The organism is Williamsia sp. DF01-3 (assembly GCF_023051145.1).
Classification (GTDB): Bacteria; Actinomycetota; Actinomycetes; order Mycobacteriales; family Mycobacteriaceae; genus Williamsia.
Genome location: NZ_JALKFS010000005.1, coordinates 4884013 through 4999355, shown reverse-complemented (window position 1 = coordinate 4999355; position 115343 = coordinate 4884013). Strand labels below are relative to the sequence as shown.

Here is a 115343-nt window from a genome sequence, read left to right as displayed (position 1 = left end):
GTGTAAGGACATTCGAAACGTCTCGAATGCTGTTGTCGTGCAACGCTGTGACGGCGTGAGGCTCCAACTCGAGCGCGGTCACGGGCGTGCTTCCGGAAACAGTCGGGAAGTCGTCGGCAAGCGTGATGTCCGCGCGGTCGGTCACATGCCGCTGCGCAACGAGTTCGCAGAAGCGACGGAAGTTGTTGGCGTTCAGTGCCTCTGCTGGGCTCCCGTCCAGCCAGGCGTTGGGGATCAGCTCGTCGCTGGCGAGGATCGATGGCCCAGACCGGTACTCCTCGAGCCACGGCAGGAGCATGGGCCAAGCCGTCTTCGAGAACGGCCGCGCCGTGTTCGAGTCGGGCATCAGCAGTGGGCCTTTCGTGGGCTGCGGTCACGGCACGAAGTGGCCGGTCGAGATGGGCGGTAACGGAAGATTAGCCTATCTGTAAACCTGGTTAGTTGCCGCAAAGTTGCCGAACGGGAGGCTCCGGCGCGACGCGTCAAAAGCCGCCCGAACTGCGACTATGCCGACAACGGGCGGGCTGCGGTATGGGACCCCGCTGTTGGCACTAAGGTGAGGGTTACCTACTGATAGATGGGGCTGAGATGCAGGACAACGCGTGCCGGGCTCGGACGTGACTGTCGGTGCCGACCCCGGCCTCCGGGTGGACCTGACAAAGAGCGCAGATGGTTCGGCGGCGCGCCGTAGTGCTCAGGGATTGGCGCAGACCAACACCAGGCGGATGCTCGGCTGGATTGTCGGGGTCGTCATCCTCGCTGCGGTCTGCATGCTCAGCATCGCCATCGGCGCCAAGGACGTGCCGTTCTCGACGGTGTGGGATGCGCTGTGGTCGTACGACAACTCCGGCGACCACATCATCGTTCGCGACCTGCGTATCCCGCGCACCATCCTCGGCCTGATCGTCGGGGTCGCGTTGGGGATCGGTGGAGCGCTCATCCAGGCGGTCACCCGAAACCCGTTGGCTGATCCCGGAATTCTCGGCGTCAACGCCGGCGCCGCATTCGCCGTCGCGCTCGCCGTCGGGGTGTTCGGAATGGCGAGTATCTGGTCGTACATCTGGTTCGCATTCGCCGGTGCGGTGGTGGTGATGGTCTTCGTGTACGCGCTGGGATCGATCGGCAGAGGGGGCGCCACCCCGATCCGTCTCACGTTGGCCGGTGTTGCCATCGGTGCCGTACTCACCGGCATCACGTCGGGACTCATCCTGCTCGACCCGGAAGCCTTCGATCAGATGCGTTTCTGGAATGCGGGGTCGATCGCCGGACGCGGACTCGAGGTGTCGGGTGCGGTCGCGCCGTTTGTTGTGGTCGGGCTGGTGCTCGCGTTTGTCATCGCCCGTCCGCTCAACGCTGTCGCCATGGGTGACGACCTCGCGCGGTCACTCGGGGCGAACGTGGCCCGTACCCGTGTCATCGGAGTCATCGCGGTGACGTTGCTCTGCGGCGCCGCCACCGCGGCCGCCGGCCCGATCAGCTTTCTGGGACTGATGGTTCCGCATGTGGCCCGTTGGATCGTCGGGCCCGATCAACGCTGGATCCTGGCGTACACGCTGGTGGGTGGGCCTATCGTGCTCCTGCTGTCCGACGTGATCGGGCGTGTGGTCATCCGGCCGGGTGAGATGCAGGTCGGGATCGTCACCGCGTTTGTCGGTGCACCCGTCCTGATCTTCCTGGTTCGACGAGGCAAGGCGAGCGGCCTGTGAGCGTCGACGCGCAGAAGCAGGACAAGCCGGCGCTTCCTGGGGATATCGACTTCGGACGTAAGGTCGCGGTGCTGCGCGTGCAGGGCGGCACGCTGTCGGGGCGGATCGACGTTCGCGCCGTGGCCGTGATCGTCATGCTGGTGGCCGCTGCGCTGGTGGTTGCGGTCTTTGCGCTCGGCACCGGGGACTACCCGGTGTCCCCCGACCGGGTGGTTCAGGCGATCTTCGGCAATGGGTCCCGGATCGAAGAACTCGTGGTCATGGAATGGCGGATGCCGAGGGTGCTGCTGGCCCTGATCCTCGGGGCTGCGCTCGGCGTCAGCGGCGCGGTGTTCCAGTCGATCACCCGAAATCCGCTGGGCAGCCCCGACATCATCGGCTTCAACACGGGCGCCTATACGGGCGCACTGGTGGTCTTGCTGATCATCGGTGGCGGCGGTTATTACGACACCGCGGTGGGCGCACTGGTCGGAGGCATGATCACCGCGCTCCTGGTGTACCTGCTGGCTTTCAAGCGTGGTGTTCAGGGATTTCGGCTCATCATCGTGGGAATCGCCGTCAGCGCGGTCCTGTCGTCGGTGAACGCCTGGCTGATCCTGCGAGCCGACCTGGAGGATGCGATGTCCGCAGCGGTGTGGGGCGCCGGTTCGCTCAACGGACTGGGTTGGACGCAGGCCCGCCCTGCCCTCATCCTGTTGGCGGTCCTCACCCCGCTGCTGGTTCTGGCGTCCTACCGGATGCCGATGCTCGATCTGGGCGATGACGCCGCCAAGGCGTTGGGCATCCGCGCAGAACCGACGCGATTGATGCTGATCGTCCTCGGTGTCGCACTCACCGCCGTTGCGACCGCAGCTGCGGGTCCCATCGCCTTCGTGTCTCTGGCCGCACCACAATTGGCCCGGAGGCTGACCCGCACGCCGGGCGTGGCCATGCTCCCGGCGGCCGCCATGGGCGCGTTGCTGTTGGTGGCCAGCGACCTCATCGCCCAGCGCGCCTTCACACCCACTCAGCTTCCGGTGGGAGTTGTCACGGTGTCGGTGGGCGGCCTCTACCTGGTGTGGCTGCTCGCCCGAGAGGCACGTCGCCAATGACCCAACAATCTCGAGACGTCCGATGACGAGGTGCGAACAGTGGACATGAGCAAATTTGCGGACCAAGAAGTACTGTCCGCGTCGCATGGCGGCGACGGGGTGCACACCCGGTTACAGGCTCAGGACGTTACCATCGGCTACGACAAGCGGGTGATCAGCGAATCGTTGAGCGTCGACATCCCAGACGGTGCCTTCACCGTGATCGTCGGACCCAACGCCTGCGGCAAGTCGACTCTGCTGCGCGCACTTTCGCGACTTCTGGCTCCCACCAAGGGCTCGGTGCTGCTGGACGGTAAGGCGATCAGTTCTTATCCGGCCAAAGAGGTGGCGCGCAGACTCGGTCTCCTGCCGCAGTCATCCATCGCTCCCGACGGCATCAGGGTCGCCGACCTCGTCGCCCGTGGACGTTATCCCCACCAGAAGTTGATCCGGCAGTGGTCGGCCGACGACGAATCTGCCGTGATCGAGGCGATGACGGCGACCGGCGTGACCGAGCTGTCGGGGCGATTGGTCGATGAACTCTCCGGCGGACAGCGTCAAAGAGTATGGGTGGCAATGGTGTTGGCGCAGCAGACTCCGCTGATGCTGCTCGACGAGCCGACCACTTTCCTGGACATCGCCTACCAGATCGACCTGCTCGAGTTGTGTGCCGAGCTCAACAAGACGGGCGGTCGCACGCTTGTCGCGGTGTTGCACGACCTCAACCATGCGTGCCGCTACGCCGACCACATCATCGCCATGAAGGCCGGTGCCATCGTGGCGGAGGGCCGACCGGCCGACATCATCACGGCCGATCTTGTCCGTGACGTGTTCGGCCTCCCATGCCGGATCATCGACGACCCGGAATCGCATACACCCCTTGTGATCCCGCTCGTCAGACGCTAGCTGTCGCAGGAAAGGACGGCCGAGCGGTGCGTCACTGCACGCGCTCGGCGATCAGGGGCACGACCGTGTCGAGCGCGTACTGGATCGACAGCACCGAGTTCGTCGAGTAGGCCCGCGAGATCGTGAGGTCGTCGAAGACGAGGTAGCGGCCGGCGGCGACGGCGGGCACCGACTTGAACAACGGGTCGCCTTCCACCTCGGCGGCCGTGCGCTGGATCGGGAAGACCACCACCATGTCGGCATCGAGTAACCGCAGGTTCTCGTCTGCAATGGGGACCGAGAATCCCTTGGCGTCAGCAGGATCGATGGCGGGATTGGGTGAGAAGCCCAGTTTGACAAGGAATTCGACCCGTTCGGTATCGGGGGAGTACGCGCCCCATCCCGTCCCGGAACGCGCTGCCACCGTGACCGTCTTGCCGCGGAACTCGGGGTTCTGCCCGGCAACTTCGGTGAACCGGCCGTTCAGCTGCTCGACCAGTTCGGTCCCCTTCTCCGGGACGCCCAGGGCTTGCGACACCATCGTCACCTGTTGTTCGAGGGTGGTCTTGTAGTTGTCGGCGCCGGCGGGCAACGCGATGGTCGGGGCGATCTCGGCCAACGTGTCGTACCGCTTCTGGTCTCCCGAGCTCTTGGTGTCGAGGATCAGATCCGGTTCGAGAGCAAGGATCTGCTCGAAGGACGGCTCCCGGGTTCCGATGATCTCGGGCGGGTTGTCGTAGAGTCCGTCGGCCCATGGGCCCACACCCTCGCCGCCGAAGTCGAGCCAGTCGCTTGCTCCCACCGGCTGCACCCCGAGGGCAAGCGCGGTCTCGGCGTCGCCCCATCCGAGAGCGACCACCCGGGTCGGCGGCTTCTCGATCGTCACCGGTCCGAACTTGGTGGCCACGGTGACCGGGTACGCGCCGGTTGACGTACCGGATGTCGGGGATTGCTCCTGATCGCTGTCATCGGAACAGGCGGCCACGAACAGAAGGGCGAGAATGCTGAACACAGCTAGGACACGGCGAAACATGAGATGAGGCTAGCCTACGCTTAGCGAGGCTCAGCAAGGGGCCGAGCGCCTGGGGAAGAGACCGTCCGGCGCGGCCTTCGGCAAACACTTGAACCGATCAAGCGCTCGGTCGTAGGCTGCGTCCGTGGATATCAATGGAGCAAGTGCAGTAGTTACCGGTGGCGCATCGGGGATCGGCGCCGCAGTCGCGCGCCAGCTCGCCGGACTGGGAGCCAAGGTTGTCATCGCCGACCTTCAGGCGGACAAGGGTGAGGCCCTCGCCAAGGAGATCGACGGGGTGTTCGTCAGTGTCGACGTCACCAAGACCGAGCAGATCGAGGCCGCCGTGAACAAGGCGACCGAGCTGGGACCGCTTCGGGCACTGGTGAACTCGGCGGGCATCGGCTCGGCGCAGCGCACCATCGGGCGTGACGGCGAGTTCTCGTCGGCCCACGACCTGGACGCATTCCGAAAGGTCATCAACATCAATCTGATCGGCAGTTTCGACGCGACCCGCCTGGCCGCGACCGCGATGAGTCGCAATGAGGCCACCGAAACCGGTGACAAGGGCGCGATCGTGTCGATGGCCAGCGTTGCGGCGTTCGACGGCCAGATCGGCCAGGCCGCATACTCGGCATCCAAGGGCGGCATCGTTAGCCTGACCCTCACCGTGGCACGTGACCTCGCCGCTGCCGGCATCCGGAACAACACCGTTGCCCCCGGCCTCATCGAGACCCCGATCTACGGAACGGGTCCCGAATCGGAGGCATTCAAGGCCAAGCTGGGAGAGAACGTCCTGTTCCCCAAGCGGCTCGGTACCCCGGACGAACTGGCGTCGATGGTGATCGAACTGATCACCAACTCCTACATGAACGGAGAGGTCATCCGCGTCGACGGTGGCATCCGGATGCCACCGAAGTAACCCGTCCGACAGAAGCGGTCAACTTCGTCCCCCTGGACGGCCATCGAGGGAATTACCCCCTCGAGAGGTTGTCAGGGGGACGATTTCTGTCTGTCAGCTGGTGTATTCGGCGGCGAGTCGCGCGATCTTCTCGGCCCGCTTGAGGCGGGGCGGATCGCTGCCATCGCGAACCACGCGGCCGCGGGCCTCGAACTCCGACAGGAAGTCGGTGGCCCAAGCGGTGTCTTCCGAGCTGGGGCTGGCGACGCGGTTGATGACCGCCGGCTGCGAGGCGTTGAGACACAGCTTTCCGGTGAGTCCGAACGCGACCGAAGTTGCCGTCTTCGCCTCCAGGACGGCGACGTCGTCGGTGACCGCCGGACCGTCGATGGGGCCTGGCAAGTCGGCGACCCGGCTGGCCACCACCAGTCGCGACCGCGGGTACGCCATCACGGCGTCGTCTGCAGCGGTGCCGGTGTCGTGGCGGTAATCGCCGCTGCCGAACGCGAGGCGCAGGACGCCGCGGGCGCGGGCGATCTCGACGGCGTTCTCCACCCCGACCGCCGACTCGATGAGTGCAATGACGGGGGTGTGGCCGCCGAGGCGGTCGAATGTCTCGCTCACCTGCGCGGCAGTCTCGGCCTTTGCCAGCATCACACCGGCCAGACCGGGTGCCCCGCGTAGCCGGTCGATGTCGTCGGACCAGAACCGGGTGGTCCGGTCGTTGATCCGTACCCAGGCCGTCGCGGCATCGAGCCAGGTACACACCCGTTCGCGCGCTGCGCCCTTCCCTCGCGGGTCGACGGCGTCTTCGAGATCGAGGACCACCTGGTCGGCGTCCGATCTGGCGGCGGCGTCGAAGTCGCCCTGGGCGGCGTTGACCAACATCCACGAGCGGGACAGTTCGGGAGTGACGGATCGGGCGATCGTAGAGGGCATGCCCCTAGTGTGCGGCCAGCCGCAGAAGCGGGCGCCCTTTGAGTTCATTACGTTCACCCGCGAACAATCAAAAGAGTGGGCCGCCCCCTGACGGTGCGGCCCACTCTTTTCAACGCTTCGGACTAGAAGGAGGCTTCGTCGAGCTCCATCACGTCGTTGTCGATGTTCTCGATGATGCCGCGTGCGGCGGTCAGTTCGGGCAGGACGTTCTTGGCGAAGAAGCTGGCGACGCCGATCTTGCCGTTGTAGAACGCGGTGTCTGCTTCGGATGCACCGTTGTCGAGTGCGGCGAGGGCGACCTCGGCCTGGCGCAGCAGCAGCCAGCCGATCATGAGGTCACCGACGGCCATGAGGAAGCGAACGCTGCCCAGTCCGACCTTGTACAGCTCGGTCGGCTGCTCCTGGGCTCCCATGAGGAAGCCGGTGAGGGTGGCGGCCATGCTCTGGACGTCGTCGAGTGCGGTCTTGAGCAGAGCGCGCTCGGCCTTGAGCCGGCCGTTACCCGCTTCGGACTCGATGAACGAGCTGATCTGTCCGGCGACGTGGGCCAGTGCCTGGCCTTTGTCGCGGATGATCTTGCGGAAGAAGAAGTCCTGCGCCTGGATGGCGGTGGTGCCTTCGTAGAGCGAGTCGATCTTGGCGTCGCGGATGTACTGCTCGATCGGGTAGTCCTGCAGGAAGCCGGAGCCACCGAGGGTCTGCAGCGATCCGATGAGCTGCTCGGATGCCTTCTCGGAGCCGACGCCCTTGACGATCGGCAGCAGGAGGTCGTTGACGCGGAATGCCATCTCTTTGTCGGCACCTGAGACGAGCTGTGCGGCAACCACATCCTGGTGCGATGCGGTGTAGAGGTACACCGCGCGCAGGCCTTCGGAGTAGGCCTTCTGCAGCATCAGCGACCGGCGGACATCCGGGTGGTGCGTGATGGCTACGCGTGGTGCTGCCTTGTCGGTCATCTGGGTCATGTCGGCGCCCTGGATACGCTCCTTGGCGTATTCGAGTGCGTTCAGGTAACCGGTGGACAGGGTCGCGATTGCCTTGGTGCCAACCATCATTCGTGCGTGCTCGATGACGTCGAACATCTGCGCGATGCCGTCGTGCACCTCGCCGACGAGCCAGCCCTTGGCGGGGACGCCGTGCTGACCGAAGGTGAGTTCACAGGTGGCCGATACCTTGAGGCCCATCTTGTGCTCGACGTTGGTGACGTAGACGCCGTTGCGTTCGCCCAGTTCGCCGGTCTCGTGGTCGAAGTGGAACTTGGGCACGAAGAACAGTGAGAGTCCCTTGGTGCCGGGCCGTGCGCCTTCGGGGCGGGCCAGCACCAGGTGGATGATGTTCTCGGTCATGTCCTGGTCGGCGGAGGTGATGAAGCGCTTCACGCCGTCGATGTGCCAGGTGCCGTCGTCCTGCTTGACGGCCTTGGTGCGAGCAGCGCCGACATCGGAACCGGCGTCGGGCTCGGTCAGCACCATGGTGGCGCCCCAGCCGCGCTCGGAGCTGATGGCAGCCCACTTCTTCTGCTCTTCGGTGCCGTTGTTGTAGAAGATGTTGGAGAAGCCGGCGCCGGCGGCGTACATGAACGTGGCCGGGTTGGCGCCGAGGATCAGTTCGCCGATGGCCCAGTACAGCGACCGTGGGGTCGGCAGTCCGCCGAGTTCTTCGTCGATGCCGAGCTTGTCCCAGCCGCCGTCGGTCAGGGCCTTGTACGACTTCTTGAAGGCCTCTGGAACGGTGACCGAGTGGGTCTCGGGATCGAAGACCGGCGGGTTGCGGTCGGACTCGGTGAACGAGTCGGCCAGCGGACCTTGTGCGAGGTTGTTCACCTCCCGCAGCATGTCGATGGCGGTCTCGCGATCGAGATCGCCGAACTCGCCACTCGCGAGGACCTCATCGAGTTTCAACATCTCGAAGAGATTGAACTGGAGGTCGCGGAGATTGCTCTTGTAATGCCCCATTGCAGAATCCTTTGCAATCGTAAAACTGCCGTTGAGAGTGGCGAGTGAGCGCCCATGGGCTCGTTGCACGCTAAGTTACTCACCAGTAACAACTCAAATATACATCCGCATACCACGACACACAAACGCTGTGTCGAAGAGAAAAAGATGATTTGCGCCACTACGCGGGCGATCAGTGATCTGCGGTTGACCGGCGGCGGAGCAACCGCAGCCCATAGAGCGCAGCGCCGATGGCGAGAACGCCCACCCCCGCGATCACCGAGGTGAGTGGCAGGCTGAATCCGAGCACGAGGCAGCCGATCAGCCCGACCACCGGAACAGCTTTACGCCACCACTCCCGTGGCTCCCCGAGAGTGAGAGCGCTCAGATTTGCGATGGCGTAGTAGATGAGGACGGCGAACGCGGAGAATCCGATGGCGTCGCGTACGTCGAACGTTGCGGCCAGCAGCGCGACGACGATCCCGACGACCACCTCGGCGCGATGAGGGACGTGAAAGCGGGGATGGACCGCGGCGAGGGCACGGGGCAGATGGCCGTCGCGAGCCATCGCGAGCGTGGTCCGCGAGACCCCGAGGATCAAGGTTAGCAACGCGCCGAGCGCAGCCAGGGCCGCGCCGATGGTGACCACCGGGACCAGGGCCGGCGCACCCGCAGCGCGCACCACGTCCACAAGCGGGGCGTTCGAGTCGCTGAGCCCATCGGCGCCCATGACGGCCAGCGCCCCCACCGCCACGAGCGCATAGATCACCACGATCACCGCCAGCGCGATCGTGATCGCCCTCGAGATGGTGCGGACCGGATTGCGCACCTCCTCGCCAAGGGTGGCGATGCGGGCGTAACCGGCGAACGCGAAGAACCACAATCCCGCGGCCTCGAGGAGCCCGGTCGCAGACAAGCCGGACACGGGATCGAGGCGTGCGGCGTCGACATCGGGTGAGGCCGCGACTGCGACCACCACGGACACGAGCACAATCAGCACAACCGCAACGAGTAGCCGGATCACCCACGCCGACTTCTGGATTCCGACGTAGTTGACCGCGGTCAGTGCCAGCGTCACCGCGACCGCAACGGCGTGTGCGTGCTCGGGCCACAGATAGAAACCGGCGGTCAGTGCCATCGCCGCGCACGAGGCGGTCTTACCGACGACAAAACCCCAGCCCGCGAGGTAGCCCCAGAACATGCCGAGGCGCTCACGGCCGTACACGTAGGTCCCGCCTGCCGACGGGTACTTGGCAGCCAGTCGCGCCGACGAGTTCGCATTGCAGTAGGCGACAACGGCGGCGATGGCCAGCGCAATCAGCAGGCCGGATCCGGCAGCACCCGCGGTTGGGGCGAGGGTGACGAAGACACCCGCGCCGAGCATCGCGCCGAGTCCTGTGGCAACCGCGTCGCCGAGTCCGAGTTCGCGACGTAATTCCGGAGATCGCGGTGTGACGGTCATGATGCCGGATCCTCCCCGAGCCGCATGTGGGTCAGTATGCCGCACGGCTCAGGCACGATGGACACATGACCGACCTGACCGACCGCACTGATCTGCCCGGACGAGATGAGCCAGGCCACGCGAACACGCCGCTGGTCCGATGGCTCACCGCCGAAGGCGTCGAGCGCGATCTGGCGCCGGCTGATCTCATCGAGATCGGTCACGGTCTGCGAAAGTTCATGCTGCCGTTCCAGTTTGCGATCAACGAGATCGTCACGAAGATCGAGATCCTGCGTGATGAGTTCGCCTACCTCAACGACTACAACCCGATCGAGCACATCAGCTCGCGGGTCAAGACCCCCGAGAGCCTGTTGGCCAAGGCCCGACGTCGCGACATCCCGGTAGACCCCGAATCGCTGGCAAACCGTCTCGACGACATCGCCGGCGTGCGTGTGACCTGCAGCTTCATCTCCGATGCGTACCGGCTCACCGAGCTGCTCTGCGCGCAGCCCGACGTGCGGACGCTACAGACCAAGGACTACATCGCAGAGCCCAAGCCGAATGGTTACCGCGGCCTGCACACCATCGTCGAGACGCCGGTGAACCTCAGCACCGGCCAGCTGCCGGTGAAGGTGGAACTACAGGTGCGGACCATCGCCATGGATTTCTGGGCGAGCCTCGAGCACAAGATCTACTACAAGTACGACCGCACCGTGCCGGCTCATCTGCTCGACGAACTGACCGTCGCGGCCGGTACCGCCAACGTGCTCGATCAGCGGATGCAGGCCATCCGCAACGAGATCCACGGTGTGACGGGTGAGCGGTAGGTCCTCAGTTGAGGGCTTCGCGCAGGTATTGCACGTCGTCGGCGAGACCTTCCTCCGGGGTTTCCAAGATCACCGGTGCATCAGCGGCCCTGGCGACGGCCACCAGAACGTCGGGGTCGATGTGACCGGACGTGAGGTTGGCGTGCCGGTCGCGGGCCGAGTCGAACTCGTCGCGGGAATTGTTCAGATGGAGCAGGTCGATGCGGCCGGTGATCGCCCTGACCCGTTCGACGATGTCGACGAGGTCTTCGCCCCCGGCCCATGCGTGGCAGGTGTCGAGGCAGAAGCCGGCGTTGTCGAAATCGCCGACCGCCTCCCACAGGCGCTCGATGTTCTCGAGAGTGCGGGCCATCGCGTGGTCGCCGCCCGCGGTGTTCTCGATCAGGATGGGTACGGGGAAGCCGCCTTTGTCGGCGGCCCGCTCAAAGAGCTTGCGCCAGTTCTCGTATCCGGTTGCCGCGTCTTCGTCGTCGCGGAGGTGCCCACCGTGCACGACCAGCCCGAAGGCGCCGAGGTCGGCCGCCGCCTGGGCCTGATTGATGACCGCCTGCCGCGACGGCATCCGCAGCCTGTTGTTGAGGCTGGCGACGTTGATGCGGTACGAACTGTGCACCACGACGTCGATCGGGGAGTCCCGGATCTGCTGGGCCAGGGGGTGCGGCTGCGGCTTACCCCACTCTTGTGGATCGGTGACGAACATCTGCAACACCTCGGCGCCGAGTTCTTCGGCTCTGCCGATGGGATCGCTGTCTTGTCGTACGTGGGCACCAATGCGCATGCGTCCACCTTATGGCGTCAGCCCTTATCGCTGAACCACAGGTATTTCTCTGCCGGGGCGAGCAGAGTGGGACTGGTCAATGGGGTGGAGCAACTTTTCTTCGAAAGGTGTTAGACGTGGAACGGTTGAGTGGTCTTGATGCGTCCTTCCTGTATCTGGAGACGCGGTCGCAGTTGATGCACATCATCGGGTTGATCGAGCTGGATCCCGAGACGGTGCAAGGGGGTTATTCGTTCGCGAAGATGCGTGACGAGCTGGAACGACGGATCGGGGCGTTGCCGACGTTCCGTCGAAAGGTCCGGGACTCGATCCTCAATCTCGACCACCCGGTGTGGGTCGAGGACCGCAACTTCGACATCGAGCGGCATGTGCACCGGGTGGCAGTGCCTGCGCCCGGTGGTCAGCAGGAGCTCGCCGATTTCTGCGCGCATATCGCCGGGGTTCCGCTCGACCGCAGCAAGCCGTTGTGGGAGATGTGGGTCATCGAAGGACTGGCCGACGGCAAAATCGCGGTGTTGCTCCGGATGCACCACGCCGGTGTCGACGGCGTCACCGCCTCGGACCTGCTGGCTCAATTGTGCACTCTCACACCGGAACCACCGGAACTCGACGAAGTCTCCCTGTCCCACACCGCAGGCGACTCGTCGCTGATCGGCCTTGCCGCCGACGGCGCTCTCCAGATCGCCAGACGGCCACTCAGTTTCGCGCGACTGTTGCCCAAGACCGCGCAGGTGCCTTTCGAGTGGGTGTCGCGAGCGTTGCGCGGTGAGGCAATGCCCGCCCCATTCCGGGCTCCACGAACACCGTTCAACAAGTCGATCACCCCGCACCGGAGCATCGCCTACACGCAGGTGTCGCTCACCGACCTCAAACGCATCAAGGATCACTTCGGGGTCAAACTCAACGACGTGGTGCTCAGCGTGTGCGCCGGTGCGCTGCGCAACTATCTCGATGACCGAGGTGAACTGCCAGAGCAGCCGCTGGTGGCGATGGTCCCGGTGTCGGTGCACGGCGACAACGACGATGACCTGGTCACGCAGGGAACCAACAAGGTGACCGGCATGTTCACCAAGTTGGCCACCGACGTGGCCGATCCGGTGGAGCGCATCACGACGATCGGTGAGCAGGTGCGCAAGGCCAAGGACCATCACGGCTCGATGGACTCCAACCTGCTGCGTGGCTGGGCCCAGTTCATCCCTCCTGCCACGATGGGTCTGGCGATGAAGCTGTACTCGTCGAACGAATTGGCCGAACATCATCCGCCGGTCTTCAACCTGGTCATCTCCAACGTTCCCGGGCCCGACTTCCCGCTGTACTACCTCGGTGCCAAGATCGACGCGATGTACCCGCTCGGACCGGTGTTCCACGGGTCGGGCGTCAACATCACCGTCTTTTCGCAGAACGGGCACCTCAACATCGGAGCCATCGCCTGCAAAGAGCACGTGCCCGACCCCTGGCCGCTCATGCGCGCATTCGAACACGAGGTGAAGGCGCTGCTCGAAGCCTGCGATCCCTAAACCGGGGCGACGTCCTGGGCGCGTGCGGTCATCTGTCGTGCCGCGTCAATGAACTTGGGAATGAACTCCTCGGCTTCCAGGACACAGCACGCGTGCCCGCCGTTCACCTCGACGGTGAGGACGCCGGGGATGTTGTCGGTCAGCAGGCGCTGCCGTTCCACGGGGATCACCCGGTCCTTGAGCGACACCAGAACCGCGGTCGGCACATCGATCTCGGCCAGCCACGGCTGGGAGTCGAAGAAGCTCATGCCGTCCCCGAGAGTGCCCAGCCGCGACACCGGGGTCGAGAGAAATTGGCGGAAAGCCCAGAGACTGTCAGGGACCGACCGGTCGTCCAGTTTGGCCGCCTGGGGCTGGACGTGTGGCGGATGGATGAGCTTCATCAGCTTGCCGATGTGCTTCATGTTCGTCTGCCGCTGCGGATCCCGGCTACCGAAATAGGGGCCTGTGGAACACAGGATCATCGCGGTGACCCGGCCCGGGTGGCGGCGCCAGACGAGTTGGGCGATACCGCCGCCCATCGAGAACCCGGCGACGGCAAACGTGTCGATCCCGAGCACATCGGCGAGGGCGGCCACGTCGTCGGCGCAGTCGTCGAGGTCAAATGGCTTGTTACGAATACCGCGACCGTGTCCGCGCTGATCGAGGGTGACAACCCGGAACTCCCGATTGAGCTGTGGGATCAGCGGATACCAGCACAGCAAGCCGGTGGTGAGCACCGAGTGCAGCAGGAAGATGGTCGGCGCATCCCTCGGGCCGGAGTCGGTGACAAAGGTGGAGCCACGCCCCGGTAGGTGAATCATGTGGCCGTGCGGGAGGTCCTGCACGGGGTACGGCTCGATCATCCTGTCGACGCGCGACAGGACCTGATTGCGGACCGACTGCAGCACATTTCGCACCGCACCGACGTTACGGGAAATCGATCGCATCAGTCGGCTGGTCAGGTCTTCTCGACCAGATACAGGTGCTCGGTGACGTGAGTGTTCCGTCCGCCGAGGTTTCGGCTACCACGGAAAGTGTTGTAGCGCTGCGTGATCTCGGTGACGGGACCGACGTCTGCGAGGATCTCACGCATCTGTTCCGGCGAGATGTATCCCTCGTCGTTGTAGGAGATCAGGACGAACTTGGTGTCGAGGTCGTCGACGAGACGCGCCAGCAACGGGCCGGCGGTGGACCGGACGTTGTACCCCGAGCGATTCCAGTCGCGGGGGATGCCCGATACGCGGCTCATCTGCGCGGGCTCCCGGTTCTCGGCGATCAGGTTGAGCATGAAGTAGTTGGAACCGTATGGGTGCTGGTTGTACGGGGGATCGAGATAGGCCACGTCCACCGGCCCGATGAGGTCGGGCAGATCGGCGGCGTCGGCCTGCAGGATCTGGCGTTCGGCCTGGTGAGCACTCAAGACCGGCGGGGTCAGGACGATCTGTCGGGTGATTCGACCCAAAGCGTCGGCAGCGGTGCCGCCGAACCTCCCGATGCCCGTTCCGCGGTCTTTGTAGAAGCCCTTGAACACCCCGGAAGTGTTGGCGTGCACCGACGCAGCCGAGAGCAGCGGTCCGAGGAGCAGCGACCGCATCGGCTGCGGCCGGGTATGGATCAGCGCGACGTACGCGTCGAGTCGACGGGCGTTGTCCGTGGTGTAGAAGACCCGCTCACCCTGCGCAATTCGGCTGTCGTCGGCGGGTGCATAGTGACGGGCGATGAAACCATCTGTGCGAAAACCTGATTCGACCTCGGCGTTGATCTCGGCGACGGCGGAACGGACCGCCCCGTTGTCGACCTCGCTCGTGTTGGTCAAATAACATTCGCTGATGACGCGCGCGTAGCTCTCGAGGTCGTTGCTGATCACGACGTTCGACCGGGCTTTCGCGAGCCGGGACACCACGCCGCTACCCGAGAACGCGTCGAGTGTCACCAACGGTCGGCCGAGCCGTTGTTGTACGGACGCCAGGGCGTCATCGACCATGCCGAGCAGCTGACGTTTGTTGCCGAGGTAGGTGATCAGCTGGGTGGTCCGGTAGATGACCTCGTCATCTGCAGAAGGGGCCACGGACACAGCTCGAAGCCTATCGCTCACCTGTGGGGGCTCCGGGAGTGTCTCGATGTGGCGGTGTCTTGGTGTTTGGGTTTGCCGGCGTGTCAGTCGTCGAGGCAGAGTTCGGTTTCGATGCTGATGGGTACGCCCGTGGCGATGAGCAGTCGGCAGGGGGCCTCGGAGTCGCGGTAGAGGTTCAGCCACTGGTGCCCACGGCTGCCGTCGGCATAGACCGCCTCGAGCGTGCGATTGAGTCGCGCCTCGGCCTCGTTGTTGATGATGTAGCGCTGGTCGCCGTATCGCAGATACTTGTTGGGCACGCGGGTAACCTCCACCGGCTTGATCTGTTCCGTCCACGTTCAGTGTGACTCAGACCACGAAATGCGTTCACCGGTTTCATCCGGCAAGATCCGGCAGACTTCGCCTAGGTTGTTGGTGGGAACATTCTGCGAATTCTGGGCGAACAGCGGGTATCGAATGCGTATGCGGGGGCCTCGACGATGAGCACACAGGAGGTCGAGCGGTCCGACGTGGCGTCCGAGCGGACCGTGGACCGGTCGCCGATGCCTTGGTGGCGCAATCTGCGGGTGTGGCGCTGGGTTGCGACAATCCTGTGGTTGGGCGTCGTCGTGGCGCATCTGATCTTCCTCGGCCTCGCGTTCGACCGGACCCGCTTGATCTTGCTGATGTGCCTGGGCCTGGCCGCAGCGAGTATCGGACGGCGACGGGTCACCACGGTGATCATCGATTGGCTGCCGTTCGCCGGGATACTCCTGCTCTACGACTTCACCCGGAACATCGCCCAGTGGATGGGGATGCCGACGCACTGGGCGCTCGCCGCAGACTTCGACCACATGTTGTTCGGGGTGAATCCGACGGTGTGGTTGCAAGAACGTCTGAAGCAACCCGACACGCCTTGGTGGGAGGTCTTCACCAGCGTCGTCTACATGTCGTACTTCATCATCCCTTATGCGGCTGCCGCAGTCTTGTGGCTGCGCAATCGCCACGCGTGGCGACGGTACGCAGCCGGCTTCCTGATCATGACGTTTGTGGCCTTGGTGGGGTACACCCTGCTGCCCGCTGCGCCGCCGTGGGCCGCCGCCCGGTGCACCTCGGAACAGGTCGCGGACTATCCGCGGGCACCCGAATGCATGAATCAGCTCTACGCCGACGATGGCGGGCTGCTGGGGGAGCTGGAGCCGCAGAATGCGGGCGCCCAGCCCTACGTTGAACGCATCTCCGCGCGCGGGTGGGAAGTGCTCGACATCCACGCCGCGTCCAACCTGCTCCAGTTGGGTCAGGCGAAAGCCAATCTTGTTGCCGCGATCCCGTCGTTGCATGCGGGGTTGACGATGTTCCTGGCGCTGTTCATGTGGCCCCGCGTGCGTGCACTCGGGCGAACACTGTTCCTCGGCTACGCCGTTGCGATGGCCTTCACGTTGGTCTACACGGCCGAACACTATGTGCTCGACATCCTCCTCGGATGGGGGCTCGCCGCTGTTGTGGTGGTGGGCGTCGATGTTGCGGACAAGCGGTTGATCGCCCGAAGGAATCGATCGCCGGTCCCGCAGTCGGTGTGACTGGCTTGGCTGTTCGACAGCTCGGGGCGGCGGCCTCATGTGGACGCTGAATCGATCACCGCGCGCACGGCCTCTTCGAGTTGGGTCAATCCGGGTTCCTCGATGGGATAGTGCCCGCAATTGGCCAGCCGGACAACGGTGTTCGGGCCCGGCACTTTCTCCAAGAACCGTTCGCTGAGCTCCACCGGGGTCCAGCGGTCGGCTCCCGGGTGTACCAGGGTGATCGCGGGGCCGCGGTACTGCGCCGGTGCAGTGTGTCGGTAGGTGAACCAGTCCGAAAGGAATCCGAGCGGTACGCGACCACCACCTCCTCGGGGGTCTGCCGCGCACAGCCGGGTCAGTTCACGGTTGTTGCTCATGGCGCTCATCCGGGCCGGCCATCGAATCGGCACCATCACGTCACCCGCCCATCGTGACAACAGAGGGAGAGTGTGTGGAGCGCTCATGCCGAGAGGCGCCCAGCGGGATGCGGCTCCTCGAGCGGAGCGGTCCGTCGGGTCGAGCAGACAGGTTGCAACCACAGCTGCGGCAGTGCCTGTGCGACTGGCCGTTTCGTAGGCCAGCATGCCGCCCATGCTTGCGCCGAACAAAACCAGGGGTCTCGGATCGGCCCGGGTCTCCTCCGTCACGAAGTCGCACAGCAGATCAACCCAGTCGCGGTAGCGGACCTTCGCCGGGTCGACGGTCACGGTGCGTCCGTACAGCGGTAGATCAAGTGCCAGTACGTCTGCGTCGCCGGGGGTCGCTACTGCGGTGAATGGCCACAGCGCACCCGAATGGCCGCCGGCTCCGTGGATGATCAGCACTCGCGCCGGCGCAGACGGATTCTCGGCCCTTGCCACGTGAACGCGGTGACGACGCCACGGCCACCAGGTGGCGACCGGTGTCTGCATCGCCGTTCGATAGCGCTGCGGAAGGAATCGGGCGTATTCGGAGACGTCGCTATATTCGACTTCGTTCACCTTTTGAGCATCAACGGAGGTCGAGGGCATGGCAACTCGCATTGAGGTGTCATGAGCCGTGCCCGGAAAACGCCTGTTCAGGACCGATCTCGCTTCATGGTCGACGTGATCCTGGAGGCAGCTACTCGCGTTTTCGACAACGAAGGTGCAGTCGGGACGACCAACCGCATCGCCGATGTGGCCGGAGTGTCGATCGGATCGCTGTACCAGTACTTCCCGAACAAGCACGCGATCATGGCCGCGCTGGCGCGGAGGCATCTCGAGGAGTCGCAGGCAGCCCTGTCGAAGCTGTGCGACCGCTTCGACACGACGGCGCCGAATCGCGTCGAGATGGTGACCACAATGGTGGAGATGGTGGTGCGGCTCAACGGCAGTCATCCCCGCACCTTTGCGGTCCTGCGTGAACACGCACCGCGAACTCCCGAGTTGGTCGAGGCGTTCACCGCCCTCACCGCTGATATGACCGCGCGACTCGTGCCGCACCTCATCCGTACCGGCACGCCATCTGCGGACGCCCCTCTGCAAGCCCGCCTGCTTGCGGCCTCCATCGACGGGCAAGTGCATCAGCTGATCGCGACCGTCAACACTGCCGACGATCGAGAACGATTGTGCTCCGCCATCATTGCCTGTCTGATGGCGACCGACCAGCCGTTGTGATGCCCGCCCGGAGCGGCTGGTCAGCACGCCCGAACGGCCCTGGAGATTGACTTTCACCCACATGAAGGTTGGACGCGGTCGGGTGTCGAAAGGATTCACCCAAACGATCTACATACGAACATGTGTTCGATTCGGTAAGTTGGTGGCAGCTGATCGTCCGCATGACCTGATTCTGAGATACGTGTGACTACGCCACCATTGTGATCGGCTGTCCCAATTCTGTTGTCCCAGTGTTGTTGTCTTGGAGGGGTGTGGTGATGGCTGTTGTTGATCTGGTTGATGAGGTCATCGGGGTGGAGTTTCCGGATGATCCGGCCGGGGTGCTGGCGGTGGTGAAAGATCTGATCACCGTGCGTAATGCTGTGGAGTCTCGGTTGGCGGCCGGCGCAGCGATCATCGACCGCCTCGGTGTCGCCAAACGTCTGGGATCGACACCCTCGAAGGTGGTGCAGGCCAACGGTGCCGCACCGGGCGCGGCGGCACGGTGGCTACGCATCGGCACCGGCCTGGCGGGGTTGGATCGTACGGCCGGATACTTTCGGGACGGATTCCTGTCCGCCGAGCACGTCGACGCAATAGTCCGGGGTGTCGGCCATGTTCGCAGCCGCATCCCCGGTGAGGTGAGTGACGACTTCCGGTGTGAGGTCGAGGGAAGACTCCTGGCTCATGCGTTCTCTGGTGCACCACCCGCAGAGATCGGCCGGATCGCCCGGACGGTGGGTAATGAGGTCGCCGGAGAGCAGGGTGGGGTGCCGGCCGCCGAAGACACTTCGATGAACACGCTGGACTATGCGGTCACCCCAGACGGTCGACTGGCAGGCCGCTTTGATGTTGATGCGGTGACCGGAGAAAAGATGATGTCCGCACTGGACGCGTGGTCCAGGCCGCGTCCCGAACCGGACGGGAGCGCCGATACCCGCACACCGACCCAACGACGCGCTGATGCCCTGCAACAACTGCTTGATTGTGGTGGCGGTGGGCAGTCGCTGATATCGGCGCCGAGAACCGAGGTCATGGTGACGGTTCCGGCTGATCATCCTGATCGGGCTGTGTTGCGGTGGATGGGTCCGGTCACCGAAGCGACCGCGGCAGCTGCGGCGTGTGATGCGGTGATCACCTCGATCACTCTCGACGGGCAGCAGGTGCCGATCGATTTGAGTCCACCCAAGCGTTTGTTCACCGGAGCTGTGCGCAAAGCGATCCTGGTTCGCGATACCTGCTGCATCAAGTGCGGGGCGCCGGCGACCTGGTCGGACTGTCATCACATCGTGCACTGGGCTGACGGAGGGCCGACCACCCTGGGCAATGGGTGCTTGCTGTGCCGGACGTGTCATCGGGCCGTGCACCACGCCGACTGGGACATCACCATGGGCACCGACGGACACCCTTGGCTGATCCCACCCGCCGACATCGACCCCACCCGACAACCACGACCGGCCTACAACCGCCGAACCCGTACTCTCGCAGCCTGACTCAGGTTGCGTGACTCACGCAAACCAGCACAACACCGCACCCGCCACATCGACGGGACCGCGGACGCACCCTGACAACTCCATAGTGTGACCGACCGTCGTGTGAAGGGGCCGGGCCGAACTCCTGGTCGAGCCGTGGAGAAGATCTGGCCGTGGAGATGGTCTGCCGTGGAGACGTCGGGCTATGGGAAGGGCGGCCGTGTTCAGAGCGGACCGATCGGGAGGGGGTCAGGTCGTCCGTCGGCTGCGTTGACTGTGCGACCGATCTGTCGGCTCTGGCCGATTTGGCTGATCCGGCGGGTTGCGTTGATCTGGTCTGTCCGTTGGAGCGGTCGTCGGCGAGGTGTGGGAGTCGCCCTTGCCCAAGTTGTCCCCGGTGCTGAGGCTGTTCGCGTTGCCACGTTTGCGCAGCCGCCAGCCGCCGTTGTCGGTGTCGGATTCGCCGAAGTGGTCGGCGTCCACGGAGCTGTACAACGCAACCAGGACTGCACCCACCACGGCGCCGATGAACCCGATGACGGCAAGCCAGCCCAGGCCGGGCTTTGCGCTGTCGTTGAGGAAGACCACGCCGATGATGCCGGGGCCGGCCGTCTCGCCGACCACAAGCACTGCGGTGACGCCGTTGACCTGCCCGAGCTGCAAGGCGACGGTGTGCACGTAGAAGCCGACTGCACCGGCGATGGCGATGGTCCACGCCGCAGGGTCGGTGAGCAGGGTGACGATGTCGAACGGATCGATACCGCGGAGGATGCGGACCGAGATCGCGATGACACCGAACAGCAGGCCGGCGGCAGCACCGCCGACAATCGCGCCACGCTTGCCGAGCTTGTAGACCGCGAGTAGCGCCAGTCCGGCCAGAACGCAGGTGGCGAAGAGCAGGCCGTAGTGGAAGCTGCGCTGTTCGCCGCCGCCGCCTTCATGCGACGACGACAACCCGAGCGCACACAGTGACGCCACCACCACGCACATCGCGACCCAGTCGCGACCGTGCAGCCGGATGCCCAGCACAGCGGTGCCGACGAGGGCGGTGACGATGAGGTTGGCCGAGACGATCGTCTGCGACAAGAAGAGAGGAAGGAACCGGGCGGCCACCGCGCCGGCGCCGAAGCCGATCACCACCAGCGACGTGCCGAGGATGAACTCGCGGGTCTTGAATGTGTCGACCGTCGAAGAGACCGACGGGCCACCTTCGGTGGTCAGCTGGTGTTCTCGATCGTGCTCGCGAGCCGCAACTGCCGCCTTGCGGGCCCCGAGGGCGCGCAGCACGGTCGACAGACCGTAGGCCACGGCCGCCGCACTGGCGAACAAGACACCGATCAGGAACACCCCGACACCCTCCGTCGCCGCCCGGAATATTCGAGGCCCACCCGGCGCCTGTCCGACGGCGAATATAAGCTACCATGTCGCTGGTGAAAGCCATTCTTCGGTTCGGCAGCGAGGCGCTATGACCACTCGCAGCGGAAAAAATGTTCTCATCACTTTCGGGCGTTCATTCCTCACCCTCGATCTCGCCAGATTGATGAATGCCGGCGGGCACAATGTATTCATCGCCGATTCGATTCCATTTCCCATCACACGATTCTCGAATTCCGTACAGAAAGTGTTCCGCGTGCCGCGGCCCAAGTTCGAGCCACGCGAATATGTGGACGAAATTGCTCGCATCGTCCGGGCTGAATCGATCGACCTCGTCATACCGATCCACGAAGAAACCGACATCCTTGCGATGGCGCAGGACCAGTTCCCGCCCGAGTGCCGACTGCTGCTCTCGGATTTCCTGACCGAAAACCGGCTGCACAACAAATACGAGTACCAAGTGCTGCTGGAGACCTTGGGCGTGCCCACCCTGAAGTACGCACAGGTTCGCGATGAGGCCGAATTGGCCGCGCTGGATTTTGAAAGTCCATTTGCGCTGAAGCAGGTTTACTCGCGAGGTTCACAGCAGGTTTATAAAGTGAATCCGGGAGAAATACCCGACGGTCTCACATTTGATCCGCTTAATCCGTGGCTGGCGCAGGAGTGGCTGAAAGGTGACAAGTACTGCACCTATTCGGTGTGCCACGAGGGCCGAGTCTACGCACATGCAATCTACCCTGTGCGATATGCAATCAACGGTCAATCGTGCCTCAGTTACGAGCCGGTCGAACATCCGGGAATCACCGACTGGGTGACCGAACGGGTGAAAGAAATCAATTTCACCGGTCAAATCGGATTCGACTTCATCGAACACCCGGAGCGGGGGTTGTTCACCATTGAATGCAACCCGCGTTCTACAAGTGGCATTTTGATGTTCGAACCCCATAACAGGGTCGACCGCGCATTCTTTGGCGAGAATGACGACGTGATCACCCCCGACCCCGACGTTCGCAAAATGGTGGGGCCCGGAATGCTCCTCTACGGGTGGCGCAAATCCGCACTCGAGGGCAACACGCTGCGCGGGTTCGCGCGGGATTTCCGGCATACGGACGAGATCATCACCCGACGCGACGACATCGGTCCATTTCTGGGCATCCCCTTCGCCTTGAGCAATATCCTCACGAACTCACTCAAGTATCGCGTGGGTTTGGCGGAAGGTTTCATGCACGACCATGAATGGGACGGCGAGCAGATCTGATCGGGCCGTCAGGCTGTGTGCTGACGGCAGAACTCGACGATCCGCTCGACGCTGTCACCGGGACCGGTGAACAACCCGCCGTGGCCCGCGCCGTCGATCTGGACGAACGCCGACCCGGGGATGCGGGCCGCAGTGGCTCGGGACAGCTCGGGAGGGAAGAACAGGTCGTGTTCGAACGCCAGCACCAGGGTCGGCACATCGATGGCCGCCAGGTGTTCGGGCAGCGGCTCGCCGGACTTGATCCACTCGTAGGACGCCGTCAGCTGGCCGGTGAAGCCGTCCGGGCTCGCCCAGCCTCCGTCGGAACCGCTGAGCATGTCTCGCCAGCCGGACACCGTGGCCGGGTCCTGGAGCAACGTGGTGTGCAACGTGGTCATCAGTTGCTCGAAAACCAGTACAGCTCGGGGTATTTCGCCGATCTGTTCGATGAGGCTCAGCTCCATCTCGCCGACGAGTGCACCGATCGGGCTGGGCTGTAGCCCGGCGAAAAGGACTGCAGCCGTGACCAATTCGGGACGGCTGCGCAGCATGGCCTGAGTTGTGTAGCAGCCCATCGAGTATCCGACGACGAGTGCGTCGTTAACGCCGAAATGGTCGAGGAGTGCCGCGGCGTCGTCGGCGAGGTCGGCCACCGAGTAGGGCGAAGGCGGCGCCGAGGACGGAGCCAGTCCGCGCGCGTTGTAGCTGATCACGGTGAATCCGGCGTCCGCGAGGGCCGGGGCGAGGCCGCAGATGTCCCACACCATCGACGGCATCCCTAAACCGCCGTTGAGCAGCACAACCGGTCCTTCTCCGACCTTGGTGACGCCCAGCACGGTCCCGTTCGCCAGCGTTATCGCGTCCATGACCGGTCCTCTCCCATCGCAATCCAGGACAAGGTTTATACCAAGCGGGATCTGCTCGCGAAGTCGATCTGCGCGGCCGGGTTGCTGACCGCGGTGACCATACCGGTCCCATACGGACCCTTCCGGTCGTACAGGGTGGCAGTTCCCACCGAGATCCCGTCGGCGGTGATGTGGCTGTCCGCCTCGATGCCGAGCTGGTCGCCCTCCGGCACACGAGACAACGCCATGGTGAGGTCGCAGTTGATGTAGCCGATTCCGTCGGTGCCCAGGTTGGTGACGAGACTCGTCGACTCCGCGGACTGCACCGCGTGGACAAACGGTGAGGCGGGTTCGTTCGGCAGCACGGGCATCGCGGTGCTCCATGCTCGTTTGCGCGAGGCGTTCTGGTGGCCGCCGATATCCCGCGTCCAGTCGGTGTCGTCGGACTGCAACCACGGGTGTCGTAACGTGTTGTCCTCCTCGTCGGACGGCGGGCTGAAGGTGGCCGACGGCTGCCACTCGGTGCCGGGAGGCGGCGCGGAACGGCGCAGAAACACCGCCGTGGCACGGGCAACCGTGACGTCGTCCTGCCGGACCTCGGCGTCGGCGACGATGATGCGTCTACCTGAGCGGACCAGCGCCGTGGTGACAACCGTGGGCAGGCTGCGTGCAGCCTTGAACAGGTCGATTGTGATCCGGGCGGGCACGAAGTCCGGATCGGCGAAGTCGCGCTCGATGGCGCGGGCCGCGACAGCACAGACTGCCGGGCCGTTCAGCTGAGCCGGATCCCAAGCGCTTCGGGACCACTTGGTGGGGATCAGCGTGCTGTCGTCGTCACCGGGAATGAAAAAACTGCGAGGTTCGGGCACGAGATCGATAGTGTCAGAGCTGGGCCGATGTGAGCGGGGCGGGTGCGGGCGACGCGAACGGGAGGTCGCGGCGTGACCGACGACTGATCATCGCGAGTGTGGCTGCGGCAGCGACGGCACCGAACCCGAACATCCAGGGATAGGTGACCCCGGGGATGTAGTCGTGCAGATATGCCAGTGTGGCCGGGACCGCGAACCCGAGATAGGTGAGGGCGTAGTACACCGCTGTCAGGCCGGCGAGATCGCCCGGCTGCGCGATCCGCTGCACCTCGGACAGTCCGGCGACGAGGGCGATTCCGTAACCGGCGCCGAGCACCACAGCGGCGACCAGCACCGCCCAGATGGTCAGGATCGAGGAAGCGAGCGCTGCCAACGCCATGCCTGCCACGAGCAGGAGCAAAGCCACCTGACTGGCCCGCGCCGAGTCGGGACGGTCGATGCGGCGGGCGAGGGCCTGGATGCCGAACCCGCAGCTGAGCGTCACGACGGAGATCAGGGCTGCGAACGCCATGGGAGCGCCGCCGACCTTCGGTGCCATCAGGGTCGGCAGGATGGCCTGGCATCCGATGGCTGCGCCGAAGACCCACGGCGCCAGCGGGACAACGACGTACAGGAACCGGCGATGGCCCAGCGAAGGAATCTTCAGATCATCTCGCAGGCGGGCCGGTGAGGTGGCTCGCTCACGGGTTTCGGGAACATTCCACACCCACACCGCGCCGAGCAGGCACACGCCGGCGTTCAGGACATAGGACAGCACGTGAGGCCAGGGCCCCCACTCCGCCAGCACTCCGGCCAACCCGGCGCCGACGCCGAACCCCGCGGTCAAGCTCATCGCGGCCCGCTTGGCGCCGTTGTCGACGGACAGTTCCTTGATCCAGCTCGTCCCTACCGCCATCGCCAGGCCGATCGCGATGCCACACAGAATGCGGCCCACGGCGAGGAGGGTGACCTGGTCGGCTGCGGCTGCCAGCACCAGCGATCCGGCTGCGGCGATGAGCGCGGCGGGGCGCATGATCGGCCGGCGCCCGAACCGATCTGACAGTGGCCCGCCGATCAGGAGCGCCGGGATCATCCCGAGGACGTAGGCGAAGAGCAACACATCGACGGTGGGACCGGACAGCTCGTACTCGCTCTTGTAGAACACGAGCAGGGGAGTGAACTCGTTGCCGCCCCAGGCGATGGCGAACATAGCGGCGCTCACGCCGCGCCAGTTCCTCATGCCGGAGGCCTGCGCAGATCGTGCACTGCCGCCAGGTGTGCTGCGAGTGAGGCGGCGAACCCGTCGGTGTCACCCGCCTCGATCAGGTCGGTCAATTCGTTGTGATGCTTGATGATTCGCTCCATCTGGGCCTTGTCGCGCAACACCGACGTGCTGGTCATCCGGAGTTGACGATCGTGCAGGGTGTCGTAAAAGCCGGACAGCAGCGGATTGTTCGCGGCCTGCACGAACAAGCGGTGGAAACCGGCGTCCTCGATGGTGAACTGGTCCACCTCGGCTGCCTCGGCGAGACTCTCGAGCCGGGCGATGCTCTGGCGGAGCGACTCGACGATTGCGCTCCGATCGGTGTGGGCCAACGCGCGGACCGCGGCGGTCTCGACTGCGTGGCGGGCCCCGATGACGTGTTCTGCCTCGTCTGTAGGGACCGGCACGATCAATGCCCCTCGTTTGGGGTAGAGCCGCATCCAACCCTGGGTCTCGAGCCGCAGGAAGGCCTCTCGAACCGGTGTCCGCGAGATGCCCAGTGCTGCGGCGACCTCGCCCTCGCTGATGAGTTCGCCACCGGCCAGCGAACCGGAAAGGATCCGGCCCTTGACGTCGCGGTAGGCGCGCTCGGCGGCCGACAGGTTCATGGACACAACTTGTATCTAAGCAGCTGCCGTACGGTCAGACCAGAGACGCGATGTGTGATCTTGGTCAGCCGGGCGATCAGGGCCGGGCGGTGGGGGCGCCTGTCAAGGCGGCTGCGGCTGCGTCACGCATACCGAGAGCTTTCCGGTGCTGACCTGCCGCTGCGAGGGCGTCCGCGGTGCGGACGTACAGCTCTGCGGCCTCGGTGTGCCGACCGAGGCCGGACAAGGTGGTGGCCATGTGCCCGACAACGTCGACGGTGTCGGGGTCGGTGGGGCCGTGGGTGAACATGTATTTGGCCAGTAGGTCCCGGCACAGCGGTTCGCACGCCTCCCACTTGCCCAGATGCACAAGACAGCGGATGACGTCGTGCAGGTTGGACAGGCACATCAGCGAGTAGGGACCTTCGCGCCGCGCGCGGATCTCACGCAGTACCGAGAACTCCGCGAGCGCATGGGTGTACTCACCTGCCTGGAACAATTCGGTGGCCTCACGCTGCATCTCGTCGAGCACCCAATCAGTTTGCCGTCCGGACCCGCTGTGCTGGGCCGAAACGGGCAAGACGGCCGAAACGGGGATCGGGCAAACCGCACCACGTAGGGCACAGCGCTGGTTTCTGCCTAAGGTGACCGGGTGACGCAGCCACAAGACCAAGGCGATTCCCATCGGCATCATCACCACGGTCTCGCAGCCGTCGACCTGCATCCGGCGGTCGCCAAACTCGTGGTGGGGTTGCTGACGGCGTGTGCGATCGCGGTCGTCGCGGGTCTGGTGATGCTCTGGCCGAGCGACCGTGATCACGACATACCGGTGCAATTCCAGTCGTCGGGCGGTGGCTCGGTGGAGATCGAGACCGGGCAGGTGGTCTCGCAGACGATGGCTGATTGCCTGAACTCACAGGCGGGTCAGGTTTTTGCGGGTGCCGCGACGGTGTCGACGGTCAAAGACGGCCCGTGCATCCAGAACACGGTGGAACTGACGTCCGGGCCCAACAAAGGCGCCAACACGCTGATCGAGGTCCCGACCAACAGGGTGCAGGCCGGACTGCAACAGGACTCCGGGAGCGACGACCTCAGTGACGCCCAGCTGGGCAAGCCCCAACCCGGCCAACCCGACCTAGCTGTAATGACCAGGGACGTTGTGAACGGTGTGGCACCAGTAAATAGGTGAGGACCTCCGGTATCGGTGTGGTTACCACAACTACAGCGACTACCAAGAGGTCCTCATGTCCCACGCTAATGCCTTGCTCGCTCCGAAGGGCAGATTGAAACTCGCAACAACTATCGTCGTAGACGGTTGGACGATCCGGCGAGCTGCCGAACGGTTTCAGTGCTCGCCCACCACCGCCAAGAAGTGGGCCGATCGGTACCGGGTCGGTGGCGAGAAGGCGATGGTCGACCGCTCCAGCCGCCCGCACCACAGCCCTGGACGTACCCCGAGCAAGACTGAACGGCGAATCATCAACCTGCGCTTCACACGCCGCTGGGGACCGCACCGCATCGCCTACCACCTGCACCTGCCCCGCAGCACCGTCGGCGCGGTCCTACGACGCTTCACGATGCCCTTGTTGCGGAATCTGGACCAGAACACCGGCCTGGCGGTCCGCCGACCGACACCGCGCCGATACGAGCACGACGCCCCGGGCGACCTGATCCACGTCGACATCAAAAAGCTGGGCAAGATTCCCCACGGCGGCGGACACCGCAAACTCGGACGCCAAGAAGGCAAGCGCAACAACAAACGACAGGGCCTGGGCTACGCATTCATCCACCACGCCGTCGACGACCACTCCCGGCTGGCCTACTCAGAGATCCTCGGCGACGAAAAGAAGGAGACCGCCTCAGCGTTTTGGATCCGCGCCAACGCCTACTTCAACCTTCACAACATCACCGTCAAACGAGTACTCACCGACAACGGATCCTGTTACCGCTCAACGCTATTCGCTCAAGCACTCGGCGAGACCATCAAGCACAAACGGACCCGCCCATACCGGCCGCAAACCAACGGTAAGGTTGAACGATTCAACCGAACACTCAACCAAGAATGGGCCTACGCCCACACCTACCTCTCCGACGAAGCCCGCGCCGCGACCTACCAACACTGGGTCCATGAATACAATCACCACAGACCACACACAGGCATCGACGGCAAATCACCCATCGACCGCATCACTGTGCACAACGTCCCCGGGAAGAACACCTAGCCGTCGGCGACTCGATCAAGCTGTCTCGAGCGGCCAGTGTGGACGGTTCGGAGAACTACTCGTTCTTCGACTTCGCCCGGTCTACGTCGATATGGGTGTGGGCGGCGGTGTTCGTCCTGGCCATCGTCGCGGTGGCGGCATGGCGCGGCTTTCGGTCGGTCATCGGCCTGGTGTTCGCATTCGTGGTGCTGTTCGGGTTCACCCTGCCGGCCATGCTGGACGGGGAATCGCCGGTGGCGGTGGCCATCGTCTCGTCGGCGGCCATCCTCTTCGTGGTGATCTATTTGGCGCACGGGGTGAGTCTGCGCACCAGTGCGGCATTGCTGGGCACCCTCGCGTCGCTCATGGTGGCGGCGTTCTTGTCCTGGTTGTCCATCGAGACCATGCACATCTCCGGCCTGTCTCAGGAACAGACCACCAATCTGCAGATCTACAACAACGCCATCTCGCTGAACGGGCTGCTACTCGCAGGATTCATCATCGGTGCGCTCGGCGTGCTCAACGACGTCACGATCACCCAGGCTTCCGCGGTGTTCGAGCTCTCGGCAGTGGACCAGACCGGACCCCTGCACACGTTCAAGGCCGCGATGCGGGTGGGCCGCGACCACATCGCCAGCACGGTGTACACCATCGTATTCGCCTATGCGGGTAGCACTTTGCCGCTGCTGTTGTTGTTCTCGGTGTCGGGGCAGTCGTTCTCGACACTCATCACCACCGACATGGTGGCCGTGGAACTGGCGCGCTCGTTCGTCGGCGGGATCGCAATCGCGTTGTCTGTTCCGCTGACCACGGCGGTTGCCGTGCTGCTCTCGACACCGGGGGCGCGTCAGGAGAAGGAGACGGTTGCGCAGCCGATCGAACGGCCGGCCGAACAGCCACCGGCGCACGGCAGGCACTGGCTACCGGAGTGAGCTCAGGCAGGTTCTGACACCGTGTTGGTCACCGAACCGATGCGGTCGATGGTGAGGGTGACCTCGTCGCCCGGCGCGATCCAGCGGTCCAATTCCAGGCCGCACCCCATCGGCAGGGTGCCCGATGTGATCAGCTCACCCGAGTGCAGATTCTCTGACTGACTTGCGTAGGCGACCACTTCGCCTGGGCTGTAACGCAATCCGTGGGTACTGGTGGACGACCACACCTCGCCGTTCACCGAAACGGTCGCCTCGAGCTGGTCGATCTCGGACAGCACCTCATCGGCCGTGACCACCACGGACCCGATGGAACTACCGAATGTCTTGGTTTTCACCACGGGTCCGAAGACGCCGCGACGTTGCTCGTCCCACTGCACGTCACGCGCACTGAAGTCGTTGAACACGACGAATCCTCCGATGGCCCCCGCAGCCTTCTCTGGGGTGGCGTCGCGCACCGGGTGGGCGATGATCATGCCGAACTCCAGCTCGAAGTCGAGCTCGCTGCTGTATGCCGGCCACGGCATCGGTTCACCGTCGCCGATCACCGTGAGGTGATTGCCGGTGTAGTAGACCGGATGGTCGTAGAAAGCGGATTTGAGTCGCAGCGGCGGAAACACCCTGTGTGTCAACCGTTCATAGCCGCGGATCAGCGGGCGGGTTGCGGGCAGGTTGCGTTGCACCAGACCGTGGGCGGCCTTGGTCCAGTGTTCCTCCCAGCCGAGGAAGCACCGCAGCGAACTCGGGTAATACGGGATCGACGGGGCTGGGTCGACGGCCACGCCGACCCCCTTGCGTGCAGCACGGTCCACGATGTCGATGACGGTGGCCCGAGACCGTTCGCCGGTAGCGAGCAGGGCGAGCAGATTTGCAGGCAGGTGGGACAGCTCGTCGAGTCGGCCGCGCGAATCGAGGGCGGCCCGCAGGCTGATCCACGTCTCGGTGGGCTCATGCAGGATGGCAAGCGACGCGGGGTCGGTGAGACGGCGGATCTTCATCGGCTGCGTTCGCGTAACAATTTCCCGGCATCCGCGAAGGCGCGGGCGCGGCGCCCGAAGGTGGGTGGAGCTGGTGCCTCGCCCTTCCACAGCCGGTAGAGGGTGCTCAGGTTCAAGACGATCCGCTCCGGGGAGTCCCAGTGCGCATACGGCCGAAAGTCGTTGCTGGTCAGAAGTGTTCGCGCGGCCTGGATGGGAGACCGGCCCGCGTGGAACTGAGCACGCCCCTCTCGATCGAGCCACGACCAGTAGTCGCGGAGCAGCTCGATCTCGGTAGGCCCGCAGATGGGGCCGTGGCCGGGAACGTACGTCGCCGCGTCCAGACCGAGCAGATGGTCGAGAGCATCTTGCCAATTGCTCAGTGGGCCATGCCATATCACCGGTGTGGCCCCGATGAACAGCAGGTCGCCCGTGAACACCACCCCTGAGTCGGGTACATGTGCGATGACGTCACCGGGCGTGTGGGCGGGGCCCAGATCCCGCAGCAACACGGTGCGTCCCCCGACGGTGATGGTGTCGGTGCCGGCGAATGTGTGATCCGGGAGCCGGGGGCCCCGGGTGGGAAGCGATGCTCCTCCGGTGACCCGGCTCATGTAGGAGCCCATTGCTCCGGCCGGCCCGGGCAGTGCCGACGCCACCGAACCGAGTTTCGAGAATCGCGCCACCGCCGCGGGTGGGGTGTCTTCCTTCATTGCGTGTAGAGCCGACTCCGAGGTGGTGATGCGCGCCGACGCCGGCAACGTGTCGTTTCCCCACCAATGGTCACCGTCGGAATGGGTGTTGACTGCCTCTGTGATGGCCGCCGATCCGACCAGATCCGGCCAGGCCTGCGCGATCGACTCCGCGCGTGAGGTGTCCCAGACCGTGTCGATCACCATCGACGCATCGTCACCCACCACCAGGCCTGTGTTGGTCTGGCCCCAGCCGCCGGGGAGATGCATGAAAGCGTATGTGCCACCGTCGATCTGAATGAGATTGTCTTGCCGAACTGGCATCGGTGGTCCTTGCGGGAGGCGGGGATGGGACGCGGAAGTGCAATGACTCGACTGTACCGATCAGACCCCGGATCGCGCTGGTACTCGGCGACTACCCGAGCTCCGCCGGGCGATTGACGAGATGAGACCTTCCACCGGACCGCGACCGTACCGGGCAATCCACACGGTCGAGAATGCGACCGCGACCAGTACGAAGACGATCCAGGTGAGCAGCCCCTGCCACGGGTACACGCCGTCGCGACCGCGCTCGGAGAACTGGCACAGGACGAAGATGGCCACGATGTGCGTGCTGTACACGGTGAGCACCATCGTCCCGGTGGCGCGCAGAGGGAGACTGAATCGTCCGGGCCGTCGGCAGAGCAACAGGCACAGCCCGATGACCAGCATGCTGATCCCCGCCGAACCGAACACGTCGAACGGGGTGCCCGAATGTGGTTCGGCGCCCAGCATCGCCTGCAGGTCGGCCCATTCCCACAGGAAGCCTTCACCCGGGTTCTCCGAGGGTGCGTAGAACTGGGACGGCGTTTGGTGCGTTCCGTCGTCGAAACCCGACAACGCCGCGGAGAGCAGGTAGGAGGCCATGGCGATGCCGGCACCGAAGCCGGCAAGTCGCCGGGCGACCATCGGCGACCGGAGATCGAGCCGTCCGATGCCCAGTCCCAGAAGCAGATAGGCCGCCCAGATCAGCCCTGGGTATCCGCCGCTGATGAGGATGTCGGTCAACGCGTTGAACGGAGATCCCCACGCCCCGAGTGCGGCGTGGATGAGCGGGACCAGAAACGGCATGACCACCGCCACCACACCGGCCGCAGCGAACAGGGTGGGCGGCGAAACCCGCAGCAGCGGCAGCGAGACGACAAACAGGAAGCTGTACATCACCAGGATGATCAGGACGGGGGTGCCCAGCATCTGGAGCAATCCGCCCAGCAAGAAGATGCAACACGCCCGAACCAGGAGCTGATGGCGCGCGACAACAAGCTGTTCGGCGCCGAGAGGGGCGGTGCCGCCGGTCACCAGGGCGATCGAGACCCCGGCCAACACCGCGAAGGTGACGGCCGAGTGGCCGTTGACCACCGAACCCCACGTCTCCGGTTGCGTCCACCGCAGATCGCCGAGGTCGAGGATGTGCGCTGCGAACATGCCCAGTACCGCCAGGGCCCGCGCGATGTCGACGCCGGGTATACGCGCCGATCGATTGGCCGTCATTTAATCATCTTCACTTACTGCGCGTGCCCATGGTTTTCCGTGGACACCGACTTGGGCCACTGTTAGCGTCCGCTGTCATGAGCAGTGACGCGCAAGACATTGCCGACCTCAGGCGGCAGGTGCAGCGACAGGGCGAACTGATCGACGACCTATACCGCAGGCTGGGCCTGGACGGGCCACCGGCACCGGCGGCTCCGACCGCCGAGACCATTCCACCTGAGATCGCCGACGCAATCCGGGCGGGGAAGATGCCACTCGCTCTGAAGCTCTGGCATCAGCGGACCGGGGTCAGTCTCTCGGAGGCCAAAGAACAGATCGACGCGTTCGCCCGGTCGATGGGCTGAATCGGCGGAGAAAGTCTGCGTTGTTTCGCATGTGGATGCGGACACCTGCGCCGGGACGCGCCGGAGTTGTAAGTTCTCCCCATGACCAACGCCACGGGCCCCACGTCGCCCCGCACCAACGCCTTTGTCCCTCAGTCTTTTCCCGATCAACTCCGCAATGCCGTGCGGGCGGGGCTGATTGCGAGCGCCATCATCGGCATCATCGTCGGGATCGTGGCCCTGGTGTGGCCGGAACCGACGTTGCTGGTTGTCGCCCTGCTGTTCGGGATCACGCTCATCTTCACCGGCGTGTACCGGCTGACCGTGGCCTTTTCGGCGAAGCTGCTGCCGACATCGATGAGGGTGTTCTTTGGCATCATGGGTGCGATCGTCCTGATCGCGGGCATCATCTGCCTGTTCAACCCCGGTGAGTCGCTGGTGCTGCTGGCCATCGTGATCGGCGTGGGCTGGATCTTCCAGGGAGCGCAGGAAATTGCGGCCGGTCTGGCGGGTGCGCACTACGCGCCGAAGTGGTTCCTGATCGGGTCGGGTGTGTTCTCGGTGATCGCCGGCATCATCGTGCTGTTCCTGCCGGGCGCGGCGATCGCCACGTTCCTCATCGTGGGTGCGATCCTGCTTGTCGTGGTCAGCGTGGTGACGCTGCTGACACTGCCGCGAGCGGCCCAGACCCCGAGCCAGGCTCAGTAGCCCGCTGCCCAGCCTCGGACGTCGGACACGTATTCCATCGAGTTGTTGTACCGGAGCACTGCGGCGACCTGCTGCTCGGGATCACGGAGATCAAGTCCGCCGTCGCACAGGTAACGGCCGGTGGTCAGGGCAGCATCGAACAGGTTCTGGGGATCGATCGCGCCGTCGCCGTTGCCGTCCGCTGCGTACCTCTTCCAGGTCTCGGGAAGGAACTGCATCGGCCCGACCGCGCGGTCGTAGTTGGGGTCGCCGTCGAGTTGACCGCCATCGGTGTCGTGGATGACGTTGTTCCCGGCAAGGCTGCCGTCGAGTACCGGGCCGAGGATGGGCGCGAGGAGCTCGCCGTTGTCGCCGACCTTGCCGTTGTTCGCGTGGGTCGACTCGACCCGTCCGATTCCGGCGATCAGCTGCCAGGAGATACCGCAACCCGGCAGTTCCTGCGCCAGCTTCGACCCGGCTGCGAAGTAAGCCTCGTAGTTGACCCGGGGGATCTGACCACTGGTGACGCTTGCGGGCACGACCTCGGGGGCCGGCGCGGGCGCAGGCGCGGCAACTTGGGCGACCGGCTCGACCACCGGAGCGGGAGCGGGAGCCGGCGTCGACGACTGCGGGGCCTGACGAGTGTCGGCCACCTGCTTGGTGGAGTCGGTCAGCTGGTGATCGGCCTCTGCGGTTGCTGCTGCGGTGACCAATCCGATGGGTACGAGAGCTGCCAGAGCGAAAGGTGAACGCGACTTTCTCTTCGGCGCTGAATGCTTACCCAATCGGGGACCTCCTGGTATGGCCTTTGTCTAGGCCTTTTACGACCGCGCCGACGGTACCCGAAACACGGCGTTAACCGTTATCGATCCGTGACCAATTGGCCGCGACACCGGTGCGTGAACCCGGGTCGTCGCAGGTAAGCCGTTAGCAAATCGAAGTTTGTGATCCTCGCCATACGATCGGACGGACTTGTCGAACCGTGGACGGTCAGAAGCCGCCGAAGTCCCCGCCCCCGAAGTCGCCGCCTCCGAAGTTGTCACCGCCGAAGTCGTCCCCGGACGCGCTGTAATCGGTACCCGCATCGCCGGAGTCGCCTGGGTCGCCAGGGTCGCCGGGGTCGGTATCGCCGTCACCTGCGTCGAGACCGTCCTGGTACCCGTCGCCAGAACCGCTCTCGAAGGCCTGGGCGTCGTATCCGACACCGGCCATGCCGCTGAACATGGCATTGAACAGCAGCACCGATCCCAGGCCCCAAGCGCCGGCGACCAGGGCCGGCTTCCACCACGGCTCGGAATACCAGCCGGCGGGGACGGGTCGGCCGGCGACGCGGCCGCCCGGGAAGTAGTTCGGTGTCTGGTCCGACGGCTGGGGTGACGCCGCAACCCGGCGACCTTCGTACTCGATCTCCCGCTTCTCGCTGACCTCACCCGAACTCTTCTGGCCCACCAGCGTGCCGATCTCGGGTCCCGGGTCCATGTCCATCGCGATCCGGGCGGCTCGTACGTAGTAAAGGCCTTCCAGCGCAGTCTGTTTGGCGAGCTCAGCTTGTCTGGGGGTGGCCGCCTGCTCGATCTGGGACCCGGCAGCGTTGAAACGTTCGGACGCGTCGGCAAGTGCGGACTTGGCCGGTTCATTCGAGCCTACGAGGTTGAAGACCTGGCCGCCGAGCCGCTCGATCGCTTGTCTCGCATCGGCTTTCGCGTCGGCAAGAATGGCTTCGTCGGCGCGGCGACGAGTCGAGCCGTGGTTGCGGGCGAGTGCGACGATGCCGATCACCACAACGATCACCGCGATCAACAGGATCAATTCCATCGGGGGCCTCTCGATCGTCACGAACCATCTGCAGTACTTCCAGGCTACTGATGTCAGTTGTTCCCACTGCCGGCACGAATTACTCTCCGATTCGCTACCTTGAGGTCCATGTCGGTAGCGGAGCAGATGGTCAGGGACGAGCGCGCAACAACCGAGGAGGCCCTCGCGGTGTTCGACGCGGCCGAGCCCGTCGAGACAGAGTTCATGATCGGAACCTGGCGCGGCGCGGAACTGCAGACCGGTCACCCGATGGACGGCATGCTCGTCGCCAGCCGCTGGTGGGGCAAGCAGTTCGTCGACGGGGAGACCGTGCACCCGTTGTTGTTCCCGACCGCGGACGGCAGGGCTCTGTGGGCGCTGGACCCCAAGCGCCTCCCGGTGAGCGTGCTGCTCAACGCTCCGTTGCCGTCGCTGGAGAACCGCTCACTCGGCGGACTGGTGAACGCCGCACGCCCGTTGTTGCAGACCAAGAAGCCGAAGACCAGCTCGGCGGCCACCCAGACCGTCCGGAAGGAACACGTCGTGATCGCCGACATCGCAGACCTGCTCGCTCATGTGGCACGTCTGCGTGAAGGGCGTGAACGGATCATCATCGGGGTGGTCGGGGAGCCGGGCAGCGGTAAGAGCACCGTTTCCAAGGCGCTGATCGACCGGCTGGATGCCGCGGCGGTCATCGTGCCGATGGACGGCTTCCATCTGGCGAACAACGAACTGCAGCGTCTCGGACGCGCCGACCGGAAAGGCGCGATCGACACCTTCGACGCACACGGATACGTCAACCTCGTGCAGCGCCTGCGGGCGCGGGCCGAGTCCGTGGTCTACGCGCCCGACTACGTCCGCGACATCGAGGAAGCCATCGCCGGGGCCATTGCCATCCCCAGCGATATGCCGGTGATCATCACCGAGGGCAACTACCTGCTGGCGAGGGACGAACCGTGGAGCGGTCTCCGCGAACTCGTCGACGAGCTCTGGTATCTCGACACACCCGCGGATGTCCGGTTGGAACGACTCATCAAGCGGCACATCCGTTTCGGGAAGACCCCGGAGCAGGCGAGGCGGTGGGCGCTCGGGCCGGATGAGACCAACGCGCGGTTCATCCGAGGGACCCGGGAGGCCGCGGATCAGACGATCGACGTGCTCGCGTTCAGTCGCTCTCTGTAAGCGATCGGGCGCGGGGACGGGTCAGCGAGTAGTCCGCCAGGTCCGGGGCACCGAGATGACTCTTGAGGGTGGCCAGATCGAACGGCCACAGATCGACACTGCCGTCCTCCTTGAAGTACCAGCTCTGGCACCCGGTGTTCCACACCGTCGGTTCCAGCGCCTTGCGCACCTCGGCGTTGAACCGATCCGTGGCAGAGGTGGTCACCTCGACGGTGGCCATCTCACCGCGGGCATGCTTTTCGACCCACGCCACGATGTGGTCGCACGTCAATTCCGCGGCCGTCTGCAGGTGAATACTGCCCACCGGACTGTTGGGTCCGAGGATGGTGAAGAAGTTCGGAAAGCCAGGAATGCTTGTCATCGCGAACGCATGCGGGCCCGAATCCCAGGCTTGATCGATGGTGATGCCGTCGCGGCCGGTTACCGACATCGGCCGCATGTAGTTGTGGGCTCGGAATCCGGTGGCCAGAACGATCACGTCGAGATCGTGATGCCGCCCGTCGACGGTGACGATGCCGGTGCGGTCGACATGATCGATCCGATCGGTGATCACCTCTACGTTGGGGCGTGAGATGGCGCGAAAGTAGTTGCCCGACAACACCTGCCGCTTGCACAACGGCTGATAGTCGGGCCGGAGGCGTTCGCGGAGTTCCCTGTCGCGGATCAGGTACAGGCAGAGCCGCGCGTAGGTCTGGACGGCGGTGCGTTTGAATCCCGGATGGATGGTGAGGTCGGTGAACAGTGCACTGGCACGCACGGAAGCCCGATACGAGGCCTGCGCGGCGGACGGAAACCGGTTGAACAAAGCCGTCAAGAACTTCGGCTGCCGCACTGTGGTGGGCGCCCACAACACCCACTGAGGTGTGCGCTGAAAGACCGCAAGCGATCGGACCGTCGGGGCCAAGGCGCCGGTGATCTGCACACCGGTGGATCCGCCGCCGATGACGGCGACCCGCTTGCCGTCGGTCTCGAGGTCGGGGTCCCACCGTGCGGTGTGCACCACTTTGCCGGTGAAGTCGTCGAGACCGGGGATGTCGGGTGTGTTCGGATGATGGAGAACACCGGTGGCGGCGACGAGGAAGTCGGCGGTGAGCCGGTCGCCGGCAGCGGTGTCGACATGCCATCGACCGTCGCGGAAGGAGGCGTCGGTGACCTCGGTGTCGAGCCGAATGTGCGGCCAGAGGTCGTGGGTGTCGGCGACGTCGCGGTGGTAGCGGTGGATGTCGTCTCGCGCCGAGAAGACCTTCGGCCAGTCGGTCTTGTTCTGGAACGAATACCGATACAGCAGCGACGGCACGTCGCACGCCAGCCCGGGGTAGCGGTTCCAAAACCACACCCCGCCAACGTCACTGCCCTTCTCCAGGATGGTGAAGTCGTCGAAACCGGCTGCCTTGAGCTTGACTCCCATCGCGAGTCCGGACATGCCCGCACCGATCACCACGACGCGGGGGTTGCTCACCCCACCGCGCATCTACGTGCCATCGATCTGGAAACCCACCTTGCGAAAGTACTCTTCGAAACCCTCGATGTGGTCACCGAGGTGATGCAAAAGCTTCGCGGTGTCGTGTTCCCACTGTGTCGTCTTGAGTCCTTGGATCTCCACCGCCCATGGCAGTACGGCCCGGCCACCATCGGCCACCACGTAGGTGAACCGGTCGACGAGAGCGCCGCACCAGAAGAAGTCGGCAAACGCGAGACGAACCCGGCTGTCCGACAGCACCTTCGACCATTCGTATGTGCGGTCGTGCGCGCGTTCGCCGTGGTGTTCGAAGTCCAGGCTCATGCCCCAGCCCACCGTGAGGCTGATGTCGGGCTTGTACGACGCCGTGGCGTAGTGGGTGTTGACTTCGAGGCGGTAACCGTCTTTCGAGACGGTCCCGGCGAGCCAATCGTGATAGCTCGGGCCCTGGTGTTTGATCACGTACCAGTCGTCGGGGTCGGAGGCCTGGACGATGCGCCGGAACTCATCGAGTCTCACTGCGCGTTGCCCGCTCTACTTTCCCTCGTCCGACAGTCGGGCGAGGTTGCTCTTGGCTTCCTCGAGTACCTGATTCGCCTCGGCGTCGGGCTCGGACAGGGCGTTGCCCTTTTCGCGGAGGTCATCGATGAAGCGTTGTGTCTGATCGGCGAGTTCGGTACTCCCGTGGTCGAGCGCACGCTGCCGCGTCCGTTCCGCCTCTTCGATGAGAGCTGTGATTTCCGGATGCAAAGTCATGTTCACGATGGTTCCACAGAGCGTGCACTGGTTCGAGCGGATCGCCGAATAGATTGTCGATCGACGGGGCTGGGTAGTCGGACGCTAGGCAACGGTGTCACCGCGGAGGCGTCGTTGATCAGGCGCCCCCGGTATCACAACATATGGCAGGGGCGCCGCCTCATGTCGACGCGTCGGTCCGAACTAGCGTGCGCCAGACGGATGGTCGTTCTCGACCAATTGACGCGCGATCTCGTGCAGGCGGACGTTGGATTCCTGAGACAGCCTGCGCAGCAACTCGAATGCCTGGATGGCGTTGACGCTGTAGCGCTCCATGATCATGCCCTTGGCCTGCCCGATGGTGTCGCGGCTGGCCAGTGCGCTACGGAACTGTTCGCCTCGTTGCAGCGCACTCCAGACGGTCGCGGCGTGTGCCGAGAAGATATAGCCGAGGTCGCGTGATTCCTGATCGAACGCGTCCGAGACGTCGGAATACAGGTTGAGTGCACCGACGGTGTCACGGGTGGTGAACAGCTGAAATGCCGCAATGGACTGAATTGGAGTCTGATCGAGCGCGTCGCTCCGGAACGATGGCCATCTGGTCTCTTCACGCAGGTGGCTGATGTAGTAGCTGTCGTGTTCGACCGCAGCGTCGTAACAGGGCCCCTCGCGATGCTTCTGCTGGAGCGAATCGAGCGTGCGGGGGTACTCGTGAGTGGCTGCCGGCGTGGCGACGTCCCGGTTGTGCGTGGAAACCACGGTGATCCCGGCGTAGGTCGCGCCCGGGATGTGGTCGACTGCGTTGTTGATGAGTTCGCGGAGCGCTGTCGCGGAATCGCTTGGCAGATGCTCGTTCATCTCGCGCGCGAGTTCTGCGATCTTCCTGTACGCATCATTGTTTGCGGTGCTCATTGCTAGAGCTCCATCCGTCACCACCGAGCCACTTGCGCGATATGAATCGAACTGTAGTCCTGTCCGCTACTCGGTGACGGCTATTGCGCGGTCGATGCACTGCATGAGGTCCGTGGTCGTGTCCTGGGTGTGCATCCACCGACGGAAGCCGTACTCCACGGCTGCGAGGACCCGGCAGACAGCGACACCTGGTCGGTAGTCCACGGCCGGGTCCGATTCCATGCGCAGCGCGGCGATGCCGATGAGCCGAGCGCGGTCCTCTTCAGTGATCAGCGCGACGCGGTCGAGGATCCCGGGCACCGATGAGATCACCGATCGCCATTGCTGCAATTCCGACTGGTCGGTGTCAGCGGTCTGGGTTCGTATCGCGTCGACGAGGGCCCGCGTGACCGGCTCGTCGTCCGGTTGCCCTTCGAATCCGTCGACGATTGCTGCGCTGCTTGCGCGAAGCGGCCTCAGGAGCAGGTCTTCCTTGTTCGGTACGTGCCGGTAGTACGTGCTCGGGGAGACGCCTGCGGCAGCCGCGATCTCGTCGGTGCTGACGCGAGTGAAACCGCGTTCGCTGAACAGGCGCAAGGCTGCGGCGTCGATGTCTCGACGCACTCGGGCACGCTGCTTTGCCCGCAAAGTGGTACCCACCACCTCATTGTCACACCTTGTGCGATGTTCGATCAATCTGATAGTAACTGTCATATAGATAGTTACCGTCAGAGGGGTGGGGTATGGACGAGTTCGATGTGGTGGTTGTCGGTTCTGGTGCGGCGGGGATGGCTGCGGCGATCACAGCGGCGGCCCGAGGTCTGAGCGTGGTGATCGTCGAGAAGTCGCAGTTCTGGGGCGGCTCGACTGCTCGATCGGGAGGCGGTATCTGGATCCCGGGCGATGACGTCCTCAGGCGGCAGGCACCCGCCGACGATGTCGAGTCGGCGCGCACGTACCTGCACACCATCATCGGTGGGCGGGTGAGTGACGACCGTATCGACGCGTTTGTCGATCGAGGTGCCGAAGCGCTCCGCTTCTTGACCGCACATTCCGGACTTGATCTGCAATGGGTTCGGGGCTACTGCGACTACCATCCCGAGCAGCCTGGGGGCCGTGCGGCTGGAAGGTCATGTGAACCGCGGCCCTTCGACGCACGCGCGCTTGGTCCAGACCTCGCCACGTTGCAGCCGTTTTACACCCGAACCCCGATGAATGTTGTTGTGCAGCAATCTGACTACCGATGGCTCAGCACAGGCCTACGCCATTGGCGCGGCCCGGCGCGGATGGTCCGAGTCGCCGGGCGAACCGCATGGGCGCGAATCCGCGGGCAAAAACTTGTCGGGTTGGGTGGGGCTCTGGCGGGGTCGTTGATGGTGGGAGTTCGGCAGGCCGAAGTACCAGTCCTGTTGGGAACCGCAGTGACGGAACTGATCTCGAGCGGTAGTGCGGTGACTGGAGTCGAGCTGGGTGACGGATCCGCGATCTCAGCCCGACGTGGTGTTGTGCTGGCGTGCGGCGGGTTCGATCACAACCAGGCTCTGCGGGATATACATCATCGAGCCCCGGCGGGGCCGGCGTTGTCGATCGGTGCGGCGACGAACACCGGTGACGGAATCGTTGCCGCGCAACAAGTCGGCGCGGCAACCGATCTCATGGACGACGCCTGGTGGGCTCCGTCCATCCCGCTCCCCAAAGGCCCTTGGTTTGCGCTATCAGAACGCTCGCTGCCACGCAGCATCATGGTCAACGAGCGTGGCCGACGCTTCATGAACGAATCTCTGCCCTACGTCGAGGCGACTCATCGGATGTTCGGTGGAACCCACGGAGTAGGAAGCGGGCCGGCCGAGAACTTGCCTGCCTGGCTGATCTTCGATCAGACGTATCGGAATCGCTACATGTTCGCCGGTAGGCCTGCGCGATCTCCGCTTCCGCGGTCGTGGTTCGCGAACGGCGCGTTGTCGAGTGCCGACACAATCGAGCAACCCGCCACCGAAGTGGGGATCTCATCGGCGAACCTCGCCGCGACCATCGAACGTTTCAACACCGCCGCTCGGGTGGGCGTGGACAACGACTTCGGTCGTGGAGTCTCGGCCTATGACCACTACTACGGCGACATCACCAACAAACCCAACCCGAGCCTCGGCGAGATCAACACGCCGCCCTTCTATGCCGCCCGTATGGTGCCCGCGGATCTCGGGACCAAGGGTGGAATTGTCACCGATGCCAATGCTCGTGCATTGCGCTCAGATGGGCAGCCGATCTTGGGGCTCTACGCGGTGGGGAACACCTCGGCCGCGGTGATGGGGCACACCTATGCCGGTCCTGGGGCGACCATCGGACCTGCGTTGGTCTTCGGATTCTTGGCGGCGCTCCACCTTGCCGGTGAGCAGGGGTAGTCGTGAAGAATCCACCAACATCGTCCCCGTGAGGGTGCCTCGAGGGCATATTCCCCTTGGTTGACGCTGTCGGGGATGAAATTGATGCTCAGCCGCTCTTCTGAAGGTCCTCACGTACGAGACAGATGTTCGCCAGATCGTCGAGGGGTAAGGCCAGTACCCGGGCCAGTGCGGCGATGGTGGTGAACGCCGGTGTCGGCATTCGGCCGGTCTCGATCTTGCGGAGTGTTTCCGGCGATATGGCCGCTTCTTGCGCGACTTCGATGAGGGTTCGGTCGCCTCTGGCCTGACGCAGATATGCACCCAGGCGCTGGCCGGTGGCGACTTGGGCTGGAGTCAAGGGGAGGCGGACCATGCGGCGAGTCTACCTGGGTCGGTATGAAAATACCGACCAGACGGTTAGGCTGGTATTTAAATACCGAAGTTGTGTTTGCGAGAGGGATATCTGTGCTGGAACTGAAGACGCCACGGGAGATCGAGGCGATGCGTGTCACCGGGTTGTTCATCGCCGAACTGCTCGATGACCTCGCCGGGCGCGCTGCCCCAGGGGTGAACCTCCTCGATCTCGAACATCGTGCCCGTCGCCTGATCGACGAGCGCGGCGCCACGTCGTGCTACTGGGACTACTCGCCGTCGTTCGGTCGCGGGCCGTTCCGTAACGTCATCTGTCTGTCGGTCAATGATGCTGTGCTGCACGGACTGCCGCATGACTACGTGCTGCGCGATGGCGATCTGCTGAGCATGGACATCGCGGTGTCGATCGACGGGTGGGTTGCCGATTCGGCGCGGAGCCTGATCGTCGGTACCCCGCGTCCTGAGGACGAGCGGCTCATCGAAGCCACCGAAACGGCTCTCGCCGCAGGGATCGCCGCTGCAGTCACCGGCAATCGCCTGGGGGACATCTCGGCAGCAATCGGCGGCGTGGCAACAGATTTTGGCTATCTCGTGAACACCGAGTTCGGTGGGCACGGACTCGGACGCACCATGCATGAAGACCCGCATGTATCGAATGTGGGACGGGCAGGACGGGGTCTCAAACTGAAGCCCGGGTTGACGCTCGCACTCGAACCCTGGCTGGCGCAGGGCACCGACAAGATCGTCTACGACAAAGACGGTTGGACCATTCGTTCAGCCGATGGGTCGCGTACTGCTCACAGTGAACACACGATTGCCGTGACTGACGATGGGCCGGTGATCCTGACGAGTCTGGGGCGGGATAGGGCATCTGCGAAGTAGGGCGAGCGGGGCGAGTGGCCCTTGGTGGAGCCGATGACGGGAATCGAACCCGCGTATGCAGCTTGGGAAGCTGCCGTTCTGCCATTGAACTACATCGGCGTGCGGCGTTGGCCGCGAGAGCGATGTTAACAGGCGTGCCCGGCGGTGGTGGTCGGCGCTCGGTCTGACGGATTGTCAGACTTCGAACCTATGATCGAATCGTGAGTTGGGCGGGGGCCACCACGATGGACGCTGTGGCGTCAGAGTTGTTGTCGCGAGGGCAATCTGGGGTTCGCGAGGTGAATCGGGCGTGGGCTCAGCGGCTGCATGACGGTCTCGAGTACTACCGGTACGTTTCGAGCAACGACGACGAGAGCGGCACTCGGGCGGCTGCGTGCGAGATCGCGGTCGCCTGGCGATGTACCACCGGGCAGGCCGACCATCTGCTGCGGTGCCGGCGATTGCTCGACCATCTGCCGTCGCTGGCGGACGCGTTTGCCTGTGGCGAGCTGAGCATCGAGAAGCTCAAGGCGCTGTATCACCGCGCTTCCCGCGGTTATCGGGACGCCCTGATGGATCTGGACGGTGTGCTCGCCGAAGACGCAATGCTGTTGGGTGACAACTCCTTCGCCGAGGAACTGGACCGGCATCTGATGCCGTTCGAGCCGGATGCAGCCGACGATGGTGACCTCGTGGATCCGACGCGGCGGGTGGTGGTGCGTCGGCGCGCAGGTGGGATGGCAAGCCTGATCGCAGCATGTTCTGCGGAGGAAGCAATCCGGGCCAAGGCGCAGCTGGAGGAGATGGCGCCCGACGGGCTGCGCCGTGCCCGCAGACAAATGCGAACTCGACCACATCGTCCCGTTCAACCATGCCAACCCGTCGGCCGGTGGATGGACCACCGAAGCGAACCTCGAATGCCTGTGCAAGGAGCACCACGACATGAAGACCCGCGGGATCATCCGGGTGGTCCTGCGCGGCAACCGGACGATCTGGTTCAGCACCCGCGCCGGCCAAAAAGTCGCGACCAAAGCTGCGGTCCGCTAGATGACGCCCGAGAAATCGAGCTGCGCCAACCGCTCTGGATCGGCCACGATGTTCATCGCCACCACACGGCCATCGGACACCGTGAACGCGGCAACCGACGACACAGTGTCACCGGTGAAGGCCAGCACACCGATGCCGCCGTTCATGCGCACCATCTGCGTCCGCTCGGTGAACCGCTGAAATGTGATCGCGCCCCGGGCAGCAGCCTCGGCGCCCAACACCTCAACAGGTGCGCGGTCCGCGGCCACGTCGGTACGGATGACGATGTTCGGATCCAGCACAGCCATCAGCGCCTCCAGATCGCCACCCCGAGCCGCAGCCGTGAAGGCCTCCACCACCCGCCGCTGTTCAGCCAGCCCCTGCGACCGCGGCGTCGCCCCCTGCACCCGAGAACGTGCACGACTCGCCAACTTCCGGGCCGCCGCCGGCGTCTTGCCCACAATCGGCGCCACTTCATCGAATGGCATCGCGAACAGATCATGCAGGACAAACGCCAAACGCTCACCAGGGCTCAGCGTCTCCAACACCACCAACAACGCAACACTCACCGAATCGGCCAGCACCGCCTGGCCCTCCGGATCGTCGGCCGCATCCAGCGGAGCCAGGATCGGGTCGGGCACATGGGCGATCTCCAGTGGCTCCTCCTGACGAGTCCGCCTCGACCGCAACATGTTCAAACACACCCGCGACGTGATCGTGGTGAACCAGCCCCCGATGTTCGAGATCTCATCGGTGTCGGCGCCGGCCACCTTCAGCCAGGTCTCCTGGACAGCATCCTCGGCCTCGCTGAGCGAACCCAGCATGCGATAGGCCACCGCTCGCAAATGCCCGCGATTCGCCTCGAACTCGGTGAGCAGAAAATCGTTCGTCTCCATCGGTCACATTCCCCTTCTCCGTCGTGTCAGAGCTATGAACCGCCCGACACGGCCGATGTGACAAAACATCGCCGCCCCGATGAAGGAGTCCGCAATGACCGCGCGTATGACCAACCCCGCCACCGTCCTGCCGCAGGCGACAAAAGCCATCCCGCACCTGTTCGGCGCGATGGACCAAGGCGGTCTGTCGGCCTCACTCCGCGAAATCCTCGCACTGCGGGTCAGCCAGATCAACGGCTGCGCCGCATGCGTTCACGCCCACGCCAAGAACCTGATGGCGGAAGAGGAAAGCGACGACCGCATCACCACCGTGGCCGTCTGGCGCGAATCGCCCTTCTTCACCGAACCCGAACGCGCCGCGCTCAACCTCGCCGAGTACGCCACCCGCCTGGCCGACTCCCGTGGCCACGCCGTACCCGACCCCGTCTGGGACGAAGCCGCCGACAACTTCGACGAGAAGGAACTGTCGGCGATCATCTTGCTGATCGCCACCACGAACTTCTTCAACCGCATCAACGTGACGATCCAGGAACCAGCAGGCACCACCTGGTGAGCACACCCTGGCAGCTAACCTCTTCGTGTGCTGCTCTCCGACCGCGACATCCGCGCCCAGATCGCTGATGGCCGCCTGGCCATCGAGCCCTTCGACCCCGTGCTGGTGCAACCCTCCAGCATCGACGTCCGGCTCGATGGCCTGTTCCGGGTGTTCAACAACACCCGGTACACCCACATCGACCCCGCCCAGCGCCAGGACGATCTGACGACGCTGGTCGAGCGTGAAGAAGGGGAACCGTTTGTCCTACACCCCGGCGAGTTCGTCCTCGGGTCAACGCTCGAGGTCTGCACCCTGCCCGACGACCTCGCGGGCCGACTCGAGGGCAAGTCGTCGCTCGGCCGCCTCGGACTGCTGACCCACTCGACCGCCGGGTTCATCGACCCGGGCTTCACCGGACACATCACGTTGGAGCTGTCGAACGTCGCCAACCTGCCGATCACCCTCTGGCCGGGCATGAAAATCGGTCAGCTGTGCCTCATCAAGCTGTCCAGCCCGGCAGAGTTCCCCTACGGCAGTGCTTCGGTCGGCTCCAAGTACCAGGGGCAGCGCGGACCGACCCCGTCGAAGGCCTACCTGAACTTTTCGCACGACTGACCCTTACACGTCACCTGAACCACCCCGGCGCGACAGACATACTCCGTACGCAGATGGGTATGACCACGGGTATGAAGGTGACAGTTTTCGGTTGTGGCTATCTCGGCGCCACTCACGCAGCATGTATGGCCGAACTCGGACACGAAGTCCTCGGTGTGGACGTGGACGAAGCGAAAATCGCGACGCTCGTCGCCGGCGAACTGCCCTTCTACGAACCCGGACTGGTCGAGGTCTTGCGCCGCAACATCGACAACGGACGTCTGCGCTTCACCACCGACTACGACGAAGCGGCGGACTTCGCAGCCATTCACTTCCTCGGGGTCGGAACGCCCCAGAAGAAGGGGGAGTACGCCGCTGACCTCCAACACGTCTACAGCATGGTCGACGAGCTCGCGCCGCGCCTCCGGGGCGAGCACCTCATCATCGGGAAATCCACGGTGCCGGTGGGAACCGCCGCCGATCTGCAACGCCGCGCCACCGCGGGAGCGCACGAATCGACAACGATCGAGGTCGCCTGGAACCCCGAGTTCCTACGCGAGGGTTTCGCGATCCAGGACACCCTGCACCCCGACCGCATCGTGCTGGGCACAGATCGCTCCAATGCTGACAGCCACGCCGAGAAGCTGGTGCGCGAACTCTACGCAGACCTGCTCGCCGAGGAGATCCCTTTCCTGCACACCGACCTGGCGACCGCCGAATTGGTCAAGGTCTCGGCGAACGCCTTTCTCGCAACCAAGATCTCGTTCATCAACGCCATCAGTGAGGTGTGTGAGGCGAGCGGGGCCGACGTGTCGATGCTGGCCGACGCCATCGGGTACGACAATCGCATAGGCCGCCGATTCCTGAACGCCGGACTGGGTTTCGGGGGCGGCTGTCTCCCGAAAGACATCCGGGCGTTCATGGCCCGGGCCGGCGAACTCGGCGCCGACCAGGCGTTGACCTTCCTACGCGAGGTCGATTCGATCAACATGCGTCGCCGCACAGCCATGGTGGAACTGACAACAAAGGTGTGTGGCGGCAGTCTGTTGGGGGCCAACATCGCCGTTCTCGGCGCGGCATTCAAACCGGAGAGCGACGACGTCCGCGACTCGCCTGCACTGAACGTCGCGGGTCAACTGCAGTTGCAGGGTGCCACCGTGAATGTCTTCGACCCCAAGGCAATCGACAACTCACGCAAGGTGTTCCCGACGCTCACCTACGCCGCGTCCGCGCGCGAGGCCTGTGAGCACGCCGACGCCGTCCTCGTTCTCACCGAATGGGCCGAGTTCGTGCACATGGAGCCCGATGAGCTCGCACCTGTGGTGCGCAAGACCAACATCGTCGACGGCAGGCGATGCCTGAACGCCGGCCAGTGGATCGCGGCCGGATGGCAGTACCACGCGCTCGGCGGCAACACCAACACCGAGGTGGCAGAACTGGTCAGTCCGTAGCGTTGCGGAGGTAGTCGTCGAGCTGATGGGCGAGATCGCGGTCGAGGGCACGGTCGAGTGCGCTGTGGGCCGAGATGGTCGCGGTGCGGCGCATCTCTCCGATCAACTCTGCGGCCCAGTCGCTTTCGGAACCCTCCGAGGGAACCCAGCCCTCACCACGTTCGGATTCGACCACGTCGCGGCCGGCCGAGATGAGGGTGGAGGCGACAGCGGCCATCTCCTTCTCGACCTTGCCGTGGACGTCGAGGATCTTCGACAGCGTCAAACCCAGTTTGGTGAGCCGTCCGAAGGCGTAGACCGTCTCGCGGTCGCGCAACACGTAGTCGTCACCGGCGGCTTCGATCAGCCCGAATTCTTCGAGCCTCTTGTAGTGAGACGGGTTGCGAGAGTTCAGCAATGACTTGAGGGCCTCGGCCGAGATGGTCTCCGATCGCGCCTTCGACCACGGTTCGGTGACCACCTCCCGGATCCCCAGGACGTCGACGAGGTCGTCGCCGCGTTGCACACCCAGGAGGAAGTCGGCGATGTGCCGGATCGTGAAGCCGCGGTGCAGCAGGTCGTTGATCACCTTGAGCCGGGCGAGATGGGTGTCGGTGTAGATCGCGATCCGTCCGCGACGCGTGGGGCGGGGCAGCAGCCCGCGGTCCTGATACCCACGCACATTGCGCGTGGTGGTTCCCGCGGCGCGTGCGAGGTCGTCGATCCGGTACTCGGTCACCCCGAGATTCTAAACCGGCGCTGTAATTGCCAGTTCTAAACGTGACATTGACAAATGGCACAATTGACGGTGACACTCAGCAAGTGCAACAGAACACGTCGCTATTGGGGCCGGTGCTGCAACCGTCTCGGAGGTCGCAGGCGCTGGTGAGGGCTGCGTCCACGGTCCTTCGGCCTCTTGCCGAAGTCATTCCCGACAACCGCGCCGGCGTCGCGTTCACCAGGGCGGTGGTTGCGGCGTCCATGATGGCGGGCGACTCACCACAGGGAGTCAAGGTCGCGCGTGTGCACAACGGCGGCGTAGTCGGTGAGTGGATTCGACCGCGCCAGATCCGCGGACAGCAGGTGATCCTCTACCTGCACGGCAGTGGGTACGCCATCTGTTCCACCCGCACACACCGCGCGCTGGTGTCCCGGCTGGCCCGCTACTCCCGGCTGCCTGCGTTCTCGGTCGAGTACCGCCTCGCCCCGGAACACGTCTATCCGGCCGCTGCCGATGACGTGGCCGCCGCCTACGAGTGGCTCATGCGGCAGGGTTACGACGCAAACGACATCGTGATAGCGGGGGACTCCGCCGGCGGACATCTGGCTCTCGACCTGGTGGCCGAGAACGAGCGGGCGGGTCGACCACAACCGCGCGCGGTGGTCTTGTTCTCCCCGCTGCTCGACCTGACACTCGATCTGGCCGCACGCCAGGAACGGACCCGTCCGGACCCGATCATCTCCGCGGCCGCGGCGAAGAGATTGGTGAGCCTCTACACCGCGGAGCAACCGGACGATCTACCACGGCTGCGCCTGGAGCTCGACGAATCAAAACATCTGCCGCCGTTCATGATCCAGGCAGGAGGGTTCGAGATGCTGCGCGGCGACGCCGAGGAGATGGCACGAATGCTGCGGGTTGCCGGCGCCGACTGCCATCTGCAGATCTGGCCGGGGCAGCTCCACGTGTTCCAGGCCTTTGCCCGCCTCGTCCCCGAAGCGCGACTGGCACTGCGCGATGCGGCCACATTCATCACCAAGACGCCGGTGACACAGCGGCGCACGGTGCCAGCCGACAGCACCGACCGACCTGTGGTTCGGGTCGGCATCGACGACTGACCGGGTGCTGGTATCTCACCGAGGACTACACCGCGGGGGCGGCTGAACAAGACATACAGGACGGTCCCGTGCAGAATGGCCATCGAATGGTTGCTACTGGTGAATGACGACGAGGAGGTCGGGAGCAGTGATCTGGCTCGACCCATCTCTTCTGCGCACGGTTCGTGACCTCCTACACTCGGCATCCGGCCAGGTCGGACCGGCGTTTGCCCTGATCGATCTCGACGATGGCGGTCTGCGAGGTGCCGCGGTCGACTCCGCCACCGGACAATGTCTGATGCAGCTCGACGACCATGACCTGCAGGGCAGGGCTTTCGACCGCTCGGTGGCCGACTACCTGGTTCGCACCGGCAAGGCCCCGATGCCCGAGAACGCCGAGTGGGCACGTGAACTGCTCGACCTCATGACCAAGGCCCGCTCGGCGCTCAGCCGTTCGGACGGGACGTTCGTGATGGGCCACGAGTACGTCGGCATGCTGCGGGTGACCCGGACCGACCTCGACGATGCCCTGGCTCCCGCGGTGGCGCGTGCGGTCAGCGTGGCACGATCGATTGCCGCCGGCTCACCTGCCCCGGTCACGGCCGTGGTCCTGATGCCAGACCACGTGATCTGGCCCGGTCTGCAAGCGGCACTGACCACCGGACTGCATGACCTGCCCGTCCTGGCGATGCACGCGGACGTCCCGCTGGCGGTACCGGGACGGCATGCGCGTCCGGCGCCGGTCGTCGAACCGGAACCCCAGCTCGTGCAAGAAGCCGAACCGGCACCACCGCCCGTGGACAACCGGCGCCAGAACCGACTTGTGCTGATCGGTGCGGCGCTGATCGCCGGCCTGATCGTCGTCGGCGGCGCCACCCTGGTGGCCGCGCCGTGGAGCGAAGACACCGGTCAACCGCAGTCTCAGCGGTATCTGCGCTCCCCGGAGACAAGCACGGCGGTGTCGGCAACGCCTGCCCCCGCGCAGTCGCCGAGCACCCCGTCATCGGCCCCGACCACAACCCCGCCGCCCCTGCCGCCGATCAACACCGAAGCCGCGCTCGCCCCGGTGATGCGCTACACAGCACCCCCGCCGCCTCCTCCGCCGACGACAACACGTCGCCCGGCACGGCCTGCGCCGAACACGATCCCCAACCCCATCCCGGGGTTGCCTCCGATTCTGCTGCCCTGAGTCAGGGTGCGACGCCTCGGCTGATCAGATCGAGGGTCTGGGCGTAGATGAACTCCCAGTGGTTGGTGGTGTCGGGAGGCCCGGCTCCATCGAGCTCCAGACTCACGGCGCCGTGCACACAGGACCAGATCTGCAGCGTGAGGTCCATCGGCTCCCCGGCCCGGATGGTGCCCGCGGCCTGTCCGTAACGAACGATTTCGGTGAGCGCACCGAGGGCTGCTTCTCCGACTTCGCCTTCGGGCGCGCACTGGCCCGAGAACATGAGCCGGTAGAGCGTCGGTGACTTGTGCGCGAAGGCGCGGTAGGTGTGACCGGCGCGGTTCAACCTGACGTCGGCGTCGGAGTCGACAACGCTGCTGATCATCTTTCGCAGCTGCGAAAACCCTTCCGTGACAAGGGCATTGATCAAACCATCCTTGCCGTCGAAGTGGTTGTAGACACCCATCGGCGCGACCTTGGCTTCTGACGCCACCGCGCGCACCGTCAGGCCGCGCACGCCATGAGTGTCCAGTACGCGCAGGGCGGCATTGAGGAGCAACCCCCGGACATCTCCGGCAGGGGTCCGTGATGCCGTCCTTGGCGATTTCGATGCCACGCAGTCGATCCTTTCACACCACTTGCACGATCCCTCTTGACATTGCAGTAGCACGCTGTTCTTCTTGTAAAGAACAACGTACTACAACACTAGAACAGCATCCTATTTCAGGAGAGAGTCGATGAGAAAGACAGAGCTGGTCGAACACAAGACCGCTGCCCGGTCGCGCAATCGCTGGTGGGGTCTGGTCGCCCTCTGTGGCGCCGTGCTCTTGGTGATGATCGACAACACCATCGTCAACGTTGCGCTGCCGACCATCAGTCGGGACCTCGGCGCGAGCAACTCGGGACTGCAGTGGGTGGTGGACGCCTACACCCTCACATTTGCCGGCTTACTGCTCACCGCAGGCCATTTCGCTGACCGGTTCGGCCGCCGCAAGGTACTGGTCATCGGCGTCGTCGGGTTCGCGGCGGTGTCGGTGCTCGCTGCCGAATCGAGCTCGCTCGGCCAGCTCATCGCCGCGCGTGCGGGGCTCGGATTGTTTGCCGCACTGGTCTTTCCGGCCACTCTGGCCATCCTGATCGGCATCTTTCCCGATCTCAAGGAGCGTGCCATCGCAGTCGGCATCTGGGCCGGCACCACCGGTATCGCCGTGGCCATCGGTCCCGTGCTCGGAGGTTGGCTGCTCGAGCACTACTCGTGGTCGTCGGTGTTCTGGGTCAATCTGCCGATCGCCGCAGCAGTGCTCGTCGGTGTCTACCTGGCGGTGCCCAGTGGCGGCAAGGCCCAGCCGGGTCCGTTCGACCTCACCGGCGCGGTAACGTCTATCGCGGGCGTGACCCTGCTGGTCTACACCCTGATCGAGGGGCCGAATCACGGGTGGGGATCGCTGCAGACCATTGGTGGTTTCATCGGCGCGGCAGCGCTTTGATCGGTTTCGTGTACGTCGAACTGTGCTCGCGCCATCCCATCCTGGACGTGCGCCTGTTCAACAACCGGCCGTTCGCCGTGGCCTCGGGGCTGATCGCGGTCGCATTCTTCAGCCTGTTCGGGTTCATCTTCCTGATCACCCAGTACTTCCAGGCCGTGAAGGGCTACGGCCCGCTGGAGGCCGGACTGCGCACCCTGCCGTTCGCGATCGTGATGGCCGCATTCTCGCCGCTCGCGATGGTGTTCGCCCGCAAGCTGGGACCCGGGCGGGTTGCGGCCCTTGGATCACTGACGATGGCCGCAGGATTCGCGTTGGTTCTCCTTGCAGGCAAAGACGCCTCTTACTGGGGGCTGATCATCTGGTCGATGAGCCTGATGGCAGCGGGCCTTGCCCTGGTGCAGGGGCCGGCCACCAACATCATCACCAATTCCCTTGCACCGGAGCAGGCAGGCGCGGGCTCGGCGGTCAACGACGTGACGCGTGAGATCGGCGGCACCCTCGGGGTTGCCGTGCTCGGCTCGGTGCTGTCATCGGTCTACACATCGGGGATCGGCGACAAGCTCGATGGCAGCGGTCTGCCCCCGGAAGCCCTTGCTGCATCCAAGGAATCGGTGATGGCCGGTGTGCAGGTCGCCTCGGCCATCCCGGGTCCCGGCGGTCAGCAGATGCTCGGGGTCATCCGCGACGCGTTTGTCGACGGGCTGCACGGTTCGGTGGTGGTGGCCGCCGTTGCTGCGGGCTTCGCTGCGCCGATCGCGTGGATCACCCTGCGGACCAGACAACTCGGTGCCGCCGTCGTGGTGGAGGACGATGCGCGTCAGGCGGAGTACTCGTAGCCGTCCTTGAGGGCTTTGCGCAGAGACAGGATCGACTCCACCCGGCTGGTCGGTCGGAGGTAGGGCGAATCGCCTTGAGCGTTGATGTAGTAGGTGTTCGACCCGGCGCAGCGCGGACTAGCAAAGACCGTGCTGCGCACCTTCTTGCGCATCTTCTCGACGAACTCTTCGGTCTGCTCATCGGTTGCGCTCACCCGGCCCGCGCCGGACTCGACGGCTTTGGCGACAACCCGCACCGCGTGGGTGACGCAGAGTTCGATGGTGTCGAACCACGAGAACCCGATCACGCCGTAGGGTCCCGGCGCCAGGAAAAGGTTGGGGAAGTCCGGGACGGTGATGCCCTCGTAGGCATGCATACGTTCCGAATCCCAGGTGTCGCCGAGATCCTGGCCGCCGACTCCGCGGATCGTGTACGGCAGATCGAAGATCTTGAAGCCGGTTGCGAGGATGAGCGCATCGATCTCAAGACTTCGGCCATCGGCGAACACGATTCCGCTACCGGTGATCTCGGTGATGGGCGACGTCTCCAGGTCGACGTTGTCGCGGTTGAACGTCGGGAAGTAGTCGTTGGAGAACGACGGACGTTTGCAGGCGTAGCCGTAGTGCGGGGTGAGCTTGGTGCGCAGCTCGGGGTCTTTGACCTGACCCCGCAGATGACGCAGGCAGAGCTTCTCCATTCCCCGAGTGATGGCGGGCAACTGCTTGTTGTAGACCACGCCGAGTGTCTCGGCGATCTCGAACGTCGAGTCGATCAGAAAACGCGGCAGCAACTGCAGTTTCGGCGCGAACCGGTACACACCGCGCAGGCGGTCCGGGATCGGCGCGTTCGGTTTGGGCAACACCCAGATGGCCGTGCGCTGCACCACGGTCAGGTGCTCGACGTCGGGTGCGATGGTGGGGATGATCTGGATGCCGGTGGCTCCGGTGCCGATGATGGCGACCCGCTTGCCCGTCAGGTCGTAATCGTGGTCCCAGGATGCCGATCGCAGAACCTTCCCCGAGAAGTTCTCCAGGCCGGGCAGCGCGGGCGTGGCCGGGGTGGACAGCGCGCCGTGGCAACTGATCAGGAACCGGGCGGTGACGGTCTCGCCGGTTGCGGTGGTGACGGTCCACAGATCGGTGGTCTCGTCGAAATCGGCCGCGGTCACCGCGGTGCCGAACCGGATGTGCTCACGGATCCCGAACCGCTCGGCGATGTCGCGGGCGTACTGCAGCAGTTCCGATCCCGGCGCGAACACCGCAGACCAATCCGGGTTGAGCGCGAACTTGTAGGAGTAGGTGACCGAGGGGATGTCCACCTCGACACCGGGATACTGATTGGCCAGCCAGGTGCCGCCGACGTCGTCGTTGCGGTCGAAGATCACGTAGTCGTCGATTCCGCGTTCCTGCAACTTGATCCCGGCAGCGAGCCCGCCGAATCCGGCACCCACGATGGCGACGGTGAATTGAGGTTCGGGCACGATGATGTTCTCCGTTGCTGTTCGGGTTCAGAGGTCGAGACGAAGGTGGTCACCCTCGGCCCGCGAGACGCAGGTGAGCATCACACCGGCGTCGCGTTCTGGTTCGGTGAGGATGTTGTCGCGGTGTTCGACCTTGCCTTCGAGCACCCGGACCTTGCAGGTGCCGCAGAAGCCCTGCTGGCACGAGTACGGCACCGACGGCAGAACCCGGCGGACCGCCGCCAGCGTCGATTCGGTGGCACCGACCGCAACGTCACCGTCGGTGCTGTCCAGGGTCACCCGGAATGGCCGACCGTCGAGAACCGGTGGTGGAGAGAACCTCTCGAAGTGCAGTTCGATGTCGGCTCTGCCCGCCAGCGCGGCACGAATGGAGTTCAGCATGGGGACGGGGCCGCAGCAGTACACGGACGTTCCGGGAAGCCCCGGTGAGTCGGCGTCGTCCCCACCGAGAAGATCATGTGCGGTGGGGATGCCGTCGGTGTCGTCGGTGCGCACCGTGATCCGGTCACCGTAGCGGGCCAGTTCTTCGACGAAGGGCAGGGAGTCGACGCTGCGGCCGGTGTACACCATCGACCAGTCCAGGCCCAACCGCTCGGCGGCCTGCAGCATCGGCAGGATCGGGGTGATGCCGATGCCGCCTGCAATGAATCGCAGCCGGCGTGCCGGCGACCCATGACCGGGCAGTGCAAGGGGAAAGGCGTTGCGCGGACCCTTGATCCGCAGCAGGTCACCGACCCGGAGCTGGTCATGGACCTCTACCGATCCGCCACCACCGTCTGGTATCCGCCGCACGGCGATCCGGTAATGGTCACGATCGGCGGGGTCACCGCACAGCGAGTACTCACGCATGCGGCCGGACGGCAGCAGCAGGTCGAGGTGAGCGCCGGCGTACCACGGTGTGAGTTCGCCGCCGTCGGGGTCGGCGAGGGTCAGGGCCACCACGTTCTCGTCCTCGGCCACCACTTCGCGGCCGATGATGCGCACCGTGGTGACGCGGTGGACCTCTTTCGGCACAGGCGTTTTGGTGAGCGTGCTCCACAGCGGGAACCACACCTTGCCGAGCAATGTCGCGATCCGCATGGCCGGGTCGTGCTGATACCGGTTGTACAGATGCGGCGGCGGCGCCGTCATCGACGTCGTGTGCGGGTGGTGGCGCTGATTCATGGGTGTGCGGTCCGGGCCGCAGGTGAGGTCGCAAGGTAGGCGACGGCCTGGGCCGTCGACCCCACCTCCATCGGTGAGAAGTCGCGCCGGAAGTAGCTGAACGTGGCGAAAACGATGGACCGAAGGGTGGGCAGCAGCCCGTTTCGGGCGCCGGAGAACCATCCCAGCCACAACCGGGGGTAGCTCACCTTGCCTGCCGGGTCTCCGTGGGCGATGAAGCGGATGCCGCGGTGGATGACAAAGAGCAACGCCGGCAGAGCAACCAGCATGGCCCGGCCGCGTTTGAGGTAGCTGTCGCCGAAGTAGGTGGCCACATCGTGTGCCACACAACGATGTTCCACCTCTTCGGCGCCGTGCCACCGGAAGAGGTCGGCCATCATGGGGTCGGCGCCGTGCTCGTCCCACTTGTTGTTCAGGGCGAAGTCACCGAGTACGGCGGTGTAGTGCTCGATGGCGGCGATCAGCCAGAGCCGCTCGACGAGGTGTTTGTACCGGGCCTTCGCAGTGCCCTTCTCGGAGGGGCCGAGGATCTTTCGGAAGATCCACTCCATCTGGCGCTGGAACGGCCGCGGGTCGAGACCGTTCTCGTCGAGGAACTCCCACAGAACGCGGTCGTGGGCTTCGGCGTGCATCGCCTCCTGCCCGATGAAACCGCGCATCGCCGCCGCGAGTACCTCGTCCTTCACCAGGGGCAGCGCCTCGTTGTACGTCTGCACAAACCAGCGTTCGCCCTCTGGCAGCAGCAGATTGAGCATGCTGATCACATTGGACGACACCGGGTGGTTCGGAATCCAGTGCAGCGGGGTGTTCTTCCACTCGAACTCGACGTTGCGGGCGTGCAGCTCAACTGGTCCCGGGTCAAAAGCGTGGGTCATCGCGGTCTCCTGTTCAGAACAACTTTGCGCGGGCCATGAGACGCGAGAGCCCGGGTGTGAAGCGGTAGATGCGATACCAGGCGTGCGCCTCTGGAGTCACCGGTACCACCGCCTTGTTGTTCTCGATCGCCCCGAGGATCGCGGACGCCACCTTGTCCGGCGTGTAGCCGCGGCGGCGGTACATCCCACTCATCCTGTCGCGCAACTGTTGTTGCGTGTCCGCGGTGGACCCGGCGAACTCGGTGGCCGCGACGATGTTGGTGTCGACGATGCCGGGACAGATGGCCGAGACCCCGATGTGATGCTCGGCCAGCTGGGCCCGGAGGGATTCGCTGAACATCAGCACCCCGGCCTTGGTGGCCGCGTAGCTGCCGAGGCCTTGCTGTGGTGTGAACGCAGCTGCCGAGGCCAGGTTGACGATCTGGCCGCCGAGCCCGCGTTCCACCATCGCCCGGCCGAAGACCTGGCTGCCGGTGATGACCCCGAGGAGATTGATGTCGATCAGTCGCCGGATCTGTTCGTCGCTGGCGTCGAGGGCGTGCCCGGCGAAACCGATGCCGGCATTGTTGATCACGATGTCGGCAACTCCGTGGCGCTTGGACACGTCGTCGGCGAATGTGGCGAATGCGTCCTGGTCGGCCACGTCGAGCCGGTAGGCAGTGGCCAGTCCGCCGCTGGAAGTGATTGCGGCAGCAGTGGTCTCGGCTGCATCGAGGTTGATGTCCGCCACGATGACCTCGGCACCGTTGCGGGCGAGCAGAATTGCCGTCTCTTTGCCGATTCCGCTGCCCGCGCCGGTGATCACCGCGAGTTTGCCGGACACAGAGGTGTTCTCACCTTGCCGGCGGGCACGCTCGATGACCGGCGACACCTCACCCCCGCGGATCGTCTCGATGAAGTCGCCCGCGATCTCCGCGAGATAACCGGGGTTCGTGTAGGGCAGCCAGTGGCCGGTCTCGGTGTCGCGGCGCCACAGCTTGTCCGTGTAACGCGGCGTGTTGGCGAAGATCGCCTTTCGCAGAGCGATGTCGCGCGTGTTCACCACCTCGAACACCGGAACGGTGGTGCTGCGTGGATCCGGATTCGCCAGTCGCGGACGGATGTTGGCACGGTAGTACCGCAATCCCGACACCGCATCGGCACGGAACGTCGGTGCGAAGGTGAGGTTCGCCGGGTCGGTGCCTTCGACGGCGGTGAGCAGCCGTTGCCACGTCGCGGGGTGCATGGCCGCGCCGAACAGGGCTTTGGGTACCACCGGGAGCTGGAACACCGCCGTGTAGCTCGACGACACGAGCTGAGAGACCGCCTGTCCCACGGACTTCGGGGTGGGTCGACGCAGTCGCTCGCGGGTCCATTCGCCGAGGTGGTCCAGATTGGGTCCGGACACCGAGATGAACGAGGCGATCCGGTCGTCGGCGCCGGGTGTGCACACGGCTTCCCAGGTCTGTACCGAACCCCAGTCGTGCGCGAGGACGTGAACGGCCACGCCGGGGCTGACCTCGTCGATCACCGCGAAGAGATCGGCTGCCAACTCGGGGAGCCGGTAGGCGGCATCGCCGTCCGGCTTGGCGCTCTCGCCGTAGCCGCGGGTGTCGTAGGCCACCACGTGATAGCGCTCGGCGAGGATCGGCGCCACCGACTGCCACAGGTGGTGGGTGTCGGGCCATCCGTGCACGAGCACCACGGTCGGATGGTCGGATGACCGCTCGCCCAGCTCGAACACGGCCAGCTCCACGCCGTCGCGGATCACGGTGCGTGACCGCCAGGCGGGCTCGGCGGCCCTCTGGTTGCTGTCGATAGCAGTCATCAACTCCCCCTTGAGTGATTGAGTGAGTTAGACGTTACCAGTCGTCACACTTAAATCAAGAGGTCCTGAGCTGCGGTTATGTACTTCTACTGCTTGTAACTGGCCAAGAAGTTGCCCATTCGCTGCACCGCGTCACCGAGATCGCGCGACCACGGCAGTGTGACGATGCGGAAATGGTCGGGGTTGGGCCAGTTGAAACCGGTGCCGTGCACAACGAGGATCTTCTCGCGGACCAGGAGGTCGAGGACGAACTTCTCGTCGTCGTGGATCTCGTGCACCTCGGGGTCCAGGCGTGGGAAAGCGTAGAGCGCGCCCATCGGCTTCACACAGCTCACGCCGGGGATCTCGTTGAGCTTCTCCCACGTGATGTCGCGTTGTTCCAGGAGCCGCCCGCCGGGCAGGACAAGATCCTCGATGCTCTGGTACCCGCCGAGCGCGACCTGGATGGCGTGCTGACCCGGAACGTTGGAACACAGGCGGGTCGACGCCAGCATCTTCATGCCGTCGATGAAGCCCTTTGCGTGGTCCTTCGGCCCGGTGATGGCCACCCATCCGGCCCGGTAACCGCAGACGCGATAGGCCTTGGACAGGCCGTTGAAGGTGAGGCACAGCAGGTCCGGCGCCAGCGACGCGAGATTGATGTGCTCTGCGTCGTCGTAGAGGATCTTGTCGTAGATCTCGTCGGCCAGGAGCAGCAGCGAGTGCTTGCGGGCCAATTCGACCAGCTGCGTGAGCACTTCACGTTTGTAGACCGCCCCGGTCGGGTTGTTTGGGTTGATCACCAGCAGCGCCTTGGTGCGCGGGGTGATCTTCGACTCGATATCCGCGATGTCGGGGTTCCAGTCGTTCTTCTCGTCGCAGAGGTAGTGAACCGCCTTGCCCCCGGACAGCGCCGTCATCGCGGTCCACAGCGGGTAGTCGGGGGAGGGGATCAGCACCTCGTCGCCGTCGTCGAGCAACGCCTGCATGGTCATGGTGATCAACTCGGATACACCGTTGCCCAAGATCACGTCGTCGACGTCGAAGTACGGGAAGTCCGGAATCAGTTCGTAGCGGGTGACCACCGCGCGACGAGCCGGCAGTACCCCCAGGGATTCGCTGTACCCCTGCGAGTACGGCAACGCGTGGATCATGTCGCGCATGATCACGTCCGGCGCCTCGAAACCGAACTGGGCAGGATTGCCGATGTTCAGCTTCAGGATCCGATGCCCCTCCGCCTCCAGGCGAGCGGCGTGGGCCGTCACCGGTCCGCGGATCTCATAGGCGACGTTGCGGAGCTTCGCCGATTGCTCGAGTGGTTTGAGGTCGCGGTACACCGTCGACACGTGTGGTCTGCTCACCTGCTTATGGTGCCAGCCTTTCGCAAATCGTTTTCGGGTTCAGCGTTTACCAGGACGCTTCTTGCCTGCTGCGATGCCGAATCCCTTGGCCTTGGAGGGCCCTGATTCGGCCAGCGTCCGGCTGTCGGCCGGTGCGTCGCCGTTGGTGGCGGCTGCGCCGTTGTCGCTCTCGGTGGCTGCCGGGGCGGCTTCCGCCACCTCGGCAGTCTCGGTCGCTTCAGCGGTCTCCGTTGCCTCAGCCGGCTCGGGCTGGGTCTCGGGCTGGGTCTCGGGCTCAGGGGTCGGTTCGGGCTCAGGGGCTGACTCGGGCTCAGGGGCTGGAGCAGCCTTGGCCGCACCCGGCTTCGTGGCGCCCGGCTTTTTGGCGCCTGGCCGCTTTGCCTTGCCGCCGATGGCCAGACCCTTGACGGGGACCGAGGGCGAAGGTTCTGATGCCCCACCCTCCGCAGTGCCCTCCGCGGCCGGTTCGCTGACCTCCGGCTCGTCCACCTTCGACGGCTCGTCGGCCACCGGTGCGGGTGCGGCATCCTCGTCGGGCTTGCCTGCTCCCGGCTTCGGGGCCCCGGGACGCTTCGCCCCGGGCGAGCCCGGCCTTTTAGCACCGCCGCCGATGGCCAGGCCCTTGACCTGAGCGGCCGGCGGCTTCTCGCCGGCCTGGCCGGTGGTTGCCGGCTCTTCGGTGACCGATGTCGCCTCGGACTCGGTCTCGGTCGTCGCCTCCGCAGCGGGCTGGGCCGCAGCGGCCTGCTTTGCTGCACCTGGCTTCTTGGCTGCGCCGCCGGGTTTGGGTGCTCCCGGCCTCTTGGCGCCACCGCCGATCGACAGCCCCTTGACGGGTGCGGCCGTGGTCTCGGTGGTTTCAGCTGATTCGGTCGTCGCCTCCGCGGCCTCAGGGGCCTCGGCTGCAGGCTTCGCCGAACCCGGCTTCTTGGCTGCGCCACCGGGTTTCGGAGCTCCCGGACGCTTGGCGCCGCCGCCGATGGAGAGGCCCTTGGCGCCTTCGGCTGCGGGCGCGGTCGCCTTCTCGTCGGACGTCGGCTTTGCTGCGCCGCCTGGCTTGGGTGCGCCGCCGCCCGGCTTCTTGGCCGCGCCACCGGGCTTGGGTGCGCCGCCGCCCGGCTTCTTGGCGCCGCCGCCGATGCCCAGTCCGCCGCCGACCTTCGGCTTTTCCTTCGTGTCGGTGGCTGTGGCCGCTGCCGCCTTGGCGGGCTCGGCTGCCGGTTCCTTCTTCTCGACCGGCTTGGCCTCTGGTTCGGCGACGGGCGCCGACAATCCCAGCGACGCTGCGCCGAGGAAACGGCCGCCGCGCTTGATCTCGGGGGCACCGCGCCTGACGGACTCGAGGATCAGCTGCGCGACGTCGAGCACCTCGACCTTGTTCTCGAGCTCGGTGCCCGAGGTCTTCGCGGTCACGCCGTCGGTCAGCATCACGCGGCAGAACGGGCAGCCGGTGGCCACCTTCTCCGGTGATGTGCCGAGTGCCTCGTCGACCCGGTCGAGGTTGATGCGCTTGCCGATGGTCTCTTCCATCCACATGCGGGCACCGCCGGCGCCACAGCACATCGACCGCTCGCCGTGACGCGGCATCTCGGTCAGGTTGGCTCCGGAAGCGTCCATCAGCTCACGCGGGGCGTCGTAGACCTTGTTGTGCCGGCCCAGGAAGCAGGGGTCGTGGTAGGTGATGTCCTTGTTGACCGGGGCCACCGGGATCAGCCGCTTGTCGCGGACCAGCCGGTTGAGCAGCTGGGTGTGGTGGACCACCTCGTACTTGCCGCCGACCTGCGGGTACTCGTTACCCAGGGTGTTGAAGCAGTGCGGGCAGGTCACGACGATCTTCTTGGCCTGCGCGGGAGCGGTGCCGAACATCTCGTCGAGGGTCTCGATGTTCTGCTGCGCCAGCATCTGGAACAGGAACTCGTTGCCTGCTCGACGTGCGGAGTCACCGTTACAGGTTTCGCCTTCGCCCAGGACGAGGAAGTCCACGGCGGCGATGTCGAGCAGTTCGGCAACGGCCTTGGTGGTCTTCTTCGCACGGTCCTCGTAGGCACCGGCGCAACCGACCCAGAACAGGTACTCAAAGCCTTCGAAGCTCTCGACATCCTGGCCGTACACCGGGATCTCGATGTCCATCTCGTCGATCCACTTGGTGCGGTCCTTGGAGTTCTGGCCCCACGGATTGCCTTTGTTCTCCAGGTTCTTGAACAGGCCCGCGAGCTCGGACGGGAAGTCCGACTCGATGAGCACCTGGTACCGGCGCATGTCGATGATGTGGTCGACGTGCTCGATGTCGACCGGGCACTGTTCGACGCAGGCACCGCAGTTGGTGCAGCTCCACAGGGTCTCGGTGTCGATGACCGCGCCCGTGGTGCCTTCGCTCTCGCCGACCAGCTTGCGGTCGGCCTCGTTGCGGGCGGCCTCGGGGATCGCATCGAGCTTGTCCTGCAAGACGTTTCCGTCGGCGTCGACCAGACCGATCTCGTCGCCGCTGATGTCTTTCTTGCCGCCGGCGAGGAGGTAGGGCGCCTTGGCGTAACCGTGGTCGCGCAGTGAGGTGATGAGGAGCTTGGGGGAGAGCGGCTTGCCCGTGTTCCATGCCGGGCACTGGCTCTGGCAGCGACCACACTCGGTGCAGGTGGTGAAGTCGAGCCAGCCCTTCCAGGTGAAGTCCTCGATCTTGCCCGCGCCGAACGCGTCGACGTCGGGGTCGGCGGTCTCCATGTCGAGCACCTTGCCGCCCGATGTCATCGGCCTGGCTGCGCCGAGCGCGACCCCGCCGTCGTCCTCACGCTTGAAGTAGATGTTGAAGAAGGCCGAGAAGCGGTGCCACGCCACGCCCCACGTGATGTTGCGGCCGATGACGGCAAGCCAGATCATGCCCGACATCAGTTTGATGAGCGCGAAGACCGAGACCATGGTCGGGCTGGCCGGGAGCAGCTTGGCGACCTGCATGGTGAAGAAGTCCGAGCCGGCATGTGCGTGGCCGTAGGTGGCGATCTTGCCGGCCTTCACCATGATCATGCCCAGGCCCTCGAGCAGCACGACCACCTCGACGAAGTACGCGGCGCCGAAGCGCGAGCCGGAGAACCGGGAGAGCCGCTCGGGAACCCGCGGGTGGTTGAGCTGACGGATGATGATCAGGGTGACGATGCCGACCACGGTGCCGATGCCCAGGAGCTCATCGAGTAGATGCCAGGCGAAGGTGTCGCCGAAGTACGGCCAGTGGAACTTGGCGTCGAACGTCTGGCCATAGGCCTCGAACCACAGTAGTGAACCGAGCAGGAACCCGATCATCACCAGCCAGTGGGCCCAGCCGACGGTTCGAAACTTCGCCATCCGCGTGTGAGCGATGAACTCGATCATCATCTGCTTGAAGCGAGGGAGCACCGGCGTGAACCGGGTGTTGTCCTTCTGCCCCTTGGCGATGGTGCGGAGCATCGTCCACACTCCGCGGAAAAACAGTGCCCAGCACACCAGGCTTGCCAGAGCAGCAATGGTGCCGATGGTGATCGTCGCGGTATTCACGGCGTCACGGCCTTTCTCTCTCGAACTGCCCGTCCGATACACGTCTCTTACGCGTAGCGGTCGAATCGTTCACCCGGTCGGCCTGATGGCCCCAGATGGGGCCTGGCCCTATCGCAAGCTGTGTGGCGGCCACGGCGTTGCGATGAATCGCTCCAGCGCACGCAGTGTTCTCCACTAGGTACGTTAAGGCTTGGCTGCGCCAAGGTTTTGCGCAGGTTGTCCTAAGTTACTGATCGGTAAGGTATTTGTGATGTGCGCCATGAGTCGTTACCGAATTCTACTGCTGATCGGCGCCGGGCTGGCAGGCGTCGAGCTTGTCGTGACCATCGCCAGCACCTGGGTGTACGTGCAGGCCCATGGCCGGACGTCCGAGGCTTCTGAAGCCCCCTCGGCATCCGTGGCACTCGTGCTGGGGGCAAAGGTGATCGACGGTGAACCCGATTCGTACGTACGCGGCCGGCTCGATACGGCACTCGCGCTCTACCGCGACGGCCGGGTAAAGCAGGTCCTCAACTCCGGGAACGGCCGCGCGGTGGCGGGGAACGAACCGGCGGTGATGCGCGCTTATCTCCAACAGAACGGGGTGCCCTCGTCGGACATCATCGACGACCCCGAGGGATACGACACCGCGGCATCATGCCGTCGCGCCCACGACCTGTTCGGGGTGCGGTCGGCGCTGGTGGTCACCCAGGGCTTCCATCTCGGTCGCGCGGTGGCGCTGTGCCGCGACGCAGGTATCGAAGCCCACGGTGTACTCGCCGAATGTGATTGTCCGACATGGACAATCGCGCGCAATCACCTACGTGAGACGGTGCTGGCCCGACCGCGGGCGTTGTTGACGGTGCTGATGAGCTGAGCGACGTCGAACTTGCCTGGCATCGGCAACCGGGGCCGGCCGGTCAGATACGCCGACCCGGGCATCCGGCGCAGAGCCTCCACCACGAGCAGGGAGCCGGCAAGGGTGCCGAGATAGACGACGATGGTCGCCCACGGCGCGCCCAACACGTCCACCACCCACGCGACGTTGTTGCGTTGCGGGTAGAGGATGAAGAAGATCAGCAACGCATGGACCAGGAAGACGCTGAACGAGCGATTCGAGGCGTACTTCACCATGCGGTCGAAACGGGGGTGCTGCGCCGGTGATGGTCGGCCCAGTGCTGGCCGATCGCGTACAGGCACGCCACCGCGGCGACGAGGAACGGGAACAATGTGGGCTGAAAAGCGGCGCTCGCATCGATCGCCCGCTGATCATCACCCCACACCCGCCACCAGAAGTTGCCGAGGGCGAACAACCCGGTCACCGCCAGTGCGCTGAACAACCACCAGCCCTTGCCCTGTAGCCACAGCCGGATGTCGTCGAGATGGACCGCCGTCACCGCTCCCGCGAACACGAAGAACTGATACGGCACGAAGGTCGCGTAGTAGTGCCACCACACCCCGGCGATGCTCGCAGGTGGTTGCCAGTGCGTGATGACCGCAAAACATGCCCACTGCACTGCGGCGCTGACGGCGAGCAGCGCCAGGTGGCGCCCGCGCGTGCGGCGCACCAGCCACAGCACCAGCGGGAACAGCAGGTACACCTGCAGCATCACGAACAAGAAGTACATGTGGAACCCGGACAGGCCCCACTTGAGCAGATCCCAGAACTCCCCGAGGCTGCCGGGGATGTCACCGGTGCGCCCGTGGGCCCACATGTCCTCGACGGCCCAATACACAAAAGACCAGATCACAAACGGGAAGATGACCAGTTTCATCCGCCGGCGCCAGAAATCCACCGACCGGAAGTCGACCCGCTCGAAGTTCTGGTACATCAGCACGAAGCCGCTGAGCGCAAAGAACATGTTGCGGGTGAAGTGGAGCAGCAGGGTGGTCGAGTTGACCGGAACGCTGTCCCATTCGTCGGTTGTCGCGGTCAGGCAGTGCACAAAGATGACCAGTGAGAAGGTGGTTGCCCGGATCAGGTCGACGTGGTGCAGATACGCCCGCTTCGCGGTCGGCCGGGACGTGCTGGTGACAGTCCCAGCGCCTGCGGAATCGGCGGGGGTGGTGGCGGTCATCGTCGTACAGCATGCCGCATCCACCTGTGATTACCCTCCTCGGTGTCTGAGGGATTTGTCACGTCCACCTACTGTCCCTCTGGTGTGGAAAGGCTGTGCGAGATGATCCCCGACTGGGATGTGTTGACGTTGTTGCTGGTCGCGGCCCTTGCGGCGGGCTGGATCGACGCGGTGATCGGTGGTGGCGGCCTGGTGCTGATCCCGGCGATGCTCATCGCGTTCCCCACCGTGGCACCCGCCACCGCGCTGGGTACCAACAAGCTCGCGGCGATCTGGGGCACCGGCGCGGCCGCCATCGCGTTCTCCCGGGTGACCGCCGTCCCGCGACGCCTCGCCCTCATCTCCGTACCGATCGCCGGGGTGTGTGCGGCGGCCGGTGCCACCGCGGCGTCGCTGGTGTCGGCGGATGTGATCAGGCCGCTGGTGATCGTGCTGATGCTGGCGGTCGGGATCTTCGTGGCGTGCAGGCCCTCGTTCGGCCGGAGCGCCGGGTCGGGCGGCCCGCTGAGCCGCCGGCAGATGATCGCCGGATGTGTCGCGTTTGCGGTGATCGGTTTCTACGACGGCATCTTCGGCCCCGGTACCGGGATGTTCCTCATCATCGCGCTCACCGTGGTGCTCTCCCGGAGCTTCATCGAGAGTGCGGCGCTGGCCAAGATCGCCAACACCGCGACGAACCTCGGTGCCCTCGTGGTGTTCGCGATCCAGGGGCACGTGTGGTGGCAGCTCGGGCTGCTACTCGCGGTGGCCAACGTCGCGGGATCGCTGCTGGGATCGAGGACGGTGCTCAATCGAGGGTCGGGGGTGATCCGGGCCGCACTGCTCGTGGTGGTCGTGGTGATGTCTGCCAAGCTCGGCTGGGATCAGTTCGCGTAGTTCACTAGGCTCTGACCGTGGCAATGAGTCCCGGTGAGGATCAAAACCGACGGTTGCTGCGCGCCCGCGACGCGATGGACCGCGACTATGCTCAGCCACTCGACGTGCCCCGGTTGGCGGCCGTGGCACACATGTCCGCTGCCCACTTCACCCGAACCTTCCGGGCCACATTCGGGGAGACGCCGCACCGGTATCTGCAGCGCCGTCGCATCGAGCGAGCGATGAATTTGCTGCGCGATCCACTGCTGCCCGTCACCGACATCGCGGCGATGGTGGGGTTCGAGAGCCTCGGGACCTTCAGCCGGACGTTTCGAACCGTCGTCGGGGATTCGCCCAGCGGATTCCGGGCCACTGCCACGCCGGTGAAGGTGCCGGGATGTTTTGTCAGAACCTGGTCGAGACCGAGCAGTTTTGGATAAGCAGCGCGGCAACCCCTGCCCCTACCGTTGAGACATGTTCAAAAACATCAGCATTCACACGGTCATGGTTCTCGATCAGGACGAAGCACTCGACTTCTACGTCGGCAAACTGGGATTCGAGAAAAAGACGACGTCGACATGGGCTTCATGCGGTGGCTCACCATCGCCCTCCCCGGCGACCCGGATCGCCAGATCCTCCTCGAGGTCCCGGGCCCACCCGCCCACAGCGATGAGGTGGCCGCGACGGTCCGGGACCTCGTCACCAAGGGTGCGCTGGGGGCCGCCGCCATGCTGACCACGGACGACTGCCGAAAGACCTACGAAGAACTGTCCGCACTCGGTGTCGAGTTCACCGAGGAACCGACGGAGCAGCCCTACGGAATCGACTGTGCGCTGAGGGATCCCTTCGGCAACCACATCCGGATCACCCAACTGGCCACGGGCCCGGTGGAGATCTCCGACGACGACATCGCCCGCTGGAAGAGTGACGCGTAGACGGTCTCACCACCAACCGGGTAGAGCCCTCTGCATGTCGGCGGTGAGTGCGGGGACGAGGCTGCGGACAAACGTCGCACTCAGATGGTGAAAGTCGTGCCATAGCAGGATGTTCCCGACCACGGCGGGGCAGTATGTGTCGCTGCACATCGCGTCGGTGTAGTCGAGGAAACTCATGTTCGGGAACTGGGGCGCGATGTCCAGTGCGGGGTCGGTCGGTGACATCACCAGTGACCTTTCGACCCCGCACACGGACGGCTTCTTGCCCAGCGCAAGGCATTCCGGCGGACTCTCCTGGCCGACGGCCCAGGGGTTGTCGCGTACGGCGATCACCTTCTGCCCGCGGTCGCGGAACTCGGTGAAGATGTCGAGGTAGTCCTTGGGGACGAAGTCGCCGGTGACCTGACCTTCCACCGGGCGAGTGCTGTTGGTGAACACCACGTCTGGTCTGTCCACGGCCAGGCGTGCCATCACGTCACGCGACCACTCGTTGCATTGGTAGTACTTCTGGCCGAACCAGGTGAACACGTAGTCCGTGGTCAGCGGGCAGCCCACCTTGAGATAGGTGGTCACCTTGAACCCGTGCTGCCTGCCGATCGCATCAAGAGCGGTGATCCAGTACTCCGCGTGGGAGCCGCCCACCAGAGCCACAGTGCGGGTGGCGTTCACGTCGCCGTACACGCCGACCCTGATCGATCCGTCCTTCCAGCCGGAGATCACCGAGTCGTACGACGTGATGGGCCAATCCTTTTCGACCACCTGCGGACTCGGTTCGGGCTCCACCCGTGGCACCGGCACACCGTCGAGGAACGCGCGTGCGCCGGGATACAGGCGCGGATCGAGATTCTGGGTGTCCACCGTCATGTTCTGCACGTGCCGGTTCCAACTGACGATGCCCGCCCCGGCGACCACGGTGAGTACCAGCAGGACTGCCGTCAGCACCGTCGCCGACCGTCGCCACGGCGTCTTTCCGGCCCGGATCGGGGACTCGACGAATCTCGCGGTGGCCCAAGCCAAGAGCAGCGAGACCGCGATGATCCCGGCGCCCTCGACGATGTTCGCGCTGTCTTTGTATCGCCAGGTCAGGTAGAAGATCAGCAGCGGCCAGTGCCACAGATACAGGGCGTAGGCGATGGAGCCGAGCCAGACGATGGACGGGTGGGCGAGCCACGAACTGACCGCGCCGGGATCGGTGCTGTCACCGGGCGCGGTCTGGCGCGAGCCACTCCAGATCAGCAACAGGGTCGCGCCGACGGGCACCAATGCGAGCGTCGACGGATACTGCTGCACCCCGACGATCCACCACCCGCAGCTGATGATGAGCGCCAAAGCGATCAGGCCCAACAGGTTTCGTATCCACTGTGCCATCTTGAGCCGAGGCATCCACACGGCAAGGAGACCGCCGGCTATCGGTTCCCAGCAACGGGCGATGGTGTCGTAGTAGTTGAACGGCTGGTTGATCCCGTGCCGGTGGTGGGCCCACGCAAAGAGATCGCCGCGACAGCGAGCAGGGCGGCGAACACGATCCCGCGGATGACCTGCGGTTGGCGGAAGACATCGAATCTGAGTGCGAGCCCTCTCAGGACGCCGCCGAGCGCCAATGCGGCCAGCAACGTGACAACAAAGAACTGTCCCTGCACCGACATCGACCACAGATGTTGCATCGGACTGTTCGCCGAATCGGCGGCCTGGTAGTCCTGCGATGCCAGGGCGAGGTGCCAATTCTGGTAGTAGAGCGCCGAGGCGATGGCCTCGTCACCCAGCGGCGACCATCGGGTTCGAGGCATCAGCCACAGCGACAGCACCACGATGAACAGCAGCACCGTGAGAAGCGCGGGGAGGAGTCGTCGCGCGAGCCGCCAGAGGCGTGGCCCCGGATTGATCGCCGTCGTCCACCGAGCAGCGGGAGAACTGGTGGCCAGCACATGTTTGAGGAGCGACGCCACGAAGAAGTAGCCGGACAGGGTCAGGAAGACGTCGACTCCACCGGACACGCGGCCGAACCAGATGTGGAAGACGGCCACCAGGGTGATGGCGATGCCACGCAGTCCGTCGAGGTCGTGGCGGTACTCGGTGGACTTCTTCGATGGCGCACCGGACACGACTGGTGGGTCGGTCATGGTGGCGCTCACCGGGGGAATTGTTCCAGATGTTCACCCTCACGATGAGGTGGCGCTCTGGCCGCCCCCTTGATTTGTTGCCGGGCCGTATCCCGCGGCTCTCAGCATCGACAACATCTCCGACCGGGAACCGGCGCCGAGACGACGCCGGATCCTCGCGACGTGGTGTTCGACGGTCTTACCCGAGATGAACAGGCGGGCACCGATTTCGCGATAGGTCAGACCCAGCAGCAGGTTCCGGGCCACCTCGGCCTCGCGTTCGGTCAACGGACCGGCGGCCGGGTGTGCGGCATCGACATGCGTTGCGGTGGCCGCGACCGCTGGTGCGCCGACGAGCCGGGCGACCTGCAGCAGAGAGGTGGCCGCCTGGGTGTCGTCCACCCGGAGTGCGGCCTCGCCGGCGAGTCGAGCCGCGTCCCAGGGCAATCCGGCCTGCTCGAGCGCCGACGCGGCCTTCTTCACCTCGGCCACATCGGGTTGTCCTTGCAGCACCCGCAGCCACGCCCGGCCCGCGTCGGCAAGGGCCGCACCGAACGGTTCGCCTGCCGCGGCCTGACCGAGCTGGCGCGCATAGGGGACCAGGGCCGAGGGGTCGTCCGCGAGGATGGCGGCCTGCACGCCGTACCAACTCCATGACATCGACCACGCCGGCGGTGAACCCAGAGCCGCGAGCAAACGGTCGGCGGCCGTCACCAGGTGGGCGAGTCGCGCTGTGTCCTGCAATCGGACCGCCGCGAGCCACAACTCGCCGAGGGGGTGCAATGCGAACAGGTCCACCTCCATCTCGGCCACCGCGGGCACGGCGTCGCGCCACGCGGCGACGAGGGCACCCATGTCGCCGCGACGCCGGGCGATCGCCACGGCAAGGGCATGGGCTACCAGCTCGTCCCGAAGATTCTGGGGCGTGACCTCTCCGAGGATGTCCGCGGCGGTGGTCAGGTCGCCGCCGACCATCGCCGTCCATCCGAGGAGCAGTTGTTCGCGTGGAGTTTGATCGCAATCGCGCGACAGCGCGGCCTTCGCGCCGGCCAGGTCGCCACTGTGCAGACAGAGCAGCGCCGCGACGGCAGCGGCGGACTCGGGTTCGGCCCGCCGGTGCTGAGCGGAGAGGGACACTGCCCGCAGGATCGGTCCGAGGGCCGCGGCGGGCGACGACGTCAACGACGCAAGCAGGCCGGAGCTGAGCAGGGTTCCGCGGGCGTGGTCGGTGGTCGGAGGCGCGGCGTCCGCGGTTGCCGAGAACTCCTCGGCTCCTGGACGATCCCCGATCGCGAGCAGGGTCAGCACGCCGATCGTGGCGTCCGGTCCGGCGGCCTCTGGCCCCAGCCACCGGTAGAGGTCGGCCGATCGTGAATACGTTCCACGCCGTGCCGCGACCGCCGCGCCGATCCGGACGGCGTCACGGCGATCGGACGGTGAATCCGCGGCGAGGATGGTGTCGGCCAACCGGGTGGCGGTGTCGAGGTCGCCGGCCAGGGTTGCGGCATCGGCCAACGGAACCCGGACGACACCGGGGTCGGCACCGGCTGTGAGCGCTGCGTGCCAGAGGTCGGCCGCCTGGGCCGGGGGAGCGGTGCGGGCCGCCGACAGGAGGAGATCCGCGAGACGGCCGTCGACGACGCCCGAGCGGGCGGCGGAGAGGGCTCCGTCGACGGTCAGGGCCCCGCGGTCGAGCAGAGCGTCCACCAGCGAGCGATGGGTGGACGCGATCTGGTGCTCGCCCCGCACCGCTCGTAGAACCGGCAGAGCGGCGGGAAGGAACTCGTCGGTGCCGGTGAGGAAGCCAGAACCACGTGCCCGATCAAGGGCTTCGATGGCTGCGGTGGGGTCGAGACCCAGGGTGTCGGCGATGGTGTGTGGATCGGGCGACGGTTGCAGAGCCGCTACGGTCAGTACGTCGTGCGTGGTGGGATCAAGCGCGCGCAGCCGTTCGTGCTGCCACTTCGCGATCGCCTCCCGGGCAACCCGTTCGTCGCCGGCGGGGTCGGCTCGCAGGACGTCGAGGGCGGTGTCGATGGCTGCGCGGTTCCCCCCGGCGGTACGGCGGATGACGTCGGCCACGGGTGCGGACACGGTCCCGCCTGAACGGGCGATGATCGCGGGCGTGGGCAGTGGGCCCAGCTTGATGTCGGTGCCGAGGGCGGAGAACGTTCGCTGCACCTGCCGGATGTTGTTGTCGGACAGGCGCGGTTCGGCGGCGGCGATCACCGTGAGGTCGCCACGGTCGGCGAGGTCGGTGAGGCGGCTCAGGGTGCCGGTTTCCCAGTGGTGCACGTCGTCGACGATGACGGCGCAGCCGGGCGGGGTGGCCTCATCCTCCGGGAGTGTCGTGAAAACCTGTGTGCCGGAACGGTTCAGCAGACGACGGCATTGCTGCAACAGGTCTGATTTACCGCTCCCGGCGACGCCGGTGACAAACGCGAGTACCGGACCGCCGGCGTGTACGGCGGACAGCAACGCTTGTGCGGCAGGCATTCCGGTGAACGCGGTGGCTCCGGGGAGGCGGTTCACCGGACTGCGGCCGACCGCGACATCACCCGCCGATTCCACCGAGGAGTCCACCAACTGCCGCGCCCGTGCCGCCGAGGACCTGGCCCGGCACACCGAGCAGTCCGCCACCGGGGTTGGGGGCCGGTGCGGGCGCAGGCTCCGGGGCCGGTGCGGGAGCCGGCGCGGGGGCAGGAGCAGGAGCCGGTGCGGGGGCAGGAGCCGGCGCGGGGGCAGGTGCGGGAGCCGGAGCTCCTCCACCGGGGGCCGGTGCGGGAGCCGGCGCACCGTTCTGCGGAGCGGTCGGGGCACCCGGCGCGGCGGGGCCGGGGGCAGCCGTACCGCCTCTGGGTGCCACGGTTGTGGGGCGTCCGTCTGCGCCGGTGGTGACCGTGCCCGGGGTCCTGCTGCCGGTTCCGCCACTCGTGTCGGACGAGGACCCGGCGGGCGAGCCGTCGGGGGCAGTCGAGGAAGCGGTCGGTGAACTCGTCACGGACGACTCTGCCGCGGCGGGCTTGGGCCCTTCGTCGTCGGTCAGAGCAGTGCCCACCGAGAGTCCACCGGCTGTGAGCAGAGCGATCGCTGCGGCGACTCCGACCACGATGGCGGTGCGCTTGCCCCGCGACATCGAGGCGGGCTCGACCTTGACGGTGCGGGGAGCCGGGGTGAGTGCGTGCGCGCCGGCGGGAACGAGCTCATCGGAAGCCGATGCATGCGCCGGCACGACCACGACCGACGCGGCCGCGGCCGCCTTCGCCGCGGTGTGGGCGATGAGCGCGGCGCCGGTGGCGGTGGTGGTCGCCGGGTCGTTGTTGACAGCGACCGGGATACGCAGCATCGACGACGCCAGCTCACTGACAAGAGGAGTGGCCGAACCGCCGCCGGTGAGCAGGATCGTGGAGACCGCGCCCAGCTCGATGTCGGCGAGTTGCAGGGCCTCGATCACCAGGGCCATCGAGCTCGCCAGGGGTGCCCGCAATAGGTCTTCGAGCTCGGACCGGACGAGCCTGGCCTCGGTGCGAATCCCCGGAAGATCGATGGAGACAACGGTTTCGGTGTCGGAGGACAGCGCCTCGCGGGCCGCCGCACAGCGAACCCGGAGTTCGGCCAGGCCCTCCATCGTCGCCGCATCGAACGGGTCGATGGCATCGGTGGCACCCACTGATTCGAGCACATGACCGAGAACGAGATGGTCGAACTGGGCGCCGCTGATCTCTTCGGACCTCAGCGGGCGGCCGACGATCATCGGGTCGGCGCCGGTGCGCACCACCGCCACGTCGAGTGATGAACCACCGAGGTCGTACACGACGGTGACGCCGTCGAGCTGACCCTTGTGTTCGGCGAGCGCGGCAACCGCGGCGATCGCCTCGGGAACCACGGTCACCTCGGGCATGTCCTGCCGGGCGGCGGCCGCGCGCAGGGCCTCGACGGTGTAGTCCTGCCATTCGTTCGGGCAGGCGAGCACGATCGCGTCGGCATCCCAGGCGCCGGCGTCGGCGGCGAGAGCGGCCATCGCAGCGGCGTAGAGATCCTCACCGGTGTACTGGCGACCGTCGTCGGTCACCAGGGCAACGGGATCACCCACCCGCTCGGTGAAACCGCCGACCCGGTACGGCCCCGGCCGGTCGACGAGTTCGGGAGAGGCGTCGGGCGCCAACTCCAGAATCGGGCCGCGCACGAGCGCAGTACCGAGGCCATCGTCGGTACCGGGCACTGCAACACATGTGGTGCTGCCGATCTTCAAACCGAGCGATGTGGTCATGGTCTGCCGACTCCTCTGGTGCGCCTACGGCATCGACTCACCCTGTGATGCCCATCTCCCATGATGTCGCCGCAGGTAGGGATGGTGTTACCGGTTCGGCGGGTGGTCGCGGATGTGCGGGGTCGATCCCCTAGACCCCCTAATGCACCGGGGGCTTCCCCTAACGCCCCCATCAGCGACGAAGGGGGCGTTGGCCCGTTGGGCCGGGTCCGCAGAACTCATAGCGTGGAGACAATCTCAGCGGACCCACCTGGATCCGCCCGGCAACAGGAGAACGCCATGCCCAGCAACGCAGTACTCAGATTCATCCTCGGCCTCCTCCGCGACGAGAAAGCCGCCAACGCCTACTGCCTGAACCCGCAGGGCGCGCTGAACGCGGCCGGCCTGCCCGAGCTCTGCCACGCCGACATCGTCGCCGCGGCACCGATGGTTGCCGAATCCGGACTGTTCGCGGGTGGGTCGCGGTTGACCAACATCATCAATGCCGGCAACGGCGGTGGGGGCATCGGAGCGATCAACGTCGGCGCGATCGGTGGCGGCCTCGCCGTCGGCGGGCTGCAGCTCGGGAACATCGACTTCGGCGACGTGAACTTCGGTGACATCGACCTCGGTGGCTTCGAGTTCGGGAACATCGACTTCGGGAGCATCAACTTCGGGAACTTCGGCAACTTCGACTTCGGTGCAATCGATCTGGGCAACATCGACCTCGGGCTCATCGATCTCGGAGGTCTCGACCTCGGCGGGATCAACTTCGGTGACCTGGACTTCGCCGGGCAGCTCGCGGTGGTGCTGGCGGCGGCACTCGCAGGTGGTGTGGCGGTCGGCGGTGAGATCGCTGCCGGTCTCGGCGTAGCCATCGGCGCCATCGTCGGCGGCATCCTGGACCTCAGCGGTGGCCTCGGGGCGATCTTCGACCTCGACGGCGTACTGGACATCGGTGCAACCGTGGCAGCTGTCCTCGGCGCCGGACTCGGCGTCACCGGTGAACTGACCGCAGGCCTGGCCGCAGCGATCAACGCCGCTCTGGCCGTGGTCGGAGGCCTCGACCTCGACGCAGCACTCGGCTTCGCCACCGTCATCGGCGGTGCGCTCACCGCGGCGCTCGAACTCGGTGGCGCCCTTGCCGCCGGCATCGGTGCGGCCTTCGGTGCGGTGATCGGCGGCGCGATCGGACTCGGTGGTGCCCTCGCGGCGAACCTGGCCGCCGCACTCGCGGCCGGTCTCGATGCCGGACTGGCCCTGGGCGCAGCGCTCACCGGCGTCCTCGGCCTCGGTGCCGGTCTGGCCGCCCAGTTCGGTGCGGTCCTCGCCGGTGTCCTCGACGTCACCGGCGCGCTCACCGGTGCACTCGCCGGACTACTCGATGCGAACCTGCTGCTGGCCCTCGCCGGCGGCCTGACGGCGACCCTGCAGGGTGCGCTGGCCGCGGCCCTGGCCGTCGGGGGTGACCTCGCCGGAGAGTTCGGATTGGCCCTCGGAGCGCTGCTCGGTGCCGCAGTCGAACTGGCCGGTGCCCTTGATCTCGAGGCCCTTCTTGCCGTCGATGGTGCCCTGGCTGCTGCGCTGGCCGGTGTCCTCGGACTCGGCGGCGGTCTGACCGTCGTACTGGCTGGGGCTCTTGATGCCGCCCTCGGCGCATTCGGCGCGGTCGACCTCGCTGCGCTGCTCGCCGGCGGTGCCGAACTGGGCCTGGCGCTCGGAACCGCTCTCGCCGGTGTGCTCGCAGTCGGCGGGGAGATCGCTGCCGGACTGGGCCTTGCCCTCGGTGGTGTGCTCGGCGGACTTCTCGAAGCAGACTTCGGCGCCCAGCTGGCCGGTCTGCTGGCCGGTGGCCTGGACCTGGGACTCGCACTCGGCGCGATCCTCGAAGGAGCTCTCGGACTGGGCGCTGTCGCCGACATCGCGGCAGGTTTCGGAGCTGCGCTGGCCGCGGCCTTCGGAGCCGGCAGCCTGCTGGCCGCCGACCTGACCGCACTGCTGGCCGGCGGACTCACCGCGACCCTGCAGGGCGCGCTTGTTGCCGTGTTGGCGGCCGGTGGTGACCTGGCAGGCGAGTTCGGTCTCGCGCTCGGTGGTGTCCTCGGTGCCGCGCTCGAACTGGCCGGCGCCGCAGATCTCGAAGCGCTCCTGGATGTCGACGGCGCACTGGCCGCGGCACTGGCCGGGGTGTTCGGACTCGGTGGCGGTCTCGCCGCCGGCCTGACCGGAGCGTTCGAAGCCGCCCTCGGCGCGTTCGGCGACCTCGACCTCGCCGCATTGCTCGCAGGCGGAGCCGACCTCGGTCTGGCCCTCGGCACCGTGTTGTCGGGTGTGCTGGCTGCCGGAGGCGAAGTCGCCGCCGGGCTGGGTCTTGCCCTCGGTGGTGCGATCGGTGGATTGCTCGACGCCGACTTCGGCGCACAGCTCGCCGGGCTGCTGGCCGGCGGCCTCGACCTCGGGCTCGCGCTCGGCGCAATTGTGGGTGGCGCGCTCGGACTGGACGGAGCCGCGGAGATCGCCGGCGTCTTCGGTGGCGTGCTCGAAGCCGCACTCGCCGCCGGCGGCGTGATCGGGGCCGACCTCACCGCACTGCTGGCAGGTGGCCTGGCCACCGAGCTCGCTGCGGCATTCGCCGGAGTGCTGGCTGCCGGTGGCGCATTCGGTGCCGAGTTCGGAGGCGTTCTCGGCGCTGTGATCGGCGCGGTCGGCGACCTCGACGCCGGTCTGGGAGCCGAACTCGTCGCCGGACTGACCGGCGCTCTGGGCCTCGACGCCGTCCTCGACACCGATCTCGGTGCCGAGGTGGCGGCTGCGCTCGCTGCCGGTGGCGCACTGGCCGCCACCGTCGGAGCGACGCTGGGAGCAACGATCGGCGGAGCGCTCGAAGGCGCGCTGGCCGGTGAACTCGCCGGACTGCTCGAAGGCGGCCTCGACCTCGGTGGCGCACTGGGTGTGGTCCTGGACGGCGCACTCGACATCGACGGCGGTCTTGCCGGCGAGTTCGGCGCAGTCCTCGGTACCGCGCTCGGCGCGGCCGGCCTGGTCGCAGCCGACCTCGGTGGACTCGTGGAGACGGAAGTCGGTGCCGGGATCGGCACTGCGCTGGGTGCAGGCGGCGCGCTGGTCGGCGGAATCGACGGAGCCCTCGATGCCGGTGCGGCCGGTGGACTCGCCGCCGCTGCTGCCCTGGTCGGCGGCCTCGAAGCGGCCGGTGATGCGGGCATCGCCGGAGGACTCGGCGCGGGCGCCATCGCAGGCGGCGGTGTGGAGACCGCAGTGGGTGGTGTTGTCGCCGCAGGCGGCGGATTGATCGCCGATGCCGACACCTCGGCGAACGCGCTGCTGGGTGCGGCCACCGACATCGATGCAGGTCTTGTCGGCGCGGTCGGCGGTGCTGCTGGCGGTGACCTCGACGCAGGTGGTGCCATCGGCGGCGTGGTCGGCGGTGACGCCGCAGGCGGTCTGGGACTGGGCGGCGGCGTCGAGTCCGTGCTGACGGGTGGGGCTACCGGTGAGCTCGAGAATGCTCTCGACGGCGTGGCCGGGCTCGGCGGCGGTGTTGGTGCTCCTGCACCGCTGGATCTGACGGCGGACGCGGGTACCGGACCGGCCGAGGTGACCGGAGATGTGACCGGCGGAGTGGCCGACACCACCACCGGAGTGGTCGGAGGAAACGCAGGCGGCTGGTCGGACATCGACGCCGACAACGCATTCGGCACCGGTGACACCGGACTCACCGGGGCGCTCACCGGTGACAGCGGACTGACGGGCGGACTGCTCGGCGGAGCCGACGCCGACACCACCACCGACGGAAGCGGACAGGTCGACGCGGGCGGCGCCCTCGACGACTGACGGACAAGACCCGAACTCGACAACATGGACGAGGGGTGTTGTCGCTGACCCTGTAACACCATCGGTCCCGCACACGGTTACGTGTGCGGGACCGATGTGGTTGTGTTCTCGGTAGACCCTTCATCATTTCGACGACCAGCAGACCGGATGACCGATGAAAAGCGCCTCAGCATGAAGAGCATCGCCGGATCGTCGGCCCCGCCCGCCGACGGTGCACCCGAAGGCGCTCAGCCGGGCCGGCTGGGCGAGCTGTTGGGCCGGATGGGTCAGATCGCTGCCAAGTCCGGACGGCAGGACCTGGTGGACCGGCTCGAGGGCGCCCGCACCCGGGTCACCGATCCGCGCGTACGGATCGTGGTGGTGGGGCCGCTCAAGCAGGGCAAGAGCCAGTTCGTCAATTCTCTGCTGAACGTCGAGGTGTGTTCGGTCGGGGACGACGAGACCACCGCCGTGCCCACTCTCGTGCAGAACGGGCAGCAGCCGTCCGCCGAACTGGTTCTCGCGCAACCGGGCAGTGACCCCGTGCGCACCCCGTTGCCGATGGACCAGCTCACCTCCGTGACCCCCGACCACCCGCTGGCCGAGGGACGCGACATCACCCGGCTCGAGGTCAACGTCCCCAGCCCGCTGCTGGCCGACGGCCTGGTGCTTGTCGACACCCCTGGCGTCGGTGGACACGGGAACCCGCACGCCGCAAGCACTCTCGGGCTGATCCCATCCGCAGACGCGGTTTTTGTGGTGTCCGACGCAAGCCAGGAGTTCACCGAGCCCGAGATCTCTTTCCTTCGCCAGGTGATGACGCTGTGCCCGACCGTCGCCTGCCTGATCACCAAAACCGACCTGTATCCCCACTGGCGTCAGATCGTCGACGCCGACCGGGCACACCTCGAGCGCGAGGGACTCGACGTCCAGCTGCTGCCGGTGTCGTCGATGCTGCGTTCGCACGCACTGCGTCTCGGCGACGACTCGCTCAATGTCGAGGCCGGGTTCGTGGAGGTGTACCGATTCCTCCGGGAGCGGGTGGTCGCCCGGGCCGACCACTCGACTCGCGAATCAGTGGCCCTGGACCTGCGTTCGGTGTCCGAGCATCTGGCCCTCACCCTGGGCAGTGAACTCGCGGCGATGCGCAGTCCCGAGACGGCCGCCGCGGCGGTCGCTGAACTCACCCGAGCCAAAACTGCCGCCGAGGACATGCAGAAGCGGTCGTCGCTGTGGCAGCAGACCCTCACCGACGGCATCACGGACCTCGCCGCCGACATCGACCATGACCTGCGAGACCGGTTGCGCGCCATCACCCGCGAGGCCGAACAGGCTGTCGACGAAGGTGATCCGGGCAAGGACTGGCCGCAGCTCACCGAATGGCTCGAGGACCAGATCGCGGTGGCTGTCGGCGACAACTTCGTGTGGGCGCACGAGCGGGCGGTGTGGCTCGCCGAACGGGTGGCCGAGCACTTCGCCGAGACCGCCGAAGCCAACTTGCCGCGCCTCGACATCACCGACATCGACGGCATCTTCGATCCGGTCACCGAACTCTCCGACCTCGAGTCCGGGAAGGTCGGCATCACTCAGAAAGTGCTGATCGGTATGAAGGGCTCCTATGGCGGAGTGCTGATGTTCGGCCTCATCGGCACCTTCGCCGGGCTCGCGTTGATTAACCCGATCTCGGTCGGGGCCGGACTCCTGCTGGGCACTAAGGCATACAAGGACGACAAAGAGGCGCGCACCAACGAACGGCGGAACAAGGCCAAGGCCTCCATCCGCAAGTTCACCGACGACGTCAGCTTCCAGGTCGGCAAGGAATCCAAGGATCGGCTTCGCCACATCCAGCGGACGTTGCGTGACCATTTCACCCAGGTCGCCGAGCAGTCGGCACGGTCGATAGGTGACTCGCTGCAGGCGGCCCAAGAGGCCGCGGCGATGGCCAGCTCCGAACAGCGAACCCGGACCGCCGAACTCGAGCAGGAGCTCAAAGCTGTTGCGGCGCTGCGAAAGGTGGCGTTGCAGCTGGACCCGGCCATCGAGGCCACGGGGGGCGCTGCGGCAACCCCGGCGGTCAAATCGGCACCGGCGGATCGGGCCGTGGAGTGAGTACCCTCGACCGCGCCCGCGATCTGCTCGACGCCGCCGAGAAGGTGTGCGGAGGTGATCGCTGGGCGGCCGCCCGGCTGGCCGACTGTTCCGACCGACTCGACGAACCCCTGCGTATCGCCATCGCGGGTTCGTTGAAGGCGGGCAAGTCGACCCTGCTCAACGCGATGGTCGGCCAGGACATCGCACCGACCGACGCCACCGAGTGCACCCGGGTGGTCACCTGGTACCGGCGCGGAGTCAATCCCAAGGTCACCGCCCGGTACGACGGCGAGCGATCGGCCGGGATCCCCGTGTTGCGCCGAAATGGCCACCTCACCTTCGACTTCGGCGATCTGACCGCCGAACGCGTCGACCGCCTCGATGTCGAGTGGCCGGCGAGGGCGCTGCGGTCGATGACCATCATCGACACCCCGGGTACGGCGTCGCTGTCGCGGGACGTGTCCGCACTGACCGTCGACATGCTCACCCCCGAAGACGGTGAATCAGGAGCAGACGCAGTGGTCTACCTGCTGCGCACGCTCACCAGTACCGACACCGCCTTCCTTGGCAGGATCGGGGAGTCCATCGGCGGCGAGTCCGGGCCACTCGGCGTGGTCGGTGTGGTGTCGCGGGCAGACGAGGTCGGCGCGGGCCGGGTGGACGCGATGATGTCGGCCAAACAGGTTGCGGCGCGGTTCGCCACCGAGCTCGAACGCACCGGCCTCTGTCAGGCGGTGGTGCCGGTCGCGGGCTTGCTGGCTCTCGGCGCGCGCACCCTGCGACAGGTCGAGTACTCGGCGTTCGTCGCGTTGGCTGCCGTTGCGCCCGAAGAACTCTCGCTGGCGATGCTCTCGACCGACCGATTCATCCGGCAAGATACCCCGCTGCCCGTCGAGCCTGGTCTGCGTGCGGAGTTGCTCGACCGCTTCGGTATGTACGGCATCCGGATGGCTGTCACCCTGATTCGGCTCGGAACGCCCGACTCACCCACTCTGGCAACCGAACTGGTCGACCGTAGCGGCCTCACCGAACTCCGGCAGATCATCGATGTGCAGTTCGGGCAGCGCGCTGATCAACTCAAGACCCACACCGCCCTGATCGCCCTGGAACGCATTCTTGCGAACTATGATTCGGCCGAGACCGAAGAGCTGCGCAAGGCGACGGCGCGCATGCTGGCCGATGTTCACGGCTTCGCCGAGCTGCGGTTGCTCGGCAAACTGCGCACCGGGGGCATTCAGTTGCCGCCCCAGGACCGCGACGACCTGCAACGCATCATCGGTGGCTCCGGCATTGAACCCTGGGCTCGCCTCGGTATCGCACCCGACGACAGCGTCGATCTGCATCGCAAGGCCGCTATGGAAGCGGTGCGGCGCTGGCGTACCCGTGCCGCCCATCCGCTGTTCGACCGGCCGACGGCAGTGGCGTGCACGGTCGCCGCCCGCAGTGCCGAAGGCATTCTCGCCGAGCTCGATTCGCAGTGACGACGCCGTGACGCGCCTGCGTTTCGACGGCGACATCTCCGGGATGGGCACCACTGCGGGCGTCCGTATCGTGGTGGGGCACTGGCCGACATCACATCTGGGCGACTTCGCCGACGTGATGGTCGAGTTCGCCGACGGCGACCGGCTGCTCATCGCACCGAGTGATGAGGTGCGCGACTTCGTCACCGCCACCTACCATTTCGACCGCAGCGTGATCGCCGACGTGACCTACGAATCGGTCGGCTCGCAGGTGTCGGTGCGGGCGGGCGACCTGGAGTTGTCGTTTGTCGTCGGCGCGCCGACCCTGCTCGGGCGGCTTCTGTCAGTGATGCCGCGTGCCGTGGTCACCGCGCCGTGGTTCTGTGCCGTCAGCGACCCGATCGCCCGGGTGTTCCTGCGCGGTGTGCGAACCCGTGGCTCAGCAGGCGGAGGTCGCCGCGAGTACTACGGCGCGCGGGGTCAACGGCGCATCGAGTCGGTGGTGGCGGGGTGGCAGGGCAACGACCTCGGCGGATTGACCGACGTCGACCCACCGGTTCGTTTCGGCTTCGGTTCCACCCCGAAGAAGCCTGCGATGACACTGATCACCACCACGATCGACGAGCGCTAGCGCCGGTCGTCAGCGCCCCCGGTCTGCAGCGACCCCGGTTTCAGCGACGGATCGGCGCGGACCCCAGCCATCGGCTGATTGCCGGGGCGAACAGCAGTGCGGTGGCGACGGCTGCTCCTGCCGCAATTGCGAGCGGCAGCCATCCGGCCGCAGCGCCGAGGACGTCGCGGGCCGGGTCGATGACCGTCCAGAACGCGACCGCCCCGATCACCGCGACCACACCGATGGTCGCGAGGAGGCTCCGGCTCGACGGCACACGGTCACGCAGCCGGAGAATCCCGAACAGGCCGCACGCCAACACGAGAAACGCCACCACACCACTGGCGATCATCGCGATCTTCACGCTGTCGGCGAGTTCCTCCGGGGTTGCCGACAGATTGTCCTCGGCGAGTGAGCGGGTCAGTTCGGCGCGCACGTCGGCGTGGTCGAAGCCCACCATCGCGGCCGTCATCACCAGGGCCACCAGGGTGAGCAGCCAGATCACCGCCGCGATGTCGAGAACCCGGGGCCGCTCGTCAGGGATCGGGTCGTGCAGGGGTTCGATCCGGATCTCGGGACGGGCCGGACGGGGGCGCGGAGGAATCGGATCGGGCGGTGTCACGGTCTGAGCGTAACGAGCCTGCCGCCCCCACCGTGGACTTCCGGAGGCAATGGCCGACCTTGAGTCGGTTCGACTCAACTATTTGAGATAATCGGGAACAGTTTGCGCACTTGGTCCGTTACACCTCTCGAGAGACCTGAGCCGCGAAGACTCAACCCGGTTTGACGTGAATGGCATCGACCGGTAACAGTTGAGTCGATCGCGCTGAGGTTTCAGACCGAGAACCACAAACGTGAACAGATTGTGCGCGCACGGTTGCGCCGCACTGCTTATAGGAGGCAACAAATGGCTCGTGCTGTTGGAATCGACCTGGGTACCACCAACTCGGTGGTCTCTGTGCTCGAGGGTGGCGAACCCACCGTTATCGCCAACGCCGAGGGCGCCCGCACCACCCCGTCGGTGGTTGCATTCGCCCGCAACGGCGAGGTTCTGGTCGGACAGCCGGCCAAGAACCAGGCAGTCACCAACGTCGACCGCACCATCCGTTCGGTCAAGCGCCACATGGGCGAGGACTGGACCACGTCCATCGACGACAAAAACTACACGCCACAGGAGATCAGCGCTCGCACGCTGATGAAGCTCAAGCGCGACGCCGAGAGCTACCTGGGCGACGAGGTCGTCGACGCGGTCATCACCGTCCCGGCGTACTTCAACGACGCCCAGCGTCAGGCCACCAAGGAAGCCGGCCAGATCGCCGGCCTCAACGTGCTCCGCATCGTCAACGAGCCCACCGCCGCCGCATTGGCGTACGGCCTGGACAAGGGCGAGAAGGAACAGACCATCCTGGTGTTCGACCTCGGTGGCGGCACCTTCGACGTCTCGTTGCTGGAAATCGGCGACGGTGTCGTCGAGGTCCGGGCGACCTCCGGCGACAACCACCTCGGTGGTGACGACTGGGATCAGCGTGTCGTCGACTGGCTCGTCGACAAGTTCAAGGCGCAGAACGGCATCGACCTGACCAAGGACAAGATGGCCCTGCAGCGTCTGCGTGAGGCCGCAGAGAAGGCGAAGATCGAACTGTCCTCGGGACAGAGCACTTCGATCAACCTGCCCTACATCACGGTCGATGCGGACAAGAACCCGCTGTTCCTCGATGAGCAGCTCACCCGCAGCGAGTTCCAGAAGATCACGAACGACTTGCTCGAGCGCACCCGTGCGCCGTTCCAGGCCGTGGTCAAGGACGCCGGCATCGCAGTCGGCGACATCGACCACGTCGTGCTGGTCGGTGGCTCCACTCGTATGCCCGCCGTCAGCGACCTGGTTCGCGAACTGACCGGTGGCCGTGAGCCCAACAAGGGTGTCAACCCTGATGAGGTCGTGGCCGTCGGTGCCGCACTGCAGGCCGGTGTGCTCCGCGGTGAGGTCAAGGACGTCCTGCTCCTCGACGTCACCCCGCTCTCGCTCGGTATCGAGACCAAGGGCGGCGTGATGCACAAGCTGATCGAACGCAACACCACCATCCCGACCAAGCGGTCGGAGACCTACACCACGGCAGAGGACAACCAGCCGTCGGTGCAGATCCAGGTGTATCAGGGTGAGCGTGAGATCGCCTCGCACAACAAGCTGCTCGGTTCGTTCGAACTGGCCGGTATCGCTCCTGCACCGCAGGGTGTCCCGCAGATCGAGGTGACCTTCGACATCGACGCCAACGGCATCGTGCACGTCACCGCCAAGGACAAGGGAACCGGCAAGGAGAACACCATCCGGATCCAGGACGGCTCGGGCCTGTCCAAGGACGAGATCGATCGGATGATCAAGGACGCCGAAGCGCACGCTGACGAAGACCGGAAGCGTCGCGAAGAGGCCGAGACCCGCAATCAGGCGGAGTCGCTGGTCAACCAGACCGAGAAGTTCCTCAAGGAGTCGGACGACAAGGTCCCGGCCGAGCTCAAGACCAAGGTCGAAGGCTCGATCGAGGGCGTGCGCGAGGCTCTCAAGGGCAGTGATCTCGGTGCCGTGAAGTCGGCGGTCGAGAAGTTGACCACCGAGTCGCAGGAACTGGGTCAGGCCATCTACGCCAACGCTGCCGCCGAAGGCGAAGGAGCAGCCGCAGCCGGCGGCGCCGACGATGTCGTCGATGCCGAGGTTGTGGACGAAGGTGCTGACAACGCCGCCGGAGAGACCAAGTGACGGGTCCGGAAACCGATCCGGCGACCGCCACGGAGGAAGCTCCTCCGGCCACGGATGCCGCGGACGCGCCCGTAGACGGCGCAGACGCAGCACCCGCTCCGGAATCGGATGACACGGTGGATGCGGCGATCGACGACGCAGTCGCCGATGTCACGGGCTCGGACAAAGAGTCCGAGTTGCTCGCCGACCTGCAGCGTGTGCACGCGGAGTACGCCAACTACCGGCGTCGCGCCGAGCGCGAGAAGGTCAGCGCGCAGCAGTACGGCAAGGGTGATCTCATCAAGTCGCTGCTGCCCGTTCTCGACGACCTGGACCGCGCCCGTGCGCACGGTGACCTCGAAGCGGGCCCGCTACGTGCGGTGGCCGATAAGATCACCGAGACACTCACCGCGGCCGGTCTCGCCTCGTTCGGGGCCGAGGGCGACGAGTTCGACCCGGCGTTGCACGAAGCGGTGCAACATGAAGGTCAGGGATCGAATCCGGTGATCGGAACGGTGTACCGGCAAGGTTTCCGTCTCGGCGACCGGGTACTGCGCACCGCCATGGTCGTGGTGGTCGACGGTCCGGAACCGGCAGTACAGACCCCTACGGGTCAGACCGACGAAGAATGAGCATTCCGGCCCAGGCGCACCGCGCCTGGGCCGGGATCGCTACCAAGACTTTTGCAGAGAACGAGATTTGAGAAAGAGAAGGAGGTGACGCCTGGTGGCTCCTCAACGTGAGTGGCTCGAACAGGACTTCTACAAAGCGCTGGGCGTTGCATCCGATGCGTCCGCCGACGACATCAAGCGGGCCTACCGCAAGCTGGCGCGCGAACTGCATCCAGATGCGAACCCGAACGACCCGGCTGCCGAAGAACGCTTCAAGCTGGTTTCCGAGGCGCACAGCGTGCTGTCCGACCCCGCCAAGCGCAAGGAGTACGACGACACCCGGCGCATGTTCGCCGGCGCGCGCGGTCGCGGTGGTGCTGCCGGATTCCCCGGCGGCTACGGCACCACGGCCGGTGGTCAGGAGTTCAACCTCAACGATCTGTTCGGCGACGCGGCGGGCGGACCGGCCGGCGGCGCAGGTGGATTCAGCGACCTGTTCGGTGGCCTGTTCAACCGCACCGCCACCCCCGTGGCACCCAGACCCGCAGTCGTCGCGGCAACGACCTGGAAACCGAGACCACGCTGACCTTCAAAGAGGCGGCGCTGGGTACCTCGAAGACCATCACCATCACCAGCTCGGCGCCGTGCACGAACTGTCATGGCAGTGGCGCGAAGCCCGGCACCAGTCCTCGGGTGTGCCCCACCTGCAACGGCGCCGGCGTCGTCAGCCGCAATCAGGGCGCATTCGGATTCAGCGAACCGTGTTCGGACTGCCGCGGCACCGGATCCAAGATCGACGATCCGTGCCCGGTGTGTGAGGGCGACGGCGCCACGGTCCGTACCCGCCCGATCACCGTGCGCATCCCGCCCGGTGTGTCCGACGGTGGCCGGATCCGGCTGGCCGGGCAGGGCGAAGCGGGCCTGCGCGGCGCACCGTCGGGCGACCTGTACGTCAGCGTCCACGTCTCGCCCGACCGCACCTTCACCCGCAGCGGCGACGACGTGAAGGTGACCCTCCCGGTGACCTTCGCCGAACTGGTCCTCGGCACCACGGTGTCGGTACCGACACTCGACGGCAGCGTCGGGTTGAAGATCCCGCCGAACACCGTCGACGGACGCACCCTGCGGGTTCGCGGCCGCGGTGTCGCCAAACGGGCAGGCGGCGCCGGCGATCTGTTGGTGACCGTGAAGGTTGCAGTGCCGCCGAAGCTCGACGACGCGGCCATCGAAGCTCTTGGCAAGTACGCCGCGGCAGAAAAGGCCAGCGGTTTCGACCCGCGTGCGAATTGGGGTAAGTGATGAGCTCCCGCCGTGAAGAACGTGAATCCGCAGAACAATCGGCGCGGATGTTCGTGATCTCGGTGGCCGCCGAACTGGCCGGCATGCATGCGCAGACACTGCGCACCTACGACCGCCTCGGGCTCGTCACCCCCCAGCGCGCGGCGGGTGGCGGGCGGCGGTACTCCAGTCGCGACGTCGAACTGCTCCGCGAGGTGCAGCGACTGTCGCAGGACGAGGGTGTGAACCTGGCCGGCATCAAGCGCGTGATCGAGTTGACCAACCAGGTCGACGCGCTGCAGAGCCGGATCCGTGAGCTGGAGGCAGAGGTCGCCGCCCATCGCGCGAGCAGTCGCGGCGAGCTCGTCCCGATGCCGCGAACCAGCGCGTTGGTCGTGTGGAAGCCGCGCCGCGAGCGCGGCGACAGATGAGCACGGTATCGGCAGGAGTCGATTCCGCCTCGCATTTCGTGAGTTTCGGTAACAGCGCCTTGGATGAGAGCGATACTCAGGTATGAGCCAGGTACTCGGGATTTCGATCACCGACCTGGAGATCGCCTCGGTGGTCGTCGATTCCGGCACCGGTGAGGTATTGGCCCGCAACTTCGTTGAGTTGACGGGCCCTTCTCCTGAGATCGCCTTCGACGCGATCTATCAGTTGGTCGAGTCCGCACCCATCACGCCATCGGCGATCACCATCGCCTGCTCCGACAGCGGAATGCAGTTGGCGATCGACGACATCCTCGCCGCGAAAGTTGTACCCGACTTCATCCTGCCGCCGAACCCGGCAGCCGATTCCTCGGTCGCGCCCATCAAACCCGCATGGTTCGCGCGCACGACCGTCGTCGGGACCCCACTCGCGTTCGCCGAGCTCGCGACCACTCAGTTCGGTTCACGCGGTGTTGTGGTGGTTGCCGACCTCGACACCACCGGGGCCCTGTTCACCGGCCAGTCCGTCGCCCTCATCGACACCTCGGCCCGCACCGTCGTGGGGGCCAGTGCGGTGTCCGGATTCGGCGAACGGCTCCCGGTCACCGAGCCCGAGGGTGCGCAGACCCTCGCCGACGCGATCGCGGTCATCCCCAACCCCAGCAACGCCGTCCACGGAGTTGTGGTGGTGGGCCCGGGCGCTCAGGTTCCCGGCGTCGCACCGTCGCTCGAATACGCCCTGCAGCTGCCCGTGCAACTGGTGGACGACCCTCAATACGCGGCCGCCAGTGGCGCGGCCATGGTCGCCGCCGCGGCGGTCGGACACAGTCGCGACAACAACCGATGGGTGCTGCTCTCGGCGAGCGCGGGTGCCGCGCTGCTGCTGGCCGTCGGGGTGATCATCGCGGTTGTGATGACCGGTGGCAGCGACAACCCCGAGACCGTGAGCGACGACAACTCCGTCACCGCCAAGTTCTCGAGCACCAGCACCACCGCCCCTCCGACCACGTCGAAGGGGTTGTCGCGCATCTCGTCTCCGACGATCTCGGTGCCCGCAAGCAGCACTCAGACGATCCCGGCTCCGCCACCGGCGCCGCCGTCCACGATCAGCCAGGCGCCGCCGTCGATCACAGTCACCCAGCCACCGCCGCCGGTGACAACCACCACCACGACGTCTGAGCCGCCAGAGGAGAGCAGCGAAGAGCCGGATCCGGATCCTCCGACAGACCCGTCTGGTTCGGTGAGCGTTCCAAGCTCACCATCGGACGCGAACATTCCAGGTGACGGGCCGCCGTAGCCCTAAACCGGGTCGTGCTGCATCAAACTCGCTCGGATGCCCGCGATGAGCAGCCGTCTGCGCGTGGTGGCCAGCATCTCCGGTGAACCCGCGAGCAGCACTTGATGATCGGTCCAATCGCGGTCATAGCCGAGTACTGCGTCGGCGAGTTGGCCCTGCACCCGTTCCAGTTCGATGGTCTGGTCGTGCTCGCTCGGGGTGCTCCACCAGGGATCGGTTTCGTCCTCCACCACGGTGGTGATGGTGAGCCACGGGTTGGTCGCGGCGATCTGCCACAAGAAGAACAGATCGTAGAGATCGGCCGGGTATCGCGCACCGTAGAACAGGTGCACATTCGGCGCGTCGACCCGCCGTGCGAGTTCGATGATCATGGCCCGCAGGGGTGCGAGCCCGGTTCCGCCCGCGATCATCAACACGTCGCGATCGGGCAGCAGGTGCAAGGTCCCGTGGTTCTGCGCGAACGTCCACACGTCGCCGACCTGGGTTTCGGTGACGATCGAGTTGCTCACCGAGCCGCCCGGAACCGCTCGGACGTGGAACTCCAGCTCACCGGCGGGGTTGGCGGGAATGGATGGCGAGAGATGGCGCCATATCCGCGGCCATTGGGGTATCTGCACCTCGAGGTACTGGCCGGCCGAGTAGGTCAGCGGTGTACGGCTGAGCAGCCGCACGACGGCCAGGTCGCGGGACAACCGGTACTTCTCGGCGACCGTCGCCTGCCATGTGGCAGGACCTTTCGCCGAATGTGCGGCGCCCCGCATCACCCCCGTGGTGAGCAACAGCGCCTGTGACACCACATTGGCGGACTCCTCATCCCATTGGGGGCCCATCGTCGCAGCGATCTCACGGGTCAGCGCCACGAGGAACTGCTGGTAGTGCTCCTCGGTGACCCCGAACTTGCGGTGGTCGCGGCCGAGCTGCCCGAGGAAGTCCAGCAGATGGGGATGGCTGCTGGTGTCGGGGACCGTTTCGAGCACGTAGTCGATGACCCGGAACAGGGTCGCTCGCTGATGGGCCATGTTCGCCGGGAAGAGGTCGCGTAGTTCGGGGTTCATCGCGAAAAGGCGCAGATAGAAGTTCGCGGTGAACCGGTCGGCATCTCGTCCCAGCACATCGCGCACCTGCAACAGCACATGCCGTGTATGGGTACCCACGCCGCGTCGGCCTTCCCTCATCGCGCTGCGAACAACGCCTGTCAGCATAGATACTTCCGCGACAGACCGTATTTTATTGTCCCGCGTTCCGCGCCGGAATGGACTGTCGCAATCGGTCGCGAACTTGCGATCAGAGTGCGTACAACGCTGGGTACAGTCATTCCATGGCAAAAGGACGGGCAGAGGACTCTGCGCGATCCGAAGGGGATACGCGTTTGTCCGGTGGGGCACTGCTGGGGATCGTCCCCGGCGTCATCGACACGCACATCCACCAGTGGGATCCCCTTCGGACCCCGCGTGAGGCAGCGAAGCGCACCCGCATCTACCGGGCAGCGCCGATATTGGGCAAGGCCATCTTCCGGTACGCCGTTGCCCAGCGCGACCGCGAACTCGTGCTCGACCCCAAGTTCGTCACCCGGCCGTATCTGCCCAAGCACTACTACGCCGATGCTGCCAAGGTGGTGCCGCTGACCGGTGTTCCGGTGGAGTCCGTGGTGCACATGCAGGCCGACTGGCGCACGGACGATCCGATGGCGGCCGCTGCCGAGACCCGCTGGGTCACCAGCCTGCCGTTCGGTCAGGAAGGTGCTCCAGAGCTTGGTGCGGTGATCGCCAGAGGTGATCCTCGTGGCCCCGACTTCTCCCAGCTGCTGGACATGCATCTGGAGATCAGTGGGCTGGTTCGCGGCATCCGGTGCATGGCAGCGTGGCATCCCGACCCCAAGGTGCGCAGCTGGGCCGACACCGACGGGCTGTTCGCGTCGGCAGACTTCCTCGAAGGGTTCGGCGCCCTCGCCGACCGTAACCTGGTCTTCGAGGCGTGGGTGTACTCCCATCAACTACGCGACGTGCGGACTCTGGCGCGCGAGTACCCGGACACCACCATCGTGCTGAACCATCTGGGCACCCCGGTGGGCCTGTTCGGGCCGATGGGCCAGAGCACCGGCCACACGGCCGCCCAGCGTCACGAGCTGATGCGTGCGTGGCGTGAGGACATCAGCGCGGTTGCCCAGTGCCGCAACGTTATCGCCAAGCTGTCGGGCATCGCTTTCCCGTTGCTCGGTTACGGACACCAGCGGTCGGGCAACATCGGCACCCAGCAGACACTGACGAACATGACCGGACCGCTCCTCGAACATGCGGTGTCGGTGTTCGGCCCGGATCGCCTCATGTTCGGGTCCAACTTCCCGGCCGACAAACCCAACGCATCGATGGCGACCATCGTCGGCACCCAACTCGACGTGCTCGCCCCCTACGGGGAAGACTTGCTGCGCAAGGTGTTCCGCGACAATGCCCGCCGGGTGTACTCGATCGACTGATCAGTGACTGGGCGGCAGGTCGGCCAGCCGTAGCTGCGACAACCTGTCGTGCACCAACGGCACCGACGACGCCCCTTCGCCGCTGGCCGAGGCCACGCGTTTCATGGATCCGCTGCGAACGTCACCGACCGCGAAGATGCCGGGCACACTGGTTTCGAGGAATGCCGGGGGCACGCCGTCCACCCAGAGCTCTTTCGGCACGGACCGTCCGGTCAGCAGGAAGCCGTGGTCGTCGCGGGCGACCTGCGCGGGGATCCAGTCGCAGGTGGGGGCGGCGCCGAGCAGCAGGAACAGGCCGGCCGCCTCGACACGTTCGGGTGTGCGGGTTCTGTTGTCGCACAGCGTGAGCCATTCCAGATGACCGTCGCCACCGCCGTCGATCACCTCGGTGTATCCGCGGACGGTGATGCGCGGGTTGGCCTGGATCTCACGGATCAGGTAGTCCGACATGGTTTCTGCGAGACCGTCGCGCCGCACCGCTATGGTGACCGCATCGGCGAACCGTGACAGGTGCATGGCCGCCTGCCCCGCCGAGTTGCCGCCACCGACCACCACGACGTGCTTGCCGGTCATCTCGCGGGCTGCGCTGGTGGCCGCGCCGTAGTAGACGCCGGCGCCGACAAGATCTTCGATGCCACGCACGCCGAATCGGCGATAGGCCACACCCGTAGCGATCACGATGGTGCGGGCGCAGATCTTGGCGTCATCCACCCGGACGTGGTGATGGTCGGTACCCACCTCGATGCTGGTGGCGCCGCGACCGCTGAAGAACTGGGCCCCGAACCGGCTCGCCTGGATGCGGGCACGCTGGGCCAGTCGCATACCGGAGATGCCCCGGGGAAGCCGAGATAGTTCTTGATCATCGAGCTGGTTCCGGCCTGACCACCGATCGCGCCGGATTCGAGCACTGTGGTGGACAGACCTTCGGATGCGCCGTACACGGCAGCGGCAAGCCCGGCCGGCCCTGCACCCAGCACCACGACGTCTGAGACGGTTCCCTCGGGAATGCTGTCCGCCGAGCCGTAGACCGATTCGGCCACCTGCGCGAGAGTCGGCCGCGACAGTGGTGGGCGCCCGGCGCGGGAGAGGATGGGAAACTCGGCCTTGCCTTCGACCGAAGCGAGCAGGGCCCGTCCCGCAAGCGATTCGGGGCTGTGGATCTGCACGGGCATACCCATCCGGTCCAGGAAGTCGCGGATCGCGGAGAGTTCGGATGATGGTCCGTCGGTGACGATCTGGATGAAGGCGACCTCGGGTGCGGCCACCGACCAGCCCCAGTCGGACAGGTATTCGACGATCGCGGTGTGGAACTCCTCGTCGCGCTGTCCCTGCGGGATGGCGAGGTACGTGTCGTACTTGCCGGCGGAGATCTCGCCGCGCAGGTCGTCGAAGGAGGTGCCGAACTTGCTGGCCGGGATCAGGGCGATGCGCCGCGCGGTGGGCACCAGGTACCGCATCTTGTGCAGCAGCCGGGACCCGTCCCAGTCCTCTTCGAAGGCGGACAGTTCGGAGACGATGAGTGCCACCGGAACCTCTTGCGCGAGCAGCGTCTTGACGGTGTCGATGGCAGCGGCGGCTGTTTCGGTGAAGACGACGGAGTAGTCGCGGCCATAGCGGCTGCGGATCTCGTCGACGATGGTGTTGCGGTTGTCTTCGGTGACCACCAGCACGATGGCGGGGGTCAGTCGTTCGCCCGGTCCCAACTCATCCGTGCCCAACTCTTCTGGACCCAGTTCTTCTTCAGATGCAAATACGCTCACCGGTCAATTTAGTTGGTCATTCGGTCCAGCGTGATTCCAAGTGTTTCCCGCGGGCCGTGCGCTGCCAAGAATTGGCCTGCAACTGCCCGTGGAAGGTGTACCGAATGACCCGCAAGATCCGGTTCAACGCGTTCGACATGAACTGCGTAGCCCATCAATCGCCAGGTATGTGGCGTCATCCCGACGACCGGTCGTGGGACTACAACACCCTCGACTACTGGGTTGATCTGGCGAAGGCGCTCGAGGGTGGCGGTTTCGACGGGCTGTTCATCGCCGACGTCCTGGGCACCTACGACGTGTACGCCGGCACCGACGAGGCGGCGATTCGCCAGGGCGCCCAGATCCCGGTGGCCGATCCGCTGTTGCTCGTCTCGGCGATGGCCCACGCCACCGAACATCTCGGGTTCGGGATCACGGCGGGCACCGGGTTCGAGCATCCGTACCCGTTCGCCCGTCGGCTGTCGACGCTCGATCATCTGACGCGTGGCCGGATCGGGTGGAATGTCGTCACCGGGTACCTGCCCGCCGCGGCTCGCAACATGGGGGAGGTCGACCAACTCGAACACGACGCCCGCTACGACCACGCCGACGAATACCTCACCGTGCTCTACAAACTGTGGGAAGGCTCGTGGGAGCGGGACGCGGTGCGCCGCGACAAGGAGCACGGTGTGTTCGCCGACCCGGCGAAGGTCCACCACATCGGCCACCGTGGAACGCATTTCAACGTTCCCGGTATCCACCTCCACGAGCCGTCGCCGCAGGGTTCACCGGTCATTTATCAGGCAGGCGCATCTCCCCGCGGGGTCAAGTTCGCAGCAGAGAACGCCGAGGCCATCTTCGTCGGGGCGCCCACCAAGGACATCTTGCGGACCCTCGTGGAGAACATCCGCGGACAGCTGGTGGCGGCAGGTCGCGATGCCTACGACGCCAGGATCTACACACTCCTGACGATCATCACCGACGAGACCGAGGAAGCAGCCCAGGCCAAGGCCGCGGAGTACCGGCGCTACGCCAGCGACGAGGGCGCCTTGGTGTTCATGTCGGGCTGGATGGGCATCGACCTGTCGCAGTACGACCTCGACGAGCCGATCGGGAACGTGCACAGCAACGCCATCCAGTCGGCGGTGGCCGCGTTCAGCCAGGCGTCCGACACCGGCAAGGAGTGGACCATCCGCGACATCGCGGCGTGGGGCGGCATCGGCGGGATGGGCCCGCTGCTGGTCGGGTCGGGCGAGAGCATCGCCGATCAGTTGCTCGAGTGGGCAAACTACACCGATGTCGACGGATTCAATCTGGCCTATGCGGTCACCCCCGGAACGTTCACCGACGTCATCGAGCACGTGGTCCCTGCACTGGAGGCACGTGGGGCCTACGACCGCGAGTACGTGCCGGGCACGTTGCGGCACAAGCTGTTCGGCAAGGGAGATCTGCTTCCGGACCATCACCGAGGTGCGAGCTTCCGGGTGGGTGGCGTCAACTCCACGGTGGACGACTCTCTGCGTTTCGGAGCTGTCGCACCTGCCTGACAAACGCAGGCGGCCTATTGCTCGAGTGGCCAGGAGCTGAACGTCAACCGCACCCGGAATGTGCTTGCACATGCCATGATTCCGAAGAGGTCGCCGATTTCGGCGAGACACCATCAAGCAAGGAGTGGTTGGTCATGTGGGATTCATTCTGGGACTTCATCTGGTACACCGTGGTGATTTTCGCGTTCATCGCGTATCTGATGATTCTCTTCAACGTTCTCGCGGATTTGTTCCGTGATCACAAAACATCTGGATTGGTCAAAGCCGTCTGGATCATCTTCTTGATCCTGCTGCCGTACATCACCGTGTTCGTCTACTTGATCGCTCGTGGTCGGGGAATGGCAGAACGCGCAGCAGCGTCGCATGAAGCTGCCAGGAAGCAGGCGGACGACTACATCAGGCAGGCGGCGGGTACGTCACCGGCAGATCAGATCGCCCAGGCCAAGGCGCTTCTGGCTGATGGCACCATCGACCAGAACGAGTTCGAGCAGCTGAAGACCAAAGCGCTCAGTTCGTAATCCCGGGGCCGACGTAGGGTTCGGTGTCGTCAGGGGTTGGCGACACCGAGTCCTATACCGAGCATGATCAGGAGCGCGCCGTTCGCGCAATTCCAACGCCGCCGGACCACGTCGCGCCGCAAGGGCCCCGACAGACGCCTTCCGGCCATCACGACCCCCACATAGACGACGATTCCGAAGACGACGTCGACCAGCCCCAGAATGGCGAGTTCAAGTGGCAGTGATGCCGTCCCGGTGGCGAATTGGGGCAGCACACCGGTGACGAAGACGATCGCTTTCGGATTGAGCAAATTGGTCCCAAGGGCATTGCGAAACGCCGTCGCCGGTGCCGCCGACTCGTGGTCGCGCGAGTTGCGGCGAACGATCAGACCGACTCCGAGATAGCACAGGTAGATGGCACCGAGTATCTGGATGATGGTGAGTGCCGCGGGTGCACGCGCGACAAGAAAGCTGACCCCGGTCACCGCGAGGACGATGTGTACGGATAGACCCGTCTGAGCTCCGGCGAGTGCGAGCAGTCCGTCGCGGCGGTTCTCTGTGGACCACCGCAGGATCAGTAGGAAGTCGGGCCCTGGCACCACGTAGGCGACAGTCAGTACCGCGAAATAACCCAGCCAGTCGATCGTCACCGTGGGTTGTTGCGGCGATGACGGTGCCGATCGACCCGCGCCCGATTGCCGCATCCGGGACTGCACCAGCGTTGGTTGGGCCGCGCCCGGTGAAAGAACTGACCGCAGGCGGGCGCATGACAGACCGCGAGGTTGGCGAGGTCGTCGCGCGCGATGAGGTCGACCACGGCGGCGGCCGCGTGGCCCGTCAGCGCGATCGTCGAATCGGTTTGCGCCACAACATGTTCTGCTTCGCGTGCGTTTGCGGTGAGCAATCGGTGAACGGATGCTGCCTGCACCGCGTTGTTGATGTCGTCCACGGCATCGGCCGGCAGGGACTCACCGGACGCGGCGCTGTGCAGGATGAGCAGGGCGGCGTCGCGAACAGAACGGAACCGTTCCAGGCAGTGTTCGTCGACGACGTCGGGTCGGGGCATCGGTGCGGGCTCCACGTCGAGCCACCCGGCAAGGTCGGCCGGCGTCGTGAGCAGCTCGACTCGCCGGCCGTCCTCGACGCGGACGGTGTTGGCCACGTCGAGGGCCAGGTGATCCCCGAGCCATGGCCACTTCCGCTGCAGCGTGTCATCCATGTCTCAGATCGTGCCGATGAAATGGATAGGCTGTCAAAAACCATTACATCCCCGTCGCAAATGCGAGTGATGTCACGATTGCCGCCGACCGCATCTGGGGTACTTGCGTGTTAAGGATGTAGGGAACCGGCGATTCAGACGCTCCAACACCGGGGTGAGCCGCCGCAGAGCACGTGCTGCCGGTGTCGCGGGTTCCGGGGAATGACTACAGACGCAGGCCGACCACATCGATCGTGGCATTCACGGTCTTGACGAACGGTGATCACATGCGGGTTCTTGTTCTGGGAGCGACCGGTTACATCGGGTCTCGATTGGTCCCAGCTCTGTTGTCGAAGGGACACGAGGTTGTTGCCGCATCGCGTAACCGCAGCAGTCTCGAGCGCTTCGGGTGGTTCGACCGGGTGAAGACCATCGAGTTCGACGCCCTCGACGCGGAGTCGGTCCGCAACGGCATCAGCTCGGGCGGCGACATCGACGTCATCTACTACCTCGTCCACGGCATCGGACAACCCAATTTCCGCGACGACGACCGTCGGGCCGCGGACAACGTGGCCGCCGCAGCGCGCGACGCGGACGTCGGACGCATCGTCTACCTCGGAGGCTTTGTCCCCGACGACGCCGAACTCTCCGAACATCTCGAGAGCCGGGCCGAGGTCGGAACCGCACTGTCGGTCGACGGAGGAGCGGACCTGGTGTGGTTACGCGCCGCCGTGGTGATCGGCGCCGGATCCACATCGTTCGAGATGGTGCGCTACATGGCCGACCGCCTGGCCGTGATCCCGCTGCCGGCGTGGATGGACAATCCGATGGATCCGATTTCGGTGCGCGACGCCGTGCACTATCTTGCTGCGGCCGCCACCGACTCGGTGCCTCCGGGTGACTACGACATCAGCGGGCCGGAGCGGTCGTCGTACAACTCGCTGCTGTTCGCCTACCTACGGGAGATCGGTCAGCCCAGGGTCGGTGTGCTGCTCCCGAGCATCGACGTGCGACTGGCCGGTTTTGTCAGCGGTTTCATCGTCCCGGTGCCCAGCGGGCTCGCGTCCGATCTGGTGAGATCACTTGACTACCCGATGAAGGCGTCAGAACATTCGATCCGAGACCACGTCCCCGATCCGCCGGGAGGATTGTTGACCATCCGGGATGCAGTTCGCAGATCCGCCGAGAGTCCACTTCCGAAGCCGGTCGACAAACTTCGCGACATCCATCATCTGGCCGATACTGACCCCGACTGGGCCGGCGGCGACCTGATGCGGGTGAAGATCGGGGTACGAGACCGCCTCGGTCCGGCGTGGAACCTCCTGACCGGGGTCGTCGGCGCGGTGACAGGGCGGCCCAAATGATCACACTGCCCGAGAAGGTCCAGTTCCTCATCGGCACGATGGAGGACGACTCCAACGACCCGCCCGAGACACGCGCCCAGATGTTGCGCCGCAGGATCGTCGTGGTGGTCACGTTGCTCGTGGGCAGCGTGCTGCTGAGCATCTCGTTGTCGATCGATCCCGGTGACTCGTCGTTCTACCCGATGACCTTCGCCCTTGCGGCGGTCTGGGCCATCGGCGCGGTGCTGTCCGGGCCGCTACACCTCGGAGCATTTCCGCCGCCGCGCGGCGGACCCGTGCGTGCCGGCGCGATCGGTGTCGCTGTGGGGCTGGCGCTGGGTGCGGTGTTTGTTGTCGGGGCGTTGGTGGTCCGGGAGATTCCACCCATCGCCGATTTCGTCTCCGATGTGCTCGACCACGCCGACCAAGGCACTTTCTCCCTGATTCTCGCCACCGCCCTCGTCAACGGGGTGGCAGAGGAGATGTTCTTCCGAGGCGCGGTGTACTCGGCTCTCAAAGGCCATGCGCCCGTCATCTTCTCCACGCTCATCTACATCGTCGCCACCCTTGCCAGCGGCAACCCGATGCTTGGCTTCGCGGCCATTCTGCTCGGAGCGGTGAGCGCGCTCGAACGTCGTGCCACGGGCGGCATCGTCGCATCGATGGGTACGCACATCTCGTGGACGATCATCATGGTCTTCGCTCTGCCTCCGCTGTTCTGACCCGAGCCGCTCGGCGCGAAGGCCGCACAAAACAACGAAAGTAGATATCCAAATGGCTGGTGTGAATGTGTCCGTCACGTCGGAGCTCGAACCTGCTGCGGCCTGGAACATGGCGTCGGATCTGAGTCGCTTCGACGAGTGGATGACGATCTTCGCGGGATGGAAGAGTCCGTTGCCCGCGCAGATCGAAGAGGGCACCGAGGTGTCGTCGCTGATCAAGGTGAAGGGTTTCCGCAACACGATCCACTGGACCGTGACGCGCTACGACGAGCCCCGCCTGCTCGAGTTGTCGGGCAAAGGTCGCGGCGGTGTGCGGATCGAGATCGCGCTGAAGGTCACGCCGGAAGGAAACGGCTCGATCTTCGACCTCGATGCCACCCTCAGTGGCAGCGTCTTGAACGGCCCTGTCGGTAACATCGTCGCGAAGGTCATCGACTCCGACGTCCGCAACTCCGTTGAGAATCTGGTCGCTCTGCGCTGATCGTCGGTAAGGGGTTGCTCGCTCTGTAGTAGGAGCGTGCGCCGGTTTTCCGAGCTGGACTGAACCTCCGCTCGCTTAACCGGCCGACGCTCGGTCTGTAGCCCGAGCGTTTGCCGGTGTCCCGAGCTGACCCGCGACCACGCTCGCTTACCTAGTCGTTGCTCGCCCTGCAGCGCGAGCGTTTGCGGGTTTCTCGAGCCGACTCGAACCCGCGCTCGCTTACCTAGTCGTTGCTCGGTCTGTAGCTCGAGCGTTTGCGGGTTTCCCGAGCCGCCCCGGAACCCGCGCTCGCTCGTCTAGTCACCCGCTCGCCCTGCGGCGCGAGCGTTTGCGGGTTTCTCGAGCCGACCCGAACCCGCGCTCGCTTACCTAGTCGTTGCTCGCCCTGCAGCGCGAGCGTTTGCGGGTTTCTCGAGCCGACTCGAACCCGCGCTAGCTTTCCTGGTTGTTGCTCGGTCTGTAGTCCGAGCGTGTGCGGGTTTTTCGAGCGCCCCGCGACCCCGGCGCCGCTCGCCCTGCGGCGCGAGCGTTTGCACGCTCCCACAACAAAACCCCCGCACCGGGCAAACCAGTACGGGGGCTTCGGTAAAACTTGCCTACTTGTCAGGCGTCATCGTCTGGCCCTGGGATTCGCGTAGGGCCCGACCTCTCTCGACGAACTTCTGATCGGTTGCTTCGTTCTTGTCCGACGCCTTGGTGTCACGCGGCGGGAGTTGCAGGCGCTCTTCGGCCGGCAGCCCTGCCTGGAGCTGGCGACCGCGCTCGAGCTCGGAGTCGAACTCGGCACCGAACAACAATGCGAGGTTGGTGAGCCAGAGCCACAGCAAGAACACGATGACACCGGCGAGGGCACCATAGGTCTTGTTGTAGTTGCTGAAGTTCGCGACGTACAGAGCGAACAGAGCCGAGGCGACGATCCAGGTGACGATGGCGAGGATGGCACCGGCGCTCACCCAGCGGAACTTCGGCTGTTTCACGTTCGGGGTAGCCCAGTAGAGGATCGCGACAACCAAGATCACGAAGATCAAGACCACGGGCCACCGTGCGATGTTCCAGATGGTCAGAGCCGAGTCGCCCAGGCCGATGGCGTCACCGATGGACTTCGCAACCGGACCGCTCACAGCAAGCATGAAGGCAACCGCTGCGGCCATGATGAGCGCGATCAGAGTGACGAGCAGCATGATCGGACGCAACTTCCAGATCGGACGCCCTTCGTCGATCTCGTACATCCGATTCATCGCCCGGCCGAAGGCCCCGACGTAACCGGACGCCGACCACAGGGCGCCAACAAGACCGAGCACCAGGGCGAACCCGGCGCTGGGTGCGGCAACGAGTTGCTCGACAGGTCCACGCAGGGTGTCGACCGCGGACGAGGGGCCGAGGTCATCGACCATCTTCAATACCGCGTCAGTGGTCTTCTGGCCTTGCCCGAAGACGCCGAGCAGCGACACCAGGGCAAGCAGCGCGGGAAACAGCGACAGCACCGAGTAGTACGTGAGTGCTGCCGCGATGTCGGTGCACTGATCGCGAGAGAACTCCCGCAGCGTCTTCCGGAGCACGAACATGAAGGAGTGCTTGGTCAGCTGAGTCGGGGATTCGGGCTTCCGCGGGTCCTCCGGATCGGGTGACTCCGGGTCGTCCCGTACATCCTCGCGCTGCTTGCTCATGATCAGTTGTCGCCGTTCTTGGCGTCGTCGACGAGGGCTTGCTCGTGCTCGGCCCGCTTGGCCAGCTCGTCGTCGTCGAGATGTGCCGGCGTCTTCGCGTGCTCGTGGTGATCCGGATTGACCGTCTCGGTCGGAATCATGACGTTGTCCAAGGTGGGGTCATCTTTTGCTGAACTCATGGACGGGGGATAGCCCGGTGGGGGAGGGTTGAAACGCTGAAGCATCAAAATCTGTACGTTTGCAAAGTTCCACATTGGGAACCTTTACTGAGCGTCTGGCCGCTCTGCTGCGGTCGGCAAAGACAACCGACGATAGGAAATTACTGTGAGTACTACTGCTGCGGCTGTTGAAATCCTGGCGGAACGCTCCACCACCACCACATCGGTGGGCATCATCGGCTACATCATCATCGGCGGCCTCGCCGGTTGGATTGCCAGCAAGTTCATGGGCACCGACAAGCAGATGGGCATTTTGCTCAACATCGTGGTTGGCGTGCTCGGCGCGTTCCTCGGTGGCTTCCTGCTCAGCTTCGCCTTCGACACGGCCAGCGGTGGTTGGTTCTTCACCTTCCTGACGGCACTGCTCGGAGCAGTTATCCTGCTCGCGATCGTCAAGGCAGTCACCAAACGCCGTTAGAGGGCACACTTCTACCCGGCGCGGGCCACACGGTCCGCGCCGGTTTGTTTTCTCACCAAGGATCCCGATGACACAACTCCTGATCGACGACGATTGGACCCCCGAGGCGACAGCGCCGATACCGTCACGGTGGAGCAGGCCATCCCTACCCGGGGACGACCCGTTCTATGTGCCACCGGCCGGCTCGATGCCCTCCCCGAAGGCACGCTGCTTCGAAGTCGGGAGATCCGGTTGGCGTTGCTCGGGATCATCCCGCAGAAAGCCAAGGCATGGCAGTTGCTCTACCGGAGCAGCGATCTGCACCGGAACGCCGAGGTCGCGGTGACGACGGTGCTGTTGCCGGCCGAGGCGGACCCGGCCGAACCCCGGCCGTTGCTTGCGTACCAGTGCGCCATCGATGCGGTGTCGGCGAAGTGTTTTCCGTCTTATGTCTTCCAGCAGGGCGCGTGGTCGCCAGGGAGTGTTCCGCCCTTCGAGATGTTCATCATCGCCAATGCGCTGCAACGTGGTTGGGCCGTGAGCATCGCCGATCACGAGGGGATGAACGGCTACTTCGGCGCCCCTCGGGAACCCGGTTATCGCGTACTCGACGGCGTTCGTGCCGCGATGACGTTTGCTCCGCTGGGTCTGGACGCGTCGACACCTGTTGGGGTGTGGGGATATTCGGGCGGCGGCATGGCGTCATCGTGGGTCGCGGAGATGGCGCCGGAGTACGCGCCGGAGATCAACATCGTCGGTGCAGCACTCGGTGCGCCCGTCGGAGATCCCGGTGAGACGTACATCCGTCTCAACAGCACCTTGTACGCAGGTCTGCCCGCTCTTGTGGTCGCCGGTCTGCGACACGTCTACCCGGGCCTGGAGCAGGTGATCGAGGCCCACGTCGACGACGAGGGCCGCAACCGGCTGGACATGATCGAGTCGATGTCGACGGTGGAAGCCGTGATCCGTTTTGCCAAGGACGATTTCGACAACTACACCAAGATTCCGCTCGCCGATGTGCTAGGCAAACCCGAACTCCTCGAACTGTTCGACGACATCAGACTCGGTGACCGCATCCCGGACTGTCCGCTGCTGGTATTGCATCCCGTGCACGACCAGATCATCGCCGTGGAGGACATCGACGGCCAGGTTGAGCGGTACGAAAAGGGCGGAGCGCACGTCACCTACGTGCGCGACCGCCTCAGTGAACACCTTTCGTTGATGGTGCTGTCAGCACCCGTGGTGCTCGACTGGTTGTCGGATCGGTTCGACAACGCGCCACTTCCGGAGTCGGCCCGCAGTACGGTGTGGTCGACTGCTTTCCGGATAGCGTCGCTGTCCGGATTCCTCGGCGTCGGTAGGGCGGCGGCGAAAGCGCTTCTCTCCCGCCGCCTTTGACCGATGTCCCTCAGCTCTTGACCTGGTCGCGCAATCCCTTGGTGGCCATTTCGAGAATTGTCTTCTGACCACGCTTGATGATGAAGCCGGGGACCGGCGCCTTCGGGTCGAGCATCATCTCGAACTCGACGTGGGTGCCCTTGTCGGTCTCGGTCAGCCGGTATTCGGCGTGCTGTGCCTTCTGCTGCGAACTCTCGACGAGATCCCACGTGACTCCTGTGTCCGACCAGGTGTAGTCGAGGACCTGGTCGTCGGAGATGCCGAGGAGCGACGCCTTCATCTTGACCCGCTTGGGCCGCCCGTCGGGATGCCGGTCGATGACCTCCACGCTCTTGTGGATCGATGACCAGGACGGCATCGATTCCACGTCGGCGATCGCATCCAGAATTTGTGCCGGTGTCGCGTCGATGTCAATGCTCTTGCTTCCGCTAACTGCCATGAGAAAACCGTAACGGATCCATCGGCTATGTGACATCGGATATGGGTAAGTTCGTTTGGCGATGCAAGAACGCGAGACGCGGCATACTTCTGACGTGTCTCGAGAAGGGGGCCACCGCCGCTAGCGCTGTGCGCGAGAAGGGGGCTGCTGATGCCTTTGATGCCGATCACCGAATCGATGTTCCTGCTGGCCGAAACGCGTGAGCATCCGATGCATGTCGGCGGACTGCAGCTGTTTGTACCGCCAGACGGAGAGGCCGAGGATTTCGGCGAGTTCGTCTACGAAACCTTCTGCAAGCAGACCGATGTGGCGCGGCTGTTCCGCAAACGACCCGCTTCGCCCGTGAACGTGATGGGCACCCTGCGGTGGACTCATGACAAAGAGCTCGACTTCGACTACCACGTGAGACGTGCGGTGCTGCCGCGTCCCGGCCGTATCCGTGAACTGCTCAAATATGTGTCTGCACAACACGGCGGGCTGATGGACCGCCATCGGCCGATGTGGGAGGTCCACGTCATCGAAGGGCTCGCCGATGGTCGGCTCGCCCTCTACACCAAGGTGCATCACTCTCTCGTCGACGGGGTTTCGGCACTACGCCTACTTGAACGAGCACTGAGTCCTGATCCCGAGGCCCGTGACTGCAAAGTGCCGTGGGACCCGGCCCTGTTCCGTCGGCCGAAGAAGGACGGCGGATCCCGCGGCGGGCTGAACCCACTGCATCTGGTGTCCGACGGCGTGAAGCTCGCCGGTGACATCGCGAGTCTGGCCCCGGCGGGTCTGCGGATCGGCATGCACGGTCTGCGCGATCCGAACCTGGTGTTGCCGACCGGTGCACCCAAGACGATGCTGAACGTGCCGATCGGAGGGGCCCGACGATTTGCTGCCCAGCAGTGGCCGAAGACCCGGATACGTTCGGTGGCAAAGATTCTCGAGATCTCCACCAACGACGTCATCATCGCGATGTGTGCGGGCGCCTTGCGGTCGTACCTCCTCGACCGGAACGCGCTGCCGAGCGCGCCCCTGATCGCGATGGTTCCGGTGTCGATGCGCGAGGCCGGTGCGGACTACTCGGAAGGCAACGCCGTCACCACGATGCTCTGCAACCTCGGCACCAACGAGGCCGATCCGGCACGTCGGCTGGCCGTGGTGACGGGATCGACGCGTCAGGGCAAACGGATGATCAAGGACCTGACGCCGATGCAGGCGCTGGGGTTTGGTGGTGTGACCATGGCGCCGCTGTTGTTCTCCACCGTTCCCGGCTTCGTCCGTTACACACCACCGCCGTTCAACATCGTCATCTCCAACGTGCCGGGGTCGTCGCGGCGGTTGTACTGGAACGGGGCCCGTCTGGACGGGGTGTATCCGGTATCGATCGCGTTGGACGGGCAGGCCCTGAACATCACCGTCACCATGACGGCAGGGAAGGTGAACTTCGGACTGATCGGAGCTCGCAGTTCCATTCCCCACCTACAGAGACTGCTGGTCCATCTCGAGAACGCGCTGACCGAACTGGAGAAGCTCGGTGGCTGAACGGGTTCGGCGCACCCGCCTGCGCCTGATGTGTGTCGGTGCGGCCGCGATCATCGGGATGTCGATGGTGGTGTCGTGCTCGAACGACGAGGCGGCATCAGACGTGTGCGCGCTCCCGTCGGGCCCGAACGGTGGCTCGGCCGCACCTGTTGCGACGGCGGCAACCCCCGACACCACCGAGAACTTGTCGACGAATCCTGAGGTCGCGACGGGATATCGCTCGGACATGACTGCCGTGCAGACCACTTCGTTCGCGGCGGCCACCGCCAATCCGCTGGCGACCCAGGCTGCTTGTGAGGTACTGGCAGACGGTGGCGACGCCGCCGATGCCCTGGTCGCCGCGCAAATGGTGTTGGGCCTGGTCGAACCGCAGAGCTCCGGGATCGGCGGAGGTGCGTTCGCGTTGTACTACGACGTAGACGACCGGTCGGTGCAGGCGTTCGACGGCCGCGAGGTGGCCCCGGCCGCGGCAACCGAGAACTACCTGCGCTGGATCGATGACGTCAATCGGACCGAGCCCGTACCCGACGCGCGCGCGAGTGGCCGGTCCATCGGTGTGCCCGGCGTCCTGCGCATGCTCGAGACGATGCAGTCCGAGCACGGAAATGCCGAGTGGCGCAAACTGTTCGAACCGGCTGTCGCCCTTGCCGACGCCGGGTTCTCCATCAGCCCGCGACTGGCAGCGGCGATCGACGATTCGGCCCCGGATCTCGGTGCAGATCCAGAGGCCAGAAGCTACTTCCTGCAGCCAGATGGTTCGCCCAAGCCTGCGGGGGAGAGGCTCACGAACCCGGCGTACTCGAAAACGTTGGGTGCCATCGCATCCGACGGTGCGGAGGCGTTCTACAGTGGCGACATCGCGCAAGCGATCGTCGCCGAAGCGGGGTCGACGGCGAACGGGATGACGCCGTCGCAGATGACGGTCACCGACCTGGCGAACTACGAGGCAAAGGTGCGCGAGCCGATCTGCGTGCCGTATCGGGACAACCAGGTCTGCGGCATGCCCACCCCGTCGTCCGGTGGGATCGCGGTGGCCTCGACGCTCGGCGTCTTGTCGAACTTCCCGATGGATCAGTATCCGCCGACCGCTCTTGATCTCAATGGCGGAAAGCCTTCGGTCAACGGTGTGCACCTGATCTCCGAGGCGGAGCGGCTTGCCTACGCAGACCGGGACAAGTACGTCGCCGACTCCGACTTCGTGCCGTTGCCCGGTGGCAGCTCCGAGGCGTTGCTCGACCCCACCTATCTCAAAGGCCGGGCCGCACTGATCAATCCCGACCGCTCGATGGGTACGGCAACAGCCGGGACGTTCGACACCGGCCCGATGGGCTGGTTCGCCGGAGTGGAACACGGCACCAGCCACATCTCTGTCGTCGACTCCGAGGGCGACGCGGCGTCGATGACAACAACCGTCGAGTCGTCGTTCGGGTCGTTCCACATGGTCGATGGCTTTCTGCTGAACAACCAGATGACCGACTTCTCTGCCGTACCCACCGACCCTCAGGGCGCGCCACTGGCCAACCGGGTCGAGCCAGGCAAACGACCACGCAGTTCCATGGCCCCGACGCTGGTCTTCGAGGCCGCCGACAACGGTCTCGGGCAGCTGAAGATGGTGGTCGGTTCCCCCGGCGGCTCGGTGATCATCCAGTTCGTCGTGAAAACCCTGGTGGGACTCATCGATTGGGGGATGGATCCCCAGCAGGCGGTCTCGATGGTCGACTTCGGAGCCGCGAACTCCCCGAAGACCAATGTGGGTGGGGAGCACCCGAACATCTCGGGGCCCGACGACCCCCTGGTGACGGGGTTACAGAACCTGGGTCACACCGTCGAACTCGCCGATCAGTCCAGCGGCCTGAGTGCACTCCTGCGGACGGAGACGGGATGGTCGGGAGGCGCGGATCCCCGACGTGAGGGAATCGTCCTCGGCGACTGACGGTTGAACATCGCATGTCACGTATCGGAAGTTCTGACCTGGATGTCTACCCGCTCAACCTCGGTGGCAACACCTTCGGCTGGACCAGTGACGCGGCCGAGTCGTTCGCGGTGCTCGACGCGTTCGTGTCCGCCGGCGGCAACTTCATCGACACCTCCGACAGCTACATGGCGTCGGCGCCTGGAAACGTCGGTGGAGAGTCGGAGACGATTCTCGGCGAATGGTTCACCAAACGTGGCCGGCGCGACGACATCGTCCTGGCCACCAAGGTGAGCCGTCACCCCGAGTTCCTGGGCCTGGCACCCGACAACATCGCGCGTGCGGCCGAGGCATCTCTGCGGCGCCTGAAGACCGACCACATCGATCTGTACTACGCGCACTACGACGACCCGGATGTGCCGCTGGCCGACACCCTGGGTGCTTTCGACGCTTTGGTGAAGGCGGGAAAGGTGCGCCACGTCGGTATCTCGAACTATTCAGCCGTGCGGATCCAGGAGTGGATCGACGTCGCCGAGGCCAACCGGTTCGCCAAACCGGTTGCCCTGCAGCCTCATTACAGCCTGGTGGCGCGCCAGCCTTTCGAGGACGAACTGCGTCCACTTGCCGAGAAGTTCGACCTCGGAGTATTCCCGTACTGGGCATTGGCGAGCGGGTTCCTCACCGGCAAATACCGCACCGCGGGAGATGTCGCAGGTGTCGCACGCAGCAAGATCGTGGAACGGTATTTCAATCCCGAAGGGTTGGCGGTGGTCGATGAGCTCGATCGCATCGCCCGATCTCGCGGCGTGCAGATCGCGACCGTTGCGCTGGCATGGACCCGCCAGCAGCCGACAGTGGTCGCCCCGATCGTCAGCGCCAGGTCACCCGAGCAGCTCGAAGCTCTGCTCGGGTCTGTCGACCTGACGCTGACCACCGACGAACTGGCCCGACTCGACGATGTGTCGGCGAAGGTTCCTGCCGGTCAGTAGTCGTCGTCGCCGTAGATGATGACGCCGCGGAGGTTCTTGCCCTCGGCCATGTCGCGGTAGCCCTGGTTGATGTCCTCGAGCTTGTAAGTTCTGGTCACCAGCTCGTCGAGCTTGAGGGCACCGCTGCGGTAGAGGTTGAGCAGCTTCGGGATCTGCGTGCGAGGACCGACACCACCGAAGATCGCGCCCTGCACCCGCTTCTGCAACAGGGTGAGTTCGAACAGGTTGAGGTCGGTGGCGACCTGGTCGTACGGTCCCATCGCGGTGACGATGACCTGGCCGCCCTTGCCGGTGAGGGACAGACCCTGCTGGACGTACTCGCCCTTGACCACACCCATCGTGAGGATGACCGTGTTGGCCATGGCGCCCCAGGTGAGGTCGGCGATGTCGGCGGCGGCTTCTTCCATCGACGCGTAGGTGTGGGTGGCGCCGAAGTCCAGCGCGGTCTTCCGTTTGTCCTCCACCGGGTCGATCGCCACGACGAACCGCGCGCCCGCGTGGGCGGCACCCTGGACCGAGTTGATACCCACGCCGCCGATACCGGCGACCACCACGGTGTCACCGGGCCGGGTGTTGCCGATGTCGACTGCTGATCCCCAGCCCGTGGAGACACCACAACCGAGCAATGCTGCCTTGTCGAGGGGGATGTCCTTCTCGATCTTCACGACCGACGCCTGATGAACCGTGACGTAGGGGGCAAAGGTGCCGAGCAGGCACATCTGGACCACAGGAGCGCCGTCCTTGGTGACACGGAACGTGCCGTCGGAGATCGCCTGGCCGGTGAGCAGTCCGGCACCGAGGTCGCAGATGTTCTGCAGACCCTTGGCGCACGACGGACACGTGCCGCAGGCGGGGATGAACGCGAGCACGACGTGGTCACCCTCTTCGAGGCCGGACACACCCGGCCCGACCTTGGTGATGACGCCGGCGCCCTCGTGGCCGCCGAGGACCGGAAGGATCGGGATCGGACTGGACCCGTCGACGACGTGGGCGTCGGAGTGGCAGAGCCCGGATGCGGCCAGGCGTACCTGGACCTCTCCGGCGACCGGGTCACCGAGATCGATCTCATCGATCTTCCAGTCGGTGTTCAACTCGGTCAGGATTGCGGCCTTCGTTTTCATCGCGGTGACTCTCTGCTCGCGGCCTGGCACTGTGACCCAGTCCCTGACCATGCACTTACTGTGACCTATGCCACCTTACTGATGAATCAAGGTGAGTGCCGCGAATCCGTCAGAACCGGAAACGCCTGTGGTCAGATTCATGCCCGGCCGGGCTGAGAGCACCACGAAACAACCTGTTAGTCCCGGCGTGACCATCCCGAAACGGATCGGGCCTGTACTTGGTCCAAGGCCGAACGCAGCACATCGACGTGCCGCGCGCCTTGTGAAACCCAAGTCCCGCACTGCCTTTGATCGCACCATGTCAGGAGACATCATGTCCGATATCGATCAGTTGATTGCCGAGAATATCAAGAAGTCGTTGGCTGAGATCCCGCATCCGTCGTTGCCGAAGGGCAGCAACATTTATGGGGGGACGAAGTTGTTTCCGGATTATCAGGCTGAGGGTGGGGAGTCGTATTTCACGTTGGTTCATGGGATTGCTCATGAGTCGTCGGTGAGTTTTGTGGCGGTGTTGCAGGCGACGCGGGCGTTGCGTAAGGGGTTTGAGTCGGCGTTGTATTTTTATGGTCCGGGTGCGATCAATTGCCTGGCCACGCGTGGTTTTCCGACGACGGGTGATTCGGGTTTTCCGGGGGAGCAGAACATCAATGATTCGTTGGGGACGTTCATCGGTGAGGGTGGGACGGTGTATTGCTGTCGGTTCGGGTTGGCGTTGCATGGTGGTCGTGAGGAGGATTTGATCGAGGGTGTGATTCCGGCTCATCCGCTTGATGTGCAGGATGCGTTGATTCATTACGCCCGTAAGGGTGCCATCATCAACTCCACGTACATGGTCTGAGGACGTCGAAATGACCATCCTCGCAGGCGTTTCCGCAAACTTCACCCGTGATCTGGACCAGAACTACGCCCTGATCGCCACGCTTGCCGACGAGGCGAGGCAGCAAGGCGTCGATTTCTTGGCCCTGCCCGAGGCGGCGCTCGGTGGCTACCTGTCGTCGTTGGGCAATCACGGCGACACCGTCAAGAACACCAATCGGTCACTGCCGCCGGCCATCTCGGTGAATGGGCCCGAACTGCAGAAGGTGCAGAGCATCGTCGGCGACCTCGTGGTGGCGATCGGCTTCTGCGAGCTGGCAGACGACGGGGAAACGAGGTACAACGCCGCGGCGCTGCTCGACGGTGGTCAGATCTACGGCACCTACCGCAAGGTGCATCAGCCACTCGGCGAGAACATGTCGTACTCCGCCGGAGACGTGTATCCCGTTTTCGAGACGCCCGTAGGCCGCATCGGGCTGCAGATCTGTTACGACAAGGCATTTCCTGAAGCCGCACGCGTGATGGCGCTCGACGGTGCCGAGATCATCGCTAGTCTGTCTGCCTGGCCGGCCGCCCGTACCGCCCGCGCCGACAACCTGCAGGAGGACCGGTGGACCTACCGGTTCAACCAATTCGACATCGCTCGAGCCCTGGACAACCAGGTGTTCTGGGTGGCGTCCAACCAGTCGGGCACGTTCGGGTCGCTTGATTACGTGGGTAACGCCAAGGTTGTCGACCCCGGCGGGAACATCCTGGCGACCACTCTGCTCGGCAGCGGTATGGCGGTGGCCGAAGTGGACATCACGGCCGCGTTCGAGCAGATGCGGGGCGGTATGTTCCATCTCCGTGATCGCCGACCAGACGTGTACTCCCGGGTGACCGAACTCGACGAAGCCCGCACCGCGACCTGGCGGGAGTTGGCACATGCCTGAGGCGGCAAGACACATTCCGGTGGTGATCGTCGGCGGCGGGCAGGCCGGTCTGTCGGTCAGCTGGTATCTGGGGCGCCAGGCCATCGAGCACCTCGTCGTCGAGGCCGAGACCCCCGTGCATGCGTGGTCCGACACCCGCTGGGACAACTTCACGCTTGTGACACCCAACTGGCACTGCCGACTTCCGGGTTACCCATATGCGGGTACGGATCCCGATGGCTTCATGAAGCGTGACGAGGTGGTCGAGTGGCTGAACGGCTGGCTCGACACCTTCGCTCCTCCGCTGCGCACCAACACCCGCGTGACCCGGCTTCGTCAGGCCCACAGCGGCGGTTTCGAGCTGACCCTGTTGTCGGAGGCCGGATCGGAGACGGAGACGGTGACGTGTGACGACGTGGTGGTCGCAACCGGCGGCTACCCCGTGCCGGTGGTGCCGCCGTATGCCCCTTCTCTGGACCCCGCTGTGGTGCAGCTCCATTCGGAGCAATACCGCAATCCGGAGCAACTTCCCGGCGGCGCCGTACTGGTTGTCGGCACCGGCCAATCCGGTGCGCAGATCGCGGAAGACCTGCACCTGGCCGGGCGTCGGGTGCACCTGGCGATGGGCAAAGCGCCCCGCGTTGCGCGCTTCTACCGAGGCCGGGATTGCATGACATGGCTCGCCGAGATGGGCGTCTACGACATCGGTGTGCAGGAGTATCCCGGCGGCCAGGCGGCGCGCGAGAAGACCAATCACTACGTCACCGGGCGCGATGGTGGCCGCGACATCGACCTGCGCGAGTTCGCGTCGCAGGGGATGAAGTTGTACGGGCTGCTGGAGAACGGCAAAGACGCAAGGCTCGAGTTCGCGCCGACCCTTCGTGCATCGCTCGATTCGGCTGACGCCGTATACAACTCGATCTGCCAGGACATCGATCGGCACATCGAACGCGAGGGCATCGACGCACCGCCGGCCACTCGGTACGAACCGGTCTGGGAACCGGACTCCGAGCCCACCTCGCTCGATCTGACCGAGGCGGGTGTCACCAGCATCATCTGGGCGATCGGCTACCGGCCCGACTACCGGTGGATCGAGGCCAGCGTGTTCGACGGTGCCGGTCGCCCGATGCAGACGCGGGGGATCACCGCCGTTCCCGGGCTCTCGTTCATCGGATTGCCCTGGATGTACACGTGGGGTTCGGGTCGATTCCACGGGATCGACCGAGATGCGGCGCATGTCGCCGCCGCGATCATCGACCGGACCCGTCCCGACACGAACGGCAGCCGGCCGGTAACCGACGGGGCAACACTCGCCACCACGCCCTGACCGTTGCCTTGTGCCCGCGGCAGTGTGCGACCGTTGACGGATGAAGGTTCGCATCGGAGTCGGAGTTGTCTCGTCCACGGATCGGTCGCTCGCAGCAGGTCCCGCCCTGGCGGAGCTCATCGACGAGTCCGAACGACGTGGCATCGACTCGCTGTGGCTGTCGGATCAAGCCTCATCTGCACACCACGTCGATCCGCTGATCGGATTGGCCTACGCCGCGGGCCGGACCGAGAAGTTGAAACTCGGCACCGGGGTGCTGGTCCTGCCCGGCCGCAACCCTGCGCTGGTCGCCGCGCAGTTGGCCGGCCTCGCAGCGACCGCTCCGGGCCGGGTTCTCCCGGCGTTCGGCGTTCAACCGGCGACGGTGTCCGACCGGACGATGTACCCCGTACCTGCCGGTCAACGCGGCGCGGTCTTCGAGGAGGCGCTCTCCGTGGTGAGAGCGTTGCTCACCGAACCGTCAGTAACCTTCGAAGGCAGCTTCTTTCACCTTGACGAGGCAACTGTGGGGCCGCGCCCAGCAAAACCACTCGACTTGTGGCTCGGCGGGCGCCTCCCGGTCAGCATGAACCGGATCGGGCGACTGGCCGACGGGTGGCTGGGCAGCTTCGTCACTCCCGATGAGGCCGCCGACTGCCGACGGCAGATCGAAGCCGCTGCCTCAGAAGCCGGCCGGGAGGTGGAGCCCGATCACTACGGCACGAATCTCATCGTCGCACCGCAGGGTTCCGACGACACCGCCGTCGACACCGTGATCTCCGTTGTTGCACGTCGGCGAAAGGACCTCGCAGACCCGCAGCGGCTGGTGTGCCGGGGCTGGGACGAGGCCCGTTCCGAACTCGGCCGTTTCGTCGACGCCGGTATCACCAAGTTCGTGGTGCGCCCGGTGGTGCCCGTCGAGTCGATCGGCGAGTTCCTCGACCAGATGGTCGACGAACTGCTGCCCTTGCAAACCTGAGCACCCAACTCGCCTTCACACTATGGAGTTGTCAAAGAGCAGATCCAGGTCACTTGGTGACGGTGTAGGAGAGCGTTCTAGGCTGCTGCCGGCGTGTTGGAGGTCCGGTGATGTGCAGGAATCGGATTTTGCTCGCGGTCAACGCTTTTGGGCGGCGTGAACCAGGGATGTCCGTCGTTGCCTATGGCGACGGACCATCCGTGGTGGTGGATCATCCGGTGATGGTGGCGGCACAGTAGGACGGTGTTGCTGAGGCTGGTGCTCCCACCGGCTGACCAGTGCTCGATGTGGTGGGCGTCGGTCCATCCGGCGGGCCGACCGCAGCCGGGGAACGCGCACCCGCAGTCGCGCGCCAGCAACGCCTTACGGATTGCCGGGGTGACCGTACGATGCTCTCGGCCGACATCAAGCGGTACCCGCTCACCGTTCAAGATCATCGACGTCAACGTCGCATCGCAGGCCAGCATCCGCGCCGCTTGGCCACTGACCGGACCCATCCACTGCAACCGGAACGCGGACCGAAACCCCTTGTCGTCGAGGAACCGGGTGTACTCGTCGGTCGGCGCGGCCGGATCAGGTGGCGCTGCACCTTCCCCAGCCAACTCTCGGGCATCGACGGTCATCGTCAGATGAGGACGCACCCCACCCACCGTGGGCCGATTTTCGGTCTGCAGGTACGCATCGATCAACCGCTCGAGCCCCTCCGCCATCCGTTGCGCCGTCGATCGATGGTCAGGTGTGCCATCCTCGCCCGGAATCGGCCGAGCCAGGGGGTCGAGGCCCGTCATGAGCTTCTCGCCGAGGATCGCATCGACATCGAACCTGCCGCGCATCCGACCATCGGGACTCTTGCCTAGCGACAGAGTGTTCAGCTCGGTGTTCTCCGCCACCGGCACGCCACCGGAATCAACAGCCAGGGCGAACGCGTCTCCCCGGGCTCGTTCCCCGATCTCGGCAGGCGTGGCACCCGACCACGCCTGCCCCAACAGACGACCCACGCAGGCTTCACGCGCAGGGCCAGGCAACTGCGCCACAGCACGTTCAACATGTGCGATACCCCGCACGATCGCATCGACCTGTTCGCCTGAGAAATCACCGTCCGCAGCGTGATCGGCCACCCGGGGCAACGACACCAACGCCCGGCCGACCCGCACCATCCGGTGCGCGCACCCCGGCGCCAGCCCGCCGGCCATCAGCAACGAAGCGGTAGACGACTCGCCGGATCTCTTGGCCACGCCCCGCCGGTCCAGTGCGCCTACCCAGACCGACAAGACGTGATCGACGAGATGGCGAGTCTTGATCAACGCCACCACGTGTTCAGCCAACTCATCATCGGCCTCAGGTGGTGACCCCTGCGCGACCACAGCCAGCGCTGTGCGGATTCCCCCGATATCCATGACGCAACGATAGAACAAACAAACCTTTCGCACAAGTGTTCGAATGAATTTATTCTGTTGCAGCTCAACGTCTTTGAGGGAATGGACTTCACCGAACCATTCAGTTTAACGACCGGGTCTGACATCATGCCGGGCCAGCGGTGCCTGACCGTGCGGCATCAAGGCGTCGAGGGGGCCTCGCCACTTGTGGCCGGAAAGCCGCTGCGGACGCCTCCGCGCTCATCGGTCGGGCGGATCGATTGTCCGGTGGCCCTCTCAAATCGTGCCCGTGCGGCCCACACCGGCCAAACGCTTCGTCGGAAGACATTGGCAGAAGCAAACATTCGAACCGTCTGTCAACGCCCAGCCTGCTACCTATTTGCTGGAGAACCTGTTTTGTCGGTGCTGTGTTGCATCATGTCGACACGCGAGTGTAGAAGGAAGGTGACGTCATGACGATCGTGGTGACGACCGCAACCGGTCGGGTCGGGTCGCGGGTGACGCAACTGCTCATCCAGGCTGGGGTGCGTCCGAGATTGCTGGTGCGGGAGGCCGCGAAAGTCCCGGCCACGGTACGTACAAAGGCGGACATCGTCGAGGTGGACCTCGGCGACGCCCCCGCGGTCGCGCGGGCCTGCTCAGGGGCGCGGGCTCTCTACTGGATCGATCCACCGACCGACGACGATGACCCGGTTGCGGGATATGACCGCATGGGTGCCAGCGCCGCCCGCGCCGTCGTGGAATGCGGCATCGAGCGCGTGGTGTTCCAGAGCAGCGTCGGGGCAGAGGCAAGGCATGGTTTCGGTGAGATCGACGGGCTGGGGAAGACCGAGGACCGCCTCGACAGCACCGGCGCTGCTGTCACTCACTTGCGATGTGGGTACTTCTTCACGAACCTGTTGATGGATCTGGAGAGCCTCCGGAGTGGGTTTCTCGTCACCACGCTGCCTCTCGACGAACGGATTTCGTTTGTCGACCCCCGAGATGTCGGCGAGGTGGCTGTCGCTCGACTCCTGTCGGTTGATTGGGCGGGGCGCCACACGCAAGGCGTCCTGGGTCCGGCCGACTTGTCGTTCAGCGAGGTTGCAGACATTCTCTCCGCCGCGTCGGGCCGCGAGATCGTCGCCCAGCGGGTATCGGATGATGTTGTGGCACAGCAACTCGCGGGTTTCGGGATGACGGCCGCCCAGGTGGACGGGGTTGTCGGCATGTTGCGCGGCTTCCGTGGCAACTTCTCGCCCGAGAACTCTCGCGACGTCATCAGCACCACCCCGACCACGCTGGAGTCGTGGGCATATTCAGTACTGCGGCCGGCCTTGATCGCGGTGGACGGGTGATGGGTCACTCCGCCTCGGCCGCGGCGAACTCGTCCACGAAATCGTCGGCGGGCGGAATGGGGGTGATGACATCGATCAATACGCCATCCGACCCGTCGAGAATGAGGAGGTTGTCCGCATGCTCGATGAACTGAGGTCTCGGCCGACTTCGGCCCCGATCCCCGGCCGGCCTTAGGATGGGCGTCATGGTGATGGCTGACCGGCCCGAGGTCCAGACGGCGTCCATGCCGGTTACTGCCCTGACTGTCGTCGGGCTGGCGGAGAGCTTGCTGAACGGCCTTGCCAGAGTGCCCTTTCGACGTCCGTGGCAGGGACCCGGCGGACTGCTGGACAACCTGGGGCAGTCGGTCACCCGGCAGGTCGTCCGATCGTTCATGGGTTACTCGATGGGGCTGCCCATCGAGGAGTTCAGGTCGATGGAGAAGATCCTCGACGACATCTGCCGCGTCGTCATGCCGCCGTTCATCGAACTCACCGACAGCGTCGAGATCACAAACGACACGATCGGCGGAGTCGACGGCATCTGGTGTCGTGCAAAGGCCAGTTCGGATGCCTACGTGGACAATTCCGACGACAAGCAGACGATCGGCGCCACGATCCTCTACCTGCACGGCGGTGGATACATCGGCACGTCCCCGATCATGTACGCCGCATTCGCCGCATCACTGGTGAAGACCACTGGTTATGAGGTGTTCATCGCCGACTACCGGATGGCACCGGAGTTCCCGTTCCCCGCCGGTGTGCACGACGCGGCAGACGTCTTCCAAGGTCTCCTCGACCGCGGAGTCGACCCGGAGCATCTCGTGGTCGCCGGTGACTCCGGTGGTGGCGGCCTCGCGACATCCCTCATCTCGTATCTCCATGCCCAATCACTGCCCGTCCCGGCCGCGTTGGCCCTGTTCTCCCCGGAGATCGATCTCGAGCTCGATCACCCGTCGATCACCGACAACGCCCAGTACGACATCCTGCCCTGGAACATTCCGGTGACCCCGTACCTGCAGGGCGTCCAGCCGAACGACGAGCGTGTGTCTGCGGTGTACGCCATGGCAGATCCGGAGTGGTTTCCACCGACCTTCGTGTGCTGGGGCGGCGACGAGATGTTTCGCGACGGGATCAGGAAGTTCGCCGGCGGCTTGGACAAAGCCGGGGTCAAGGTGCACGCGATGGAAGAGCGCGGCATGTTCCACGTGTTCCCGATCCTCATGCCGTGGGCCGAGGCATCCAAGCGCGTGTTCGTCGCACTGCACGACCTGGCCGGACGACACGTCTCCCCCGACCACGACGCCGAACAGACCCACTGACGCGATCAGGTGGTCAGTCGGGCGCGACCACACCGTCGACGTACACCCAGCGACCTTCGTGTTTCTCGAACCGGCTGCGTTCGTGCAACGTCCCCGAGCTTGAACCCTTGATCCGGTAGAACGCGGTGAACTCCACCTCGCCAACGGAATCGAACAGCGACCCGTGCAATGTGGACTCGATGTCGAGTCGGTACCACCGCATCGCGGCGTCGAGGTTCACCACGTCGGGCCGGGTACGGGGATGCCAGCTGTACAACAGGAAGTCCGCGTCACCCACGGCGAACGCACTGAACCG

At 65.3% G+C, this 115343-nt stretch carries 107 protein-coding genes, 1 tRNA gene and 4 pseudogenes (2 of these 112 only partly in view); 55 read left to right on the top strand and 57 right to left on the bottom strand.

Translation table 11 applies throughout. From position 1 onward, the window contains the following. Positions 1-346, bottom strand: the 5' end (the start) of a protein-coding gene (locus tag MVA47_RS25470; protein WP_247210365.1) for a sigma factor-like helix-turn-helix DNA-binding protein. Its footprint begins 1589 nt before the window's first position; only the first 346 of its 1935 coding nucleotides appear in the window; its start codon is at positions 344-346; its stop codon lies off the left edge, out of view. 379 nt (positions 347-725) lie between these two features. On the opposite strand from MVA47_RS25470, the gene MVA47_RS25465 reads away from it, so the two are divergent. From MVA47_RS25465 to MVA47_RS25455, 3 genes are read left to right on the top strand one after another with little or no spacing between them, the layout of a single operon-like run. After that, positions 726-1706 (top strand): iron chelate uptake ABC transporter family permease subunit, encoded by a 981-nt coding sequence (locus MVA47_RS25465; protein ID WP_247211071.1) that lies wholly within the window; start codon positions 726-728, stop codon positions 1704-1706. Next, positions 1703-2797 (top strand): FecCD family ABC transporter permease, encoded by a 1095-nt coding sequence (locus MVA47_RS25460; RefSeq protein WP_374474321.1) that lies wholly within the window; start codon positions 1703-1705, stop codon positions 2795-2797. Before MVA47_RS25465 ends, MVA47_RS25460 begins: the two co-directional genes overlap by 4 nt. Before the next feature lie 45 nt (positions 2798-2842). Beyond that, positions 2843-3682: an ABC transporter ATP-binding protein gene (locus MVA47_RS25455; protein WP_247210364.1), complete on the top strand. Its 840-nt coding sequence runs from the start codon at positions 2843-2845 to the stop codon at positions 3680-3682. Between the two features lie 31 nt (positions 3683-3713). Here the strand turns inward: MVA47_RS25455 and MVA47_RS25450 are convergent, their stop codons facing one another. Continuing rightward, positions 3714-4694, bottom strand: a complete 981-nt coding sequence (locus MVA47_RS25450) for an iron-siderophore ABC transporter substrate-binding protein (protein WP_247210363.1) — start codon at positions 4692-4694, stop codon at positions 3714-3716. A 124-nt stretch (positions 4695-4818) separates the two neighbouring features. On the opposite strand from MVA47_RS25450, the gene MVA47_RS25445 reads away from it, so the two are divergent. Beyond that, on the top strand, positions 4819-5595 hold the full coding sequence (locus MVA47_RS25445) for an SDR family oxidoreductase (RefSeq protein ID WP_023960142.1): 777 nt from the start codon (positions 4819-4821) through the stop codon (positions 5593-5595). A 93-nt stretch (positions 5596-5688) separates the two neighbouring features. Here MVA47_RS25445 and MVA47_RS25440 read toward each other — a convergent pair whose 3' ends face one another. The 3 genes from MVA47_RS25440 to MVA47_RS25430 all read right to left on the bottom strand — a co-directional run bounded on the left by MVA47_RS25440 (position 5689) and on the right by MVA47_RS25430 (position 9909). Further along, positions 5689-6513, bottom strand: a complete 825-nt coding sequence (locus tag MVA47_RS25440; RefSeq protein ID WP_247210362.1) for a CoA ester lyase — start codon at positions 6511-6513, stop codon at positions 5689-5691. 122 nt (positions 6514-6635) lie between these two features. Next, positions 6636-8468, bottom strand: coding sequence for an acyl-CoA dehydrogenase (locus tag MVA47_RS25435; protein WP_062796911.1), 1833 nt, complete (start codon positions 8466-8468; stop codon positions 6636-6638). Positions 8469-8640: 172 nt separating this feature from the next. Then, a complete protein-coding gene (locus tag MVA47_RS25430) occupies positions 8641-9909 on the bottom strand; it encodes an APC family permease (protein ID WP_247210361.1) in 1269 nt (422 codons plus the stop codon). 65 nt (positions 9910-9974) lie between these two features. Between MVA47_RS25430 and MVA47_RS25425 the strand changes: the two genes are divergently transcribed. Further along, positions 9975-10715: a GTP pyrophosphokinase family protein gene (locus MVA47_RS25425; RefSeq protein ID WP_081907130.1), complete on the top strand. Its 741-nt coding sequence runs from the start codon at positions 9975-9977 to the stop codon at positions 10713-10715. 4 nt (positions 10716-10719) lie between these two features. Here MVA47_RS25425 and MVA47_RS25420 read toward each other — a convergent pair whose 3' ends face one another. Then, positions 10720-11493 (bottom strand): deoxyribonuclease IV, encoded by a 774-nt coding sequence (locus MVA47_RS25420; protein ID WP_247210360.1) that lies wholly within the window; start codon positions 11491-11493, stop codon positions 10720-10722. A 116-nt stretch (positions 11494-11609) separates the two neighbouring features. Here MVA47_RS25420 and MVA47_RS25415 point away from each other — a divergent pair, with 116 nt between their 5' ends. Continuing rightward, positions 11610-13010, top strand: a complete 1401-nt coding sequence (locus MVA47_RS25415) for a wax ester/triacylglycerol synthase family O-acyltransferase (protein ID WP_247210359.1) — start codon at positions 11610-11612, stop codon at positions 13008-13010. On the opposite strand, the gene MVA47_RS25410 is transcribed toward MVA47_RS25415, so the two are convergent. The 3 genes from MVA47_RS25410 to MVA47_RS25400 all read right to left on the bottom strand — a co-directional run bounded on the left by MVA47_RS25410 (position 13007) and on the right by MVA47_RS25400 (position 15365). Next, positions 13007-13855: an alpha/beta fold hydrolase gene (locus tag MVA47_RS25410; protein WP_247211069.1), complete on the bottom strand. Its 849-nt coding sequence runs from the start codon at positions 13853-13855 to the stop codon at positions 13007-13009. The two genes, MVA47_RS25415 and MVA47_RS25410, sit on opposite strands and share 4 nt — an antisense overlap. Positions 13856-13950: 95 nt before the next feature. Continuing rightward, complete coding sequence (locus tag MVA47_RS25405; RefSeq protein ID WP_247210358.1) at positions 13951-15066, bottom strand: DNA adenine methylase; 1116 nt, start codon at positions 15064-15066, stop codon at positions 13951-13953. Between the two features lie 83 nt (positions 15067-15149). Continuing rightward, positions 15150-15365: a hypothetical protein gene (locus tag MVA47_RS25400; protein WP_023960130.1), complete on the bottom strand. Its 216-nt coding sequence runs from the start codon at positions 15363-15365 to the stop codon at positions 15150-15152. 180 nt (positions 15366-15545) lie between these two features. On the opposite strand from MVA47_RS25400, the gene MVA47_RS25395 reads away from it, so the two are divergent. Continuing rightward, a complete protein-coding gene (locus MVA47_RS25395; RefSeq protein ID WP_247210357.1) occupies positions 15546-16625 on the top strand; it encodes a phosphatase PAP2 family protein in 1080 nt (359 codons plus the stop codon). A gap of 35 nt (positions 16626-16660) precedes the next feature. Here the strand turns inward: MVA47_RS25395 and MVA47_RS25390 are convergent, their stop codons facing one another. Next, on the bottom strand, positions 16661-17617 hold the full coding sequence (locus MVA47_RS25390) for an alpha/beta hydrolase (protein WP_247210356.1): 957 nt from the start codon (positions 17615-17617) through the stop codon (positions 16661-16663). Between the two features lie 21 nt (positions 17618-17638). On the opposite strand from MVA47_RS25390, the gene MVA47_RS25385 reads away from it, so the two are divergent. Then, on the top strand, positions 17639-18244 hold the full coding sequence (locus MVA47_RS25385) for a TetR/AcrR family transcriptional regulator (protein ID WP_247210355.1): 606 nt from the start codon (positions 17639-17641) through the stop codon (positions 18242-18244). Positions 18245-18501: 257 nt separating this feature from the next. After that, complete coding sequence (locus MVA47_RS25380; RefSeq protein ID WP_247210354.1) at positions 18502-19716, top strand: HNH endonuclease signature motif containing protein; 1215 nt, start codon at positions 18502-18504, stop codon at positions 19714-19716. Between the two features lie 228 nt (positions 19717-19944). On the opposite strand, the gene MVA47_RS25375 is transcribed toward MVA47_RS25380, so the two are convergent. Next, positions 19945-21042, bottom strand: a complete 1098-nt coding sequence (locus MVA47_RS25375) for a DMT family transporter (RefSeq protein ID WP_247210353.1) — start codon at positions 21040-21042, stop codon at positions 19945-19947. Positions 21043-21160: 118 nt separating this feature from the next. Here MVA47_RS25375 and MVA47_RS25370 point away from each other — a divergent pair, with 118 nt between their 5' ends. Further along, positions 21161-22327, top strand: coding sequence for an ATP-grasp domain-containing protein (locus MVA47_RS25370; RefSeq protein ID WP_247210352.1), 1167 nt, complete (start codon positions 21161-21163; stop codon positions 22325-22327). An 8-nt stretch (positions 22328-22335) separates the two neighbouring features. On the opposite strand, the gene MVA47_RS25365 is transcribed toward MVA47_RS25370, so the two are convergent. The 5 genes from MVA47_RS25365 to MVA47_RS25345 all read right to left on the bottom strand — a co-directional run bounded on the left by MVA47_RS25365 (position 22336) and on the right by MVA47_RS25345 (position 26382). Next, positions 22336-23172 (bottom strand): alpha/beta fold hydrolase, encoded by an 837-nt coding sequence (locus tag MVA47_RS25365; RefSeq protein WP_247210351.1) that lies wholly within the window; start codon positions 23170-23172, stop codon positions 22336-22338. 35 nt (positions 23173-23207) lie between these two features. Beyond that, positions 23208-24020 carry a thioesterase family protein gene (locus tag MVA47_RS25360; protein ID WP_247210350.1) on the bottom strand — a complete coding sequence of 271 codons (813 nt, stop codon included), beginning with the start codon at positions 24018-24020 and terminating at the stop codon, positions 23208-23210. A gap of 13 nt (positions 24021-24033) precedes the next feature. Continuing rightward, positions 24034-25239, bottom strand: coding sequence for an MFS transporter (locus tag MVA47_RS25355; protein WP_247210349.1), 1206 nt, complete (start codon positions 25237-25239; stop codon positions 24034-24036). Further along, positions 25236-25871 (bottom strand): GntR family transcriptional regulator, encoded by a 636-nt coding sequence (locus MVA47_RS25350; RefSeq protein WP_247210348.1) that lies wholly within the window; start codon positions 25869-25871, stop codon positions 25236-25238. Before MVA47_RS25350 ends, MVA47_RS25355 begins: the two co-directional genes overlap by 4 nt. Before the next feature lie 76 nt (positions 25872-25947). Continuing rightward, positions 25948-26382 carry a tetratricopeptide repeat protein gene (locus tag MVA47_RS25345; RefSeq protein ID WP_247210347.1) on the bottom strand — a complete coding sequence of 145 codons (435 nt, stop codon included), beginning with the start codon at positions 26380-26382 and terminating at the stop codon, positions 25948-25950. A gap of 120 nt (positions 26383-26502) precedes the next feature. Here MVA47_RS25345 and MVA47_RS25340 point away from each other — a divergent pair, with 120 nt between their 5' ends. The 3 genes and pseudogenes from MVA47_RS25340 to MVA47_RS25330 all read left to right on the top strand — a co-directional run. Then, complete coding sequence (locus MVA47_RS25340; RefSeq protein ID WP_247210346.1) at positions 26503-27039, top strand: hypothetical protein; 537 nt, start codon at positions 26503-26505, stop codon at positions 27037-27039. A gap of 55 nt (positions 27040-27094) precedes the next feature. Continuing rightward, positions 27095-28072, top strand: coding sequence for an IS481 family transposase (locus MVA47_RS25335; protein WP_247206913.1), 978 nt, complete (start codon positions 27095-27097; stop codon positions 28070-28072). After that, a pseudogene (locus MVA47_RS25330) lies at positions 28069-28983 on the top strand (YibE/F family protein); the annotation flags it as partial. The gene MVA47_RS25335 and the pseudogene MVA47_RS25330, both read left to right, overlap by 4 nt. 2 nt (positions 28984-28985) lie before the next feature. Here the strand turns inward: MVA47_RS25330 and MVA47_RS25325 are convergent. Genes MVA47_RS25325 through MVA47_RS25315 form a run of 3 tightly spaced genes read right to left on the bottom strand, consistent with a single transcriptional unit; the run spans position 28986 to position 32179 of the window. Then, complete coding sequence (locus tag MVA47_RS25325) at positions 28986-29978, bottom strand: fumarylacetoacetate hydrolase family protein (protein WP_247210345.1); 993 nt, start codon at positions 29976-29978, stop codon at positions 28986-28988. Beyond that, a complete protein-coding gene (locus MVA47_RS25320; RefSeq protein ID WP_247210344.1) occupies positions 29975-30973 on the bottom strand; it encodes an MBL fold metallo-hydrolase in 999 nt (332 codons plus the stop codon). The genes MVA47_RS25325 and MVA47_RS25320 overlap by 4 nt, the downstream gene beginning before the upstream one ends. 60 nt (positions 30974-31033) lie before the next feature. Beyond that, entirely contained in the window at positions 31034-32179 is a 1146-nt protein-coding gene (locus tag MVA47_RS25315) for a DUF418 domain-containing protein (RefSeq protein WP_247210343.1), read from the bottom strand. 77 nt (positions 32180-32256) lie between these two features. Between MVA47_RS25315 and MVA47_RS25310 the strand changes: the two genes are divergently transcribed. Both MVA47_RS25310 and MVA47_RS25305 read left to right on the top strand, forming a co-directional pair. Beyond that, positions 32257-32523, top strand: a complete 267-nt coding sequence (locus tag MVA47_RS25310) for a hypothetical protein (protein WP_247210342.1) — start codon at positions 32257-32259, stop codon at positions 32521-32523. An 81-nt stretch (positions 32524-32604) separates the two neighbouring features. Then, entirely contained in the window at positions 32605-33210 is a 606-nt protein-coding gene (locus MVA47_RS25305) for an HdeD family acid-resistance protein (RefSeq protein ID WP_247210341.1), read from the top strand. On the opposite strand, the gene MVA47_RS25300 is transcribed toward MVA47_RS25305, so the two are convergent. Next, entirely contained in the window at positions 33204-33974 is a 771-nt protein-coding gene (locus MVA47_RS25300) for a lytic transglycosylase domain-containing protein (RefSeq protein WP_247210340.1), read from the bottom strand. The genes MVA47_RS25305 and MVA47_RS25300 overlap by 7 nt on opposite strands. Positions 33975-34179: 205 nt before the next feature. After that, positions 34180-35004, bottom strand: a complete 825-nt coding sequence (locus tag MVA47_RS25295) for a DUF1542 domain-containing protein (RefSeq protein WP_247210339.1) — start codon at positions 35002-35004, stop codon at positions 34180-34182. A 108-nt stretch (positions 35005-35112) separates the two neighbouring features. Between MVA47_RS25295 and MVA47_RS25290 the strand changes: the two genes are divergently transcribed. Continuing rightward, entirely contained in the window at positions 35113-36165 is a 1053-nt protein-coding gene (locus MVA47_RS25290) for a nucleoside/nucleotide kinase family protein (RefSeq protein ID WP_247210338.1), read from the top strand. On the opposite strand, the gene MVA47_RS25285 is transcribed toward MVA47_RS25290, so the two are convergent. The 5 genes from MVA47_RS25285 to MVA47_RS25265 all read right to left on the bottom strand — a co-directional run bounded on the left by MVA47_RS25285 (position 36149) and on the right by MVA47_RS25265 (position 39910). Continuing rightward, positions 36149-37636: an NAD(P)/FAD-dependent oxidoreductase gene (locus MVA47_RS25285; protein WP_247210337.1), complete on the bottom strand. Its 1488-nt coding sequence runs from the start codon at positions 37634-37636 to the stop codon at positions 36149-36151. The genes MVA47_RS25290 and MVA47_RS25285 overlap by 17 nt on opposite strands. Further along, a complete protein-coding gene (locus MVA47_RS25280) occupies positions 37637-38143 on the bottom strand; it encodes a hypothetical protein (protein ID WP_023960101.1) in 507 nt (168 codons plus the stop codon). Between the two features lie 15 nt (positions 38144-38158). Next, the gene (locus MVA47_RS25275) at positions 38159-38380 is read right to left on the bottom strand and encodes a hypothetical protein (protein WP_030175790.1); all 222 of its coding nucleotides are present in this window, start codon (positions 38378-38380) and stop codon (positions 38159-38161) included. A gap of 183 nt (positions 38381-38563) precedes the next feature. Continuing rightward, complete coding sequence (locus MVA47_RS25270; protein WP_247210336.1) at positions 38564-39271, bottom strand: GAF and ANTAR domain-containing protein; 708 nt, start codon at positions 39269-39271, stop codon at positions 38564-38566. A 66-nt stretch (positions 39272-39337) separates the two neighbouring features. Then, entirely contained in the window at positions 39338-39910 is a 573-nt protein-coding gene (locus MVA47_RS25265) for a TetR/AcrR family transcriptional regulator (RefSeq protein WP_247210335.1), read from the bottom strand. 83 nt (positions 39911-39993) lie between these two features. Between MVA47_RS25265 and kstD the strand changes: the two genes are divergently transcribed. Then, positions 39994-41649 (top strand): 3-oxosteroid 1-dehydrogenase, encoded by a 1656-nt coding sequence (gene kstD, locus MVA47_RS25260; protein WP_247210334.1) that lies wholly within the window; start codon positions 39994-39996, stop codon positions 41647-41649. Between the two features lie 88 nt (positions 41650-41737). Here kstD and MVA47_RS25255 read toward each other — a convergent pair whose 3' ends face one another. Beyond that, on the bottom strand, positions 41738-42004 hold the full coding sequence (locus MVA47_RS25255; protein WP_247210333.1) for a helix-turn-helix domain-containing protein: 267 nt from the start codon (positions 42002-42004) through the stop codon (positions 41738-41740). A gap of 92 nt (positions 42005-42096) precedes the next feature. On the opposite strand from MVA47_RS25255, the gene map reads away from it, so the two are divergent. After that, on the top strand, positions 42097-42885 hold the full coding sequence (gene map / locus MVA47_RS25250) for a type I methionyl aminopeptidase (RefSeq protein ID WP_247210332.1): 789 nt from the start codon (positions 42097-42099) through the stop codon (positions 42883-42885). A 25-nt stretch (positions 42886-42910) separates the two neighbouring features. Here the strand turns inward: map and MVA47_RS25245 are convergent. Further along, positions 42911-42984 (bottom strand) — tRNA-Gly (locus MVA47_RS25245). Positions 42985-43124: 140 nt separating this feature from the next. Next, positions 43125-43514: a hypothetical protein gene (locus MVA47_RS25240; protein ID WP_247210331.1), complete on the bottom strand. Its 390-nt coding sequence runs from the start codon at positions 43512-43514 to the stop codon at positions 43125-43127. Positions 43515-43689: 175 nt separating this feature from the next. Here MVA47_RS25240 and MVA47_RS25235 point away from each other — a divergent pair, with 175 nt between their 5' ends. Then, the gene (locus MVA47_RS25235; protein ID WP_247210330.1) at positions 43690-43911 is read left to right on the top strand and encodes an HNH endonuclease; all 222 of its coding nucleotides are present in this window, start codon (positions 43690-43692) and stop codon (positions 43909-43911) included. Here the strand turns inward: MVA47_RS25235 and MVA47_RS25230 are convergent. After that, entirely contained in the window at positions 43908-44786 is an 879-nt protein-coding gene (locus MVA47_RS25230; RefSeq protein ID WP_247210329.1) for a sigma-70 family RNA polymerase sigma factor, read from the bottom strand. The genes MVA47_RS25235 and MVA47_RS25230 overlap by 4 nt on opposite strands. A gap of 94 nt (positions 44787-44880) precedes the next feature. Between MVA47_RS25230 and MVA47_RS26850 the strand changes: the two genes are divergently transcribed. The 3 genes from MVA47_RS26850 (at position 44881) to MVA47_RS25210 (ending at position 47366) form a co-directional block, all read left to right on the top strand. Further along, positions 44881-45339 (top strand): carboxymuconolactone decarboxylase family protein, encoded by a 459-nt coding sequence (locus MVA47_RS26850; RefSeq protein WP_281504879.1) that lies wholly within the window; start codon positions 44881-44883, stop codon positions 45337-45339. 27 nt (positions 45340-45366) lie between these two features. Next, positions 45367-45936 (top strand): dCTP deaminase, encoded by a 570-nt coding sequence (gene dcd, locus MVA47_RS25215; protein ID WP_023960087.1) that lies wholly within the window; start codon positions 45367-45369, stop codon positions 45934-45936. Positions 45937-46007: 71 nt separating this feature from the next. Then, a complete protein-coding gene (locus tag MVA47_RS25210; protein WP_247211068.1) occupies positions 46008-47366 on the top strand; it encodes a UDP-glucose/GDP-mannose dehydrogenase family protein in 1359 nt (452 codons plus the stop codon). Here the strand turns inward: MVA47_RS25210 and MVA47_RS25205 are convergent. Continuing rightward, complete coding sequence (locus MVA47_RS25205; protein ID WP_247210328.1) at positions 47356-48084, bottom strand: MerR family transcriptional regulator; 729 nt, start codon at positions 48082-48084, stop codon at positions 47356-47358. The genes MVA47_RS25210 and MVA47_RS25205 overlap by 11 nt on opposite strands. Positions 48085-48167: 83 nt before the next feature. On the opposite strand from MVA47_RS25205, the gene MVA47_RS25200 reads away from it, so the two are divergent. Then, entirely contained in the window at positions 48168-49181 is a 1014-nt protein-coding gene (locus tag MVA47_RS25200; protein ID WP_247210327.1) for an alpha/beta hydrolase, read from the top strand. 172 nt (positions 49182-49353) lie between these two features. Here the strand turns inward: MVA47_RS25200 and MVA47_RS27355 are convergent, their stop codons facing one another. Beyond that, a complete protein-coding gene (locus tag MVA47_RS27355) occupies positions 49354-49476 on the bottom strand; it encodes a hypothetical protein (RefSeq protein ID WP_374474318.1) in 123 nt (40 codons plus the stop codon). A 309-nt stretch (positions 49477-49785) separates the two neighbouring features. Between MVA47_RS27355 and MVA47_RS27350 the strand changes: the two genes are divergently transcribed. Next, on the top strand, positions 49786-50349 hold the full coding sequence (locus MVA47_RS27350; protein ID WP_374474314.1) for a hypothetical protein: 564 nt from the start codon (positions 49786-49788) through the stop codon (positions 50347-50349). 1 nt (position 50350) lies between these two features. On the opposite strand, the gene MVA47_RS25190 is transcribed toward MVA47_RS27350, so the two are convergent. After that, a complete protein-coding gene (locus tag MVA47_RS25190; protein ID WP_062796968.1) occupies positions 50351-50944 on the bottom strand; it encodes a TetR/AcrR family transcriptional regulator in 594 nt (197 codons plus the stop codon). A 121-nt stretch (positions 50945-51065) separates the two neighbouring features. Between MVA47_RS25190 and MVA47_RS25185 the strand changes: the two are divergent. Next, positions 51066-52651 (top strand): annotated as a pseudogene (locus tag MVA47_RS25185) (MFS transporter). On the opposite strand, the gene MVA47_RS25180 reads toward MVA47_RS25185, so the two are convergent. The 6 genes from MVA47_RS25180 to MVA47_RS25155 all read right to left on the bottom strand — a co-directional run bounded on the left by MVA47_RS25180 (position 52633) and on the right by MVA47_RS25155 (position 62819). Beyond that, on the bottom strand, positions 52633-54111 hold the full coding sequence (locus MVA47_RS25180) for an NAD(P)/FAD-dependent oxidoreductase (protein WP_247210325.1): 1479 nt from the start codon (positions 54109-54111) through the stop codon (positions 52633-52635). The pseudogene MVA47_RS25185 and the gene MVA47_RS25180 sit on opposite strands and share 19 nt — an antisense overlap. 27 nt (positions 54112-54138) lie before the next feature. After that, entirely contained in the window at positions 54139-55275 is a 1137-nt protein-coding gene (locus MVA47_RS25175; RefSeq protein ID WP_247210324.1) for a PDR/VanB family oxidoreductase, read from the bottom strand. Next, positions 55272-56150 carry a metal-dependent hydrolase gene (locus MVA47_RS25170; protein ID WP_062796975.1) on the bottom strand — a complete coding sequence of 293 codons (879 nt, stop codon included), beginning with the start codon at positions 56148-56150 and terminating at the stop codon, positions 55272-55274. The genes MVA47_RS25175 and MVA47_RS25170 overlap by 4 nt, the downstream gene beginning before the upstream one ends. Positions 56151-56163: 13 nt before the next feature. Then, positions 56164-57957 (bottom strand): SDR family oxidoreductase, encoded by a 1794-nt coding sequence (locus tag MVA47_RS25165; RefSeq protein ID WP_247210323.1) that lies wholly within the window; start codon positions 57955-57957, stop codon positions 56164-56166. Between the two features lie 86 nt (positions 57958-58043). Beyond that, the gene (locus MVA47_RS25160; RefSeq protein ID WP_247210322.1) at positions 58044-59297 is read right to left on the bottom strand and encodes a pyridoxal phosphate-dependent aminotransferase; all 1254 of its coding nucleotides are present in this window, start codon (positions 59295-59297) and stop codon (positions 58044-58046) included. 39 nt (positions 59298-59336) lie between these two features. Further along, the gene (locus MVA47_RS25155) at positions 59337-62819 is read right to left on the bottom strand and encodes a (Fe-S)-binding protein (protein ID WP_247210321.1); all 3483 of its coding nucleotides are present in this window, start codon (positions 62817-62819) and stop codon (positions 59337-59339) included. A gap of 259 nt (positions 62820-63078) precedes the next feature. Between MVA47_RS25155 and MVA47_RS25150 the strand changes: the two genes are divergently transcribed. Beyond that, the gene (locus tag MVA47_RS25150) at positions 63079-63675 is read left to right on the top strand and encodes an ElyC/SanA/YdcF family protein (RefSeq protein ID WP_308280606.1); all 597 of its coding nucleotides are present in this window, start codon (positions 63079-63081) and stop codon (positions 63673-63675) included. On the opposite strand, the gene MVA47_RS27135 is transcribed toward MVA47_RS25150, so the two are convergent. Further along, the gene (locus tag MVA47_RS27135) at positions 63615-63932 is read right to left on the bottom strand and encodes a hypothetical protein (protein WP_308280605.1); all 318 of its coding nucleotides are present in this window, start codon (positions 63930-63932) and stop codon (positions 63615-63617) included. The two genes, MVA47_RS25150 and MVA47_RS27135, sit on opposite strands and share 61 nt — an antisense overlap. Next, positions 63926-64876, bottom strand: coding sequence for an acyltransferase (locus MVA47_RS25145; RefSeq protein ID WP_308280603.1), 951 nt, complete (start codon positions 64874-64876; stop codon positions 63926-63928). The genes MVA47_RS27135 and MVA47_RS25145 overlap by 7 nt, the downstream gene beginning before the upstream one ends. Before the next feature lie 102 nt (positions 64877-64978). Between MVA47_RS25145 and MVA47_RS25140 the strand changes: the two genes are divergently transcribed. The 3 genes from MVA47_RS25140 (at position 64979) to MVA47_RS25130 (ending at position 66666) form a co-directional block, all read left to right on the top strand. Then, entirely contained in the window at positions 64979-65752 is a 774-nt protein-coding gene (locus MVA47_RS25140; protein WP_247210319.1) for a TSUP family transporter, read from the top strand. Positions 65753-65775: 23 nt separating this feature from the next. Next, a complete protein-coding gene (locus MVA47_RS25135; RefSeq protein ID WP_023961712.1) occupies positions 65776-66171 on the top strand; it encodes a helix-turn-helix domain-containing protein in 396 nt (131 codons plus the stop codon). A gap of 138 nt (positions 66172-66309) precedes the next feature. Then, entirely contained in the window at positions 66310-66666 is a 357-nt protein-coding gene (locus MVA47_RS25130) for a VOC family protein (protein ID WP_374474310.1), read from the top strand. 6 nt (positions 66667-66672) lie between these two features. Here the strand turns inward: MVA47_RS25130 and MVA47_RS25125 are convergent. From MVA47_RS25125 to MVA47_RS26840, 3 genes and pseudogenes are all read right to left on the bottom strand, one after another. Beyond that, positions 66673-68786, bottom strand: a pseudogene (locus MVA47_RS25125) (acyltransferase family protein). A 39-nt stretch (positions 68787-68825) separates the two neighbouring features. Then, positions 68826-71336: a LuxR C-terminal-related transcriptional regulator gene (locus tag MVA47_RS27130; RefSeq protein ID WP_247210318.1), complete on the bottom strand. Its 2511-nt coding sequence runs from the start codon at positions 71334-71336 to the stop codon at positions 68826-68828. Next, positions 71320-73035, bottom strand: a complete 1716-nt coding sequence (locus MVA47_RS26840) for an Hsp70 family protein (RefSeq protein ID WP_281504878.1) — start codon at positions 73033-73035, stop codon at positions 71320-71322. Before MVA47_RS26840 ends, MVA47_RS27130 begins: the two co-directional genes overlap by 17 nt. Positions 73036-73314: 279 nt before the next feature. On the opposite strand from MVA47_RS26840, the gene MVA47_RS25110 reads away from it, so the two are divergent. The 4 genes from MVA47_RS25110 (at position 73315) to MVA47_RS25095 (ending at position 81027) form a co-directional block, all read left to right on the top strand. Next, positions 73315-76866 (top strand): IniB N-terminal domain-containing protein, encoded by a 3552-nt coding sequence (locus MVA47_RS25110; protein ID WP_247210317.1) that lies wholly within the window; start codon positions 73315-73317, stop codon positions 76864-76866. Positions 76867-77013: 147 nt separating this feature from the next. After that, positions 77014-78954 (top strand): dynamin family protein, encoded by a 1941-nt coding sequence (locus MVA47_RS25105; protein WP_247210316.1) that lies wholly within the window; start codon positions 77014-77016, stop codon positions 78952-78954. Next, a complete protein-coding gene (locus MVA47_RS25100; RefSeq protein WP_374474307.1) occupies positions 78951-80417 on the top strand; it encodes a dynamin family protein in 1467 nt (488 codons plus the stop codon). The genes MVA47_RS25105 and MVA47_RS25100 overlap by 4 nt, the downstream gene beginning before the upstream one ends. Positions 80418-80424: 7 nt before the next feature. Beyond that, on the top strand, positions 80425-81027 hold the full coding sequence (locus MVA47_RS25095) for a hypothetical protein (RefSeq protein ID WP_247210315.1): 603 nt from the start codon (positions 80425-80427) through the stop codon (positions 81025-81027). Positions 81028-81067: 40 nt separating this feature from the next. Here the strand turns inward: MVA47_RS25095 and MVA47_RS25090 are convergent, their stop codons facing one another. Continuing rightward, entirely contained in the window at positions 81068-81628 is a 561-nt protein-coding gene (locus MVA47_RS25090; RefSeq protein ID WP_247210314.1) for a hypothetical protein, read from the bottom strand. A gap of 285 nt (positions 81629-81913) precedes the next feature. On the opposite strand from MVA47_RS25090, the gene dnaK reads away from it, so the two are divergent. The 5 genes and pseudogenes from dnaK (at position 81914) to MVA47_RS25065 (ending at position 87351) form a co-directional block, all read left to right on the top strand. Further along, positions 81914-83758 carry a molecular chaperone DnaK gene (dnaK, locus tag MVA47_RS25085; protein ID WP_247210313.1) on the top strand — a complete coding sequence of 615 codons (1845 nt, stop codon included), beginning with the start codon at positions 81914-81916 and terminating at the stop codon, positions 83756-83758. Continuing rightward, positions 83755-84369: a nucleotide exchange factor GrpE gene (gene grpE / locus MVA47_RS25080; RefSeq protein ID WP_247210312.1), complete on the top strand. Its 615-nt coding sequence runs from the start codon at positions 83755-83757 to the stop codon at positions 84367-84369. Before dnaK ends, grpE begins: the two co-directional genes overlap by 4 nt. Before the next feature lie 94 nt (positions 84370-84463). Next, positions 84464-85647: pseudogene (gene dnaJ / locus MVA47_RS25075) on the top strand (molecular chaperone DnaJ). Beyond that, complete coding sequence (locus MVA47_RS25070) at positions 85647-86057, top strand: heat shock protein transcriptional repressor HspR (RefSeq protein ID WP_247210311.1); 411 nt, start codon at positions 85647-85649, stop codon at positions 86055-86057. Before dnaJ ends, MVA47_RS25070 begins: the two are co-directional and overlap by 1 nt. A gap of 82 nt (positions 86058-86139) precedes the next feature. Next, a complete protein-coding gene (locus MVA47_RS25065) occupies positions 86140-87351 on the top strand; it encodes a hypothetical protein (RefSeq protein ID WP_247210310.1) in 1212 nt (403 codons plus the stop codon). 2 nt (positions 87352-87353) lie between these two features. Here MVA47_RS25065 and MVA47_RS25060 read toward each other — a convergent pair whose 3' ends face one another. Further along, a complete protein-coding gene (locus MVA47_RS25060) occupies positions 87354-88505 on the bottom strand; it encodes an FAD-binding oxidoreductase (protein ID WP_247210309.1) in 1152 nt (383 codons plus the stop codon). A 164-nt stretch (positions 88506-88669) separates the two neighbouring features. Between MVA47_RS25060 and MVA47_RS25055 the strand changes: the two genes are divergently transcribed. Beyond that, positions 88670-89824: an amidohydrolase gene (locus MVA47_RS25055; protein WP_247210308.1), complete on the top strand. Its 1155-nt coding sequence runs from the start codon at positions 88670-88672 to the stop codon at positions 89822-89824. Here MVA47_RS25055 and MVA47_RS27125 read toward each other — a convergent pair whose 3' ends face one another. Together MVA47_RS27125 and MVA47_RS27120 are read right to left on the bottom strand one after the other, a co-directional pair. Next, positions 89825-90568: an FAD-dependent oxidoreductase gene (locus MVA47_RS27125; protein WP_308280638.1), complete on the bottom strand. Its 744-nt coding sequence runs from the start codon at positions 90566-90568 to the stop codon at positions 89825-89827. Further along, positions 90499-91584 carry an FAD-binding protein gene (locus MVA47_RS27120; RefSeq protein WP_308280601.1) on the bottom strand — a complete coding sequence of 362 codons (1086 nt, stop codon included), beginning with the start codon at positions 91582-91584 and terminating at the stop codon, positions 90499-90501. Before MVA47_RS27120 ends, MVA47_RS27125 begins: the two co-directional genes overlap by 70 nt. Positions 91585-91688: 104 nt before the next feature. Between MVA47_RS27120 and MVA47_RS25045 the strand changes: the two genes are divergently transcribed. Both MVA47_RS25045 and MVA47_RS25040 read left to right on the top strand, forming a co-directional pair. Next, entirely contained in the window at positions 91689-93110 is a 1422-nt protein-coding gene (locus MVA47_RS25045) for an LLM class flavin-dependent oxidoreductase (protein ID WP_247210307.1), read from the top strand. A gap of 134 nt (positions 93111-93244) precedes the next feature. Beyond that, on the top strand, positions 93245-93628 hold the full coding sequence (locus MVA47_RS25040; RefSeq protein WP_062797011.1) for an SHOCT domain-containing protein: 384 nt from the start codon (positions 93245-93247) through the stop codon (positions 93626-93628). A gap of 29 nt (positions 93629-93657) precedes the next feature. Here MVA47_RS25040 and MVA47_RS25035 read toward each other — a convergent pair whose 3' ends face one another. Beyond that, on the bottom strand, positions 93658-94257 hold the full coding sequence (locus tag MVA47_RS25035) for a LysE family translocator (RefSeq protein ID WP_247210306.1): 600 nt from the start codon (positions 94255-94257) through the stop codon (positions 93658-93660). Continuing rightward, the gene (locus MVA47_RS25030) at positions 94254-94826 is read right to left on the bottom strand and encodes an ABATE domain-containing protein (protein WP_247210305.1); all 573 of its coding nucleotides are present in this window, start codon (positions 94824-94826) and stop codon (positions 94254-94256) included. Before MVA47_RS25030 ends, MVA47_RS25035 begins: the two co-directional genes overlap by 4 nt. A 266-nt stretch (positions 94827-95092) precedes the next feature. On the opposite strand from MVA47_RS25030, the gene MVA47_RS25025 reads away from it, so the two are divergent. Genes MVA47_RS25025 through MVA47_RS25015 form a run of 3 tightly spaced genes read left to right on the top strand, consistent with a single transcriptional unit; the run spans position 95093 to position 97351 of the window. Further along, positions 95093-96169: an NAD(P)H-binding protein gene (locus tag MVA47_RS25025; RefSeq protein ID WP_247210304.1), complete on the top strand. Its 1077-nt coding sequence runs from the start codon at positions 95093-95095 to the stop codon at positions 96167-96169. Next, positions 96166-96870, top strand: a complete 705-nt coding sequence (locus MVA47_RS25020) for a CPBP family intramembrane glutamic endopeptidase (RefSeq protein ID WP_223249276.1) — start codon at positions 96166-96168, stop codon at positions 96868-96870. Before MVA47_RS25025 ends, MVA47_RS25020 begins: the two co-directional genes overlap by 4 nt. 52 nt (positions 96871-96922) lie before the next feature. Beyond that, entirely contained in the window at positions 96923-97351 is a 429-nt protein-coding gene (locus tag MVA47_RS25015; protein WP_247210303.1) for an SRPBCC family protein, read from the top strand. A gap of 596 nt (positions 97352-97947) precedes the next feature. Here MVA47_RS25015 and MVA47_RS25010 read toward each other — a convergent pair. Together MVA47_RS25010 and MVA47_RS25005 are read right to left on the bottom strand one after the other, a co-directional pair. Beyond that, positions 97948-99018, bottom strand: coding sequence for a YihY/virulence factor BrkB family protein (locus MVA47_RS25010; protein ID WP_247210302.1), 1071 nt, complete (start codon positions 99016-99018; stop codon positions 97948-97950). Between the two features lie 2 nt (positions 99019-99020). After that, a complete protein-coding gene (locus MVA47_RS25005) occupies positions 99021-99197 on the bottom strand; it encodes a hypothetical protein (RefSeq protein ID WP_247210301.1) in 177 nt (58 codons plus the stop codon). Positions 99198-99342: 145 nt separating this feature from the next. Here MVA47_RS25005 and MVA47_RS25000 point away from each other — a divergent pair, with 145 nt between their 5' ends. Beyond that, a complete protein-coding gene (locus MVA47_RS25000) occupies positions 99343-99654 on the top strand; it encodes a GlsB/YeaQ/YmgE family stress response membrane protein (RefSeq protein WP_247210300.1) in 312 nt (103 codons plus the stop codon). A 129-nt stretch (positions 99655-99783) separates the two neighbouring features. Continuing rightward, positions 99784-101031 (top strand): lipase family protein, encoded by a 1248-nt coding sequence (locus MVA47_RS24995; RefSeq protein WP_247210299.1) that lies wholly within the window; start codon positions 99784-99786, stop codon positions 101029-101031. 10 nt (positions 101032-101041) lie between these two features. On the opposite strand, the gene MVA47_RS24990 is transcribed toward MVA47_RS24995, so the two are convergent. Beyond that, on the bottom strand, positions 101042-101470 hold the full coding sequence (locus tag MVA47_RS24990) for an SRPBCC family protein (protein ID WP_247210298.1): 429 nt from the start codon (positions 101468-101470) through the stop codon (positions 101042-101044). A gap of 150 nt (positions 101471-101620) precedes the next feature. Between MVA47_RS24990 and MVA47_RS24985 the strand changes: the two genes are divergently transcribed. The 3 genes from MVA47_RS24985 to MVA47_RS24975 all read left to right on the top strand — a co-directional run bounded on the left by MVA47_RS24985 (position 101621) and on the right by MVA47_RS24975 (position 105901). Then, on the top strand, positions 101621-103000 hold the full coding sequence (locus tag MVA47_RS24985; RefSeq protein WP_247210297.1) for a wax ester/triacylglycerol synthase family O-acyltransferase: 1380 nt from the start codon (positions 101621-101623) through the stop codon (positions 102998-103000). 64 nt (positions 103001-103064) lie between these two features. Beyond that, complete coding sequence (ggt, locus tag MVA47_RS24980; RefSeq protein ID WP_247211066.1) at positions 103065-104933, top strand: gamma-glutamyltransferase; 1869 nt, start codon at positions 103065-103067, stop codon at positions 104931-104933. A gap of 14 nt (positions 104934-104947) precedes the next feature. Next, entirely contained in the window at positions 104948-105901 is a 954-nt protein-coding gene (locus tag MVA47_RS24975; protein ID WP_247210296.1) for an aldo/keto reductase, read from the top strand. On the opposite strand, the gene MVA47_RS24970 is transcribed toward MVA47_RS24975, so the two are convergent. Then, on the bottom strand, positions 105895-107022 hold the full coding sequence (locus MVA47_RS24970; RefSeq protein ID WP_247210295.1) for an NDMA-dependent alcohol dehydrogenase: 1128 nt from the start codon (positions 107020-107022) through the stop codon (positions 105895-105897). The genes MVA47_RS24975 and MVA47_RS24970 overlap by 7 nt on opposite strands. Before the next feature lie 313 nt (positions 107023-107335). On the opposite strand from MVA47_RS24970, the gene MVA47_RS24965 reads away from it, so the two are divergent. From MVA47_RS24965 to MVA47_RS24950, 4 genes are read left to right on the top strand one after another with little or no spacing between them, the layout of a single operon-like run. After that, the gene (locus MVA47_RS24965) at positions 107336-107860 is read left to right on the top strand and encodes an MSMEG_0572/Sll0783 family nitrogen starvation response protein (RefSeq protein WP_062795209.1); all 525 of its coding nucleotides are present in this window, start codon (positions 107336-107338) and stop codon (positions 107858-107860) included. A 10-nt stretch (positions 107861-107870) separates the two neighbouring features. Continuing rightward, entirely contained in the window at positions 107871-108770 is a 900-nt protein-coding gene (locus MVA47_RS24960) for a carbon-nitrogen hydrolase family protein (protein ID WP_247210294.1), read from the top strand. Beyond that, on the top strand, positions 108763-110076 hold the full coding sequence (locus tag MVA47_RS24955) for an MSMEG_0569 family flavin-dependent oxidoreductase (RefSeq protein ID WP_247210293.1): 1314 nt from the start codon (positions 108763-108765) through the stop codon (positions 110074-110076). Before MVA47_RS24960 ends, MVA47_RS24955 begins: the two co-directional genes overlap by 8 nt. A gap of 40 nt (positions 110077-110116) precedes the next feature. After that, a complete protein-coding gene (locus tag MVA47_RS24950; protein WP_247210292.1) occupies positions 110117-111034 on the top strand; it encodes a TIGR03854 family LLM class F420-dependent oxidoreductase in 918 nt (305 codons plus the stop codon). A gap of 77 nt (positions 111035-111111) precedes the next feature. Here the strand turns inward: MVA47_RS24950 and MVA47_RS24945 are convergent, their stop codons facing one another. Continuing rightward, on the bottom strand, positions 111112-112431 hold the full coding sequence (locus MVA47_RS24945) for an HNH endonuclease signature motif containing protein (RefSeq protein ID WP_247210291.1): 1320 nt from the start codon (positions 112429-112431) through the stop codon (positions 111112-111114). 431 nt (positions 112432-112862) lie between these two features. On the opposite strand from MVA47_RS24945, the gene MVA47_RS24940 reads away from it, so the two are divergent. Continuing rightward, positions 112863-113747 carry an NAD(P)H-binding protein gene (locus MVA47_RS24940; RefSeq protein WP_247210290.1) on the top strand — a complete coding sequence of 295 codons (885 nt, stop codon included), beginning with the start codon at positions 112863-112865 and terminating at the stop codon, positions 113745-113747. 4 nt (positions 113748-113751) lie between these two features. On the opposite strand, the gene MVA47_RS24935 is transcribed toward MVA47_RS24940, so the two are convergent. Then, positions 113752-113934: a hypothetical protein gene (locus MVA47_RS24935; protein WP_247210289.1), complete on the bottom strand. Its 183-nt coding sequence runs from the start codon at positions 113932-113934 to the stop codon at positions 113752-113754. Between MVA47_RS24935 and MVA47_RS24930 the strand changes: the two genes are divergently transcribed. Continuing rightward, positions 113933-115048: an alpha/beta hydrolase gene (locus MVA47_RS24930; RefSeq protein WP_247210288.1), complete on the top strand. Its 1116-nt coding sequence runs from the start codon at positions 113933-113935 to the stop codon at positions 115046-115048. The genes MVA47_RS24935 and MVA47_RS24930 overlap by 2 nt on opposite strands. Before the next feature lie 13 nt (positions 115049-115061). On the opposite strand, the gene MVA47_RS24925 is transcribed toward MVA47_RS24930, so the two are convergent. Further along, positions 115062-115343 carry the 3' portion of a YchJ family metal-binding protein gene (locus MVA47_RS24925; RefSeq protein ID WP_247210287.1) on the bottom strand. 126 nt of this gene lie beyond the right edge of the window, so only the last 282 of its 408 coding nucleotides appear in the window; the start codon falls outside the window, past its right edge; the stop codon is at positions 115062-115064.

Coding starts and splice junctions, on each gene's coding strand:
- MVA47_RS25465 (WP_247211071.1), top strand. CDS start 726: ATGCTCGGCTGGATTGTCGGGGTCGTCATCCTCGCTGCGGTCTGCATG.
- MVA47_RS25455 (WP_247210364.1), top strand. CDS start 2,843: ATGAGCAAATTTGCGGACCAAGAAGTACTGTCCGCGTCGCATGGCGGC.
- MVA47_RS25450 (WP_247210363.1), bottom strand. CDS start 4,694: ATGTTTCGCCGTGTCCTAGCTGTGTTCAGCATTCTCGCCCTTCTGTTC.
- MVA47_RS25440 (WP_247210362.1), bottom strand. CDS start 6,513: ATGCCCTCTACGATCGCCCGATCCGTCACTCCCGAACTGTCCCGCTCG.
- MVA47_RS25435 (WP_062796911.1), bottom strand. CDS start 8,468: ATGGGGCATTACAAGAGCAATCTCCGCGACCTCCAGTTCAATCTCTTC.
- MVA47_RS25430 (WP_247210361.1), bottom strand. CDS start 9,909: ATGACCGTCACACCGCGATCTCCGGAATTACGTCGCGAACTCGGACTC.
- MVA47_RS25425 (WP_081907130.1), top strand. CDS start 9,975: ATGACCGACCTGACCGACCGCACTGATCTGCCCGGACGAGATGAGCCA.
- MVA47_RS25420 (WP_247210360.1), bottom strand. CDS start 11,493: ATGCGCATTGGTGCCCACGTACGACAAGACAGCGATCCCATCGGCAGA.
- MVA47_RS25410 (WP_247211069.1), bottom strand. CDS start 13,855: ATGATCGAGCCGTACCCCGTGCAGGACCTCCCGCACGGCCACATGATT.
- MVA47_RS25395 (WP_247210357.1), top strand. CDS start 15,546: ATGAGCACACAGGAGGTCGAGCGGTCCGACGTGGCGTCCGAGCGGACC.
- MVA47_RS25390 (WP_247210356.1), bottom strand. CDS start 17,617: ATGCCCTCGACCTCCGTTGATGCTCAAAAGGTGAACGAAGTCGAATAT.
- MVA47_RS25385 (WP_247210355.1), top strand. CDS start 17,639: ATGAGCCGTGCCCGGAAAACGCCTGTTCAGGACCGATCTCGCTTCATG.
- MVA47_RS25380 (WP_247210354.1), top strand. CDS start 18,502: ATGGCTGTTGTTGATCTGGTTGATGAGGTCATCGGGGTGGAGTTTCCG.
- MVA47_RS25370 (WP_247210352.1), top strand. CDS start 21,161: ATGACCACTCGCAGCGGAAAAAATGTTCTCATCACTTTCGGGCGTTCA.
- MVA47_RS25365 (WP_247210351.1), bottom strand. CDS start 23,172: ATGGACGCGATAACGCTGGCGAACGGGACCGTGCTGGGCGTCACCAAG.
- MVA47_RS25355 (WP_247210349.1), bottom strand. CDS start 25,239: ATGAGGAACTGGCGCGGCGTGAGCGCCGCTATGTTCGCCATCGCCTGG.
- MVA47_RS25350 (WP_247210348.1), bottom strand. CDS start 25,871: ATGAACCTGTCGGCCGCCGAGCGCGCCTACCGCGACGTCAAGGGCCGG.
- MVA47_RS25335 (WP_247206913.1), top strand. CDS start 27,095: ATGTCCCACGCTAATGCCTTGCTCGCTCCGAAGGGCAGATTGAAACTC.
- MVA47_RS25325 (WP_247210345.1), bottom strand. CDS start 29,978: ATGAAGATCCGCCGTCTCACCGACCCCGCGTCGCTTGCCATCCTGCAT.
- MVA47_RS25320 (WP_247210344.1), bottom strand. CDS start 30,973: ATGCCAGTTCGGCAAGACAATCTCATTCAGATCGACGGTGGCACATAC.
- MVA47_RS25315 (WP_247210343.1), bottom strand. CDS start 32,179: ATGACGGCCAATCGATCGGCGCGTATACCCGGCGTCGACATCGCGCGG.
- MVA47_RS25310 (WP_247210342.1), top strand. CDS start 32,257: ATGAGCAGTGACGCGCAAGACATTGCCGACCTCAGGCGGCAGGTGCAG.
- MVA47_RS25305 (WP_247210341.1), top strand. CDS start 32,605: ATGACCAACGCCACGGGCCCCACGTCGCCCCGCACCAACGCCTTTGTC.
- MVA47_RS25295 (WP_247210339.1), bottom strand. CDS start 35,004: ATGGAATTGATCCTGTTGATCGCGGTGATCGTTGTGGTGATCGGCATC.
- MVA47_RS25290 (WP_247210338.1), top strand. CDS start 35,113: ATGTCGGTAGCGGAGCAGATGGTCAGGGACGAGCGCGCAACAACCGAG.
- MVA47_RS25285 (WP_247210337.1), bottom strand. CDS start 37,636: ATGCGCGGTGGGGTGAGCAACCCCCGCGTCGTGGTGATCGGTGCGGGC.
- MVA47_RS25275 (WP_030175790.1), bottom strand. CDS start 38,380: ATGACTTTGCATCCGGAAATCACAGCTCTCATCGAAGAGGCGGAACGG.
- MVA47_RS25270 (WP_247210336.1), bottom strand. CDS start 39,271: ATGAGCACCGCAAACAATGATGCGTACAGGAAGATCGCAGAACTCGCG.
- kstD (WP_247210334.1), top strand. CDS start 39,994: ATGGACGAGTTCGATGTGGTGGTTGTCGGTTCTGGTGCGGCGGGGATG.
- MVA47_RS25255 (WP_247210333.1), bottom strand. CDS start 42,004: ATGGTCCGCCTCCCCTTGACTCCAGCCCAAGTCGCCACCGGCCAGCGC.
- MVA47_RS25240 (WP_247210331.1), bottom strand. CDS start 43,514: ATGCCGGTCCAGTTCCTCGGCGAAGGAGTTGTCACCCAACAGCATTGC.
- MVA47_RS25230 (WP_247210329.1), bottom strand. CDS start 44,786: ATGGAGACGAACGATTTTCTGCTCACCGAGTTCGAGGCGAATCGCGGG.
- MVA47_RS26850 (WP_281504879.1), top strand. CDS start 44,881: ATGACCGCGCGTATGACCAACCCCGCCACCGTCCTGCCGCAGGCGACA.
- MVA47_RS25210 (WP_247211068.1), top strand. CDS start 46,008: ATGAAGGTGACAGTTTTCGGTTGTGGCTATCTCGGCGCCACTCACGCA.
- MVA47_RS27355 (WP_374474318.1), bottom strand. CDS start 49,476: ATGGTCGTCGAGCTGCATCAGACATTGTCCGGTGGCGGAGTCGACCGC.
- MVA47_RS25175 (WP_247210324.1), bottom strand. CDS start 55,275: ATGAATCAGCGCCACCACCCGCACACGACGTCGATGACGGCGCCGCCG.
- MVA47_RS25170 (WP_062796975.1), bottom strand. CDS start 56,150: ATGACCCACGCTTTTGACCCGGGACCAGTTGAGCTGCACGCCCGCAAC.
- MVA47_RS25165 (WP_247210323.1), bottom strand. CDS start 57,957: ATGACTGCTATCGACAGCAACCAGAGGGCCGCCGAGCCCGCCTGGCGG.
- MVA47_RS25150 (WP_308280606.1), top strand. CDS start 63,079: ATGAGTCGTTACCGAATTCTACTGCTGATCGGCGCCGGGCTGGCAGGC.
- MVA47_RS27135 (WP_308280605.1), bottom strand. CDS start 63,932: ATGGTGAAGTACGCCTCGAATCGCTCGTTCAGCGTCTTCCTGGTCCAT.
- MVA47_RS25145 (WP_308280603.1), bottom strand. CDS start 64,876: ATGACCGCCACCACCCCCGCCGATTCCGCAGGCGCTGGGACTGTCACC.
- MVA47_RS25140 (WP_247210319.1), top strand. CDS start 64,979: ATGATCCCCGACTGGGATGTGTTGACGTTGTTGCTGGTCGCGGCCCTT.
- MVA47_RS25135 (WP_023961712.1), top strand. CDS start 65,776: ATGAGTCCCGGTGAGGATCAAAACCGACGGTTGCTGCGCGCCCGCGAC.
- MVA47_RS25130 (WP_374474310.1), top strand. CDS start 66,310: ATGGGCTTCATGCGGTGGCTCACCATCGCCCTCCCCGGCGACCCGGAT.
- MVA47_RS26840 (WP_281504878.1), bottom strand. CDS start 73,035: ATGACCACATCGCTCGGTTTGAAGATCGGCAGCACCACATGTGTTGCA.
- MVA47_RS25110 (WP_247210317.1), top strand. CDS start 73,315: ATGCCCAGCAACGCAGTACTCAGATTCATCCTCGGCCTCCTCCGCGAC.
- MVA47_RS25105 (WP_247210316.1), top strand. CDS start 77,014: ATGACCGATGAAAAGCGCCTCAGCATGAAGAGCATCGCCGGATCGTCG.
- dnaK (WP_247210313.1), top strand. CDS start 81,914: ATGGCTCGTGCTGTTGGAATCGACCTGGGTACCACCAACTCGGTGGTC.
- MVA47_RS25070 (WP_247210311.1), top strand. CDS start 85,647: ATGAGCTCCCGCCGTGAAGAACGTGAATCCGCAGAACAATCGGCGCGG.
- MVA47_RS25065 (WP_247210310.1), top strand. CDS start 86,140: ATGAGCCAGGTACTCGGGATTTCGATCACCGACCTGGAGATCGCCTCG.
- MVA47_RS25055 (WP_247210308.1), top strand. CDS start 88,670: ATGGCAAAAGGACGGGCAGAGGACTCTGCGCGATCCGAAGGGGATACG.
- MVA47_RS25045 (WP_247210307.1), top strand. CDS start 91,689: ATGACCCGCAAGATCCGGTTCAACGCGTTCGACATGAACTGCGTAGCC.
- MVA47_RS25040 (WP_062797011.1), top strand. CDS start 93,245: ATGTGGGATTCATTCTGGGACTTCATCTGGTACACCGTGGTGATTTTC.
- MVA47_RS25030 (WP_247210305.1), bottom strand. CDS start 94,826: ATGGATGACACGCTGCAGCGGAAGTGGCCATGGCTCGGGGATCACCTG.
- MVA47_RS25025 (WP_247210304.1), top strand. CDS start 95,093: ATGCGGGTTCTTGTTCTGGGAGCGACCGGTTACATCGGGTCTCGATTG.
- MVA47_RS25020 (WP_223249276.1), top strand. CDS start 96,166: ATGATCACACTGCCCGAGAAGGTCCAGTTCCTCATCGGCACGATGGAG.
- MVA47_RS25015 (WP_247210303.1), top strand. CDS start 96,923: ATGGCTGGTGTGAATGTGTCCGTCACGTCGGAGCTCGAACCTGCTGCG.
- MVA47_RS25010 (WP_247210302.1), bottom strand. CDS start 99,018: ATGAGCAAGCAGCGCGAGGATGTACGGGACGACCCGGAGTCACCCGAT.
- MVA47_RS25005 (WP_247210301.1), bottom strand. CDS start 99,197: ATGAGTTCAGCAAAAGATGACCCCACCTTGGACAACGTCATGATTCCG.
- MVA47_RS24990 (WP_247210298.1), bottom strand. CDS start 101,470: ATGGCAGTTAGCGGAAGCAAGAGCATTGACATCGACGCGACACCGGCA.
- MVA47_RS24985 (WP_247210297.1), top strand. CDS start 101,621: ATGCCTTTGATGCCGATCACCGAATCGATGTTCCTGCTGGCCGAAACG.
- ggt (WP_247211066.1), top strand. CDS start 103,065: ATGGTGGTGTCGTGCTCGAACGACGAGGCGGCATCAGACGTGTGCGCG.
- MVA47_RS24975 (WP_247210296.1), top strand. CDS start 104,948: ATGTCACGTATCGGAAGTTCTGACCTGGATGTCTACCCGCTCAACCTC.
- MVA47_RS24970 (WP_247210295.1), bottom strand. CDS start 107,022: ATGAAAACGAAGGCCGCAATCCTGACCGAGTTGAACACCGACTGGAAG.
- MVA47_RS24965 (WP_062795209.1), top strand. CDS start 107,336: ATGTCCGATATCGATCAGTTGATTGCCGAGAATATCAAGAAGTCGTTG.
- MVA47_RS24960 (WP_247210294.1), top strand. CDS start 107,871: ATGACCATCCTCGCAGGCGTTTCCGCAAACTTCACCCGTGATCTGGAC.
- MVA47_RS24955 (WP_247210293.1), top strand. CDS start 108,763: ATGCCTGAGGCGGCAAGACACATTCCGGTGGTGATCGTCGGCGGCGGG.
- MVA47_RS24950 (WP_247210292.1), top strand. CDS start 110,117: ATGAAGGTTCGCATCGGAGTCGGAGTTGTCTCGTCCACGGATCGGTCG.
- MVA47_RS24945 (WP_247210291.1), bottom strand. CDS start 112,431: ATGGATATCGGGGGAATCCGCACAGCGCTGGCTGTGGTCGCGCAGGGG.
- MVA47_RS24940 (WP_247210290.1), top strand. CDS start 112,863: ATGACGATCGTGGTGACGACCGCAACCGGTCGGGTCGGGTCGCGGGTG.
- MVA47_RS24930 (WP_247210288.1), top strand. CDS start 113,933: ATGGTGATGGCTGACCGGCCCGAGGTCCAGACGGCGTCCATGCCGGTT.
- MVA47_RS24935 (WP_247210289.1), bottom strand. CDS start 113,934: ATGACGCCCATCCTAAGGCCGGCCGGGGATCGGGGCCGAAGTCGGCCG.